The organism is Streptosporangium sp. H16, assembly GCF_051918855.1.
Classification (GTDB): domain Bacteria; phylum Actinomycetota; class Actinomycetes; order Streptosporangiales; family Streptosporangiaceae; genus Streptosporangium.
On record NZ_JBPXMD010000009.1, the window covers coordinates 170,406 to 284,372 of the forward strand.

The window sequence follows — 113,967 nt, forward strand, 5'->3', positions numbered from 1 at the left end:
CGAGCGCGGTCGCCGAGACCCCCGCCAGGAAGCCCAGGACCAGCCGGGCCAAGGCTCCGGCCGGCGAGGCCGCCGCGCCCGAGACCGCGGACTCCAAGGCCGTGAGTTCCAAGGCCGCAAGTTCCAAGGCCGCGGGTTCGAAGGCCGGGAAGTCCAAGGCCGCGCAGGCCGCGCAGTCCGAGACCACCGCGCCCGAGGCCGCCCAGACCGCTCCGAAGGCCAGGGCGACCAGGACCCGCAAGACCACCAAGGCCGCCCCCGCGGAGACCGTGGCCGAGAACACCACCGAGAGCGCGGAGAGCGGCGCCCTGACGAGCGCCGCGGGGAGCAGCACGTCGAACGCCCCCGCGGAGGCCGTGCTCGAGACCCCCTCGGCGGTGAAGGTCGAGGTGACGAGGGTCGAGACCGCGAAGCCCGAGACCGCGGACGCCGCGGCGGTCGAGGTGGCGGAGACCAGGGCCGCGGCTCCCGAGGCGGCCGAGGCGACCGGTTCCTCCACGGTGGCGACCGGCACGCCCGCCGAGCCGCTGCCCGGTTACGCGGAGCTGACGGTCGCGTCCCTGCGGGCGCGGATGCGCGGCAGGACGGCCGGGCAGATCCTGGAACTGATCACCTACGAGCGGGCCACCACCAACCGCGAGGCCGTCGTGCGGATGTACGAGAACCGCCTGGCCAAGCTGGAGACCGCGGAATAGTCACTCCCGGCGCGTAGGCTCCCGGCCATGAGCTCGAAGACCACCCCTGAGCAGCCCCTCCCGGTTCGCACGGTGTTGCAGATGGTCGGCGGCTGGATCGGCAAGCTCGGCACCGTCTGGGTCGAGGGACAGATCACCGAGCTGACCGCCCGCGGCGGCACGGTGTTCCTGACGTTGCGTGACCCGGTGGCCAACGTGTCGGCCCGGGTCACCTGCCCGCGTGGCGTGTACGAGGCGACCCTCCCCCGGCCGGTGGACGGCGCGAGGATCGTGGCCCACCTGAAGCCCGACTTCTGGGTCAACAAGGGTTCTTTCGCGTTCACCGCGCTGGAGCTGCGGCCGGTCGGGGTCGGCGAGCTGCTGGCGCGGCTGGAGCGGCTGCGCCAGCTGCTCGCGTCCGAGGGGCTCTTCGGCGTCGACAGGAAGCGGCGGCTGCCGTTCCTGCCGGGCACGGTCGGGCTGATCTGCGGTCGTGACTCGGCCGCCGAGCGCGACGTGCTGGAGAACTCGCGGCGCCGCTGGCCCGCCGTGCGGTTCAAGGTCGAGCCGGTGGCCGTGCAGGGGCCGTACGCGGTCGGCGAGGTCACCGAGGCGCTGCGCAAGTTCGACGCGGACGGCGAGGTCGACGTCATCGTGGTCGCGCGCGGCGGCGGGTCGATGGAGGATCTGCTGCCCTTCTCGGACGAGGCCCTCGTCCGGGCGGTCGCGGCGTGCCGCACGCCCGTGGTCAGCGCGATCGGTCACGAGCAGGACAATCCGCTGCTCGACCTCGTCGCCGACGTGCGCGCGTCCACGCCGACGGACGCGGCGAAGAAGGTCGTGCCGGACGTCGGCGAGCAGATGACGCTGATCCGCCAGCTCCGCGACCGGGGCCGAAGGGTGGCGGGCGGCTGGCTCGACCGCGAGACGGCCTGGCTGGCGGCGGCCCGCTCCCGGCCATCTCTCGCCGACCCGGTGCGCGAGGTCGAACGCAGGGCCGAGCAGGCCGAGCAGCTCAGGGACCGGGCGAGACGCTCCCTCACCGCCTCCCTGGACCGCGCCCAGGACTCGCTGGAGCACCTGCGCGCCCGCCTGGTCTCGCTGTCCCCCGCCGCCACGCTGGAGCGCGGCTACGCGATCGTGCAGCGCCCCTCGGGCGACGTCGTACGCCTCGCGAGCGAGGTCTCCCCCGGTGACGAGCTGACGGTGCGCTTCCCCGACGACCGGGTGACGGTCAGGAGTGAGACCGCCACGTGAGCGAGGGGTAGCCGTCGTCGACGAAGCCGAACTGCCGGTAGAGGGGCTCGGCGTCGGAGGTCGCGTGGAGGTCGACCCTGCGGACCCCGCTGTCGCGGTACCACTCCAGGAGGGCTCCGATGATCGCCCGGCCGTGGCCCCGGCGCCGGTGCCGGGGGTCGGTGGCCATGCCCTGGACGTAGCCGTAGCGGCCGTCGGGGAGGGAGGGGCCGGGAAAGCGCTGGAAGATGAGGCCGACCCCGCAGGCCGCCAGTCCTTGGGGGGCGTCCACCACGTAGACGGCCGTGTCGGAACTGCCCAGCCGCTCCTCGAGGCTCTCCGCGTAGGCCCCCTGCCACTCCTCGTCGATCGGGTAGGTGCCGTCCTGGGCCATCCGGTCGGCCAGGACCTCACGGAGACGCACCAGCTCGGGAATGTCCTCCGGGGTCGCGTCGCGAACGTTCATCCGAGCATCCTCCCAGCCGTACGCCACGGTGGAGCAGCCGGGGAGGCGCCAGTGGATCACCTCGGGCGGGGCCGCGGGCGGTACGGCGAGGCGCCGACGGGCGGATCTCACCGGTGTGGCCGCGCCGGGACCACGCCGGGTGGACCTCACGGGCTGAAGATCCCCGGGACACGACCTAAGGTGGGGTGCGTGGCCGATGAGAAGACACCGTCGTACGAGCAGGCGCGCGAGGAGCTGACCGAGGTGGTCCGCAGCCTTGAGGCGGGCGGGCTCACCCTGGAACAGTCGATCGAGCTCTGGGAGCGCGGCGAGAGGCTGGCCGCGGTCTGCGAGGAGTGGCTCCAGGGTGCCAGGGTGAAGCTCGCGGCGGCCATGGCGCAGCGGCGGCAGCCCGACTCCGCCGGAGACGCCCCCTTCTGAGCCTTTTAGCCTTCTTTAGCCTTCTGAGCCTTCTGTGCGGCCCGGTCCGAGCGCTCCCGCGCCTCAGAGGCCTTCCGGGTGGGCGGACCTCAGGAAGTGACCTTCGGCTGCTGCTCGAGGGAGCCGGCCAGGGCGGACAGCTCGTCCCACGGGGCGGTGCCGGTGACGACGATCGTGACGTCCGGCAGGAACCGGACGAGGGAACGCTGGTTCTTGTCCTCGCGGAGGCGCTGCTCCCAGGTCACGCCGTTGATCTGGACGGTGCCGGTGACCGTGGAGGTGTTGGAGAGGCGGTTGGCGAACCCGGCAGCGGGCTTCTCGTTGCTCTGGGCGAGCATCGCGTGGAAGCGCTTGGCGGTGGCGAAGCCGAGCCTCCAGGTCGTGACGCCGTTGACGTTCGTGTTCCTGGAGCTGTTCGGGACCCATCCGGCGGCGACGGGCTCGGGTGCCCACATCTGGAAGGGCGCCGTGCGGCGCAGGTCGGCCAGGGCGATCGAGTAGTCGACCCTGGGGATGTGCTCGGTTCTGCTCTGCGGCGTGACCAGCAGGAACAGGCCGACGGCGCCCAGACAGACCGCCATCGCGAACACGTAGCCGTAGAAGCCCTGAGTGAACTTTCGCACGACTGTCGACACTATCCGTTCGGGAGGGCGGTCCGGCCTCAGGGGCGGCGGATCTGGGCGATGATGGTCAGCACGTCCTCGGCCAGGGCCCGGGAGGCGTCCTCGTCGTCGGACAGGGCGACCTCGGAGACCGCGGCGGCGAGCGCGCCGGTGAGGACCACGACCAGCGCTCCCTCGTCGCCCTCGAACAGGGCCGCGTTGCGCTTGGCCCACTGCCTGAGCCGGTCGCGCATGATGAGCTCGAACCCCGGCGGCCCGTCTCCGCGCAGGAACAGCGCGGAGATCTCCCGCTCGGTCAGGCAGCCCTCCAGGTAGGCGCGGGCCCCGGCGATGAACAGCCGCATCGGGTCGCTCTCACCGTCGGCCCTGGAGTCCTGGACCGCCTGCTTGGTCCGCTGGGTCTGACGGGTCTGGAACTCCTCGAAGAGGGTGAGGTAGAGGTCGGCCTTTCCGGAGAAGTGGTGGTAAAGACTTCCGACACTCGCTCCCGCGCGGGCGACCACGTCGGTGACCCCGGCCTCGGCGAAACCGCTCGTGACGAAGATCTCCCTCGCGGCGGACAGGAGCGCGACGCGCGTGGCGGCACCCCGCTCGGAGGTCCGCGCACCCACGCCTTTCACCAGTCGTTCCGTGTCGCTGCTCATGGTGGGCACATTATCCTCCGCCGACCGGTCAGAGGGGTGCCAACTACGATCGTTGCATTGACCACGAGAGGGGTTTCCCACCATGTCTGATGAGACGTCCGTTCCCGACGCCCTCGCCACGGGAGAACACGCACCCGATCGCAACCTCGCTCTGGAACTGGTCCGGGTCACGGAGGCGGCCGCGATGGCCGGTGCCCGCTGGGTCGGGCGGGGTGACAAGAACGGCGCCGACGGCGCCGCGGTGAACGCCATGCGCCAGCTGATCAACACGGTGTCCATGAGCGGCGTGGTGGTGATCGGCGAAGGTGAGAAGGACAACGCGCCGATGCTCTACAACGGCGAGCACGTGGGCGACGGCAGCGGCCCGGCGTGCGACGTGGCCGTGGACCCGATCGACGGCACCCGGCTCACCGCGCTCGGCATGCCCAACGGCATCTCGGTGATCGCGGTCAGCGAGCGCGGCTCGATGTACGACCCGTCGGCCGTCTTCTACATGGACAAGCTGGTCACCGGCCCCGAGGCCGCCTCGTCGGTCGACATCAACGCCCCGGTGGCCGACAACATCTCCGCGGTGGCCCGCGCCAAGGGCGGCGAGCCCTCGGACGTGACCGTGGTCGTCCTCGACCGGCCCCGCCACGAAAAGATCATCCGTGAGATCCGGGAGACCGGCGCCCGGATCAGGCTCATCACCGACGGTGACGTGGCCGGTGCGATCATGGCGGCCCGGGTGGGCACGGGCGTCGACCTGATGCTCGGCATCGGCGGTACCCCGGAGGGCATCATCGCCGCCTGCGCGCTCAAGTGCCTGGGCGGCGTCATCCAGGGGAAGCTCTGGCCGCAGGACGACGCCGAGCGCCGCCGGGCGCTGGACGCGGGCCTCGACCTCGATGCCACGCTGAGCACCGACGACCTGGTCAGGTCCGACGACGTGTTCTTCGCGGCCACCGGGATCACCGACGGCGAGCTGATGCAGGGCGTCCGCTACCGCGCGGGGAGGGCCATCACCAACTCCCTGGTCATGCGCGGCCGTTCCGGGACGATACGGAAGATCGAGAGCGAGCACCAGCTCTGGAAGCTGCGGGCCTACAGCGCGATCAACTTCGACAGCGCCAGCTGAGCGGCGGCACCGGAGCCGGGATCGGCGCCGGCCGGGGAGCGGCCCCGGTGGAGCTCCCCGGCCGGGGGCTCTCGGCCGAGAGCCCCCGGCCGGGGAGCGGCGACGCCAGGGAACGGTGCCGGCGACGGAGCCGGAACGGGACACCGGCGGTCGGCGGTCGGCGGTCGGCGGCGAAGGACCCTCGACTCCGAAGAGCGGTTACGCCCGGAAAGCGGCGTCAGCGGCGGAACCAGGAGCGGCGAGGACGCTTGGGGGACTTGGCCACGATGCTCCCGAGCGTGACGACGCCGGTGATCTCGATGACCGGCCCGTCTGGCGAGGCCGGGACCTGGTTCTTCTTCCCGCCCATGAACGCCGAGGCGGGCATCTCGATCCGCACCCCCTCGGGGACGATCAGGGTCAGGGTGCCGCCCATCACGGTGACGTGCAGGGTCACGTGGCTGGACTGGAGCAGCGCGTCACGCAGGTCGAGCTTGACGTTGGCGCAGATCGCGGTGGCCGTGAACCGGGTCGGCACGACCCAGCGGCCCGAGCGCTCCTCGGAGCCGAAGAACGCCGTCACCGGGCGGACGTCGGTGCGGAGCGGCTGCTCCTCGGGCGGCAGCAGGTCGGCGGTGAGCGCGGAGAGCTCTCCCAGCGTGCGGACCCGGTAGAGGGCCTCGGTGCGCTCGTCGTGCTCCTCGTGGTCGAGGCGCCCGTCGGCGAGCGCGTCGCCCAGCACGGCGGCCACCCTCTCGCGGTCGGTGTCTCCGGCCCTCAGATCGGCGGGACGTGGCTCGGGGGCGTAACGGCGGACGGCGGGGGGACGGGGACTCTCCACCCTTCGACCATAATCCCTGCCGGGGCTCCGGCAGCCCGGTCACCGGCAGGTGAACGGCCATTGACCCCCGGGTGGCCCGCCCATACCCTGACGTGAACTTGAATCCCCCTCATGTTCCCCGGAGGTCGTCATGCCGACCCCACGTGACCGGCAGGCGCGCGTGGCGACCTGGGCGGCCTTCTTCGTCCAGGGCCTCTGCTTCGCCACCCTGCTCACCCATGTGATCGACCTCCAGCACAAGTTCGGGCTCAGCGACGGCGACCTCACCCTGGTCCTGCTGCTCGTGCCGGTGATCGCCGGTGTCGGCAGCGCGGTCGCGGGTCTCCTGGCGAGCCGGTACGGCAGCGCCCCGGTCCTGCGGATCTCCCAGGTCGGCGTCTGCACCACGGTGATCCTGTCGGGCTGGAACGACCAGCTCGTCGGCCTGTACGCGCTCAGCGCCGTGTTCGGCCTGTTCGTCGGCGCGGTGGACGCGGCGATGAACATGCAGGCGGTCGCGGTCGAGCGCCGGTACGGCATGAGCGTGCTGACCGGCTTCCACGCCGTGTGGAGTGTCGGCTCGATGCTGGGGGCCGGGTTCAACTCCGCCTTCAGCGGGCTCGGCGTGGAACTGCGCTGGTCCTTCTCCGTCCCGGTGCTGATCGGCGCGGTGATCTCGGTGATCATGCTTCCCCGCCTCTACGGGCGGGAGGAGGAGGGGTCCACCGAGCGGGCCGCGCACGTGGCGGCCCGGGTGCCGTGGCGGCCGATCATCCCGCTCTGCCTGGCGATGGCGTTCCTGTACGTCGGTGACGCGGCGGTCTCCAACTACAGCACGGTCTACATGGAGAAGGCGCTGGCGGCGAGCGGCTGGCTGGTGCCGTTCGCCTACTTCGTCTACCAGGCGACCATGCTCCTGGCCCGGGTCCCCGGCGATCTCGCCGTCCGCAGGTACGGCCCGGCGCCGGTGGCCCGGGTGGGCGCGGTGATCGCGGCCGTGGGCACGCTGGGGGTCGTCGTGGCGCCCGGCGTCGCGGTGGCCGTCGTGTCGTTCGGCCTGATCGGCGTCGGCCTGTCCGTCATCGCCCCGCTGTCGTTCTCGGCGGCGGGCCGGCTGGGTGCCGGGGCGGAGACCGCGATCGCGCGGGTCAACATGTTCAACTACGTCGGCTTCCTCGTCGGTGCCGCCGTGGTCGGGACGCTCAACGACACGGTGGGCATCCGGGTGGCCTTCGTGCCCGCCGCCGTCCTGGTGGCCCTGATCGTGTTCCTCGCCAGGGGCTTCCGGCCGGACCCGGAACCCGCCGCGCGGCCGTAGCCCAGAAAGGACCTCACAGGTAGGTGCGCTGGTCCCGTTTGGCCTGCTCGTAGGCGGCGCGGGCCCGCCGCGCCTCCGGCAGCCCCGACACCTCCGCCACCGGGACGTCCCACCAGGCCGTGGTCTGGGGACCGGGGCCCGGCACCGTCTCGACGTACACGACGGTGGTGCCGACGGCCTCCCTCGCCTTGGTGAGGGCCACCCGCAGGGACTCGGGGCCGTCGGCGCGGATCACGTCGGCGCCCAGGCTGGCCGCGTTGGCGGCCAGGTCGACCGGGAGGAGGGCCCCGTCCAGCGCGCCCCCGGCCCCGCGCATCCGGTAGGCGGTGCCCAGGCGCCCCGCGCCGACCGCCTCTGACAGCCCGCCGATGGAGGCGAAGCCCCGGTTGTCGACCAGCACCACGACGAGCTTGACGCCCTCCTGCACGGCGGTGGCGATCTCCTGGGCCATCATCAGGTAGGACCCGTCGCCGACCAGCACGAACACCTCTCGCTCGGGCGCGGCCAGCTTCACCCCGAGCCCTCCGGCGATCTCGTAGCCCATGCAGGAGTAGCCGTACTCGACGTGGTAGGACTTCGGGTCGCTCGCCCGCCACAGCTTGTGCAGGTCGCCGGGCATCGATCCGGCCGCGTTGACCACCACGTCCGAGGGCCGGGCCACCTCGTTGACCATGCCGAGCACCACCGGCTGGGTCAGCGCGTCCCCGGTCGTCAGCAGGGAGACCTGCTCCTGCCACTCGTGGGTCAGGCGCGTCGCCCTGGCGGTCCAGCCGAGGTCGGCGCTCCAGTCGCCGAGGTCCAGGGCGCGCAGTGCCTCGCGGGCGTCGGCGACGAGCATCTCGCCGGAGTGCTTGGCGGCGTCGAAGGCCGCGACGTTGACGTTGAGGAACGCGGCCTCGCCGAACAGGGTCCGGGAGGCGGTGGTGAAGTCGGTGTAGCGGGTGCCGACCCCGATGACCAGGTCGGCGTCGCGGGCCAGGTCGTTGGCGGCGGCGGTGCCGGAGTGCCCGATCGCGCCGACCGCGCAGGGGTGGTCGTAGGGCAGCGTCCCCTTGCCCGCCTGGGTCTCCCCCACCGGGACGCCGTGGTCGGCGGCGAACGCGGCCAGCGTCTCCCACGCCTCACTGTAGACCACCCCGCCCCCCGCCACGATCAACGGCCGCCGCGACCGCCTGACCAGCTCGGCCGCCCGCGCCAGCGCGGCGGGTTCGGGGACGGGGCGCGCCACGTGCCACACCCGGCGGGCGAACAGCTCCTCGGGCCAGTCGTACGCCTCCGCCTGCACGTCCTGCGGCAGCGCCAGGGTGACCGCGCCCGTCTCGGCCGGGTCGGCCAGCACCCGCATCGCGGCCGGAAGGGCCGCGAGGAGCTGTTCGGGCCGGTTGATCCTGTCGAAGAACCGGGAGACGGGACGCAGCGCGTCGTTGACGGTCACGTCGGGGAAACGGGGGTCCTCCAGCTGCTGCAGGACCGGGTCGGCGGCGCGGGTGGCGAAGACGTCACCGGGCAGCAGCAGCACCGGGATCCGGTTGATCGTGGCCAGCGCCGCCCCGGTGACCATGTTGGTGGCGCCGGGGCCGATCGAGGAGGTGCAGGCGAAGGTGGACAGCCGGTTGCGGGCCCGCGCGTAGCCGACGGCGGTGTGCACCATGGCCTGCTCGTTGCGCGCCAGGTAGTACGGGAGGTCGCCGTCCGTGCCGGCCCCCCGCTCGGCCAGGGCCTGCCCGATCCCGGCGACGTTGCCGTGGCCGAAGATGCCCAGGCATCCGGCCACCAGCCGGTGTTCCACTCCGTCGCGCTCCGACCACTGGTTCGCGAGGAACCGCAGGAGCGCCTGTGCCACGGTGAGTCTCATCGCAATCCCTCACAAGGTCCTACAGGGCCTTTGTCATCGGAAGCCTCGGGTCGATCGGCTGCTGTGCCCACGAGGAGCGGATCCAGGTGTGCCGGGGGTCGTCGCAGAAGGCCATCGACCGCTCGGGCGCGGGCCCGGCCAGCACGTTCAGGTAGTAGAGGTCGTAGCCGGGGGCCGCCATCGACGGGCCGTGGTAGCCGCTGGGGACGAGCACCACGTCTCCGGCGGCCACCTCGGCCAGGGTGTCGTGGGTGCCGTACACCCGCTGGTAGCCGGGGCCGCCCTCGAAGTAGTAGATCTCCTCCAGCACGGCCTCGTGCTCGGAGGCCGTGTCGTGCTTGTGCGGCGGGTACGACGACCAGTTCCCGCCGGGGGTCAGCACCTCCACCGCGACGAGTTTGTCGCAGTCGAAGGCGTCGGGGGCGCAGAAGTTGTTGACCTGGCGGCTGGCCGGCCCCGTCCCGCGCACCTCGACGGGGACCGCCCGCGCGGGACCGTACCTTACGGGGAAACGCCTGGTCGCGCGGGCGGCGGGGAGGGCGAAGCGGCCCTCGCCGGTGATCCGCGCGGTCGCGCCGACGGGCAGGTACGCGAAGTCGGTGACCGCGTGGAAGACCGAGGTCCTGCCGTCCAGCGTGAGCCGCTCCCCGTCGCACTCGACCACGCACGTGCCCGACAGCGGCAGGACCAGCATCTCCTCGTCACCGGTGTCGAACTCCACGCCCTCGCCGGACAGGCAGAGCACGCGGAGCCCCGCGTACGTCCACCCGGCCGCCTCCGGGGTGATCGACAGCGCCCACGGCGCCCGCGCGGTGCTTCCCGCGGGAACGAAGGTCATGGCCGCTCCTCGCCGTCGCCGCCCCGATCCGGTCTCCCGTGCGCGCCCTCGCCGTCGCGGTTCCGGCCCGGTCTCCCGTACGTGCCGCCGTCGCCGTCGCCGCCCCGATCCGGTCTCCCGTGCGCGCCCTCGCCGATGCGGTTCCGGCCCGGTCTCCCGTTCATGTCACCTCCAGCATCGCCGCGGCGGTGTCGACGGCCGCGGCCACGTCGTCATCGGAGGGATACAGCAACGCGCGGCCCACCACCAGACCCCGCACGCCAGGAAGTCGCAGAGCCTCGCGCCAGGCCGCGTAGGTGAGCTCCGGCGCGCCGCCCGGGTCGCCCCCCAGGAGCAGTGTCGGCAGCGTGGTGGCCCGCATCACCCGTTCCATGCCGTCCACGACCGGGATCTTCAGCCAGGTGCGCGCGGAGGTCGCGCCGAGTCCCTGGGCGACGTGCATGGACCGGATGACCCCCTCGGGCGACAGGTCGTGGGTGACCGCGCCGCCCGCCCGCCGGGACCAGAACGGCTCGACCATCGCGACCAGGTCGTGCGAGGCGAGCTCGGTGACGGCCCGGCCGCACGATTCCAGGGTGCGGGCGGTGGCGGGGTCGTCCATGCCGATCCTGCAGAGCATCTTGCCGCCGTCCAGGCGCGTCCTGACGATCGAGGAGGTGTCGTAGGCGGTGAAGCGGTCGTCGAACTCGAAGGCCGACCCGTGCAGGCCGCCCCGGTTCATCGAGCCGATCACGACCTTGCCCTCCAGCGCGCCGAGCAGCAGAAGGTCCTCGACGATGTCGGGGGTGCCGAGCACGCCGTCCACGCCGGGCCTGGACAGTGCCACGCACAGGCGTTCCAGCAGCTCGACGCGGCTCTCCATCGCCCCGGGACGGCTGCCGACGCCGACGACGCCCCTGGCGGTGTGGTCCGCGGCGATGATCAGGAGCCGGTCGCGCTCCTCCAGTGGTCTCCCGCGCCGCCGCGCCGCCGCCGCCTCGGCGATCCGCCCGGGAAACCGCGCCCGCGTGTCGAGGAGCGTCCGGTGCTCTCGTTCGTTCATGTGCCTCCCCGCCCTGTCCGGCCGTCACCGCTCGCGCCGAGCACGTCCATCACCTCGTCGATCCGTGGCATGGCCGGGGCGCAGGCCAGCCGTCCCGCGACGATGGACCCGGCCGCGTTGGCGAACCGCAGCGTGGTCTCCAGGGGCCAGCGTTCGAGGAGGCCGTGGCAGAGGGCACCGCCGAAGGCGTCTCCCGCGCCGAGGCCGTTGACCACCTCCACCGGCACCGGCGGCACCTCCACCGTCTCGCCCGCGGTCATGCCGAGCACCCCGCCCGCCCCCCGCTTCACGATCGCGAGCTCGACGCCCGCCGCCAGCAGCGCCGCGGCCGCCTCGTGCGGCTCGCGGGTGCCGGTCGCCACCTCGACCTCGTCCTGGTTCCCCACCGCCACCGTGACGTGACGCAGGGCCTCGCGCACCTGCTCGCCGGCCTCCTCCGCGCCGGACCAGAACATCGGGCGGTAGTCGAGGTCCAGCACGGTGTGCGGCACGCGTCCCCTGGCCCGCCAGGCCGCGAGGTGCGCGCTCCGGGAGGGCTCCTGGGACAGCCCGGTGACGGTCGCCCAGAAGAGCCGGGCTCCCGCGACGGCCTCCAGGTCCAGCTCCTCGGGGAAGATCTCCAGGTCCGGGGCCTTGGGGAAACGGTAGAAGTAAAGAGGGAAGTCGTCCGGCGGCCGTATCTCGCAGAACGTCACCGGGGTGGGCAGGTGCGCGACCGAGGTGACGAAGCCGTCGTCGACCCCGTACTCGCGCAGCGCGTCGTGCACGAAGAGCCCGAACGGGTCGTCCCCGGTCCTGGTGATCATCGCGCTGGAGCGGCCCAGCCGGGCGGCGGCCACGGCCACGTTGGTGGGGCTGCCGCCCAGATACTTGCCGAAGGTCTCGACCTCGCGCAGCGACACCCCCACCTGCAGCGGGTAGATGTCGACCCCGGCCCGTCCCATGGCCAGAACCTCGATCATGCGCGTCCCTCGCCGGGCGGCTCGCCGCTCCCGGTCCCGCCGCTCCCCGACCTGCCGTTCCCGGTCCCGCCGCTCTCCGGCCCGGTCTCGTCGCCGGTGAGCTTCCTCAGGTACGCCAGGCTCTCGCGGACGTTCCCCTTGGGGTCGCCGGAATTCCTGGGAGCGCCGGGGCCGCCGGGGTCGCCGTCGGGGTCGCCGTCGAGGTCACCGTCGGCGGGGCCCAGCACGACGTCCTGCTCCAGGACGTACCAGCCGTCGTACCCTGCCCTGGTCAGGCCGCCGACGATGGCGGGGAGGTCCACGTCACCCCGGCCCAGCGGGCGGTAGAGGCCGTCCTTCACCGCCCGGGTGTAGGTCAGCTCGCCCGCCCTGACCCGCCCGGCCACGGCGGCGTCCACGTCCTTGAGGTGGACGTGCGCGATCCGCCCCGCGGCGTGGGAGACCAGTTCCGCGGGGTCGGTGCCGCCCGCGAGAAGGTGGCCGGTGTCGAGGCAGAGCGGCATCGCGCTGTCGTCGAGCACCCGCTGGACCTCCTCCCGGTTCTCCACCACGGTCCCGATGTGCGGGTGCAGGGTGACGGTCCTGCCGAACTCCTTGGCGTTCTTGAGGATCCGGCGCAGGTTGCCCATGAGGGTCTTCCAGGCGGCCGCGTCCAGCTCCGGCCTGGCGTCGTAGCTCTCACCGCCGGTGGAGGCGGCCAGCACGACCACGTCCACCTCGCCGTCCATGAAGGCGCGCATCGCGGCCCGGACGACCGGGAGCGGGTCGTGGCCGGCCTCGTGCAGGACAACGGGGACGAACCCACCCACCGCCCGCAGCCCGTACTCCGAGAGAAGGGAGCGGCAGCGCGTCGGCGAGGGCGGCAGGAACCCCTCGGGGCCGAGCTCGGTGGCCGTCAGGCCCAGCTCCCTCATCTCGGCGAGCACCTGGGAACGATCCAGCTGCCGCCCCCAGCCGGGGACCTCGCAGACCCCCCAGGAAATGGGCGCGCCGGCCGTTCGCACCGGACCGCCTCCGTCGGCGGAGCCGGTCTCTCTCACCGGGTCGCCTCTTCTCACACGATCACCTCCGTGACGCGCACCGGACGACCCTCGCGCCGGGACAGCTCCGCGGCCTCGGCGAGGTAGAGCGCCGCGAGGGCGTCCTCGACAGTGCAGGGACTCTCCGTCTCCCCCCGCGCCGCGCCGAGAAACGCGTCGAGCTCGGCGATGTAGGCGTGCTCGAACCTGGCCGCGAAGTCGGGCCAGGGCTCGCCCGGCGGCTGCAGGCCCTCGGAGCTGGTCAGCGGCACGCGCGGGTCGAGGCCGACCGCCCAGGTCCGCAGGGTGCCCGCCAGCTCCATCCGCACGTCGTACCCGGCGCCGTTGTACCGCGACCCCTGAAGGGTGACGAGCGTGCCGTCGTCCATGGTGAGCAGCGCGGCGCTGTTGTCGACGTCGCCCGCCTCGGCGAAGAACGCCTCGCCCCGGTTGGCGCCGGTCGCGTAGACGGTGTCGGCCTCCCTGCCGGTGACCCAGCGCAGGATGTCGAAGTCGTGGATGTGGCAGTCGCGGTAGATGCCACCGGACATCGGGATGTATCCGGGGTCGGGTGGGTGGGGGTCGGCGCTCACCATGTGCACCCGGTACAGCGTGCCCAACTCGCCGCCGGCCAGCGCCCTCCTCGCCGCGGCGTATCCGGCGTCGAAGCGCCGCTGGAAGCCGATGTGCACGACCGTGCCGCTCCGCCTGGCCGCGTCGAGCACGCGGAGGGTGTCCCGTACGCCGGGCGCCACCGGTTTCTCGCAGAACGCCGGAACCCCCTTGGCGCAGGCGCGCGTCAGCAGCTCGGCGTGGGTCACCGTGGGAGTGGCGATCACCACCGCGTCGCTGTCGAACGCGTCCCCCACCCGGGCTCCCAGCCTGGCGGCCACCTCCGCCGCCCGCCCGCCGTCCGCGTCGCTCACCACCAGCTCGTCGACCCCGGGATGCGCCGCCAGGGTCGCGGCGTGGAACACCCCGATCCTGCCGAGTCCCAGTAGTCCAACACGCATCGTGCCTCCGAAGAAGAAAGCGGTCGATCTCCAGTTCTAAGCGACGAGTCAGAAGCCGTCAAGAATTTGTCAGGACATACAGACGATCCATCGAGCCGCACCGGAAGCTCCGGCGCGAACGTATCCGCAGGTGGGAGGCCTGCTCATGGGACGGGGCGACGGCGCAGGGCGTCCGCGAGGGCGCGGATCGTCGCGTCGGCGCGGCGGGCGGGCAGGCGGGCGAAGCCCATCACCAGCGCGGGCGGGCCCGGGGCGTGCCGCATCGGGCCCACCGGCTCGACCGCGAGCCCGCACTCCTGGGCCGTCTCCGCCACCGCCGCCTCGTCCCAGCCGTACGGCAGCTCGGCGAGCAGGTGGAGCCCGGCGGAGACGCCCCGCACGGCGATCTCGGGAAGGTGCTCGCCGAGCGCCAGCGTGAAGGCGTCGCGGCGGGCGCGGTACTCCCGGCGCATCCTTCTCAGGTGCCGGTCGTAGCCGCCGGTCGTGACGAAGTCGGCCAGGACGTACTGCTCCAGGACGGGCGAGCCCAGGTCCAGCTCGCCGCGGGCCAGCCGCAGCGACTCGGCGATCTCGGGCGGCGCGGCCACCCAGCCCAGGCGGAGCCCGGGGGCCAGGGACTTGCTGACGCTCCCGATGAGGATCACCCGGTCGGCGGCGAGACCCTGCAGGCAGCCCACCGGGTCGCGGTCGAAGCGGAACTCCGCGTCGTAGTCGTCCTCCAGGATCGCCGCTCCGGTCGCGGCGGCCCACTCGATCAGCTCGGCGCGGCGGCGGGGCGAGAGCACGACGCCCGTCGGGTACTGGTGCGCGGGGGTGAGCAGCACCGCACGCGCCCCGGTCGCGGCCAGGGCCCCGACGTCGACGCCCTCCCCGTCCACCGGGACGGCGACCAGGTCCGCGCCCGCGGCGTGCAGCAGCGGGAGCTGGCGTCCCCCGGCCGGGTCCTCGACCGCCAGCCGGAGCCGGCCGGGGGGCGGCGCCGGACGCGAGGCCCGCCGGACGAACCAGCCGAGATCGTGGGGCGACCGGCCCCGGGGAAGCCTCCCCGCGAGCGCCTGGATCGTGAGGCTGATCCCCTGGGCCACCCCGCCCACGATCACCAGGTTGTCCGGGCTCACATCGGCCGCCCTGACCCTCCTGAGATAGGCGGCCAGCTCCTCGCGCAGCGCGGGGACGCCGCCGGGATCGCCGTAGTCCAGGGCCTCGGCGGGCAGCGCGGCGAGCGTCCTGCGCATCGAGGCCAGCCATCGCTCCCTGGGGAACGCCCCCAGGTCGGGCGCGGTGGAGCGGCGCCCGTGGTACGGCTCGCGCTCCCTTCGCGCGCCGCGGGCCTCCGCGGTCCGGGACCCGGCGCGCGGCGGGCCCTCCGGCGTCGGGGAAGGGCCGTCGGGGCCGTCAGAACCGGCGGGAGGGACGGGAAGGGCGGCGGGACGGCCCGCGGCGGGGGCCACGACGGTTCCCGCCCCGATCCGGGAGATCAGGAACCCCTCGGCGACGAGCTGCTCGTACGCCTCGACCACCACGCCTCGGGAGAGGCCGAGGTCCCTGGCCAGCTCGCGGCTGGCGGGCAGCCTGACCCCCGCGGCCAGCCGCCCGCGGCGTACCGCCTCGCGGAGCTCGCTGGCGATCTGGGCGGCGAGGCCGCCCGCCGCCCGGTCGACGACGAGGTGCAGATCGGCCAATTGGTCCTCTGTTTCGCTGCCACATTGGACCCGACAGGGGTGCCATTGGCTTCCTAGCATTCCGCACATGAACGTGGATGTCAGCACCACCCGCCCCACCACCCGCCCCACCGCCCTGCGGGAGTCGCGCGGCCCGGTCCAGGCCGCGACGGCGATGTTCCTGGTGGGCACCCTGGCGGGGGTCGCCGGGGTGATCGGGGCCTACCCGGTCTACGGCGGCCAGGCTCTGCGCCACCTGCTCGCGGCCGCGGCCCTGATCACCGTCGCCCGGGTCGCGGGGCTGCGGTTCGTACGGCTCACGGCCCGCGAGACGGCGCTGCTGGCGACGCTCTCCCTGACGGGACTGGTGATCTTCAATGTGTGCGTGGTCGAGGCCACCCGGCACGGCGGCCCGGCCCTGGTCGGGACCGTCCTCGGCACCGTGCCGCTGGCGCTGGCCCTGCTCGGCGGGCGCCCCTCGCCCCGGCTGCTCGGCGCGGCGGCGCTGGTCGCCGCCGGGGCGACGGTGGCCGCCGGGCTGGGCAGCGGCGACCTGGCCGGACTGCTCTGGTCACTGGGCGCGCTGGGCTGCGAGCTCTGCTTCTCCATGCTGGCCATCCCGCTGCTGCCGAAGCTGGGCGCGGTGCGCGTCTCCGCGTACTCGGTGACGCTGGCCGTGCCGATGCTGGTGGTCGCCGGCCTGCTCGCGGACGGCACCGCGATGTTCCGCGTGCCGACGGTCTCCGAGGCGGCGGGCCTGGCTTATCAGGCGCTGATCGTGACGACCGTGGCGTTCTTCCTCTGGTACGACGCCCTGCCCCGACTCGGCCCGGGAAGGGCGGGACTGTTCGCCGGGCTGATCCCGGTCGGCGCCATCGTCACCGGCGCCGTCCTCGGCCTGGGCGCCCCGTCGATGCCCGACCTGCTCGGCGCCGCGCTCGTGGTCACCGGCATCGTCATCGGCCTCAGCTCAGCGGGCTCACCCGCTGCGGGGGTACGTCGACCGGCTGAGGCGGAGCGGGCCGCTGCCGGGGGATCTCGACCCGCTGGGGCAGGCTGATCCGCCGCGCGGGCTCGCCGGCCCGCCGCAGGGACAGGGTCACCTGCTGCGAGGGCAGGCTCGCCCGCCCGGAGGCGACCTTCAGCCGCTGCCGGGAGAGGGTCATCGGGGGCTCCGGCCAGCTCACCGGCCACTGGGGGGTACGGCCGTTGGATTCCTTGATGCTCGTCAGCGTGATGGCTATCAGTGACACGCCGAGACCGGCCACCACGAAGACGGCCACGATTGCCAGCAGGATGATGTTTCCGGCCAGAACGGTGTTTCCGATATCCATGCTGTCTCCCAGCTTCCGCCGGACGCTCGGCCCGGCTCCTTTCCCCTTTCCCCGTACATTCGGACATATGTCCACAAAAGACGCATAACCTACTAATACTTGCCCCAAATATGCTGATTTAGTGTCATATGTCCATCCGGTTGCGCGCGGCTCGGGGGAGGGAGGTCGCCGCACCGACCGCGAGGACGGAGCGTGAAGGCGAGGCCGTACCCTCTAGGGAAAACAGCGCCCGCACGGAGGATCGACGACGATGCCCGAGTTCGACTACACCGACCTGCTTCCCATGGGACCGGACGAGACGGAGTACCGTCTGATCACCGCCGAGGGGGTACGGGTCGTCGAGGCCGCGGGCCGCAGGTTCCTGGAGGTCGAGCCCGAGGCGCTGCGGCTCCTCACCGAGACCGCCGTCCATGACATCTCCCACTACCTGCGGTCGTCCCACCTCGCCCAGCTCCGCAAGATCATCGAGGACCCCGAGTCGAGCGGGAACGACCGCTTCGTCGCCCTCGACCTGCTGAAGAACGCGTCAATCTCGGCGGGCGGCGTGCTCCCGATGTGCCAGGACACCGGCACCGCGATCGTGATGGGCAAGCGCGGACGCCACGTGCTCACCGACGGCGCCGACGCCGAGCACATCTCCCGCGGGGTCTACGACGCCTACACCCGGCTCAACCTGCGCTACTCCCAGATGGCCCCCCTCACCATGTGGGAGGAGAAGAACACCGGCTCCAACCTCCCCGCGCAGATCGAGCTCTACGCCGAGGACCCGGGCGGCCACCCCGACGAGTACAAGCTGCTGTTCATGGCCAAGGGCGGCGGCAGCGCCAACAAGTCGTTCCTGTACCAGGAGACGAAGGCGGTGCTCAACGAGAAGCGGATGCTCCAGTTCCTGGAGGAGAAGATCCGCTCCCTCGGGACCGCCGCCTGCCCGCCGTACCACCTGGCGATCGTCGTCGGCGGCACGTCCGCCGAGTTCGCCCTGAAGACCGCCAAGTACGCCAGCGCCCGCTACCTGGACTCCATCCCCACCGAGGGCTCCCCCTCGGGCCACGGCTTCCGCGACACCGAGCTGGAGGCCAAGGTCTTCGAGCTCACCCAGAAGCTCGGCATCGGCGCGCAGTTCGGCGGCAAGTACTTCTGCCACGACGTCCGCGTCATCCGCCTCCCCCGCCACGGCGCCTCCTGCCCCGTCGCCATCGCGGTCTCCTGCAGCGCCGACCGCCAGGCCCTGGCGAAGATCACCCCCGAGGGGGTCTTCCTGGAGCAGCTGGAGACCGACCCGGCGAGGTTCCTGCCGGAGACCACGGACGACCACCTCTCGGACGACGTCGTCAAGATCGACCTCAACCGCCCGATGCCGGAGATCCTCGCCGAACTGACCAGATACCCGGTCAAGACCCGCCTGTCGCTGACCGGGCCGCTGGTGGTCGCCCGCGACATCGCGCACGCCAAGATCGGCGAGCTGCTGGACGCGGGCGGCGAGATGCCGGAATACCTCAAGAACCACGCGGTCTACTACGCCGGGCCCGCCAAGACCCCCGAGGGATACGCCTCGGGCTCCTTCGGTCCCACCACCGCCGGGCGGATGGACTCCTACGTCGAACGCTTCCAGGCGGCCGGAGGCTCCAAGGTCATGCTCGCCAAGGGCAACCGCTCCAAGCAGGTCACCGACGCGTGCCGGACCCACGGCGGCTTCTACCTCGGCTCCATCGGCGGCCCCGCCGCCCGCCTCGCCCAGGACTGCATCAAGAAGGTGGAGGTCCTTGAGTACCCCGAGCTGGGCATGGAGGCCGTCTGGAAGATCGAGGTCGAGGACTTCCCCGCCTTCATCGTCGTGGACGACAAGGGCGAGGACTTCTTCACCGACTCCACCGGCCCCGTCCTGACCATCGGCCGCCGCTGACCGCCTCCCCGGCGGGGCGGCGCCCCGTCAGGATCCGCCGTACAGGCGCCCGAGGTCGACGAGCTCGACGTCGGAGCGCCGTGCGGCGGTGTGCGCGAGGTCGGCTTCGTCTGCTTCGTGGCCCTGCCGATGCTCTCTGCAGGGGATCCACCTGGGCCGAACGGCCCTTATTACCTCCAGTACCGCAACATACGGCTCGATTACGAGGAGAAGTTATGGACTCCGGTCAACTGGGCAGATGTCACGCAAAGTTTCTCAACAGTCACGAGCGCGAAAATCTGACCCAAGTTGGCAAGAAGATTCGGCCGGGTCTCTACTGGTCGCATTACGCAAATCGGTAAGCTGCACCACATGCGTGCGCCGCCCGGATACCTTCTCGCAGCGCGCTACCGGCTGTCAGAACCGGTGGGGCGCGGTGGCATGGGCACCGTCTGGCGAGCACACGACGAGTTGCTCAACCGCGAGGTGGCCGTCAAGGAGGTCCGCCTCCCCCTGGTCCTCGACGAGGAGCTCCGTGCCGAGCTGTGCGCCAGGACCGAGCGCGAGGGGCGCGCGACCGCGATGGTCGCCCACCCCTCCGTCATCACCGTCTTCGACGTCGTCACCGAGGACGAGCGCCCCTGGATCGTGATGGAGCTGCTCCGCGCCCGATCGCTGGAGCAGCTCCTCCAGGACCACGGGCCGCTGCCGCCGCGCCAGGTGGCCGAGATCGGCCGGCAGGTCCTGGGGGCGTTGCGCGCCGTGCACGCCAAGGGGATCCTCCACCGCGACGTGAAGCCGAGCAACGTCCTGGTGACCGACGACCGGGCCGTGCTCACCGACTTCGGCCTGGCCGCGCTCGAAGGCGACGTGTCGATCACCCAGGCGGGCATCGTGCTGGGTTCCGCCGGATACATCGCCCCCGAGCGCGTGCTGGGGGCCAAGGCCAGCCCGTCCGGCGACCTGTGGTCGCTCGGCGCGACCCTCTACACCGCCGTCGAGGGCCGGGGCCTGCACGGGCGCCGTACGGCGGCGGCCGCGCTCGCCGCGCTGACCAGTGGCGAGCCGATCCCCATGGAGCGGGCCGGACCGCTCACGCCGGTGCTGCGCGGCCTCCTCACGATCGACCCGAACTCCCGGCTCGAGGCGGGACGGGCCTCGATGATGCTCGCCAGGGTGGCGGCCGGCGGGATGGCCGAGGAGTCCTTCCCCAGGCCCCCCGGGCGGCCCGACGGCAGGCCGTCCGCGGGCGGGTCCGACGGGGCGTCGGCTCCGCCGTTCAGCCGCCGCTCGCAGCATCGCGGGCTGCACCGGGTCGGCTCCGCGCCGCCCCCGGCACCGCGGCCCTCCTCGCCCGGATCGCCCCCGCCGCCGTCGGGGCCCGCGTCGGGGCCGACGCCCCAGCTTCGCGCGCACCGGCGTCCCGGCGAGGGCGTCCACCGGAAGCCGACGGAGATTTCGCCAACCTATCGCCCAATTGTCCGTTTTATGACACCCTTCATAAGGTTGGTCCTCCCGCGTCTTCTCTGGCCGAGGGAACTCCGTAAGCGCGGGTAAAGCGCTTCTCAAGGTGGAATGGCTATCTTCTTCTCATGCCGGAACAGCAGACGCGTGTGCTCGCGGACCGTTACGAGCTGATCGCGCCGCTCGGCCGGGGCACGATGGGCACCGTTTGGAAAGCCCACGACCGTTCCCTCGGCCGTGAGGTCGCCATCAAGGAGATCCGCCAGGAGCCCGGCCTCAGCGAGGCGCAGCGCACCGAACTTCGGGAACGGATGATCCGCGAGGGTCGTACGGCCGCCCGCATCAGCCACCCCTCGGTGGCCACCGTCCACGACGCCATCGTCGAGGACGGCAGCCCCTGGATCATCATGGAGCTCGTGCAGGCGCGTTCCCTGGAGCAGGTGATCGAGGAGGAAGGTCCCCTCCCACCCCGCCTCGTCGCCGAGATCGGGGCCGACCTGCTGGGGGCGCTCCGCGCGGCCCATGCCCAGGGGGTCCTGCACCGCGACGTGAAGCCCGGCAACGTGCTGATCACCGAGAGCGGCCGGGTGGTCCTCACCGACTTCGGCATCGCCAAGGCGGAGGGCGACACGAGCCTCACCAAGACCGGCATGGTGATCGGCTCCCCCGGATACACCGCGCCCGAGCGGGCACGCGGCGAGCACACCGGGCCCGAGTCGGACCTGTGGTCCCTCGGCGCCACGCTGTACTTCGCGGTCGAGGGCCGCCCGGCCTACGAGCGGTCCTCGGTGGCGGAGACCCTGGCCGCGCTGATGAGCGAGCAGGTCGACCCGCCGACCCAGGCGGGGCCGTTGCGCCCGGTGCTCGAACAGCTGCTGGAGAAGGACCACACGGCGCGGCTGACGGCCGCCCAGGCGGGCGCGCTGCTCCGGGCGGTGGCCGACACCCCCTCGCACCTCGCGGAGTCCATCCCCCCGCCCCCGGCGCCCGCCGCGGCCCCTTCCGCCCCCGCCTTCGCACCGTCTCCCCCGGCCTCCGAGACCCCCCTCGTGGAGGACACCGGAGACACCGGACACATCGGAGACGCAGGGGACGCAGGAGACGCCGGGCAGGAGCCGGATGGCCCCGACGTCCCCGAGGACGACGCGGGCGGTTTCGACGCCGACCGCACCATGGTGGTCATCCGCCCCAAGGACGGTCTGCGCATCCCCGGCGGGACGGCGCCCACCGAACCCTCCGGACCCACCGCCTCCCCGGCACCGGCCTCCGGCCGTCCGACGACCTCGCCCTACCCGGACCGGCCGCCGCTCGCGGAGCCGGGCAGGCCGGTCGCGGGGCGAAAGGGTCCCGCCGGTCTCGGCACCCCCGTCGCGCGAGGACCCGCGACCCCCGGTGGCGCCTTCGGGAGGCCCGGGGCGTTCGGGCCGGGTGCCTTCGACGAGCCGGCCGAGGAAACGGCGGCCTTCGGAGGCCCGGGAAGCGAGTCTGCGGCCACCCCGCCCCACGGGTTCCCGGTGAGCGGCAGGCCCGATCTCTCCGCCACCCCGCCGCACGGCTTCCCCCCGGTCGATCCGGAGGTCGCGGCCTCCGGCGAGGGACGCCCGGGGTCCCCTGACCCCGAAGCGCCCCCTCCGCCGCTGAGGCTCTTCCCCGGCAACCGGCCGCCCGGTGCCGGCGGCCCGCCCGACCAGGGTGGACCGGGGTCCGCGCAGCCCTGGCGTCCGCCGGGCCCCGAGGCGTCCGACGGCGCCTACCGCTCCCCTGGCCTGGGCACCGACCTGTTCGCGATCGCGAACCAGAACGCCCGGCCCGACCCCGGCCGCCCCGTGCCGAGGAAGCCGCCGTCGCAGAAGACCCGGATCGGCGTCCTCGTCCTCATGGGCGTGGCGGCGATCGCCCTCGTGGTGATCATGATCCTGACGGTGGCCGCCTTCTTCTGAGCACGGTCACGAGCACTTCCGAGCACCGTCACGAGCACCGTCACGAGCACGGCCCGCGAGGAGAACCCCGTACCCACCCCCTCCCCACCCGGTTTGATTCCCCCTCCAGGACGCAGACTGGGTTCATGAGCGAGTATCGGATCGAGCATGACTCGATGGGTGAGGTACGGGTTCCCGCGGGTGCGAAGTGGCGGGCGCAGACCCAGCGGGCGGTGGAGAACTTCCCCGTCTCCGGGCGCGGGCTGGAGGTCCCGCACATCGCGGCGCTCGGCCTGATCAAGGCACTCGCCGCCGAGGTCAACGCGGAGCTGGGGGTGCTCGACAAGGAGCTGGCGCAGGCGATCGCCGAGGCCGCCACCGACGTCGCGGAGAACGAGTGGGACGGCGAGTTCCCCGTCGACGTCTTCCAGACCGGCTCCGGCACCTCCTCCAACATGAACGCCAACGAGGTGATCGCCACCCTCGCCGAGGAGCGGCTCGGCCGTCCCGTCCACCCCAACGACCACGTGAACGCCTCGCAGTCGTCCAACGACGTGTTCCCCACGTCCATCCACGTCGCCGCCACGACCGAGGTCTCGTACCACCTGATCCCCTCGCTGCGGCACCTGGCCACCGCGCTGCGGGACAAGTCGCTGGAGTTCGACGGCGTGGTCAAGGCCGGCCGCACGCACCTGATGGACGCCACCCCGGTCACGCTGGGACAGGAGTTCGGCGGGTACGCCACGCAGATCGAGAACGCCATCGCGCGGGTGCGGGGCGCGCTCCCGCGCCTCACCCAGCTGCCCCTGGGCGGCACGGCGGTCGGCACCGGCGTCAACACCCCTCCCGGCTTCGCGGCCAAGGTCATCGAGAGGCTGCGCGAGGCCACCGGATTGCCGTTCTCCGAGGCTCCGGACCACTTCGAGGCCCAGGGTGCCCGGGACGCCGTCGTCGAGCTCTCCGGCCAGCTCCGCACGGTCGCGATCTCGCTCAACAAGATCGCCAACGATCTGCGCTGGATGGGGTCCGGCCCCCGCGCGGGACTCGGCGAGATCAACCTGCCCGACCTGCAACCCGGTTCCTCGATCATGCCGGGCAAGGTCAACCCGGTCGTCCCCGAGGCGGTGACCATGGTCGCCGCCCAGGTCATCGGGAACGACGCGGCCATCGCCTTCTCCGGCGCCTCCGGCACGTTCGAGCTCAACGTGATGCTCCCGGTCATCGCGCGCAACGTCCTGGAGTCGGTACGGCTGCTCGCCAACGCCTCCCGCCTGCTGGCCGACCGGTGCGTGCACGGCATCACCGCCAACGTCGACCGCATGCGCGAGTACGCGGAGTCGTCGCCGTCGATCGTCACCCCGCTCAACCCGTACGTCGGGTACGAGGAGGCGGCGAAGATAGCGAAGCAGGCCCTGGCGGAGCGCAAGACCATCCGCGAGGTCGTCATCGAGCGCGGACACGTCTCCAACGGCACCCTCACCGAGGAACGGCTCGACGAGCTGCTCGACGTGCTCTCCATGACCCGGCCGCCCTCGTAGACGCGTCCCACCCCCCTCGTGGACCACGCCCGGGCCGCCGTCGCGTACCGGTGACCGGATCGGCATGGCGGACCGGCGGCCCCGGCCGCCGACCCCACCAGAGCCGTAGATCGGCCGCCTGGGAGACTCGGGGCATGACCCAGATCAAGTTCTACGGCCGCAGGGACGTGTGGGCCGACCAGCGCCAGGAGATCTCCGACACCGTCCACGGCTGCCTGGTGGACGTCTGGCAGCTTCCCGAGGACAAGCGGTTCCACCGGTTCCTGCTGCTGGACGCCGAGGACATGACCTGCCCGCAGCGGAGCGAGCGGTACCTCATCGTGGAGATCGCCTGCTTCAGCGGCCGGTCGGACGAGGCCAAGCGCTCGCTGATCCGCGCCCTGTTCACCAGGGCCAGGGAGGCGCTCGACCTCCCCGCCGAGGACCTGGAAATCGTGATCATGGAGTCCCCCAAGGTCAACTGGGGCATCCGCGGCCTCCCCGGCGACGAGCTGACACTCATGTACCCGGTCACCATCTGAGAGCCGCGCGACCCCTGTCTCCGGCACCGTGCCCCGGCGGCGACCGGCTCCGGGCGTTCGCACCCCGGAACGCGCGAAGGCGCCCCTGGAACGGGTGCGGAGGGGAGGACGGTGCCCCTGTCGGAGCGGAGGCTCGCCACATAAGCATGTAACGGAGTGTGGGGGTGAGCGACATGGGCTGGGATTCGGGTCATTGCCTAGATTCGGCAGCATGATTGACCTAGCGGGTCGGCAAGCCGTGGTGACCGGGGCGGGCAGCGGGATCGGGCGCGCCTGCGCGCACCGGCTGGCCGCGGCCGGCGCGCACGTGCTGGCGGTCGACATCGACGCCGAGGCGGCGGCGAAGGTCGCCGCGGAGATCTCGGGAACACCCGTCGTCGCGGACCTGTCGGAACCGGACTTCGTACGGGCGATCCCGCCCGGCACGGACATCGTGGTGAACAACGCCGGGTTCCAGCACGTCGCCCCGATCGAGGAGTTCCCCCCGGAGGTGTTCTCCAAGATCCTCAAAGTGATGGTCGAGGCACCCTTCCTGCTGGTCAGGGAGGTCCTGCCGGGCATGTACGAGCGCGGCTGGGGCCGGATCGTCAACATCTCCTCGGTCCACGGGCTCCGCGCCTCGCCCTACAAGTCGGCGTACGTCACCGCCAAGCACGCCCTCGAAGGGCTGTCCAAGACGATCGCCCTGGAGGGCGCCGCCCACGGCGTCACCTCCAACTGCGTGAGCCCCGCCTACGTCCGCACGCCCCTGGTGGAGAACCAGATCGGCGCCCAGGCCGGCACCCACGGCATCGGCAGGGACGAGGTGGTCGAGCAGATCATGCTCGCCCCCGCCGCCGTCAAGCGGCTGATCGAACCGGAGGAGGTCGCCGAGCTCGTCGCCTACCTCTGCGGCCCGCACGGCTCCTTCATGACCGGCACCTCCCTCCCCATAGACGGCGGCTGGACCGCCCGCTGAGCCCGGTGAACCCGTGGGACCGGCGCCGGAGATCGAGCCGACGAGGGAAGGAGCCGGACCTGAGCGGCGTCGCGAGCATCGGAGAATGGGCGGTATGAGCGCACGGGTCTTTCTCGAACTGCTGGCCAGGGAGGCTTCGGCGGTCGAGTTCGAGGGGCCCGTTCTCTCGGCGAGGACCGGCGGGGCCGGCGCGGAGGCGCTGGCGGAGCTGGAGGAGGCCAAGCTCGCCGCGCTGAAGGTGCGGGCGCTGCTGCGGCGCAGGGCGAAGCGGGAGGCGGAGCTGTCGGCGCTGTTCGACACGGCGGGCGACCTGGCCGGGCTGCGGGATCTGGATGCCGTCCTGGAGGCCATCGTGCACCGGGCCAGGCAGCTGCTCGGCACCGACGCCGCTTACATGACCCTGCACGACCCGGAGCGGGGCGACACCTGGATGCGGGTGACCGACGGCTCGGTGTCGGCGAAGTTCCGGGCGCTGCGGCTGGCCATGGGCGCGGGGCTCGGCGGGCTGGTGGCCCAGACCGCCACCCCGTACTCGACCGCCGACTACTTCGCCGACGAGCGCTTCCGGCACAAGACCGACATCGACGACGCGGTGCTCGAAGAGGGGCTGGTCGCCATCCTCGGCGTACCGCTCAAGCTGGGCGCGCGGGTGATCGGGGTGCTGTTCGCGGCCAACCGGAGCGTGCGGCCCTTCACCCAGGACGAGGTCGTGCTGCTGGGCTCGCTGGCCGCGCACGCGGCGGTGGCGATCGACAACGCCCGGCTGCTGCAGGAGACCAGGAACGCGCTGGAGGAGCTCAGCGAGGCCAACCGGCAGGTGAACGCGCACAGCCAGGCCGTGGAGCGCGCCGCGCTCGCGCACGACCGGATGACCGGCCTGGTGCTGCGCGGCGGCGGGGTCGAGGACGTGGCGGCGGTGGTGACGGAGGTGCTCGGCGGCTCGCTGACGGTGCTCGACGACGCCGGGCACCCGATCGCCGGGGACGCGGGCGTGCTGGAGGAGGGCGCGCTGGGCGAGGCGGCGTTCGACCAGCCGGTGTCCGGCCCGGAGACGAGCTCAGGAACGGGATCGGGGACGAACTCGGGGACGGGCCGGAGACCGGGCTCGAAGCCGACCGCCAGGCGAGGGACGCGGAAGGCCGCCGACGTGATCGCGGACGCCGCGCGGTCGTCGAGGGCGCTGGGGCGCACCGTGCGGCAGGGAGACCTGCTGGTCGCGTCGGTGGACGTGGGCGCGGAGCCGCTGTGCACGCTGGTGCTGCGCAACGGCGGCCAGGTGTCGGACGCCGACCAGCGCATCCTGGAGCGGGCCGCGCTGGTGACCGCGTTGCTGCTGCTGTTCAGGCGTACGGTGGCAGAGGCGGAGGGCAGGGTCAGGGGCGAGCTGCTCGACGACCTGATCTCGCGGCCCGCCCTCGACGGCCTGGCCGACCGCGCCCGGCGGGTGGGGGTGAACCTGGATCACGACCACGTGGTGGTCGTGGTCCGCCACGGCGGCGGGCGGGAGCGGGCCGCGTTCTGGGCGTCCTCCCAGGCGACGTTGCACCACGGCCTCGCGGCGCAGCGCGGCGACGAGGTGGTCCTGCTGCTTCCCGGGGACCGGCCGGGACCCCTGGCCAAGCGGGTGGCGGCCGAGCTGAGCGCCTCGCTCGGCCACCCGGCCACCGCGGGCGCCGGAGGGCCCGTGCGCGGCACCGCGGAGGTGGCCGCCGCGCACCGGGAGGCGCAGCGCTGCGCCGACGCCCTGGTGGCCCTGGGGAGGGCCGGGGAGGGCGCCGGAGCCAGGGAGTTGGGCTTCGTCGGCCTGCTGGTCGGCGAGGGGCGCGACATCGGGGCGTTCCTCGCCTCGGCGCTCGGCCCGGTGATCGACTACGACGCCCGCAGGGGCACCGCGCTGATCCAGACGCTCACCGCGTACTTCGGCACGGGCGGCTCGCTGTCGCGGACGAGCGAGACCCTGCACATCCACGTCAACACGGTCACCCAGCGTCTGGACCGGATCGGCCAGCTGCTCGGCGACGACTGGCAGGCCCCCGAGCGGGCCCTGGAGATCCAGCTCGCCCTGCGCCTGCACCGGCTCAGCGGCTGATCCGGCCGTCGGCGGGCCTCGCGGCGGGGCGGTCTCACATATCCACATAGGGCGCCCGTCGGCTATGGCGGTCGTACCCATAGGAGTGACGGCGGTCACTACGTACGGTAGCCGGAATCCCCCCCAACAGCGATTCCCCTTGGTGAGTGAGATGGCAGAGAAAACCCGTACCCCCATCGGAAAGATCGTGGGTGCCAGCCTCGTCGGCACCACGATCGAGTGGTATGACTTCTTCCTGTACGGCTCCGCCGCCGCGCTGGTCTTCCCGCAGCTGTTCTTCCCCCAGTCGGAGCCGCTGACGGGCACCCTGCTGGCGTTCCTGACCTACGCGGTGGGCTTCGTGGCCCGCCCGCTGGGCGCGCTGGTCTTCGGGCACTTCGGCGACCGGCTCGGCCGCAAGAAGCTGCTGGTGGTCAGCCTGCTGCTGATGGGCGGGGCGACCTTCCTGATCGGCTGCCTGCCGACCCACGCGGCGATCGGCATGGCGGCGCCGCTGCTGCTGACCCTGCTCCGGCTCGTCCAGGGCTTCGCCCTCGGCGGCGAGTGGGGCGGCGCGGTGCTGATCGTCTCCGAGCACGGCGACGCCGCGCGCCGCGGCTTCTGGGCCTCCTGGCCGCAGGCGGGCGCCCCCGGCGGCAACCTGCTGGCCACCGCTGTGCTGGCGGTGCTGGCCGCGGTCCAGACGGAGGAGGCGTTCGTGAGCTGGGGCTGGCGGATCCCGTTCCTGCTGTCCGGCGTGCTGGTGCTGGTCGGCATGTGGATCCGGCTCTCCATCAGCGAGTCGCCGGTCTTCCAGCAGGCGGTCGCCAACGCCGAGCCCGCGCCGTCCCTGCCGATCGTGGAGGTCTTCAGGCACCACTGGCGGGACGTCCTCATCGCGATCGGCGCCCGCTTCGCGGAGAACGTCTCCTACTACGTGATCACCGCGTTCGTGCTGGTCTACGCGACGGCGCAGGCGGGGCTGGCGAAGCCGGTCGTGCTCAACGCGGTGCTGATCGGCTCGGCCATCCACTTCGTCTCGATCCCGATGTGGGGGGCGCTGTCCGACCGGCTGGGCCGCCGGCCCGTCTACCTGCTCGGCGCCGCCGGGGTGGGGCTGTGGGCCTTCGCGTTCTTCCCGCTGATCGACACGAAGAACTTCGCCGCCGTCACCCTGGCGGTGACCGTCGGGCTGATCCTGCACGGCGCGATGTACGGCCCGCAGGCCGCGTTCTTCTCCGAGCTGTTCGCCACGAGGATGCGCTACTCGGGCGTCTCGATCGGCTCGCAGCTCGCCTCGATCGTCGCGGGCGCCCTCGCCCCGCTGATCGCGGTCGCCCTGCTGGACGCCTACAATTCGTCGCTCCCCATCATGCTGTACGTGGCCGGGGCCGCCGTGCTCACCCTGATCACCGTGTACGTCTCACGCGAGACCCGTGGCCGCGACCTCGTCACCATCGGCACCCGCGACGAGGCCAAGACCACTCGCTGACCGGTACGGAGAGACATCTGATGCGTATCGAGAACCGGCCGGTGCCCACCGGCCGGATCACCCAGAACGTCCTGTCGGTCGCCGGGAGCGAGCAGAACACCGGGAACGCCGGGAACGCCGGGAACACTGTGGAAAGCGGCGAGACCGTGCTGTTCGTGCACGGGAACGTGTCGAGCGCCGCCTTCTGGCGGGGCACGATGCTCGCCCTCGCGGAGGCGGGCCACCGGCCGCTCGCCGTGGACCTGCGGGGTTTCGGCGACACCGAGCCCGCCCCGGTCGACGCGACCCGCGGCCTGCGGGACTACTCCGACGACGTGCTCGCCCTCCTCGACGCCCTCGGGCTGGACGGCGTGCACCTGGTCGGCTGGAGCATGGGCGGCGGGGTCGTGCTGCAGGCGCTGCGCGACCGTCCGTCCGCCGTGCGGAGCGTGACCCTGGTCAACCCGATCTCCCCGTACGGCTTCGGCGGCACGCACGGTGCCGACGGCGTGCTGAACCACCCCGACGGCACGGGCGGCGGGGCGGGGGCGGCCAACCCCGACTTCGTGAAGCTGCTCGCGGAAGGGGACACCTCGGACGGCTCCCCGGTCTCGCCGAGGAACGTGATGCGGACCACGTACGTGACGCCCGGCACGGTGATCGAGGACGAGGACGCCCTGGTCGCGTCGATGCTGTCCACGAGGGTCGGCGAGGACCACTACCCGGGTGACGCGGCGGCGTCGGAGGAGTGGCCGGGGGTCCGCCCCGGTACGCGGGGCGTGCTCAACTCGTTCGCCCCGACGCACTTCCGGATCGACGACCTGCACACGATCGACCCGAAGCCGCCGATCCTGTGGATCAGGGGCGAGGCCGACGTGATCGTCTCCGACACCTCGCTGTTCGACCTGGCCCACCTGGGCGCCCTGGGGGCCGTCCCCGGCTCGCCGGGCACCCCCGCGCAGCCGATGGTCACCCAGACCCGCGCCGTCCTGGAGCGGTACGGCCCGTACACCGAGACCGTCCTGGACTGCGGCCACAGCCCGCACATCGAGCGGCCCGCCGAGTTCCGCGCCGCCCTCTCCGACCACCTGAAGCGGAGCTGACACATGCGCAGTATTGACGGCGACATTGACAGCGACGCTTCGCGTCGCGGTTCGGCCGCTCGAACCCGGTTCCTCGGTCCGGTCCCCGGCGCGACCTCACGTACCAAAATCGCCGCCGTCGGCCTCGCCGCCTTGGTGGCCCTGACCGTGGCACCGGCGGCGAGCGCGGAGACCTCACCGGCGCACTGCGCGCGGCTGGACCGGGTGGCGGTGCCGGGTGCCGAGCACCAGGTGAAGGCCTGCCTGGACGACCTCACGACGGCCGGCACGACCGTCTCCGGGCACACCGACCCGGCCGACTGGGCGGGCCTGCACCCCGCGGGGGCGGTCAACCCGAAGGGCGTGCCCGGCATCCAGGTCGACGGCTACTTCCCCGACACCTCGACCTCCAACACGACGCACGGCTGGAACCACGACTCGCAGTTCGTGCTGCGGCTGCCCGACAACTGGAACGGCGGGCTGGTGGTCACCGGCACCCCGGGCAACCGGGAGCAGTACGCCAACGACTTCACCGTCTCCGACTGGGCGCTGGCCAAGGGCTACGCCTACGCGGTGACGGACAAGGGCAACGTCGGCGCCACCTTCTACAAGGACGGCCGCCGGCCCGGTGACGCGATCGCCGAGTGGAACGACCGGGTCACGCAGGTCGCGATCGCGGCCAAGGCAGTCGTCGCCCAGCGCTACGGCAGGCTTCCCCAGCGGACCTACGCCGCGGGCATCTCCAACGGTGGGTACCTGGTCCGCTGGCAGCTGGAGAACCGGGCCTGGCTGTATGACGGCGGGATCGACTGGGAGGGCACGCTCTGGCGGGTCAAGGGCGACAACCTGCTCAACTACCTGCCCCCGGCGCTGCGGGCCTACCCGGCGGGCGACACCCAGGCGATGTACGACGCGGGTTTCGCCCGCGGCTCGGAGTTCCTGTGGCCCTTCCACCACCAGTACTACTGGGACCTGACCCAGCGCGTCTACCGCGAGGAGCTCGACCCCTCCTTCGACGGCGACACCGATGCCGGCACCCCCTTCTGCGCCTCGGGCACCCCGGCCTGCGACGCCGACTACGACTACGACGCGCGCAAGCCGTACGCGGCGGTGAGGAAGATCGGGCTCACCGGCCGGATCGGCAAGCCGCTGATCACGATCCACGGCACGCTGGACACGCTGCTGCCGATCTCCCGCTCCGGCGACGTCTACGCGGACATGGTCGGCGAGCACCGGCCGTTCCGCTACTACCGGATCACCGACGGCACCCACGTGGACAGCCTCTACGCCTCCTACCCCGACAGGCTCCGCCCGCTGCTGCCGTGCTTCCGCAGCGCGTTCGAGACCCTGGAGGGCTGGGTGGAGCGCAGGCAGAGCCCGCCGCCGAGCGCGACCCTGCCGAGGCCCTCGACCGGCGACCTGCCCAACGAGTGCAGCCTGAGCACGTGACACCGACCACGTGACACCACCGCACGGCGCCACACCACCCGTGTGACACGCCGCCGCCCGGCGCCACACAGCCCCAACGGGCCGTGTGGCGCCGTCGCCGTCGGGCGGTCCGGGAAAAGCGATCCGGACGTCAGTTGAGCATGTAGCGCCGCTGGACGGTCCTGGTCACCCGGACCGCGTTCCTGACCAGCGGTATCCGCAGCGCGACCCGCTTCAGCAGCGGGTACCAGGGCTCGGAGAGCCTGGCGGCGGCGGACCTGTGGATCTCCACCCGGCCGCCGCGGTTCATCTCCACCTTGAAGCGGAGCCCGGTCTCCTTGCCGTCCACCCGCAGGAACGGCGCCCAGACGCCCGGCGCGAGAAACCCCTCCCGGTACGCCAGCCGGGTCGGGATCTTGGCGATCAGCCTCCCGGCCAGCTCCCCGGGGACGCCGGGCTCGACCAGCGCGGGGGCGGCGACCTCGCGTTCCCTGCCCGCGGTCTGGCGGAACACCAGCTCCGCGGGCGGCCCCCCGCTCGGCGGCACGTACGGCACGGGCACGACGACGAAGACGTGCTTGCGCTGCCTGATGACCGTCGTACCCGGGGAGACGAGGACGATCGACTCGGGGAACGAGCGCGGCTCCACGCAGATCCCCAGCTCCCCCCGGTCGGACCACCAGGGGACGATCAGCCGCCTGGAGCGGTCGGCGACCATCCCGGTGCAGTTCAGCGGCGACCCGGTCACCCGGGTGCGCGCCTGCTGCGCCCCTCCGTACATGCGCACGTGCATCTCCCAGAGCCCCGGGGGCAGCGGGCCGCCCATGGCCGCCGAGTCGACGTCCAGCCGGGCCTCGCCGGTGACCTGGAGCCTGACCCCGTTGCGGTGACGGCTGCGGATCATCGAGCACTCCGAGGGCAGGAAGTGGACGACCCCGGTGGCCTCGTGCCTGACGTAGACCTCGAACCGCGCCCTGGCGGCGGCCTGGCTGACGTCGGCCATCTCGGGCGGCAGGCGGAGCCCGTCGAGGGGGACAGGGGGCTGCCAGAGCAGGCCGTCGTCTCCGTACGGGACGAAGCGCATCGGGGTGCCGTCGGCCTGCATGATCTCCACGGTGAGCCCCAGGGCGAGCGCGCCGTCGTCCCAGGTGAGGGCGTTGAGGTCGGCCTGGAGGCGGACGCCGCGCATGGCCCCGGCCAGGACGACGAGCTGGTCGAGCCTGCCCGCGCGGAGCAGCGCGGCGCGGGCCCGCAGCGGGACGGGCAGCAGGAGGTCGAGGCGCGGGGGGAAGCGCTGGACGACCAGCTCGCGCAGGGTGGTGAAGGTGGCCGCCCGGCCCGTGGAGGAGGTGACGAACCTGCCCCCGCCGAGCCGTCGCAGCACCGCGGTGCGAAACCACTGGGCGTACATCCGGTCGCGCCGGCGTCCCTCGGGCACCTCGTCGTCGATGATGTCGAGCAGCTCGCGCAGCTCCGCGGCCCAGACGTAGGGGTCTTCCGGCGGGTCGGGCCGCTCGGTGACGTGGCAGCAGACCTGGCCGGCCATGACGACGACTCTCCTGGCCCGCAGGTAGGCGCGGAGCGCGAAGGCCTGCTCGGCCAGGCACCCGCCGGGGTCGGAGAAGTTCAGCGCCTCGGCGTCGAGGAAGGCTCTGCGGAAGAGCTTGTGCGGGGTGAGCAGCGTGAGCAGCCGGTCCCCGACGATGTCGGCGTTCTCGCGGTCGGTGTCGAAGACCGTGGAGGGCGGCCTCTCGTCGCTGATCAGCCGCCCGAGGAGGATGTCGGCCCCGGTCTCCACGGCGCGCGAGTACATGCGCTCCAGAGCGTCCCGCTCCAGGCGGTCGGTCTGGTTCAGCATGTAGACGTACTCGCCCCTGGCGACCATGAGGGCGACGTTGCGGCCGCGCATCGGCGAGCCGGTCCGCTCGAGGTGGAGCACCCTGACGTCCGACCGCGCCGCCGCCAGGGTGTCGAGGCGCTGCCGGGTCCCGTCGTCGGAGCCGTCGTCGGCGAAGACGACCTCGTAGTTCCCGGAGGCCATCGACTGTTCCAGCACCGACCGGATACAGGCGTCGGCGCCATCACCGGGGTTGTGCACCGGCACCACCACGCTGACCTTCACGTCCATGCGGCCAAGGGTGCGGCGCGCGGCGCCGGGAGAAGGTCAGACTTGCCGACTCCTGGTCTCTCAGTACCAGCCTTTGGCCTGGGAATGGGCCCACGCGCCGCAGGGCGAGCCGTAGCGGCCCTTGATGTAGCTGAGCCCCCACTCGATCTGGGTGGCCGCGTTGGTCTGCCAGTCGCCTCCGGCGCTGGCCATCTTGTGGCCGGGGAGGGACTGCGGGATGCCGTAGGCGCCACTGGAGGTGTTCATGGCGCGCTCGTTCCAGCCGCTCTCCTTCATCCAGAGCTTCTCCAGGCAGCCCCACTCGCCGGCCCAGCCCCTGGCCTCCAGCATCTGCTTGCCCAGCGCCCTGTTGCCGGTCGGGTTGGAGGTGCCCGGGGGCAGCTGCTGCGGGTTGAACCCGCCGCCGCCCGGCGCCTCGTCAACGATCTTGACCTGGTTGAGGGCCTTGCGGTTCTCGCGCTCGGCGACGATCTTGTCGGCCTTGAGCGCCTGGGCGGCCTGGGCCTTCAGCATGTCGGACTGCAGGTCGGAGCCGAACGGGTCGGAGCCGAGCATCTTTGACATCTCGTCCAAGGTGAGCGGCTTCGTCGGCGGCGCCGAGGCGTTCTGTACCGCGGTGTAGGCGGTGAAGGCGCCTCCACCCACCAGGACCACGAGCGCGGCGCCCAGGATCAGCACGCGCTTGGAGGTCATACCGCGCTTCGAACTGGGACCGTCGAGGCCCTTCCCCTTGGCCGCCCTGCGGTTCGCGCGGCGAGGGCGGGGCGCCGAGCGCTCCTTCAGTTGCTGTGATCCTGGACTCACGACCTATGAGCTTGCCGTGGGGAGGGGGGTGGTCCGCAACCGGAACGGCGGAGTTGGTCGGCGTCGGTCGGCGTCCGGCCAGGTTCGCCGGGGTTTCTCACGTCCTAACCACCAGGCCACGAGCCCTTTCCCGGCAAGGAAAGCTTGGGAGTGATTTTGCTCACATTTTGCCGTACGGGGCCCCTTGACCCCCTTTGACGATCAGTGAATTGCCCGAATCGTGGTCTGACCACCACGTTCAGGTACTGTTTGCCTTATGTCTGGGTTTTGTGACCCGGCAGATCCATCCGAGCCTTGGGAGAATGATTACCCGGTGGCAGGCATCCTCCTCGTCGAAGACGACCCCTCGGTCCGTACCGGGTTGGAGCTCGCGCTCACCCGGCAGGGCCACTCCGTCACCGCCTACGCCAGCGGTGAGGAGGCCCTTGAGCACATCAGGTCCCGCCGTCCGGAGATCGCCATCCTGGACGTCATGCTGCCCGGCATCGACGGCGTCGAGGTGTGCCGCCGCATCCGCAGGCTCGACCAGCTGCCGGTGATCCTCCTCACCGCCAGGGGCGACGACCTCGACGTGGTCGTGGGACTGGAGGCGGGGGCCGACGACTACGTGGTCAAGCCGGTCGAACCCCGGGTGCTGGACGCCCGCATCCGCGCCGTCCTGCGCCGGATGGAGTCGGTCGCCTCCGACCGCATCACCTTCGGTGACCTGGTCATCGACCGGGGCGCGCTCAAGGTGGCGCTGGGGGGCCGCGAGGTCCACCTCACCCCCACGGAACTGCGCCTGCTGCTCGAACTCGTCCGCCACCCCGGCCAGGTGCTCAACCGCAGGTATCTGCTGCGGGCCGTCTGGGACCACACCCACGTCGCCGACTCCCGGCTGGTCGACGCCTGCGTCCAGCGGGTCCGCGCCAAGATCGAGGCGGTTCCCGCCGAGCCCGAGTTCATCCACACGGTACGGGGATTCGGCTACCGGTTCAGCCCGCCGTGAAGCGGACGTTCCCCCCCTCGAAGCGGACGTTCCCTCCCTCGATGCGGCGGATGTACACCGGCCTGCGCGGGCGCCTGGTGATCACCTTCACCCTGATCGCCGTCACCGCCTCCGCGGTCGTCGCGGGGATCGGCTACGAGTTCGTCAAGAACAGCATGATCAGGCGGGCCGAGCACGTGGCCGTGAGCGAGGTGCGCGACATCCTGGAGGGCAGCAGGCTGCCCGTCGGCGCGCTCTGGCCGGGAGACAGCCCGCCGACCGACGAGGAGATCAGCGCGCTGCAGCGAAGCCTGCGCCCCCAGGGCGGCAGGGTGGTGGTCCGCTACGAGAACTACCCCTACCCCGACGGCGACTTCGGCCCCAAGAACGTCCCCGCCGACCTCGCCGCCAGGGCCACCCAGCGGCTGGTCGCCAAGCGCATGACCATCGGCGGCGACATGTGGCTGCTCATCGGCACCCCCGTCTGGCGGATCGAGCCCATACACACCGCCCAGCCCACCGGGATGACCGTCTTCGTGTTCGTTCCCCTCATCGAGGAGGAGCGGCTGCTGAGCGGCCTGCGACAGCCGCTCGCCGTCGCCGGCGTCGCCATGCTGATCATCGCGCTGTCCCTGGGCCTGGTGTCGGCCCGGCAGCTCCTGCTGCCGGTCAGGCGGCTCGGCTCGGCGGCCCGCGCGCTCGGCGCCGGCCACCTCGACACCCGCCTGCCCGTACACGGCCAGGACGAGCTCGCCGAGCTCACCGCCACGTTCAACGACACCGCCGCCGCCCTGGAGCGGAGCGTCACCGAGCTGCGCGCGCTGGAGGCGATGTCCCGCCGCTTCGTCGCCGACGTCTCCCACGAGCTCAGGACCCCGCTGACCGCGATGACCGCGGTGACCGACATGCTCTCCGAGGAGGCCGACCGGCTGCCGCCCGAGCCCGCGGCGGCCGTGCGGCTGGTGCTGCGCGAGATCGCGCGGCTGCGCACCCTGATCGAGCAGCTCATCGAGGCGAGCCGGTTCGACTCGGGGACGGCCACGCTGAACATGGACACCGTGAACATCGTCGACGTGGTCTGCGACTGCCTGGAGACGCGCGGCTGGTCGGACCGGGTACGGGTGAACGTCCCCGAGGGACTGACCTTCTCCGTCGACCCCAGGCGCTTCGACGTCATCGTGGCCAACCTGGTGGGCAACGCCCTGCGCCACGGTGAGCTCCCGGTGATGGTGACCGCCCGCAGCACCCCGAACGGCCTGGAGGTGAAGGTGCGCGACCACGGCAAGGGCATCCCCGCGAAGGACCTGCCCTTCGTGTTCAACCGTTTCTACAAGGCCGGCGCCCGGGGTGACGGCAGCGGGCTCGGCCTGTCCATCGCGCGGGCCAACGCCCAGCTGCACGGGGGCACGATCTCGGTCCGCGCGCAGCGGCCGGGCACCCTCTTCACGGTCTGGCTCCCCCCGGCATGAGACGCCCCACCCGCCCGTACGGCCCGGGCATGAGCGAGTCCACCGGCCCGGCCGCCCCCGGCAGGAGAAGGCCCGCCCGCCCGGCCGTCCCCGGCACGAGACGGCTCACCGGCGCGAGGTGGTTCGCCTGCCTGCTCGCCGCCGCCCTGGTGCTCTGCGGCTGCGGCATCTCCCCGACCGACGTCCAGGACTACGGCCACCCGCCGGTGATCAGCTACAGCCCCACGTGGGTGACGGTCTATCTGCTCCGCGACGGCCGGTTGGAGCCCGTCAAGGTCCCGGTGGTCTCCGACTCGGCCAAGAACATCATCGACACCCTGTTCCGGGCCGGCAAGCAGCCGCCGGAGGCGGGGCTGACCAGCGCGCTCAACGACTTCAGCCACTACGACACCAAGACGACCCGCTACTCGGACAACACCGACCAGCGCAACGAGCCGGACGACAACCTGGGCTACCGGCTGAACGTGATCATCACGGGTGAGGGCAAGGTCTCCAAGGAGGCCCTCGCCCAGATCACCTGCACCATCCGGCAGAACAAGCAGGAGAGCATCTGGAGCGTCGAGGTCACCCGCCTCTTTCCCGGCACCCCGGAGACGATGGGCGACCGGGGCTGCTTCGAGTACCGCAATCTCGCGGCGCCCGGCGTGCGGCTGCCGCCCTGAGGATCCCGCACCGCCCGGCCCCGTCACAACGAGAGACCCGCATCACGAGAGACCGCGTTCACGAAAAACCCGGCGCCGTAACGCGCGGAGCGCGGTCGCGGGGTGCTCGTACGGCACCCCGCGACCGCGCTCCGGCGGTGACGTCGGGACGCCCCGTCACATCGTGATGTCCTCCAGCATCTCGGTGACCAGCGCCGCGATCGGCGAGCGCTCCGAGCGGGTCAGGGTGACGTGCGCGAACAGCGGGTGCCCCTTGAGCTTCTCCACCACCGCCACGACGCCGTCGTGGCGGCCCACCCGCAGGTTGTCGCGCTGGGCGATGTCGTGGGTGAGGACGACCCGGGAGTTGGCGCCGATCCGGCTCAGCACGGTGAGCAGCACCCCGCGCTCCAGCGACTGCGCCTCGTCCACGATGACGAAGGCGTCGTGGAGCGACCGGCCGCGGATGTGGGTGAGCGGGAGCACCTCCAGCATGCCCCGGTCCATGACCTCCTCGATCACCTCGGGCGTGGTGACCGCGCCCAGGGTGTCGTAGACCGCCTGACCCCACGGGCCCATCTTCTCGTTCTCGGAACCGGGCAGGTAGCCCAGCTCCTGGCCGCCCACGGCGTACAGGGGACGGAAGACGATGACCTTGCGGTGCTGGCGGCGCTCCAGGACCGCCTCCAGGCCGGCGCAGAGGGCGAGCGCGGACTTTCCCGTGCCCGCCCGGCCGCCCAGCGAGACGATGCCCACCTCGGGATCCATCAGGAGGTCGAGCGCGATGCGCTGCTCGGCGGAACGGCCGTGCAGGCCGAACACCTCGCGGTCGCCGCGCACCAGCCGCACCGACTTGTCGGGCAGCACCCGGCCCAGCGCGGAACCCTTGCTGGACAGCAGGCGCAGACCCGTGTGGGTGGGCAGGTCACGGGCCTCGACCAGGTCGGCCGTGCCGTGCTCGAAGAGGGTCTCGACATCCTCCGAGGTCACCTGGAGCTCGTCCATGCCGGTCCAGCCGGACTCCACCACGAGTTCGGCGCGGTACTCGTCCGCGGCGAGCCCGATGGAGGCGGCCTTCACCCGCATCGGCAGGTCCTTGGAGACCAGCACCACGTCCGCGCCCTCCGCGGCGAGGGTCTTCGCCACGGTCAGGATACGGGTGTCGTTGTCGCCGAGCCGGAACCCGACGGGCAGGATGGACGGGTCACTGTGGTTGAGCTCGACCCGGATGGTGCCCTCGCCGATCGGCATGGGCTCGTCCAGTCGTCCGTGCGTCACCCGGAGTTCGTCGAGGGACCTTAGCGCCTTGCGCGCGAAGTATCCGAGCTCTGGATGATGGCGTTTGCCCTCCAACTCGGTGATGACGACGATCGGGATGACGACCTCATGCTCGGCGAAACGGCTCATCGCCGTTGGATCCGCCAGGAGCACCGAGGTGTCCAGGACGTACGTGCGCCGCTGCACTGCCGGCGACGTGGGTGAGGACGAAGGGTTTGCCACGCGTTCTCCCCCGGGCGCCATGGACGGCGCCCTGCCATGAGCTGGGATGCGGACCGGCCCCGGGCCCGCTCACGAGAACGTCGAGCAGGGACCGTTGACCGGCCCTCCTCAGCAGGTCGTGACGCAAAGGCGGGCCCTCTCCGGCGTAGGTGAGCTGCGCTCTCCTACTTCTTACGGTACGTCCTGAATGCCCGACTTCCAACTGCTTAAGACTGACCGAAAGGGGCCGTTCATGTGGAGTTTCAGGAACCGTACCTGCGGTGCCGCGCGGCGTAGGAGCGGAGAGCCCGCAAGAAGTCGACCCTGCGGAAGTCAGGCCAGTAGGCCTCGCAGAAGTAGAATTCGGAGTGAGCGCTCTGCCAGAGCAGGAAGCCGGAGAGCCGCTGCTCTCCCGAGGTCCGGATGACCAGATCCGGGTCGGGCTGACCGCGCGTGTAGAGATGCTCCGCGATGTGCTCGACATCGAGGACCTCGACAAGGTCCTCGATACTCGCGCCCTTGCTCGCGTGCTCCTGGAGAAGGGAGCGCACCGCATCAGCGATCTCACGCCTTCCTCCATACCCAACAGCAACGTTCACAATCAAACCGGGACGATGTGATGTCGCTTCTTTTGCGTTCTTGAGGACGCGGGCCGTGTGATCGGGCAGAAGATCGAGCGCGCCCATGGGCTTGATGTGCCATCCGTCGGCCACGAGCTCCTGGACGACGTCCTCGATGATCTTCATCAGGAGGTCCAGCTCATCCTTGGAACGGTTGATGTTGTCGCTCGACAGCAGCCACACGGTGACGACCTCGACCCCGGCCTCGCGGCACCAGCCGAGCAGCTCCGAGATCTTGTCGGCGCCCTTGCGATGCCCGCGGCTCACATCGTCGATGCCCATCGAGCGCGCCCAGCGCCGGTTGCCGTCGACGATCACGCCGACGTGCCGGGGAGCCATCTCCCGCTGACGGGACAGCTTCGCCTCAAGCCTGCGTTCGTACACCCGGTAGACGAGATCGCGCACGCCCATGGAAGCCCCTCCCTCAGCACCCGCCACGAATGGGCACTGACAGGCAATTATCGCCGCCCTGCGGACCCCTCCGCCCCCTCTACAGGGTTCTGGCGGGCTCGCCCGGCTTGCGGGACCCCAGGCAGTCCTCGGCCTCCGCGACGAGCGCCTCCACGAAAACACCCAGCTCAGAGGATGTCAGAACGGCGCGCATCCCCATCCCGCCGCCGCCCCATGCCTCCAGGAAAGCCCTTCTGGTGAGCCGCCACTCCCCGCCGGGCCCCCGCAGCCCCGGGACCCAGACCGGGATGGTCCGCAGTTGGCAGCGGAGTTCGCCGCCGCCGACGACACCGTTCCTGGCCCGGTAACGAAAGGCGAACAGTTCCGTGTCGCCGGGAAAGCGGTCGTCGGGGTCGGGCCACCGGGCCTCGTGGCCCGCGCGCGCCTCGGCGACCCCCCGCGCCAGCCGGGCGAGGAACCAGCCGCACCGCTCGCCCACCGTCCCGTACAGCGCGCCGTCGCGGTGCAGCTGCAGGGTGATCTCGTACGGCGTGCCGACACTGTCACGGCACGCCACCGGCGTAACGGTCAGATAAGAACCATCAAGACAACGCAGTCCCCCCACCTCAGAGAGGGTATCCCTGGCCCAGTCCGCCAAAACACGATCAACGCCATCTATGTCCCCGCCAGCCGGGCGGCTGATGCCATTCGGTCCAGCCGTACCCGGACCGCCCGTCCTCGGCCTCGAACCGGCACAGGGCGCGCGGGAAGCGGGCGACCTCCCCGTCGGGGGACGTCATGGCGACCGGGGCGAAGGCGAGCGAACCGTCCTCGGCCGCGAAGCCGAGATAGACGGACTCGCTCCACAGCGGCTCGGGGCCCGCCGGGTGCGGCCCCTCGTCCTCGGGCCGCAGCGGCCAGGTTTCGTGATCGACGAACTTTCCGACGGTCACTCCGATGCAGGCGCCCGATCATGGGCCGGCACGTGCCGGCCGGCGTGGATCGACCGGCGTGGATCGGCTGGCCTATGTTGGCCGGCCTATGTCGGCCGACAGGTGTCGGCCGGCAGGTGTCGGCCCAACCTGACCGACCGCGCCCCGGCCGGACAGGGCCCTCAGGAGCTGCCGCAGCCGCCCCCGCCCCCGCAGCTGGAACCTGAGCCGGAATCGGAGCCGCCCCCGCCGTCCCCGCCCCCACCCCCGCCGCCGCCGAAGAAGCCGTAGGAAGCACCCGCCGAGGCGTCGGAGGCGCCGCGGCGACGGGAGCCGCGTCGTGGCGCGGGAGGCGGTGGCGGGCCGTCCATGGACAGGGCGGCCGACAGCCGTCCGTCCTCCCACTGATTCAGGCCGTACAGGGCGACGCCCAGGATGTTCAGCTCGTCGTGGTCGACGTGGCCGCCGGCCCGGGGCGGCAGGGACCTGTCCTCGCGGTGGCGCAGGCGGTAGTGGGCCAGCGCGGTCTTCCCCGCACGGTTGGGGTGGGTGGGGTCGGCCCGGCCGGAACCGGGCGCGTCGATCAGCCCCAGGTCCCTCAGCCGCGCGATCAGCATGGTCACCGCGGCCCCCTGGGCCACCCTGCCCCTGATCACCCAGACCGGCACGCCGTCCCCCTGCCCCCTGAGGTGGTCGAGGATCTCGGTCTGCACCGGCTGGGTGAGCACACCGACCTGGCCCGACACCTGCGTCAGCCGCCCGTCGCGCCGCGCCCTGACCGCCCCTGTCGCGGTCAGCGAGGCCAGCGCGGTGTCGACCACCCGGGGCCGGCCGCCCGCGAGCAGCGCCAGCTCGTACGGCGTCAGCTCGGGCCCCTCGTAGACGCGAGAGGGGCGCACGGCCAGGCGCAGCGCGATCAGCACCGACACGCCCAGAAGCGCGAGACCCACCACGACGATGATCTGTACGGTCTGCATGACGGCCTCCGGGATGACGTCCCTGCGCCAGGTTCACTACCCAGTGGACGAACGGGGACGACCAGAAGTTTCTGTGGCGCCCGGTCCGGCACGCTCGATGTGGGGCGGCACCCGGCTCAGCGCCTCCGGCCCGGCGGCACCCGGCTCGACGCACGCGGTTCGACGCGGCCGGTTCGACCGGCTCGACGCGCGGTTCAACGGCGTCTGCCGAAGAGCGACCACCGGCGGGGCGCGGGGCCGGGCTCGGGGGTCACGGGCTCCTCCGGCAGCCGTCCCGCCGCGCGGAGACGGTCGGCGAAGTCGCGGGCGTCGGCGTGGGAGCCGCCCGGCGGCTTGGGGCGGCCTCTCGCGTACGCGTCGAACTCCCCGGCGAAGCCGTCGCCGAGCGACGCGACCAGGTCGGGCCGTAGCCTGGCCACCGTCCTGCGCCGTTTGGAGATCAGGCCGGCCTCCTGGACGCGCAGCCGCTCCCGGTCGAACCCCCGCGGCGCCTCCCGCCCGGCCACCAGGGCCGCCACCAGGGCCTCCTGAGCCCCAGCAAGGGCCTCACGCGCCGTTTCGACGGTCTCCGGCTCCCGGTGCACCCCCCGCCCCTCCCCGGCCTCCAGCGGCTCTCTCGCGGCTTCCCGCTCCCTGGCGGTCCCTCGAACCCCTTCGACGGCCGCCCGCCCCTCGTGGCCGCCCGGCTCCCGTACCCGGCCGGTGGCGCCCCCGGGCACCGCGTCGTCAGACACGGGCCATCGCGCCGCGGATCCGGTCGAGCTCCCCCTGCAGGGCGCCGTCGCTGGGGTAGTCGTCGTCCCATTCGAGCAGCACACCGGGCGGATCGACCCGGGCGCACAGCTCGGAGAGGATGTCCAGCACGTCCTGCGGGACGTGGGCGGTGTGGGTGTCGTGCCACAGCCCCTGGTGGGAGTGGCCTCCGGCGACGTGGACGTAGGCCAGCTCGGACAGCGGGAGGCCGTCCAGCGCGGCGGTGGCCGACAGGCCCAGGTTGACCTGGTTCGTGTAGAGGTTCGCCACGTCGATCAGGAGCCCGACGCCGGTCATCTCCACCAGTTCGCCGAGGAAGGCGGCCTCGGTCATCTCGTCTTCCGGCCAGCCGAACAGGGCCGCGACGTTCTCCAGAGCCAGCGGTACGGGAAGCGCGTCCTGCGCCCGCCGCACGTTCTCGGCGACGACGGAGAGCGCGGCCCGGGTGCGCGGGACCGGAAGCAGGTGCCCGGCCTCCATCCCGCCCGCCCGTACGAAGGCGAGGTGCTCGCTGACCAGCGGCGCGTCCAGGGCGCGGGCGCAGTCCGCCAGGTGCGCCAGCCGCCGCGGGTCGGGAGGCTCGGCGCCGCCGATGCCCAGCCCGACACCGTGCGGGATCACCGGAACCCCGCGGGCGCGGAGCACCCGCAGCGACTCGGGGAGCCTGGCGGGGCCGATGTTCTCGGCGATGACCTCGACGAAGTCGACCCCGGGCAGCCGCTCCACGGTCAGGTCGATCTCCGGCCGCCAGCCGATGCCCACCCCCAGCGCCGGAGACTCAGCCGCCATCGGAGGCGTCACCGTTCCGACCTGCCCGCCGCACCACCGCTGCCTCTCCTGCGGCACCGGCCGTCCTCACCGCCGGGGCCGGACGCCGCTCACCCACCGCAACCGCCACCGCCGCACCCTCCGCCGCAGCCGGACCCGCCACCGCCGTCACCCGACCCGCCGGAGTCACCCCAGCCACCGGAGCCGAAGTCACCGCCACCGCCGAAGGAGGAAGCGTCCCCCGAGCTCGAACCGCCGCCGCAGGCGCCCGTGGCGCAGCCGCTCGAACCGCCCGCGGCCTGGCGCTGGAGCTCCTCCTCCAGGCCGGGCTCGTCGAGCTCGCTCAGGCCGTACAGGGCGACGGGGATGCCGACGGCGAAGGCCAGATCAGGCGCGACAGGGCGGGCGCCCCGCGCGTAGGTCCGGCGGGCGGAGGCGAGCACCTCGTGACCGGCGTGGCTCAGAACGTCGCGCAGCGCCCGCTTCTGCCGCGTGTAGACGGAGAAACCACCGATCACCGAGAACATGCCCACCAGCAGCGCGAAGGTGCCGAGGCCCCCGGTGGCTCCCGCGAGCAGGATGCCCGCCACGACGATCACCTCGATGATCGAGGTGATCTGGAGCCGGCTCAGCAGCACCTGGGCGTGGTCGAGCGCGCCCTCGGGCACCAGCAGGCCGAGCCCCAGCAGGCGGTAGCGCAGGCCGTCGACGCTCTGCCCCTCGGCCACCGCGCGGCGGACCTCGCCCACCGGGGCCGAGCCTCCGCGCAGGTGGAGCGACTCCATGACGGCGTACTCGATCGGGTCGGGAGACGGCCGGGCCCCGGCGACCAGGCTGGCCTGGCCGCCGCGCGAGATCCGGATCGCCCCGGCCCTGGCCAGCAGGCCGAGCGCGGTGTTGATCACGCGGCGCGGCCCTCCGGAGAGATAGGCGAGCTCGTACGGGTTCGGTGGCCCGCCGTAGTGGCCGATCATGGCCGAGCGAACCCGGCGGTGCTCGCGGTGCAACGCGAAGGCCGTGGAGAGGATGACCAGGCCGACGACGAAGGCGATGACGAACAGTGAGAACTCCATGTCCGCCTCCTTGGGGGGAAAGGTGGGCCACAGGAGTGACGTCCCGTGTACCCAGGTAGACGCGCACAGCCTGGCAGAAGTTTCACCCGGCTTCGATGGCGACCCGGTGAAATGTCGGTCACCAGGCGAAACGCATGTCACCGGCCCCGGCGCGGCCGGAGCCGGTGACCCCGGACGCGCCTTCCCCCGGCGCGGGTGCCCTGCCCGGCGATCAACCCTGGCGGACGCCGAATCCAGGCAGGCGATCAACCCTGGCGGACACCCCGTCCGGCCTGGCACTCGATCCAGGCGGGCGCCCAGCCCAGGTGGGCACGCGGCCCAGGCGGCACTCAGCCCAGGCGGGCGACGAGGGCCTCGTACTCCTCCCAGAGCTCCTTGGGCATGTGGTCGCCGAAGGTCTGGAAGAAGGCGGGCATGAGCGACGCCTCCTGCCTCCAGATCTCCTCGTCGACGCTCAGCAGCGTCCGCATGTTCTCCTCGGAGACGTCGAGGCCCTCGGTGTCGAGCTGGGCGGGGAGCAGGCCGATGGGGGTCCGCACCGCCTCCGCCCGGCCGTTGAGGCGGTCGACGATCCACTTGAGCACGCGGGTGTTCTCGCCGAAGCCGGGCCAGATGAACCTGCCCTCGTCGTCCTTGCGGAACCAGTTCACGTAGTAGATGCGCGGCAGCCGGGCGTTCTCGCGCCGGCCGATCCTGAGCCAGTGGGCGAAGTAGTCGCCCATGTTGTAGCCGCAGAAGGGCAGCATCGCGAACGGGTCGCGACGCAGCTCGCCGACCTTGCCCTCGGCGGCGGCGGTCTTCTCCGAGGCGATGTTGGCCCCCACGAAGACGCCGTGCTGCCAGCTCATCGACTCCGTGACCAGGGGGACCGCGCTGGCCCGGCGCCCGCCGAACAGGATCGCGGAGATCGGCACCCCCTCGGGGTCCTGCCACTCGGGGGCGATCGTCGGGCACTGCGCGGCCGGGACCGTGAAGCGGGCGTTGGGGTGTGCGGCGGGCTCGCCGGAGTCCGGCGTCCAGGCGCGGCCCTTCCAGTCGGTCAGGCGCGCCGGGGGCCGATCGGTGAGCCCCTCCCACCACACGTCGCCGTCGTCGGTGAGGGCGACGTTGGTGAAGATGCTGTTGCCCCAGAGCGTCCTGATCGCGTTGGCGTTGGTGGACTCACCGGTTCCGGGGGCGACGCCGAAGAAACCCGCCTCGGGGTTGATGGCGCGCAGCCGCCCGTCGTCGCCGAAGCGCATCCAGGCGATGTCGTCGCCGATCGTCTCGACCTTCCATCCGGGGAGGGTCGGCTGGAGCATGGCGAGGTTCGTCTTCCCGCAGGCGCTCGGGAAGGCCGCCGCGACGTAACGCGTCTCCCCGGAGGGCGGGGTGATCTTGAGGATGAGCATGTGCTCGGCCAGCCAGCCCTCGTCGCGGGCCATCGTGCTGGCGATGCGCAGGGCGTAGCACTTCTTGCCGAGCAGGGCGTTGCCGCCGTACCCGGAGCCGTAGGACCAGATCTCGCGGGTCTCGGGGAAGTGGCTGATGTACTTGGTGGGGTTGCACGGCCACGGCACGTCGTCCTGGCCGGGCTCCAGCGGGGCGCCGACCGAGTGGACGGCCTTGACGTAGCCGCCGCGCTCCTCGATGAGCCGCAGGGCGTCGTCGCCCATGCGGGTCATGACGCGCATGGACACGACCACGTACGGCGAGTCGGTGATCTCCACGCCGAGCTGGGAGATCTCACCGCCCAGGGGGCCCATGCAGAACGGCACCACGTACATCGTCCGGCCGCGCATGCTGCCCTTGAAGATCTCGCCGAAGGTACGGCGCATCTCGGCGGGGGCGATCCAGTTGTTGGTCGGCCCCGCGTCCTCCTCACGCTCGGAGCAGATGTAGGTCCGGTCCTCGACCCGGGCGACGTCGCTGGGGTCGGAGGTGGCGTGGAAGCTGTTCTGTCGCTTGGCCAGACGCGTGAACGTGCCCTGCTCGACCAGCAGGTTCGTCAGGCGGGTCCATTCGGCCTCGGAGCCGTCGCACCATTCGATCCGGTCCGGCTGGGTCAGCTCGGCGATCTCCTTGACCCACCCGGCAAGCTCCTCGTGGCTGGTCGGGCTGACGGCGGTGACATCTACGGTAACGGACACTACTGGGGCTCCTTTACACTTCTCCGGGCCAAAACATCATTGACGAACGAACCGCGCTCAATCCAATTGGCATAGACCAGTGAATTCGCACGATCACGCGTCATGGCGCTCCAGGCCCGGCGCCTCCTACCGCGTATGGCCTGGCAGGAGACGCAAGGTTTTGAAACCCCTACCCAAAAGAAGTGAATCTAAAAAAGCCGCATCGGCAGTGGTATAGGCCAATGAGAAAGGTCTAAACCAATCGGCGAACAGGTTCAGACCAATTCATTGGTCATTTCCGCTGCCCAGGCTCAGGAATTCACGTCCGGGCCCGCCGCCCGGACGCGATCGACGTGCTGGAGCGCGTCCCTCAGATCCGCCAGCCAGGTGTCGGTGTGGTTGCCCACCAGGCGCACGCACCAGGCGAGCGCGTCACTGCGGCTGCGGGCCACCCCGGCCGCGACGAGGGTGTCGAGCACCTGACGCTCCGACTGCTTGAGCCGGGTCATGACAGGCACCGAGAGTGTGGTGAACATCACTGTCTTGTCGCCGACGGCGACTCCCCAGGAGACCTTTCTGCGGAAGCGCTGCTCGGCCTCGAGCGCGATCTCGACGCGCCGCTCCCTGGTCTCCTCGCGGAAACGCAGGATGCCGCCCTCCATGGCGGCGGAGCGCTCCACCTCCGAGACGTCGTCACCGAGCGCGGGGTCCCGGAGCCTGCCGACCACCGCGATCTCCTCGCGGTCCAGCACGATCTCCACCCCGCCCTCGAACCACTCCTCGGGCAACCTCCCCGCGAACCAGCCGCGCAGCTTCGCCACTGCTTCATCTTTTCCCATGTAATTTAGATTACAACGCTTCATCGAACGAGGCCAGCATCGCGCCGCGCCGAACCCGGGCAGGCGGAACCGCGTGGGGACGCGGGAAAACGCGAGGGAACGTGCGGGAGGCGTGGGAACGGAGGACGCGGGTCAGCGGACCCGGGCGGCGACCTGTGGGCTGATCCGTACGGCCCCGGCGAAGTTGCGGGTGGTGACGGGGACGAGCTTGACCACGTCGCCGGTCCTGGGGGCGTGCAGCATCTTGCCGCCTCCCCAGTAGATGGCCACGTGCGAGACGTAACCGGGGTTGGTGGGGTCGTGCCGCCAGAACAGCAGGTCACCGGGCTGGGCCTCGGAGAGCGGGATCTGGGGACCTGAGACGAACTGCTGGTGCGTCACCCGGGGCACCTTGATCCCCGCCTGCGCGTACGCCCACTGGACCAGGCCCGAGCAGTCGAAGGTGTCAGGACCCTCGGCGCCCCACACGTACGGGCGGCCGAGCTTGCCGATCGCGGCGGTGAGCGCGGTGGTGACCTGGGGGGCGGTCATGAAGGAGCTCGCGGACCAGGTCACGGTCTTGCCGGTGGTCTCCGCGGCGGTCTTGCCGGGGGCCCTCAGCACCGGGTTGATCATCGCGACCTGCGACCCCTTGGGGAGGTTGCGCAGGAGGGTGAGACGCAGCCTCGCGGAGTCGGCCTTCGGCGCGCTCACCACGAGCGCGTTGTTCTCCGGGATGCCCAGCGCGCGGGCGGTCGGCCGGGAGACCACGGCGTCGATGGCGCCCATGCCCATCGTGGCGTAGGCGCCCACGCGCAGGTTGCGCCCGGCGGTGGTGAAGGTCTTGCCAAGGGGCATGCCCCCGTCGTTGCCCAGGACGAAGGAGACGGCGACCTCCCCCGCCGAGACGTTCCGCCAGAGCCGGTCGGAGCGCGCGGTCGGCTTGGGGGTGTACGCGCGGAACGTCGAGGGGTTCACCCCGAGCGTCTGCACCGGCTTGCCGTCCAGGATCACCTCCGCGGCGTCGGCCCGCTCCACCGCCCGGACCCCGGACAGCTGGGCGATCCTGGCGACCACGGTCGCGCTGAGCGGCCGGTGCGCGACGACGAACAGGTGCGGCTGCCGCATCGAGGTGAGCGGTGCCACCGGCTCCGGTGCCGCCGGCCCGCCCTGGGCGGGCTTCGCCACCTGGGTCGGCAGGGTGGCGACGGACCTGCGCATCGTGATCGTCTCCGGCTCGGCCTCCGGCATCTGGGCGAAGACCATCAGGCCGGTGGCCAGCACGCCGACGAGCAGGACGGCCAGGACGGGGACGACCCGCCTCATCAGGTGGGTGGTGCGGTGGCTGTGGCGGAGGCGGGGGCGGTAGGCGAGATCCTGCCGGGCCTCCCGGATCAGGTCGGAGACACGTGGCCGCCGATCGAACACGACATCTCCCCTTCCCCGCGGACTCCAGCCCTACGAGGGTGCCGTAGAGCGCCCTCCAATGCACGCGAACCCATCGAAAAGCGCCCTATCTGCAATGTGGCCGCACGACTTACGAAACCCTGCCAAATCCTCTGACACACGGCAATCCGCCAGGACACCCGTCCCGGCGGATCAGCGAATCGATCGGAGTATGGGGAGGTCAGTTGCCGATGTACGGCACGGCCTCAAGGATCTCGACCGTGTTGGAGCGGCCGTTCGGCATCGTGTAGGTCGCCTTCTCGCCGATCTTCTTGCCGTTGATCGCCGCACCGAGCGGCGACTTGGGCGAGTAGACGTCGATCGGGGCGCCGCTCTCCTCGCGGGAGGCCAGCAGGAAGGCGACCTCCTCGTCATCGCCCTCGAAACGGACGGTGACTGTCATTCCAGGACCGACCACACCTTCGGTGCGGGGCGCCTCGCCGACCTTGGCACTGTCGAGGATCTGGCGGAGGTGGAAGATGCGGGCCTCCATCTTGCCCTGCTCGTCCTTGGCGGCGTGGTAGCCGCCGTTCTCCTTCAGGTCGCCTTCCTCGCGTGCCGCTTCGATCTTCTTGGCGATGTCGACGCGCCCGGGCCCCGAGAGGTGCTCAAACTCAGCCTTCAGGCGGTCGTACGCCTCCTGAGTGAGCCAGGTGACGCTCTCGCTGTGGGAGTCGGCCACGGGTTCTCCTTGCTTCCTCGGGGGCTTCGTGCTTGGTGCTTGGGGGGTTGCGGTCGGTCGAATTTCGAAAGGCTAACAAGTTAACCCCTCGACCGCCTCCCCAAATGTCTCACTATACGAGATAGCAGTACTGGACATGGCCGGAAGTGGCCGGAGCACTGGTCTCTAGCCGTTCGGTAAGCCGAACATACCCCTCACCAGCCGGAATATTGACCTCCTTGCTGCCGACCTCGACGTGGCTGACATCCGTGGCCCGCAGGCGGCAGAGCGCCGCGCGATCAGATGGTTTGACCACTTCGAAGGTGATCTGCACAGAATCGCCGCGACTGGTGTCGAACGCGATGACCTGGTCGATGACCTCCGTGTTGCCCTTCGCCGCCCACATCACGTAGCCCCATCCCCCCGCGCACACGGCGCAGAGGATCGCGATCACGACATGCACGACGAAGCGCCCCCTGCGCTCCGGGCGGTCGGGAAAGTCGCCCGGGGTGCCGAGGACAGGACCGTCCTGACGGCCCTTCTCGGCTTCGCTGGTGGCCATGACGGAATCTCCCTGCACTACCTCGGTGTTATCCGAGACAATTGTCCCCTGCGGGGGCCTCGCCCTCGCGACCGCCCAAGAGAAACTAACCTCTCCCTAGAGTGACGTAAGCCGAGGGCGCGCGGGGGCACCACGTCGAGCGGAGCGGAAGACACGGCCAGGCGGGCCGTCCGCGAGGCGACCGGCGACGATCCGACGCGCGACCGACATAAGGAGACACCGAGCCCGTGAGTGCACCGCTCAGGCTGATGGCCGTTCACGCGCATCCCGACGACGAGTCGAGCAAGGGAGCCGCCACCATGGCGCGCTACGTGGCCGAGGGCGTGGACGTGCTGGTCTGTACGCTCACCGGAGGCGAACGCGGGTCGATCCTGAACCCCAAGATGGAGCGCCCGGAGATCCTCGAGAACATCGGCGAGGTCCGGCGCCTGGAGATGGAGCGCGCCCGGGAGATCCTCGGCGTGCAGCAGCGCTTCATGGGGTTCGTCGACTCCGGCCTGCCGGAGGACGAGAGCGAGCCGCTGCCCGAGGGATGCTTCGCGCTGCAGCCGCTGGAGGTCGCCTCGGAGCCGCTGGTGGCGGCCGTCCGCGAGTTCAGGCCACACGTGATCCTGACCTACGACGACGACGGCGGCTACCCGCACCCCGACCACATCATGACCAACCGCGTTTCGGTCGAGGCCTTCGAGGCGGCAGGCGACCCCGACCGCTATCCGGACGCCGGCGAGCCCTGGCAGCCCCTGAAGCTCTACTACCACATGGGTTTCACCAAGGACCGGTTCGAGGCGCTGCACGAGGCGATGAACGACCGCGGCATCGGCTCCCCGTACGCCGAGTGGATCTCCCGCTGGGAGGACCGCCCGCAGAAGTGGCCGGTGACCACCCGCGTCCCCTGCGGCGACTACTTCGAGCTCCGCGACGAGGCGCTGCTCGCGCACGCCACCCAGGTCGACCCGGACGGCTTCTGGTTCGTCTGCCCGCGCGACCTGCAGCGCGAGGTCTGGCCGACCGAGGACTACCACCTGGCCCGTTCGCTCGTGGACGTCGAGCTTCCCGAGGACGACCTGTTCACCGGTGTCCACACGGATGTCCCGGCGGACACGGTCTCGCACGCCTGCCACTGACGCGACCATGGGGTGACGGTGGCAAACTTGACATGTGATTGCATTCGACACCGTCACCAAAGGTGACGTCAGCCCAGGTCTCCTGGGTTTCCTCGTCGTGGCCGGCCTGGGGTTCGCCCTGTACCTGCTGGTCAAGTCGATGAGGAAGCAGATCTCCAGGATCGAGGTCCCCTCCGAGGCCGAGCTGAGGGAGCGGAAGGGCGCCGACACCGCCGCTACGACCACCACGACGCCGACCGCTCCCTAGCCCCGGCCCCGCCGGATCCACGGTCCCGACCGGCCACCGCGCGACACGCGCGAGGGGCGGGATCAGCCGAGCCGAAAACCCCGAGAGCGAGAACGACCATGGCCGACGACATCGAGGTCTCCGACAACCCCGAGGCCTCCCGCTTCGAGATCCTGCTGGACGGCGGGGTCGCCGGGTTCGCCGCGTACCGCCTGCGCGCCGGAAAGATCTTTTTCACCCACACCGAGATCCTCCCCGAGCACGAGGGCAAGGGCCTGGGCAGCCGGCTGGCCTCAGCGGCTCTCGACGCGAGCCGCTCGTCGGGCCGGTCGGTCGTGCCGCTCTGCCCGTTCATCGCCCGCTACATCCGGCGCCACCTCGAGTACAAGGATCTGGTCCCCGAGGGCTACCTCGACCTCCTCGACGAGGAGGCCTGACCTCACGGCTCCCGCCCGGAGCCGCGCGAGAGCCGGACCGTCCGCCGACCGGCGGACGGCGCCGTCACGGGCCGTCGTCAAGGACCGCCGTCACGAAGCGCGACCACGGATCGCGACGGCTCACCGGCCTCTTCTGGCCGTACACGACGGCTCACCGGCTGCTTCTGGCCGTACGGGAACGCCCGTCAGTCACCGAGGGTGTCCGTCGAGGACCAGGCGCGCTCCAGCGCCCTGGGCAGCCCCCAGCGGCCCAGCGAGGTGAGCACCTCGGTCCTGTCGACGATCCCGAGGCACGCCCAGAGCGGGGTGACCGAGCTGAAGAGCGTCTCGGCCGCCTCCAGGTCCTCCGGCTCGTCCAGGTCGACGTCGATGTCCTCCGACTCGGCGATGAGCCTGGCGATCCGCTCGGGCGACGCCAGCACCCCGGGGCCGCGCCTGGCCAGGGCTGCGACCACGGCCAGCCAGTCGGCGTGGTGGATCGCGCACAGGGCGGCCAGCACCGAGTCCTCGTGGCTGAGCTCTCCGTCCAGGTCGGAGAAGACCTCCAGCCGGTCCTCCTCGTCGGGCAGGTCGGAGATCGGCCCCGCGATGCCCGCCGTGACGGTCAGCCAGAGCTCCTCGTCGTCGGCCGGCAGCGGCTCCCCCTCGTACCCGGCGCAGGCCCGCAGCACGTTGCCGGGATAGCCGGGCCTGCCCAGCACCTCGCGCAGCCGGGTGGCCGCGGCCTGCAGCTCCCTGACGGGCCGCTCGGGGTCGGGCAGCTCGGCCAGGATGCGCCGCAGCTCGGCCAGCGCGAACGCCTCCTCCTCGTCCCAGGCGGCGAACAGCTCCTCGTCCTGCTCGTCGGAGACCGCGGTTCCGGGGATCCGCCCGTCGGGCAGCGGGCCGGTGAGCCAGCGCTCCTGGAGATCCGCGTAGGCCTCCCTGGCCTGCTCGTCGCCCCGGGCGAGCGCGTCCGGATCGATCTCCCCGGCGGCGACCCGCTCCTCCAGGTAGGCGACCAGCCCGTGGAACATCTCCTCGCCGACCGGTCCTCGCTCGTCCTCCTCGGGCCAGACGAAGAAGCTCGGGGTGAGCAGGAGCGGCTCGGTGCCGGTGGACTCCATCCAGCGCTGCACGTCCCCCACGGTCGCGCCGCCGGACTCGATCGCGCTGAGCGTCGCCTTCGCGGAGTCCCAGAAGGGCACCGACAGCGGGTTGCCCGCCGCCAGCAGCGCCCGCCTCAGATCGGGCAGCGCCACCAGTGCCACGCCGGACGGCACGGCGAGCAGCGCACGGGCAACATCACGCCGGGTCAGCTCGGAAGCCGCCCTTCCGGCGTGTACACACACGAAGTCGAGATCCACGCCCAGTGAGCCTACGCCGGAAGAGCGGTGAACACACCTTCCCGCCCGGTGTCACTCTCGCGCACCCGAGGCACCGCGCCCGTCCGGGGGAGCCACGGGAGAGGTCAGGAGACGCCGGACGCGGCGGCCGGAGCGTGCGTCCGGCGCGCGGCGGTGGTCCGGACGGGGCGCCAGGTGCTCACCAGCGCGAAAGCCAGCAGCAGCTCGGCGATGTCGCCGCCGTAGTACATGATCTCCGCGGCTCCGCGCAGCTGCGCGACCGGCACCGGCACGTCGACGACGAGCCCGGCGTACATCAGCTGCGACAACGTGGCGTGTACGGCGATGGCCACCCCCAGCACGACCAGCCGCAGGGGGACCGGCGGGCGCCGCGGCGCCGGGTCGGGACCGGCGATCACCCAGGCGAACAGGCATCCGGACAGCAGGAAGTGCACGTGCACCAGGTGGTGCGGCAGCGCGCCGGTGGAGGTGATCCGATACAGCGGGGTGCAGTACAGCGCCACCATGGCGCCCACGCTGAGCAGCAGCGCGATCCACGGGTCGGCCACCAGGTGCATCGCCCGGCAGCGCAGCACGGCGACGAGGCGCCGTCCGTGGACCGGCGGCAGCGAGCGCAGCAGCAACGTCACCGGGGCGCCGAGCACCAGGCCCAGCGGCGCCAGCATCCCGATCAGCAGGTGCTGCAGCATGTGCCCGCGGAAGTCCGTCTCGGCGAACACGGCGACGGGCCCGGTCACGGCGGCGGCGACCAGCGTGACGCCCGCGAGGAAACCCGCTGTCCGCCACCGGCTCCAGCCTCTGGGCTCGCGACCGCGCCGCGCCGCCAGCAGCACGTACCCGCCCGCCACCACGGCCAGGACCACCGGCGGCAGCGCCGCCGCCAGGCCGCCGCCGTGCTCGTGGACCTCGTGGGCCTCGTAGGCCCCGGGCGCCAGGACGATCATGACGTCGGCGCGGCGGGGGCGCGCCCGCCCTCGTCGCACAGCTCGACCGGGCCGCCGCCACGCCGCAGCAGCCACCCGCCGGCCACCAGCGCCGCGCCCAGGAGCAGGAATCCCAGATCCCACCAAGTCTGGTACGGGCCGGTCCGCACGTGGTGGATGCCCAGCAGATGGTGATCGATGATGCCCTCCACCAGGTTGAACGCCCCCCATCCGACGAGGATCCAGCCCCACAGCTCCCGCGATCTCCACACCCGGCCGCGGGAGTGCAGGACCCGCGAGTACAGCAGGCCGAGGCCGATCAGCACCGCCAGCCAGGTGAACGCGTGGAACAGCCCGTCCCACAGCGTGTTCATCCGCAGCCCGGGAACGGTGTCCGCCGGGTAGTACCTCACCCCGATGTTGTCGGTGTTCGTGCTGGTCAGCATGTGGTGCCACTGCAGGATCTGGTGCAGCAGGATGCCGTCGACGAACCCTCCAAGCCCGATGCCCAGAATCGTTCCCGGCGCGGCGATCCGCCCGGCGCCGCTCCGCACAGCCGACCTGTTCACCATCACGGCCCCCTTGTTCCCGGCTCGCGTCCGGCCAGTCCTGTCCGCCTCACGTACGGGTCAGGCCGGTCCGGAGCCGCGTGCCGCCCGCCGAGGAGAGGGGCACCCCGGGGGTCCCCCGCAAACCCCACCAGAGCCAACGGCGGGCGTACGGGAGCGACGCACCCGCGCACGCCATCCGCGGCCTAAAATTTCGGCCGCCCGCCCATGCTCGCGGCCTCGTCCCTCTCCCGGTTTAGTGTGAGAAGGATCGTGTGGGTACAACCGCGACGCGCGATCTCCGCGCACCTCGCGAGGAGGACGCACGCACCGCGTACGCAGGAAAGGTCGTTATGAACCGCTTGAAGGACGCGACGAGCCCCTATCTGCTGCAGCACGCGGACAACCCCGTCGACTGGTTCGAATGGGGCGAGGAGGCGTTCGCCGAGGCCGTCCGGCGGAACGTGCCGCTGCTGATCAGCGTCGGCTACTCGGCGTGCCACTGGTGCCACGTGATGGCCCACGAGTCCTTCGAGGACCGGGCCACGGCCACGCTGATGAACGAGCGCTTCGTCAACGTGAAGGTCGACCGCGAGGAGCGGCCGGACGTCGACGCGGTGTACATGGCGGCCACCCAGGCCATGACCGGTCAGGGCGGGTGGCCGATGACGGTCTTCGCCACCCCGGAGGGCCACCCCTTCTACACCGGCACCTACTTCCCCAGGCAGCAGTTCCAGCGGCTGCTGGCCGGGGTGTCGAGCGCCTGGACCGAAGAGCGGGAGGCTGTGCTGGAGCAGGGCTCGAAGATCGTGGAGGCGCTGAACGAGCGGTCGGCGCTGCCGTCCGGGCCGCTGCCCACGCCGGACACGCTCACCCGGGCCGTGCACAGCCTGGCCGAGTCCTTCGACGCGGTCCGCGGCGGCTTCGGCGGAGCACCCAAGTTCCCGCCGTCGATGGCCCTGGAGTTCCTGCTGCGCTACGGCGCGGCGGCCACCGGGACCACGCGGGACATGGGGGACGGGGAGCGGCGGGCGACCGCCGACGCGGCGACGTCCATGGCCGGGCGGACGCTGGAGGCCATGGCGCGGGGCGGCATCTACGACCAGCTCGGCGGGGGGTTCGCCCGCTACAGCGTGGACGCCGAGTGGGTGGTCCCGCACTTCGAGAAGATGCTCTACGACAACGCCCTGCTCCTGCGGGTCTACACACACTGGTGGCGCTCCACCGGCTCCGCCCTGGGCAGGAGGGTGGCGCTGGAGACGGCCGACTGGCTGCTGGCCGAGATGCGCACCCCCGAGGGGGGCTTCGCCTCCGCCCTGGACGCCGACAGCGAGGGCGTGGAAGGCAAGTTCTACGCCTGGACCGGTGAGGAGATCCGCGAGGTCCTCGGCGAGGAGGACGGGCTCTGGGCGATCGAGCTGTTCGAGGTGACCGGGACGTTCGAGCACGGCACCTCGGTGCTGCAGCTCCTCGCCGACCCCGACCCCGGCGACGCCGAGCGGTTCGCCCGGGTCCGCTCCGCGCTGCTGGCCGCGCGGGCCCGCCGGGTACGGCCGGGACGGGACGACAAGGTGGTGGCCGCCTGGAACGGCCTGGCCATCGCCGCCCTCGCGGAGACCGGTGCCCTGTTCGAGCGGCCGGACCTCGTCGCGGCGGCCCGCGAGGCGGCCGTGCTGGTCGACGAGCTCCACCTGGACGGCGACCGGCTGCTGCGCACCTCCCGCGACGGCAGGGCGGGGACCAACGCCGGAGTCCTGGAGGACTACGGCGACCTCGCCGAGGGCCTGCTCGCCCTGTACGGGGTGACCGGGGAGGTCCGCTGGTTCCGGCGGGCCGAGGCGCTGCTCGACGCCGTCCTGGCGCGGTTCTCCGACGGCTCCGGCGGGTTCTACGACACCGCCGACGACGCGGAGCGGCTCTTCCAGCGCCCACGGGACGCGACCGACAACGCCACCCCGTCCGGCCAGTTCGCCGCCGCGGGCGCGCTGCTCTCGTACGCCGCGCTGACCGGCTCGGCCCGGCACCGGGAGGCGGCCGAGGCGGCCCTGGGCACGGTCACCGTGCTGGCCGACAAGCACGCGCGGTTCGCCGGGTGGGGGCTGGCCGCGGCCCAGGCGGCGCTGTCCGGTCCGATCGAGGTCGCGATCGTGGGCCCGGCGGGCGATCCGGCGACGGCGGCCCTGCACAGGACGGCCCTGCTGTCATCCCTGCCCGGTCTGGTCCTGGCGCTCGGCGAGCCCGGTTCCGCCGGTGCCGACGCCGGTGCCGGTGCTGGTTCCGATGCCGGTGCCGGGGAGGTCCCGCTCCTGGCCGGCAGGGGCCTGGTGGGCGGCGAGCCCGCGGCCTACGTGTGCCGTGGCTTCACCTGCAGGATGCCCGTCACCACCCCGGCGGCCCTGCGAGCCGAGCTGGCGAGCGGAGCGTAACAAACCGGGTGGCCGTCGGAACCGGGCGGGGACCGCCGGAGCGGCAGGGGTCCGTCGTCCTGGACGCCGGGGGCCGCCGCCCTGGACGGGGTCGCCGGGCAGGTCGCCGCCCGCGTGACCGCGCCCGGCCCCTCGCCGGTCGCCCTGGGTCTCGTCAGTTGTCCTGGATGGGGTCGCCGAGCCGGTGGCCCAGACCGTCGAGGCCGAAGTCGTCACCGCTCCCGTCGCCGCCCTCGCCGCCACGCCCGTCCGGGTCGTCACCCCGGCCGGGCCCGGGGCCGTCGCCGGGACCGCCCGGTCCCTCGCCGGTGTCCTCGGGGGTCGGGGGCTGGTCGGGCCCCGGGGTCTCCTGGTCGGGGGTGGCGCTCTGGTCGGGGCCGGGGGTGCCCGTCTCGCCGGGGCCGGGCGTGCTCCGGTCCAGGCCGTCGCCCTGCTGGTCGCCGTACTCGTCGTCGGGGCCGTAGCCGCCGTACGAGCCGGAGTAGCCGTAGTTGGACGGCTCCTTGAACTCCTTGACCGGCTTGCCCTCCATCGCCTCGGTCATGAAGGCACGCCAGATCTGCGCGGGGTAGGAACCGCCGTACAGGGCGCTGCCGTTCACCGTCACCGGCTTGTTGTCGTCGCGGAACATGTCGACCGCCACGGCCAGCTGCGGAGTGAACCCGGCGAACCAGACGGCCGCCGACTCGTCGGTGGTGCCCGTCTTGCCCGCCACGGGACGGTCGTAGAGGCGGGCCGCGGAGCCGGTGCCCGCCTCGACGACCTGGGTCAGCGCGTAGGTGGCGTCGATGGCGGCCTGCTCGCCGAAGGCGCGCTTGCCCTTGGTGGAGCTCTTGACGACCTTGCCCTCGGCGTCGGTGACCGAGCGGATCACGTGAGCCTCGCGGTGGACGCCCTCGGCGGCGAAGGAGGCGAAGCCGGAGGCGTTCTGGACGGCGCTCACCGACGCCACGCCGAGCGGGAGCGTGGCGGCGCCCCGGTGCGGGTCGAGCTGCTCGGCGGGGATCCCGGCCTGCTCGGCGACCTTGACGACCTTGTTCAGGCCGACTTTCTGGGCGAGGTCGACGAACGCGGTGTTCACCGAGCTCTGGGTCGCCTTCACGAGGTTGACCTCGCCGTAGGAGTAGCCGCCGGAGTTGGGGATGTCGGCGGAGGCGATCCGGAGCGGCGAGTTGCCGTTGACCCTGGTGTCGAGGCCGAAGCCGTTGTCCAGGGCCGCGGCCAGCGTGTAGGCCTTGAACGTCGATCCGGCCTGCACCTTGGCCGAGAAGGAGTTGTCGAACTTGTTGGCGGTGTAGCTGCGCCCGCCGTAGAAGGCCACGACCTCACCGGTGGCGGGGTCGACGGCGGCCAGCCCGGTGCGGACCTTCTTGGGGGTGTCGTCCGGCAGGACCGAGGTGACGGCGCGCTCGGCGGCGGCCATCAGGTTCTTGTCGAAGGTCGAGACGATCTTCAGCCCGCCCTGGTTGATGACCTCGTCGGTGTAGCCCCTGCTCTTGAGCTCGGCCGTCACCTGGTCGAGCATGTAGCCCTCCTGCCCCTTGGGCGCGAAGATCGCCCTGGGCTTGCGGAGGGCGGGGAAGGTCACCTTGGCGGCCTCCTGGGAGGTGATGGCCCCGGTGGCCACCATCCCGTCGATCACCGACCTCCAGCGGTCCCTGGCCGCGTAGAGGTCGGGGCCCTGCGGGTCGGCGAACCTGGAGGGCTGCTGGATCACCGCGGCCAGGTAGGCGCCCTGGGCGAGGGTGAGCTTGCTGACGTCCTTGCCGAAGTAGGCTCCGGCCGCCGCCTGGACCCCGTCGGCGCCCCGGCCGAAGTAGATCGTGTTGAGATACTGCTCCAGCACCCAGTCCTTCGACTTCGACTGGTCCACCTTCAAGGAGATCATGACCTCCTTGAGCTTCCTGATTATGGAACGTTCCTGGCTGAGGCCGCTGTAGTAGTTGCGGACCATCTGCTGGGTGATCGTGGAGCCGCCCTGGAGCTGCTGGCCGCTGACCGTGGACCACATGGCGCGGAAGGTGCCCGAGAGGGAGACGCCCTGGTCCTCGTAGAAGGAGCGGTTCTCCGCGGCGATGACCGCATTCCGCAGGCTCTGCGGCACCTTGTCGAGGGCCACGCTCTTGCGGTTGACGCCCTGTCTGGCCAGCACGGTCCTGCCGTCGCGGTAGTAGATCACCGACCCCTGCGCGGTGGCCCTCGGCTGCGTGCTGTCGGGAATGGGGGTGATCGCCCACACCACCCCGAGCAGGCCGATCGCCGAGATCAGCCCGACGCCGAAGACGACGAGTGTGATCCTCAGGAGCTTCCTCCTGGGACTGCCCGTCCCGCCTTTTAACACGCGTGACCCCCCGATAGGACCCGCCGCTGACCCCCGACGGTTGCGGACCGTTAAGGGTAAACGATGGATAACGGTGTCTGGCCCCTGCTTGGCATGGTACGGCTAGCCCTTCCCCTTGCGCGGGACATCGGCCACCAAAGGCAGAACACGGTATGGCACAGGGGTGTCCAAGGCGATCACCGAAGAGGTCCTGACCACGCCCCGGACATCAACGATCAGGTCAATTACCCGCTGCAGGTCGGCATTGCTGCGCGCCACCACCCGGCAGTGCATGTCGTCGCCGCCGGTGATCGTGTGCACCTCCAGCACCTCGGGAATGGCGGCGAGCTGGTCGGCGACCGGATCGTGCCCGCTGACCTGGCGGATCTGCAGGGTCACGAACGCGGTCACGTCGTAGCCGAGCGCCGCGGGGGCGATGTCCGGGCCGAACCCGGTGACCACCCCGCGGGCGGTCAGCCTGTCGAGGCGTGCCTGCACGGTCCCCCTGGCCACGCCGAGCCGCCGCGAGCACTCCAGCACCCCGAGCCGGGGCTCCGCCGCCAGCAGGGCGATGAGCCGGGCGTCAAGCTGGTCGATCGTCATGATGTACAGATACTCCGCGGTGACCGGCGAGTAGGTGTGCAGTTTGCGCAGTACTTGAAGACAGTGTTGCACAAACAGCCCATAAAAACAGACAGTATTCGCATGAGCGACATCTTTCCTGTGAACGGTATGGACTGCGTGGTCTTCGCTGTGGGCAACGCCAAGCAGGCCGCCCACTACTACTCCAGCGCTTTCGGCATGCGGCTGGTGGCCTACCGGGGTCCGGAGAACGGCAGCCGCGACGAGGTGGCGTACGTCCTCACCTCGGGCTCGGCCAGGTTCGAGTTCCGGGGGGCGGTGCGTCCCGGCACCGGGGTGGCCCGCCACGTCGCCGAGCACGGTGACGGCGTGATCGACCTCGCCATCGAGGTCCCCGACGTGGAGGCCGCCTACGCCCACGCGCTCGCCCAGGGCGCGCGGGGTCTCGTGGAGCCGCACGTGGTGGAGGACGACCACGGCAAGGTCGTGTCGGCGGCGATCGCGACCTACGGCGAGACCCGGCACACCCTGGTCGACAGGTCCAACTACAGCGGCCCGTACCTGCCCGGCTACGTCGCGGCGGAGCCTCTGGTGGCGGCCCCTGACGTGCGCAACGGCCGTCTGTTCCAGGCCGTCGACCACTGCGTCGGCAACGTGGAGCTCGGCAAGATGGACGAGTGGGTGGAGTTCTACAAGCGGGTCATGGGCTTCACCAACATGGCGGAGTTCATCGGCGACGACATCGCCACCGAGTACTCGGCGCTGATGTCCAAGGTGGTCGCGGACGGCACCCGCAAGGTGAAGTTCCCGCTCAACGAGCCGGCGATCTCCAAGAAGAAGTCGCAGATCGACGAGTATCTGGAGTTCTACGGCGGCCCCGGCGTGCAGCACATCGCGCTGGCCACCAACGACATCCTCACCACCGTCGACCACATGCGCGCGGCCGGTGTGAGCTTCCTGAACACCCCCGCCTCCTACTACGACGACCCCGAGCTGCGCGCCCGCATCGGCGAGGTCCGCGCGCCGATCGAGGAGCTGAAGAAGCGCGGGATCCTGGTCGACAGGGACGAGGACGGCTACCTGCTGCAGATCTTCACCAAGCCGGTGCAGGACCGCCCGACGGTGTTCTTCGAGCTGATCGAGCGGCACGGCTCGCTCGGCTTCGGCAAGGGCAACTTCAAGGCGCTCTTCGAGGCGATCGAGCGCGAGCAGGACCTGCGGGGCAACCTGTGACCGAGGGCCGCTCGGACTGACCGGGCCGCCGGCGACCCACACCTCGGGACCGCCGGCGACCCACGTCCCGGGCCGTGGCCCCCGGCGACCCGCCCCCCGGGGCCGCCGGGGGCCACGGCTCGGGGGCAACCCGTAACCGTCCTTGGCTTTGCCGTGGCGCTCTTGTGGTGATCACCCCTGGATGGGATCAGCACCGCCACCGCCGGACGACCGGGGATCGGACCCGTGGTCCGATCCCGCACCCCCCGGCCCGGGTCACGAGGGCCCAGGCCCAGGCGCCGGCCACGAACCCGGCCCCGGCCCCTCTCCAGGTCACCGGCCGGGCTCCTCCCACGGCCCTTCCTCCGGTTCTTCCCACGTCCCCGGCTCCGGTCCTTTTCCCGGCCGCGGGCAGGGAGGCCCCGATCCCGTCTTCGGTCACCCGTCCGCGAAAGAATCCTCCGGCGGTTTCCCCTGGCCGGGCGCCATCAGGCTGGGCGGACGCTGGCGCCGCCTCTTCGCGGGAATCCTCGACCTTCTCATCGTCGGAGTCCTCTCCTCGCCCTTCACCTACCGGACCGTCACCACCGTCACGGGCGCGGAGAGTGGTCTGTCGGTGCAGGTACCCTACGCGGAGACTCTCCTGGTGGCGGTGATCGGCTTCCTCTACTACTGGCTGCTGACTGCCTTCTGGAACGGTCAGACGCTCGGCAAGAAGATCTTCCGGCTGCGCGTGGCGGACACCAGCGGGCACAAAGCCGGTGTCGGGCAGGTCGCGCTCCGCGAGCTGGTCTCCTGGCTGATGTACTCCACCTGCTGCCTGGGCTGGATAGATGTGGCTTTCATCCTTTTCCAGTCGCGCAAGCAGGCCGTACACGACATCGCGGCCAGGACGCTTGTCATAGACGCCTGATCGGCGCAGGTCAGTCGCGTAGTGTGCCATTCCACGGGCTCGGCCGTCCGGCCGGGAAAGGGGCTTTAACGTATGGCGTCCAAACGGCTGGCCACCACGGCGACCGCCGCTCTTCTCAGCACGCTCGGGACCATCGGCGCGGTCGCCTGCTCGGCCTCGAACGGGGCGAGCATCCCCTCGGTGAGCCCCGTGAGATCGGACGCCTCCGCCGTGAGCCCCCTGAAGCCGGTCGCCTCCGCCTCCGACATCGTCACCGGCCACGAGGCCACCCCCGGCGCCCCGGGAATCGGCGACTCCGACTTCCCCACCGACGGCAACGGCGGCTACGACGTCGGCCACTACGGGCTCAAGCTGGGCTACGAACCGGCGTCCAAGCACCTGTCGGGAGTGGCCCGGATCTCGGCGCGGGCCACCCAGAACCTGGCGAGCTTCAACCTCGACCTCTCCGGTTTCACCGTCAGCCGGATCACCGTGGACGGCAGGCCCGCGAGATTCGACAGGGCCGGGACCGAGCTGAGCGTCACCCCGGCCGCGTCCATCCCGAAGACCGCGGCGTTCACGGTCGAGGTCGCGTACGCCGGCGAGCCCAAACCGGTCAGGGGCTCCTCCAACCTGGGCACGTACGGCTTCATCCCGACCAAGGACGGCGCGTTCGTCACGTGCCAGCCCAACGGCGCCAAGACCTGGTTCCCCGGCAACGACCACCCTTCGGACAAGGCGAGCTACGACTTCGAGGTCACCGTGCCCGCGGGGCTGACCGCGCTGGCCAACGGCGAGCTCGTCGGCGCGCCGAAGACCGCCGGCGGCAGGACGACGTTCCGGTGGCGGGAGAGCCACCCGATGGCCAGTTACCTCGCCACCATGACGCTGGGCAAATTCGAGATGCTGCAGGGCAGGACCCCCGGAGGCCTGAAGAACGTCGCGGCCGTCGACCCGAGGTTCCGCGGCTCGCTGCGCAAGCTGTACGACGTCTCGGGAAGGGTCACCGACTACTGGAGCACGGTCTTCGGCCCCTACCCCTTCTCCTCCACCGGAGGCGTGGTCGACGACTTCCCCGCCGGCTACGCGCTGGAGAACCAGACCAAGCCCATGTACGGCGGATTCGCCCCCGACGACGCCATCATCGCCCACGAGCTGGCCCACCAGTGGTTCGGCGACAGCCTCAGCATCACCCGGTGGAAGGACCTGTGGCTCAACGAGGGCTTCGCGACCTACGCCGAGTGGCTCTGGTCGGAGCACGACGGCCAGGCCACCGCCGAGCAGCTCTTCCGCAGGCACTACAGCGCGGGGACCGACGACCCGATCTGGAGCTACGCCCCAGGCCAGGCCAGGCCGGATGACCTGTTCAACAACTCCGTCTACACCCGGGGCGGCATGACGCTGCACGCGCTCAGGCAGCGGATCGGCGACCCGGCGTTCTTCAAGCTCCTGAAGGAGTGGAGCACCACGCACAGGTACGGGAACGTCACGACCCCGGAATTCGTCGCGATGGCCGAGAAGATCTCCGGCAGGAAGCTCGGCCCCCTCTTCGACGCCTGGCTGTTCACCGCGAAGAAGCCGACCACCTGGTGAGGAGCCCCTGCGGCCCGGCCGGGCGGCTCACGTGACGATGATCTTGTATCCCTCGACGCGCAGGGAGCCCAGCACCTCCTCGGAGTGCACCGGCCCCTTGGTCTCCAGCTGGAGCTGGACCTCGACCTCCCCCAGGTGCATGCCCAGCCGCTCGTGCACGATGTCGAGCACGTTCGCGCCGAGTTCCGCCAGCCGCGCCAGCAGCGTCGCCAGCGCGCCCGGCCGGTCGGAGAGCGGCACCCTTAGGGTGAGATAGCGCCCGGCGGCGGCCAGGCCGTGCCGGAGGACCTTGGCCAGCAGCAGCGGGTCGATGTTGCCCCCGGAGAGCACGGCCACCACGGGGGGCTCGAAGACGTGCGGGTGGGCCAGGATCGCGGCGACCCCGGCCACGCCCGCGGGCTCGACGACCTGCTTGGCGCGTTCGAGGCAGAGCACCAGTGCCTGGGAGATCTGGCTCTCGGTGACGGTGACGACGCTGTCGACCAGATAGTGGATCAGCTCGAAGGGCAGCTCACCCGGGCGGCCCACCGCGATGCCGTCGGCCATCGTCGAGGCGGGCCTGACCTCGACCGGGTGCCCGACGGCCAGCGACGCCGGGTAGGCGGCGGCCCTCTCCGCCTGAACCCCGACGATCCGCACGCCCGGCCGCAGCGACTTGACCGCGAGCGCCACCCCGGCCGCCAGCCCGCCCCCGCCCAGCGACATCACGATCGTGCCGACCTCGGGCAGTTGGTCCACGATCTCCAGTCCGATCGTGCCCTGCCCGGCGATGACGTCGGGATGGTCGAAGGGGTGGATGAACACGGCCCCGGTCCGGTTCGCGTGCTCCCTCGCCCGCTCCAGCGCGACGTCCACGGTGTCACCCGCGAAGAGCACCTCGGCACCGTACGACCGGGTCGCGGCCACCTTGGGCAGCGGCGCCCCCTGCGGCATGTAGACCGTCGCCCCGGTGCCGACCAGCCCCGACGCGAGCGCGACCCCCTGCGCGTGGTTGCCCGCGCTGGCCGCGACCACTCCGCGCCGCCGCTCTTCCCCCGTCAGCCCGGCGATCCTGACGTACGCCCCTCGGATTTTGAAAGAACCCGAGCGCTGCAGGTTCTCGCACTTGAGGTGGACGGGCCCGCCGATGATCTCGGAGAGCACGTGGGAGTGGAGCAGCGGGGTGCGCAGGGCGACGTCGGCCAGCAGCTCACGCGCGGCGACCACGTCGTCATAGGCCACCTGAGGGTCTGACATGCGGATCATCGTACGGCGTGCGCGCCCGCGAGCCGGGAGGAGGTGGTCGAGGGACGTCCGAGGAGATACTTCGTCCTCACCGACCAGGGCCACACCCTGGTCGGCGCCGAGGCTCTGCGGATGCGGCAGGCCGCCTCGGTGGTGACGGCGCGGATCCTCCACCCGGGATCGGCGTTCTCGTGACCGTCGCCGCCTCGGGCCGGCGCACCGGTACGGGAACCCTGGAGTGGTGGTACCGGTGGTTGCTGGGGGCCTATCCCCGCTCCTACCGGAAGGGGCATGGAGACGAGCTCGTCGCGACCCTGCTCGCCACCGCCGAGCCGGGGCGCGCCGTGCCCTCGGCCCGCGAGTCCCTCGCGCTGGTCCTCGGCGGGCTGCGGACGCGGATGATCGGCACCACGGAGCCGGCCGTACCGAGATCCGAGAGAAGGAGACGACCCGATGAGCAACCATCGCGGGTGACGTGAGAGCGGCCACCTGGAGCGGGCGATCGAGACCGCGGGTGGGCCCGAGCGTTTCGAGGCGGAGGTCGGGCACCTGCGGGACGAGAACCAGAGCCAGCGTCTCGCTGAGACACACATCAAGAGCGAAGCCATACATCAGTATTACGAAAATTACCTGCCAGGGTATTACTGTAATAGTCGTGAAGCAATCGGTGACGATTCCTCCCGAGCTCTACGAGCGGGGAACTGGAGTCATCCGGCCGCGCGACCTCGCCGACCGATACTCGCAGCCCGCCAAGGAGGCGAGGCGACTGGTAGGCCTCGGCGCGCTCCGTCCACTCAGTCACGGCTACTACATCGTGGCTCCTCCCTCACGTATCACTGATGAGCGCTGGCGCCCGAGCATCGAGGCAGTGGGCATGGCCGTCGCAGCCGTCGACTATGGGGCCGAAGAAACCGCTCTGGCAGGCATCTCGGCGGCCCGTGTCCTGGGAGCGATCCCACGCGCGCTCGGCACCTGCGTCGTGGCGGTTCCCAGGCAGCGGCCGTCATTGAGCACGGCTTTCGGACACATCGAATTCGTCCGCAGGCGAGTCGCGACGCTGGACGTACAGCGCGCTCAAACCGAATTGGTCGACGGATACGTCACCACCGTCGAGCAAACCCTCGTCGACCTGGCGGATCGCCCTGGGTTGGGAGGCACGACACCCCGGCAGATCAGCGAGGCGATTTTGTCCCTGATTATGCGAGCCGACTGGGATGCCGTCCTCGATCTGGCCCGCGAACAACGTAAACACTCCGCCTACATCCGCGCTCGCTGGCTAGCATCCCAGGTCATGGACCCCATCCCAGCGGAATGGCGTTACGCCAGGCCGGTTTTGTCAGCCGGCCTCACCGGCCCGATCGGGAACGCGAACCGGCTGGGAGTCGCCCTCGATGATCACTAGTGCCGAGATCCGTCACTGGAGCAAGGTTTTCGACGCCACCGACGAGCAGATTCGGCGCGATCACTTGATCAGCCACGTTCTCTCGCACCTGGCCCGTATAGAAGAACCAGGGCTGGTCTTCTACGGCGGTACCGCGCTCGCCCGGACATATCTCGACACGTTCAGGCTTTCGGAAGACGTCGATCTGCTGGCATGCCCTCGCGGCCGGTGGAATCAGGTCATCGAGACTCATCTTCCTCGTGCTCTGCGACGCGAGTTCGGCATTGTCACCTGGACCGTTTCCCCGTGCAAGGCAAAAGAACCCGCTGCCGCGCTACTTCACGCCGAAGGAGCCCTCCAGCTCAAGGTTCAGGTCGCCGAACTCGACTATGACCGTGGCTTGTGGCCTACCGAAAAGCGTTCGATTCTCATGCGCTACAAGGATCTGTCACCCATATCCATGACCGTTCCCACAGCGACGGCTTTCGCGGCGATGAAGATGTCCGCTTACCTGAATCGGTTCGCGCCACGTGACCTTGCCGATCTCGCAGAGCTGGCGGACCGAGGAATGATCGACGCCGAAGCGATCGCGCTGGCACGGCGTGTCATTGGATGGGCCCCGTCAATCCGCATGTTCGCCTCGGTTCCTTCCGGCACGGCAAGCTCGTGGGAGGTTGATCTCGCCCACCAGTTGGCGGTCCTTCCTGATCCGGACGACTGCATGGGGCGGGTGAGAGCCGCGCTCATCCAGGCTCTTCGCGACTGAACACCACCGGTTCCCGCGGACGTCACGAGCTGCCGGCCGGCTGATGGGAGGAGAAGACCAGGACGGAGGCGGTGAAGCCGTGGACGTGGTTGTGGCCGCCCACGGGGCCCACCTCTCCGGCGGCGAAGAACCCGGCCACCCCGATGGGGCCCAGGGTGTCGCGGACGGCGACGGCGTCGTGGTCGGCGCTGCCGAACATGGCCGAGCCCCGGCCGTTGCAGGAGAACAGCAGGGCGCCGTCCACCCGGCCGAACTCCTCGCGGTGCGCGTCTAGCAGCTCGTACAGGTCCTCGTCGGCGGTGGCGGCGTCGCGGACCTGGAAGCGGACGGTACGGCCGATCTCCACGACGTCACCGATGGCCACCGCCTCCCGCTCGGGGTCGATGCCGAGCACGCCCCGGATCAGGAAGTCGCCGTGCTCGTGCTTCTCGGCGTACTCGTCCATGGCGATGCCGATCTGCAGCCCCGAGGCGACCAGGTCGCGGTCGTCCTCGTCCAGGGCGCTGACGATCTCCTCCAGCCGCGCCAGGGCGGGCTGTCCGGCGAGTTCGAGCAGGAGGTTGTCCTCGGCGGAGGTGACGGCCATCGTCGGGCCGATCGGGCGGCAGCCCTGGCTGACGACGGTGCTGACGTTGAGGGCGCCGCTGAGCAGCACCCCGACGGCTCCCTCGGTGTGGATCTCCCCGTTGACGAACAGCCGGACCGCCCCGCGGCCCTGGATGGCGTTGGCCAGGCCGCCGATCAGGGGGAGGTTGCCCATGACCTCCTCGGAACGCTCGACGAAGCCGTCGGTGGGGAAGCTGTAGGGGTCGGCGAGCAGGATGGCGGCGTGGTCGTCGGGGGCACGGTCGGGCAGGCCGACCACGACGAACCGGTCGTCGGTCCTCAGCGTGTCGAGCGCGAAGGTCGTCAGCCGGGCCCCGCCCAGAGAGGCGGCCCAGGCGCTCACCGCAGGGGTGACCTCGACCCCCTGCCCGTCGCCGATGACCCCGGTGGCGCTGCACCCGAGGACGGCGGCGCCGGGTGCCATGCTCATCGCGCGCAGCCCGGCGCGGGAGACGTCGTCGGGATCGTCTCCGCAGATGAAGAAGCAGAGCAGGTCGGCCGGTCCGGACAGGCCGGACAGGGCTTGGCGCACCGCGGTCTCGGCCGCGGAGACCAGATCGGACCCCACCGCGAGGCCGTCGGCGAAACGGCTCGTCATCAGCGCCACTCGTCTCGCCTCTCCTTCATGATCCCTTGTCCGGTGGCTCGCCGGGGAGTGTCCGGGTCTCACCGGAAGCTCGCCCTGAAGCCCTGAAGCCCTGAGCCTTGGATCTTGCCGTGAATCCTGTCGTGAAGCCGTGAAGTCCCTCAGTGCCGAGACACCGTGAACTCCGGAGATCCCGCGTGACGGCCCCTTCCAAGATCGTCCCGGCTCCCCGGCGGGGGAGCCGTCCGATGCCTTGTCTTGGAGCGATTCTCCCCACTGCCGAGACAAGCACTCACGTTGACCGCCACGCAATCGTCAAGATCCGAAAGAGGGATGAGAGTGCCGGATCGGGCGTTGTGGACGTAGGCTCGATCCCGTGCCTCACATCCCAGAGCCACGAACTCTGCGCGAGCTGCGCGCGAGCGGCCATATTCACCGTACGGTAAAGGCCGAGATCCGTGAGAATCTCCTGACCCGCCTGCGGGCAGGAGAGCCGCGGTTCCCCGGCATCGTGGGCTTCGACGACACCGTCCTGCCATACCTGGAGCGAGCGTTGCTCGCCGGGCACGACCTGGTCCTGCTCGGTGAGCGGGGTCAGGGCAAGACCCGGTTGATCCGCACCGTGACCGGGCTCCTCGACGAATGGACCCCCGTCGTCGAGGGCTGTGAGATCAACGACCACCCCTACGAACCCTCGTGCGTCCGCTGCCGCCGCCTGGCCGACGAAGCGGGCGAGGAGCTGCCGATCTCCTGGAAGCACCGGGACGAGCGATACGGCGAGAAGCTCGCCACCCCCGACACCTCCGTCGGCGACCTGATCGGCGACATCGACCCGATCAAGATCGCCGAAGGGCGCACGCTCGGCGACCCGGAGACCGTCCACTACGGCCTGGTCCCCAGGAGCAACCGCGGGGTGTTCTCCGTCAACGAGCTGCCCGACCTGGCCGAGCGCATCCAGGTGTCGCTGCTCAACGTGCTGGAGGAGCGCGACATCCAGGTCAGGGGCTACAACCTGCGCCTGCCCCTGGACATCCTGCTGATCGCGAGCGCCAACCCCGAGGACTACACCAACCGCGGCCGGATCATCACCCCGCTGAAGGACCGCTTCGGCGCCGAGATCCGCACCCACTACCCGCTGTCGATCGAGACCGAGCTGGTACTGATCCGCCAGGAGGCCGCGCTCGGCCAGGTGGGTGCCGACCTGCCCGACCACCTGATCGAGGTGATCGCCCGGTTCACCCGGCTGGTCCGCGAGTCCACAGCGGTGGACGCCCGCTCGGGGGTCTCGGCCCGCTTCTCCATCGCCGCCGCCGAGACCGCGGCCGCCTCCGCCGTACGGCGTGCCGCGCTGACCGGCGAGGACCACGCGGTGGCCAGGGTCGCCGACCTGCCGGGGATCGTGCACACGCTGCGCGGCAAGGTGGAGTTCGAGGTCAGCGAGGAGGGCCGGGAGACCGAGGTGCTCTCGCACTTGCTGCGCAGGGCGGTGGCCGAGACGTTCCGCGGCACGCTCGGCGGCACGGACCTGAACCCGCTGCTGGAGAAGTTCTCCGAGGGCGTCCAAGTGGAGTCGGGGGTGACGGTTCCCGCGGCCGAGCTGCTGCGCAGGATCGGCCCGGTTCCGGGTCTGGCAAGGATCATGTCCCAGCTCGGCATCGGCGACGAGTCCCCCGGGCACGCCGCCGCCGCGCTGGAATTCGCCATGGAGGGTCTTTACCTCCTGCGCCGGCTGTCCAAGGACGAGGTGGACGGCACGACGGTTTACCGCACCTGAGGTGTCTGCATGAGCTATCGCTATGGCGAGTACCGGGACGGGCCCGACCCGCTCGCCCCCCCGTACGACGTCCGTTCGGCGCTGGACCGGATGGGCGACGCGATCCTGTCCGGTTCCAATCCCGCGCACGCCCTGCGCGACCTGCTCAAGGAGGGCCTGCCGGGCGCGCAGGACCGTCGCGGCCTTGAGGATCTTCTCCGCGAGGTGCGGCGGCGGCGCCGCGAGCTGCGCGAGCGCGGCCGTCTCGACGGCACGCTGGAGCGGGCCAGGGCGCTGCTGGACAAGGCGATCGGCCAGGAGCGGGCCGAGCTGTTCCCCGATCCCTCGGACGAGGCCCGGCTGCGCGAGGCGGAGCTGGCCGCCCTCCCCGACGACACGGCGAGCGCCATCCGGGAGCTGGGCACCTACCGGTGGCGCTCGGCCGCCGCCCAGCGGACCTTCGAGGAGCTGCGCGACCTGCTGCGCAGGGAGGTGCTCGACAGCCAGTTCCGCGGCATGCGGCAGTCTCTGGCCAACCCCGACCCGGCCGCCATGGAGCGGGTCAGGGAGATGATGTCCGATCTGAACGACATGCTCGACCGGGATTCCCGGGGCGAGCACACCCAGGCCGACTTCGAGCAGTTCATGTCGAAATATGGGGACATGTTCCCGGAGTCGCCGCGGAACCTGGAGGAGCTGGTCGACGCCCTGGCCCGGCGGGCCGCGGCCACCCAGCGCCTGCTGGCCTCCCTGACCCCGGCCCAGCGTGAGGAGCTCGACCAGCTGATCGAGCAGACCCTCCAGCAGGCCGGGCTGGACGAGCAGATGCGCCGCCTGGGCGAATCCCTCTACGCCCGCCGCCCCGACCTGGCCTGGAACACCCCGGAGCGGCTGAGCGGCAACGAGCCGATGGGGATGTCCGACGCCGTGAGCACGCTGGACGAGCTCGCCGACCTGACCCAGCTGGAGGCCGCGCTCCGCCAGGACTACCCCGGCGCCCGCATGGACGACATCGACGAGGCCGCGATCCGGCGCGCCCTGGGCCGGTCGGCCGTCGACGACCTGGAGGCGCTCAAGCAGATCGAGCGCGAGCTGGAACAGCAGGGCTACCTCCTGCGCCGGCGCGGCAAGCTGGAGCTCACCCCCAAGGCCGTACGGCGGCTGGGGGAGACCGCGCTGCGCCGCGTCTTCGCCTCCCTGGAGAGCGGGCGCCGCGGCGACCACGACCAGGTGGACGCGGGCTCGGCCGGTGAGCTCACCGGCTCCACCCGGCCCTGGCGGTTCGGCGACGAGCAGCCGATCGACGTGGTCCGCACGGTGATCAACGGCGTCCGGCGCGGCGGGAGCGGCGGCACGGTGACCCTGTCGGTCGACGACTTCGAGGTGGCCGAGACCGAGCGGCGCACGGCGGCCGCGGTGTGCCTGCTGGTCGACCTGTCCTACTCGATGGCGCTGCGCGGCACCTGGGCCGCCGCCAAGCAGACGGCGATGGCGCTGCAGGCGCTGGTGGCCTCGAAGTTCCCCCAGGACTCCGTGCAGATCATCGGCTTCTCCAACTACGCCCGGGTGCTGCAGCCCGACGAGCTGGCGGGGCTGGAGTGGGACATGGTGCAGGGGACGAACCTGCACCACGCCCTGCTGATCGCCGGACGCCACCTGGACCGCCACCCCGACTTCGAGCCGGTCGTGCTCGTGGTCACCGACGGTGAGCCCACCGCCCACCTGCGGCGCAACGGCTCGGCGGCCTTCGAGTGGCCGCCCACCCAGGAGACGCTGGAGCTGACCCTCGCCGAGGTCGACAAGATGACCCGGCGCAGGGCGACGCTCAACGTCTTCATGCTCGCCGACGACGAGCGCCTGAAGGATTTCGTGAACGAGGTCGGGCGCCGCAACGGCGGCCGGGTCTTCTCCCCCGGCGCCGACCGCCTGGGAGAGTACGTCGTCAGCGACTTCCTGCGGTCCCGCCGCACCCGCTGAGCCCTGTGAGGGATCAGGCGTTGACGTAGGCGACGTAGCCGTCGAGCGCCAGATCGAAGCCGTCGCGGTGGTGGCGGTGGGAGCGGTAGCAGGGCCGCCACGCCGTGCTGTTGCCGACGCCCGCGCGGGCGTCGGCGATCGCGGAGGGGACCCGCTCGGGGGAGAGCAGGAGGCCGCCGCCGAGATAGCGGTCGTCGGTGAGGACCGTGGGGGTCGCGGGGTCGCCGCTCGCGTAGCGGCCACGGCGCCAGCCGCTCTCCTCGTCCCAGACCAGCGCGTCGCCGTCGATCAGGCGGATGGTGACGGTGCGCGGGTCGCAGGGCCCCTGCCACCAGCTCTCGACCTGGTCGCCCAGCGCCTCGACGACGAGGCGGGCGTAGCGGGACGGCTGCTCCCGCCACTCCTCGGTGTACGGCTCAACATGTTTGACACCCACGGCGGGCACTCCCTTGTGCCGTCTTACTCTGTCCGATGGAACGCCCGCCCGGCACGACCACGACTTCACCGCCGCCGGTCTCCTCACACGGGAACGAGCTCGCCCACGATCCTACTAACCCCGCGGACGTGCTCCGAGCGGAATGTGAAGATCGAAAACCTCGTACGCCGGACATCGCCCCCTCAACCGTGACCCTTCCGTAACAACCACCCCGAAACAAACGCCGTCTACCCAGTAATGGAAAAACACGGTTCTCGAAAGGGGAGGAAGTGAGCCCGATGCTCGCGGGAATTCTCGTGGCGCTGATGCTCATCGTCTGCGTCTGTTTCGAGTTGTGCATGGTCCCGCCCACGCGCGACAGGAACGACACCGCCGAAGGTGAGTGACCCCGCACGAGCCGTACCCAGACGAGATCACCGGATACTAATGTCTGGTGCATGACAGACCTGCTGCTCTGGCTGCACATCGGTTTTGCGATCTTCGCTCTGGGGCCGATCACCGCCGCCACGATGTCCACTCCCAGATTCATCCGCGCCAAGAACGTCGGCGTCCTGCGTTATCTGCACAAGACCACGCGTCTCTACGGTTTCGCGTCCGTCGGGGTCTTCCTGTTCGGGCTGCTGCTGGGCCGCGAATTTCTCGGAAAGCCGTACCTGTCGGTGTCCATGACGCTCTTCATCGTCGCCGCGGTACTGCTGATCATGGTGGACCGGGACCAGAGCACCGCCATCCGGGTCCTCGCCAGCGAGAACCCGGACGACGACGCCAAGGTGCAGGTGGGCCGGATCGCCGCGCTCTCCGGTGTGATCGTGCTGATCTGGATGGTCATCCTGGTGCTGATGGTCTGGGGCGACCCGGTCTGAGCCGCCCGGCCGCCCCGCGGCTCGGTCAGAGCCCGTCCCCAGGCCTGCCCGGCCCTGTCGGACGGCGGCCCCGCCCGGCCCCCTCAGGCCCGTGCCAGGCCCGTCGCGACGGCCCGGCCGGAGCCCGTGCCCACCTCGCTGTGCCTCCCCGTGCCTCCCCGTGCCCGTTCCTACCCCAGCGCCTGGGTGAGGTCGGCCAGCAGGTCGTCGATCGACTCGATGCCGACCGACAGGCGTACCAGGTCGCCGGGAACCTCAAGCGGCGAGCCCGCCACGGAGGCGTGGGTCATCCGGCCCGGGTGCTCGATCAGCGACTCCACGCCGCCGAGCGACTCGCCCAGGGTGAACAGCTTGGTCCGGTCGCACAGCTCGACCGCCTCGGCCTCGCCTCCGGCGACGCGGAAGGAGACCATGCCGCCGAAACGCTTCATCTGCTTGGCCGCCACCTCGTGGCCGGGGTGGTCGGCCAGGCCCGGGTAGAGCACCGAGGTCACCCGCGGATGGGCGAGCAGCAGGTCCACCACCCGCTCGGCGTTGTCGCAGTGACGGTCCATCCTCACGCCGAGCGTCTTGAGGCCGCGCAGCGTCAGCCAGGCGTCGAACGGCCCGGCCACCGCGCCCATCGCGTTCTGGTGGTAGGCGAGCTCCTCGCCCAGCCCGGCGTCCCGCGCGACGAGCGCGCCGCCGACCACGTCGGAGTGGCCGCCCACGTACTTGGTGGTCGAGTGCACCACGACGTCCGCGCCCAGCGCCAGCGGCTGCTGCAGGTACGGGGAGGCGAAGGTGTTGTCCACCACCAGCAGCGCGCCGCACTCGGTCGCGAGCTGGGCCAGGGCTGCGATGTCCGCGATGCCGAGCAGCGGGTTGGTGGGCGTCTCCACCCAAATAATCTTGGTCTTCTGGGTCACGGCGGCCGCCACCGCCGCCAGGTCGCCCAGCGGCACCGGGTCGTAGTGCAGCCCCCAGCGCTCGTGGACCTTCGCGAACAGGCGGTAGGTGCCGCCGTAGGCGTCGTTCGGGATGATCACGTGGTCACCCGGCCTGCAGATCGTACGGAGCACCGTGTCCTCGGCCGCCAGACCCGAGGCGAAGGCCAGGCCACGGCTGCCGCCCTCGACGGCGGCCATGGCCTCCTCCAGCGCGGTCCTGGTCGGGTTGGCCGACCGGCTGTACTCGTATCCGGCGCGCAACCCGCCCACGCCGTCCTGCTTGTAGGTGGACACCGCGTAGATCGGCGGCACCACGGCCCCGGTGTAGGGGTCAGGCTCCTGACCTGCGTGGATGGCCAGCGTCTCGAATCCATGGTTCATGGGGTCAACGCTACTCGCAGCAGCGGGGGCCCCAGGGCCGTGGGAGCCGCTCCCCACGGCCCTCCGCCACCTCCTCGGCCTCCTCGGCCTCCTCGGCCTACTCGACGCGCTCCCCGCTGATCCGCGAGAGCAGGAGCGGGTCGGCGAGCGTCAGGGCCGCGCCGACCACGAGCCCCGCGACCAGCAGCACGATCCCGATGATGGTCATCTCTTTCCCCCTTCGACCTCTCAAGGATCGGTCACGGGCTCCCGCCGCCGCCTCCGCTGAAGAGCCGGTCCCGGCGGGGACGGTTCGGCCGAACGGCCGATATGACATCTCCTCCCCGAGGCCTAGGCTCGGGGACCGTGGGAGAAACGAGCCGGTTGGTCTACTGGGTCAAACGCCTCAGCGAGATAGCGTTGATCGGCTGGCTTGTCCTGCTCCTGCTGATCGACGTGGTCGCGGCGACGAACGGCCCCAACCCGGCGATACTGCTGAGCCCCGTGTGCGGCCTGGTGGGCGTCGTGGCGGTGGTGCGCCGCCGCCGCCGGCGGATCGGCGGGCTCGTCACCCTGCTGACGGTGTCGTTCCTGTCCTCTCTGCTCATCGGGATCACCGACGGCGACGGCAGCCCCGGCGCGGCCGAGATCGGGTCGCTGCTGGTCCTCACCGTCGGCGGGCTGCGCGCGATCGAGCCGGTACGGCGGGCCGCGCTGCTCTCCCTCGCGACGATGGTCGTGCTCGAAGCCTCCACCGCCCGCATGAACTCCACGGGCCCGGAGCCGGCGATAGCCGTCGGCTTTCTGCTCTTCGTCTGCTGGTCCTTCGCCGCCGGGATCGGCGCCTACCTCCGCTTCCAGCTGGAGCGCCGCCGGGAGGCCGTCGACACGGTGCGGCGGTCCGAGCGCCTGGAGTTGGCCAGGGAACTGCACGACCTGGTCGCCCACCACATCACCGGGATCGTGGTGCAGGCGCAGGCCGCCAAGGTCGTCGCCGAGCAGAAGCCGGAGGCCGTGGTCCCCTCCCTGGAGGCGATCGCCAACGCCGGGGCCGACGCGCTGACCTCGATGCGCCGCCTGGTCAGCGTGCTGCGCGCGGAGGACCAGGCGGCCCGCTCACCGGGCAGCACCCTCATGGACATGCGCACGATGGTCGAGCGCTTCTCCGCCGCGGGTCCCCAGGTCACCTTCGACATCGGCCAGGGCATCACCGACGACACCGTGGCCCAGGAGGTGATGACCACCCTCCACCGAGTCCTCCAGGAGTCGCTGACCAACGTCCGCAGGCACGCCCCGGGCACCGGCTGGGTCGAGGCGGACCTGAGGCTCACCGACGGATCCGGCCTGCGCGCGTGGGCCGAGAGCGTGCGCGCCAGGACGAGGAACGGCCAGGACCCGCGAAGCCGGCGTGCCGCCTACGCCTCCGCGAGCACCTCGACCGGCGCGGGCGTGGGCGGCGCCTCGGCCACCGGGGGCGCCGTACGGCTGCGGGTGCGCAACTACGGCTCGGCGGCCGACGTCAGGATCTCCCGCCTCGGTGGCGGCTTCGGCCTGGTGGGCATGGCCGAGCGCGTCGAGGCGCTCGGCGGCCGCCTCATGGCCGGGCCCACCCCCTCCGGGGCCTGGGAGGTGATGGCGGAGTTCCCCCTCTGACCCCGGAGGCCCCCGCCCCGGGAGACCTGCCGCTGGAAACCCTCGGATCCCCCGGCAGCGCGGAGCCGGAAGACCTCCCGCTGGAAACCCTCGGATCCCCCGGCAGCGCGGAGCCGGAAGACCTCCCGTTGGAAAGCCTCGGATCCCCCGGCGGCGCGGGGCCGGAAGACCCCCGCGTCTCCGAGAGCCGGGGGACCGGAGGGCCGGGAGACCCGGGAGACCCGGCCGGGAGCACGGCTAGCGGTTGGCGAGGAAGGCCAGCAGGTCCTGGCGGGTGATCAGGCCGACGGGCTTGCCGTCGTCGAGGACGACCGCGGCGTCGGCCTTCTCCAGCGCCTCGACGGCGATGGAGACCGGCTCCCCCGCGCCGATCGTCGGCAGCGGCTGCGACATGTGGGCGGCCAGCGGGTCGGTCGGCCGCACCCGGCCCCGGTACAGGGCGTCGAGCAGGTCGCGCTCCAGGATCGAGCCGACCACCTCGGCGGCCATGACCGGCGGCTCCTCCTTCATCACCGGAAGCTGCGACACGCCGTACTCGCGCATGATCGAGATGGCCGTGTCGACCGACTCGTGCGGGTGGGTGTGCACGAACTCCGGCATGCCGGAGCGCTTCTGGGTCAGCACGTCCTTGACCAGGCCCTCCTCGCTGGAGGTGGTCAGGAAGCCGTAGTCGGCCATCCACTCGTCGTTGAAGATCTTCGACAGGTAGCCCCGGCCGCCGTCGGGCAGCAGCACCACGATCACGTCGTCCGGCCCGGCCCGCTCGGCCACGCGCAGCGCCGCGACCGTCGCCATGCCGCAGGAGCCGCCCACCAGCAGCGCCTCCTCGCGGGCCAGGCGGCGGGTCATGTTGAAGGAGTCCCTGTCAGAGATCGCGATGACCTCGTCGCAGATCGTGGTGTCGTAGTTGGCCGGCCAGATGTCCTCGCCGACCCCCTCCACCAGGTACGGGCGCCCGGTGCCCCCGGAGTAGACGGAGCCCTCCGGGTCGGCTCCGATGACCTTGACCCGGCCGCCGGAGACCTCCTTGAGGTAGCGGCCGGTGCCGCTGATCGTGCCGCCGGTACCGACACCCGCTACGAAGTGGGTGATCCTGCCCTCGGTCTGCTCCCAGACCTCCGGGCCCGTGGAGTGGTAGTGGCTCTCGGTGTTGTGCGGGTTGGAGTACTGGTCCGGCTTCCAGGCGTTCGGCGTCTCCCTGGCCAGCCGGTCGGAGACGGAGTAGTAGGAGTCGGGGTGATCGGGAGCGACCGCGGTCGGGCAGACCACGACCTCGGCGCCGTAGGCGCGCAGAACCGAGATCTTGTCCTGGGCCACCTTGTCCGGCACCACGAACAGGCAGCGGTATCCCCGCTGCTGGGCCACGATGGCGAGGCCGATCCCGGTGTTGCCCGAGGTGGGCTCCACGATCGTGCCCCCCGGGCGCAGCTCCCCCGAACGCTCGGCGGCGTCGATCATCCGGACCGCGATGCGGTCCTTCACCGATCCCCCCGGGTTGAAGTACTCCACCTTCGCGAGCACCTGGGCGGAGATGCCCTCCGTCACCTTGTGCAGCCGGACGAGAGGGGTGTTGCCCATCAGCTCGACGAGCGAGTCATGTACGCGCACCGGGATATCACCTCGAAATACCAAAGCTTGGTCGGCTTGTTGTTGTGGTCGCCGTGATCCCATGGGGGTGGCGGGGACTCGGCTGTGTTGCCAAGGGCAACGCTACCGCCCTGTACGGAGGGAGCGACGCCACGTGATCTGGACACCGGGAGTGGCGAGGACCGCCCGCCGCATCGCCGCGGCGGCCGCGCTGGGCGGAGGAGGCCTCACCGCGCTCGGCGCGGCGACCTACGGCCTGCTGCTGGCCGAGGCGCTGGTGGCCCGCCGCGCCGTCGGCCGCCCGCACGGCATGGAGGGGCCGCCGTCGGACGGCGTGTACGGGACGTTCGGCGGCGAGCCGCTCAGGATGGTCATACTCGGAGATTCCATCTCCGTCGGCCTGGGCACCTCCGACCCGGCGGAGACGCCCGCCGTGCTGATCGCCCACGGGCTGGCCGTGATCGCCGAGCGGCCGGTGCGGCTGACCGTCGCGGGCAGGTCGGGAGCGACCTCCGCGGAGCTGGGCGAGCAGGTGGACACGGCGCTGAGGGCCCGTCCCGAGATCGCGGTCATCTTCGTCGGGGCCAACGACGTCACCTCGCAGAGCAGGCCCGCCCACGCCGTACGGCATCTGCAGAAGGCGGTCAGGCGGCTGCGGGAGGCGGGGGCGGAGGTGGTCGTGGGCACCTGCCCCGACCTCGGCACGGTCCGGCCGATCGCGCAGCCGCTCCGCTGGGTGACACGGCGGTGGAGCCGCCAGCTGGCCGCCGCGCAGACCGTCGCCGTGGTCGAGGCGGGCGGGCGGACGGTGGCCTTCGCGGACCTGCTGGGGCCGGAGTTCGACACGAACCCCGCGGAGATGTTCGGCCTTGATCGTTATCACCCATCTGCTCAAGGTTATCTCCAGATTGCTTACGCGGTGCTACCTTCCGTATGCAGTGCGTTGGAACTCTGGCCCGAGCCCCGGGCCCGGCGCACTGAGTCGATCTACCTCGCGGCGGCCCAGGCCGCGGAGGAGCCCGGCGCCGAGGTCTCCGCGACCCGTGTCGCCGGACGAGCGACCGGACCTCACGGACGGTGGGTGACCATGCTCGGCCGCAGGCCGAGGATGCGGCCCAACGACGCCTGAACACGGTCACCCTCCGCTGCGAAGCCGTAACGCCTCGCCCGCATTGGAGTGGAATACCCGTGATCCGGCCCCTCGCGAAACCGGCCCTGGTGCTCGCCGGAGCTCTGGCCCTGGGCGGCTGCTCCGGCACAGAAGCGGCCACCCCGGACCATCCCACCTGGCACAACACCGAGATGAACGCGGTCAGCCGCACCACCACCGCCGGTGGCGTCGCCACGACGACCTCCATGAAGCCCGACGGCACGCTGGAGACGGTGGCCCTCGACCTGGCCACCGGCAGGAGGCTGTGGGCCCATCCCTCGACCATGGCGGGCCGCCTGCCGGGGATGGGGGTGCCCGCCCCCGCGATCGTCGAGACCTCCGCGGGACAGGCCGTCGCGGTGACGATCGACCCCGCCAGGCGGGGCCGCTGGAAGGCCACGCTCGTCGGCCTCGACGGCAGGACCGGGACGCGCAGGTGGAGCCGCCCGGTGCACTCCACCTTCGGCCCGCAGCGGTGCGGGGCGTTCGTGTGCGTGCCCGAGAACACCGCGCTCGCGAGCGCCCGCGTCGTCGTCCTCGATCCGGTGACCGGCAAGGTCATGTGGAAGATTCCCGGCATCGCCGAGGCCGAGTGGTCCGACGCCTCGCGCGTGGTGTTCCTCCGCCTGGCCCGCCACCCCGTCCTGGAGGCGCGCGACCTGAAGACGGGCAAGGCCATCTGGCGGGTTCCCGTCGAGCAGCCCCTCGGCGCCGGGGTGGACCTGTCGGGAGGCTGGTCCTTCGGCGCGACCGCGGGAAACCTCGTAGGATACGTCGCCCCCTACACCAATCCGAAGACGAGCAAGGTCTCCGCCTTCGGCCTGTTCTCCGTCAAGCTCGCCGACGGCACGGTCAACTGGATGCGCCCGTCGGTGGTCCGCGTCTACCCCAGTGGCAGTCCCGGCTTCGCGCCGGTGGTCCGCCCGGTCGACCAGGAGGGCCGCTACGGCGGGTTCGCCCGGCTGGAGGCCGACAGCGGCCGGGTCCTCGGCCAGATCTCCGCCGAGCAGGTTCCCGAGTCGGGCTGGTGGCTGGCCTTCCCGACCCGGATGGAGAAGGTCGGCTTCCTGCGGCACGGCAAGCCGGGCAACGTCTTCGACCTGCCCACCGGCCGCAACGCCGACGTCAAGGACGAGCGGGCCTGGTCCTTCTGCGTGACCGATCCCAAGCCGCTCGCGCTCAAGGGCCAGAACTCCGGCTTCTACTCGGTGGCCTCGCTGTGCCAGTTCAGGCTCGCCGACGGCACGCGGGTGTCCGGCTCGGGCGCCCCGCCCCTGTGGTTCACCGGCAGCCAGAACGGCTGGCGGATGTGGCGTGACGAGAAGGGCGGCCTCCACGGGATCAAGGACGGCGACGGCACCTCCCCCGGCATGTACGGCTGATTCGCGGCCGGGCCCCCTCCAGCCTCCGGGCGGGAGGGGGCCTTGTGCTTCCCGTACAAAGTTCTGTTACACCGCCCCCCTGGGCGTGGCTTCGGGCATACCGCGCGGTACGCTCCGCTGGAGGAGCAGACACGAACCCAGGAGAGCCACATGCCCGAGGCAGTCATCGTCGCGACCGCGCGCTCGCCCATCGGACGCGCCTTCAAGGGGTCCCTCAAGGACATCCGCCCCGACGACCTGACCGTACAGATCATCCAGGCCGCGCTTGCCAAGGTCCCCCAGCTCGACCCGACCACGATCGACGACCTCATGCTGGGCTGCGGCCTGCCGGGCGGCGAGCAGGGCTTCAACATGGGCCGGGTGGTCGCCACCCTGCTCGGCCTGGACGGCGTGCCGGGCACCACCGTGACCCGCTACTGCTCGTCCTCGCTGCAGACCACCCGGATGGCCCTGCACGCGATCAGGGCCGGCGAGGGCGACGTGTTCGTCTCGGCGGGCGTGGAGTGCGTCTCCCGCTTCGGCAAGGGCAGTTCCGACTCGCTGCCCGACACGATGAACCCGCTGTTCGGCGAGGCCCACGCCCGCTCGCTCAGTGCCGCCGAGGGCGGCAAGGGGGTCTGGCACGACCCGCGCGAGGACGGCCAGGTGCCCGACGTCTACGTGGCGATGGGCCAGACGGCGGAGAACCTCGCCGGGCTGAAGGGCGTCTCCCGGCAGGAGCAGGACGAGTTCGGCGTCCGCTCCCAGAACCTGGCGGAGAAGGCCATCGCCAACGGCTTCTGGGAGAGGGACATCACCCCGGTGACCCTGCCCGACGGGACCGTGGTGAGCAAGGACGACGGCCCCCGGGCGGGGACCACCTACGAGGCGGTCTCCCAGCTCAAGCCGGTCTTCCGGCCGGACGGCACGGTCACCGCGGGCAACTGCTGCCCGCTGAACGACGGCGCCGCCGCCGTGATCGTGATGAGCGACACCAAGGCCGCCGAACTCGGCATCACCCCGCTCGCCCGGATCGTCTCCACCGGGGTGACCGGCCTGTCCCCCGAGATCATGGGCCTGGGCCCGGTCGAGGCCTCGAAGCAGGCCCTGGCCAGGGCGGGCATGGCCATCGGCGACGTGGACCTCGTCGAGATCAACGAGGCGTTCGCCGCCCAGGTCATCCCGTCCTACCAGGACCTCGGGATCGACCTCGACCGGCTCAACGTCAACGGCGGCGCCATCGCGGTCGGCCACCCCTTCGGGATGACCGGTGCCCGCATCACCTCCACGCTGATCAACAGCCTCGCCTTCCACGACAGGTCGATCGGCCTGGAGACCATGTGCGTCGGCGGCGGCCAGGGCATGGCGATGGTTCTGGAACGCCTCAGCTGAGACAGCCGGACCGGCCGAACCCGGCCGGGCGATCGGAGACCCCGATGTCCGGCCGCGGCGTCCCCGCGCCGGGGACGGCCGGTCAGCCGTGCACGTCGGGGCCGGCGCGGGTGATCGCGATCTTCAGGATCACCCGCCGGTCCCGCTCCATGGCGGCCCGGTAGTCGTCCCAGTCGGGGTGCTCGCCGGAGATGTCACGGTAGTAGCCGACCAGGAGATCCATCGCCTCGGGCAAAGAAACGATCTCCGCCACGCCGTCGATCTGGATCCACTCGCCGAAGAACTCGTCGGTCGTCACGCAGAGCGACACCTGCGGGTTCCTGCGGAGGTTGCGCACCTTCGCCGCGGTCTCCCGGGTGCTGACGATCGCGTTCCCCTCCGCGTCGAGCCCCACGGTGACCGGGGAGAGTTGCGGGCGCCCGTCGGCGTGCGAGGTCAGCATGACCGCGCGGTGGTTGGCGCGGATGAACCCGCGTGCCTTGTCATGATCCATGCGCTTATCATGGCGCACATCAAAGCCCGCACCACAGAAAGTGGCGCGGGCTTCACGAAGATAGGCGACTTACAGGTAACGGGTACGGCGATGCCGCTCGTGCTCGTGCACAATGGCGGCGGCGTAGCCGTGGGTCAGCCCGTGCTCATCGGCGAGCCAGGTGGCTCGCTCATCACAGCGAAGGAACGACGGGCCGTTGTCGATTGCTTGAAACCACTCTGGGAGTGCGCGTCCCGTGATGTCCGGGACCCTTGCGATCAGCTTGCTCTGCGTCTCCAGTGAGTGGTTCAACGACATGGGCACCTCCACGGATAGGCTCCTTTGCTCGACAGTGCATCACGAAAGCCCAGATAGCAAGCCCCGAGATGCTCTCTTCCGTCGCGGTTCGTCTATCCCCCGTTGCCTTCCGTTCACTCACGTGTCCGCCAAGAAAAACGGGAGGCCCCGCCGGAACGTGTCCGGCGGGGCCTCCCGGCGCTGTCGTCAGTCGCTACTCGAGAAGTAGCTCAGCAGGCGCAGGATCTCCAGGTAGATCCAGACCAGGGTGACGGTCAGGCCGAAGGCCATCAGCCAGGAGTACTTCTCCGGGGCGCCGTTCTTCACCCCGCGCTCGACCTCGTCGAAGTCGAGGAGCAGGAAGAAGCAGCCGATGAGGATCGTGGCGATGCTGAACACGTAGGCCAGCGGGCCGCCCGACCGGATGCCGATGCCGTCCTCGATGAAGAAACCGGCGACCAGGTTGATGAGCATGAGGCCCATCAGGCCCAGCCCCGCGGCCACGACGAACTTGGTGAACTTCGGCGTCACGCGGATGATGCGCAGCGAGTAAACGGTGAGCATGGCGGCGAACGCCAGAGCCGTGCCGACCACCGCCTGGAAGACGATGCCGCTGTACAGATCGTTGTAGACGTGGCTGATCACGCCGACGGCGACGCCGTAGGCGACCGAGTAGCCGAGGATCAGCACGGGGTTCGTGCTGGACTTGAACGAGATGACCAGGGCGAGGATCAGTCCGACGATGACACCGGCGATCGCCGCGACCATACCGAGGTTGAGCACCCAGGCGACCGCCGCCGAGACGACGAGCGTGCCGAGGGTGATGAAACCACGCACGACCACGTCGTCGATCGTCATCGTCCGCTGTGCGGGCGGCGCGTATGACGGCGTGTTGTACATGCCCTGAAGCTGCTCAGGGGTGGGGGTCGGCGCGCCCCAGCCTTGCTGCTGGCCCTTGGCCTGCCGACTGAATACGGGGTTCTTGCTCTCCATCGCTGCCTCCACGCTGCGACCTACGCGATCAGCGTATTAGATCGGTTGTCACACGGCCGTATCGTGCCGATATCTATGTTGTCCAAGTGACCGTACGGCTACCGCCGATGTTGTCAACGAACGGGTAGCGCGCCCGGTTCCCGGGCCTCACATCTGTTTCGCCGATCGCTCGTCGAAAAGCCGCTGCGACGCCTCGACCTCGTCGAGGTTGCGGCGCGCCCACTCGCAGATGCCGGTCACGGCCACCGACAGGTCCCGCCCCATCCGGGTGAGCACGTATTCCACCGTGGGCGGCGAGGTCGGGTAGACGTTGCGCTCGACGATGCCGTCGCGCTCCAGTGCTCGCAGCGTCCGGGTCAGCATGCGCTGGTTGATCCCCTCGATCCGCGTCTTGAGCCGGGAGAACCGCTGTGCCCCGTGCCCCAGTGCCGCGATCACCAGCAGGGACCACTTGTCCCCGATGTGACCGATCACCTGGCGGGCGATCCCGTTGGCCCGGAGCATGGGCTCCAGGTTCGCCTCGTCCCTCATGGTTACTATTTTATACCTGGGACCCTTCCGAATCCCAGGCCGGGCGGCACATCGAACCGTGACCGCATCCGCACCGATCACCGGCCGACCGTCTGACAGGCGACGCGGTGCCCGCCCAGGGACGCGCGCCCTTTCACGGGAGACGGGTCGCCCCCCGCCCCGCTCGCCGTTCGTCGCCGGCCGGGTGGGTCCCCTCAACTCCGGCGAGCCTTCTCAGCGCGTCGAAAGCGCGTTCCGAGGGGGCGTCCGGCTCAGGCTGGCCGACGACGAGCTGCTGGCTCGCGAGACCGCCGACGCGGAACACCTCATAGTTGAGAGTCATCTCCCCGACCTCGCCGTGGCGATACGGAACGGACCTGTACGTCCTGCTACGGACGTCGTAGCGGGCCCACAGCCTCCGGAAGTCCTCGCTCCCCCGTGAGAGATCCTCGACCAGTTCCAGCACGAACGGGTCCGCGTGGCCCGTTCCGCCGATGGCGCGGAGGTGGGCCACCAGGTCATGGGCCTGCTGTTCCCAGTTCAGATAGAACTCGCGTGCGACGGGGTTGAGGAAGGCCAGCCGCAGCGCGTTGTCGCAGCCGCCCACTCCTCGGTAAAGGGCGGTGGCCAGTGGATTCATGGCGAGGAGGTCGAGCCGGCGGTTCAGCACGAACGTGACCGCGTGATCACACCTCTCCATGAACCGCCGCACCGCCGGACGCAAGCGGTCGGAACCGCCGACCGGCTCGCGGCCGGGGCCCCTGCGGTGCGCGAGATCGTGAAGGTGTTCGACCGCCTCGGGGCCGAGCTGGAAGACCCGTGCCAGGGCTTCGAGCACCCGGACCGACGGATTGCGCTCCCGCCCCTGTTCCAGACGGATGTAGTAGTCGGTACTCACGTCGGCCAGCATCGCGACCTCGTCCCGGCGCAGTCCGGGTGTCCGGCGACGGGTCCGCGGCAGTCCCACCTGGTCGACGGTCGTGACCTCGCGTCGAGCACGGAGAAACTCCCCGAGGGGATTTTTACCGTCCATATTTCCAAGTTACGGTCAGATCCTCCAGGAGGGGAAACGCGGTGGGGTATCCGGCTCCCGCCGGTGCGCCCGCCGCCGAGATCACCGAGCGGGCGGGCCACGGCGGCGCCGTACCCCCGCCCGTCCACATCCCTCCACGCGAAGGGCGCCGAGATGCGGGGGCTCCTCGCCCGGTGGCGAATCCCGAACGCGCCCGGGAAAACTGATCACATTTGGGTAACCAAAATTTCGCGAACGCATTTGGGATGGACGGCCGTGGCCGTTCGGCACCGGTCATGGACGGCCGGATAAACGAGGAAAGGCCCACGACCCGGTTTTCACTGGTCATGGGCCTTGTCCGGCAGATCGTCATGAGTGCCCCCGGAGGGACTCGAACCCTCACTCGAACCCTTTTAAGGGGTTTGCCTCTGCCATTGGGCTACGGGGGCGCCGTAATCATACGTAACGGACCACTCATGCGTAACTGCTCAAGGCAACCGTCGCATCACTTTCATTGGAAACCCGTGGATCGCCTCGGCTTCGGAGGGGCCCGGTCAAGGAATAGCACACCGCGGGGAACGGCGAACCCGGAGGTGGGCCTCGTCGCCCACCGCCGGGTTCGGGAGTCGGTTCCGCCCTGCGGGGCGGGGGATCAGTTCGTCGCCGCGGCGCGGAACTCCGTGCGCGGCTCCTCGATCTCCCCCAGAGAGACGGTCTCGCGCTTGAAGAAGAGCGCCAGGGTCCAGTCGGCCGTCACACGGACCTTGCGGTTGACGGTTGGCACCCGCGACAGGTGGTAGGTGCGGTGCATGAACCACGCGGCGAGCCCGCGCAGCTTGATCCCGTAGACGTTGGCGACGCCCTTGTGCAGGCCCAGACCGGCGACGGAGCCGACATACCTGTGCCGGTAGTCGGCGAGCTCCCGCCCGCGCAGGCTCCGGGTGATGTTGTCCGCCAGGACCTTGGCCTGCCGCACGGCGTGCTGCGCGTTGGGCGCGCAGTACTGGCCGGGGCTGGTCAGGTCGGGCACCCCCGCCACGTCTCCGGCCGAGTAGGCGTCCTCGACGCCGGCCACGGTCAGGCGGGAGGTCGTCTTGATCCGGCCGCGCTCGTCGAGCGGCAGGTCCCCGGCGTTGACCACCGGGCTGGGCTTCACCCCCGCGGTCCACACGATGGTGGCGGCCTCGAACTCCTCGCCGTCGGAGAGCTTGACCAGGCCGCCTTCGCAGGACTCGAGGCGGGTGTTCATCTTGACCTCGATGCCGCGCTCGCGCAGCTGCTCGGCGGTCCACGCGCCCATCTCGGGGCCGACCTCGGGGAGGATGCGGTCGGTGGCCTCGACGAGGATCCAGCGCATGTCCTCGCGGGAGATGTTCCGGTAGTAGCGGGTGGCGTCGACCGCCATGTCCTCCAGCTCGGCGAGCGCCTCGACGCCCGCGAAACCCCCGCCGATCACGACGAAGGTCAGGGCACGCCTGCGCAGGGCCTCGTTCTCGTCGCTCTCGGCCCGGTCGAGGAGCTCGAGCACCCGGTTGCGCAGCGCGATCGCCTCGCCGACCGTCTTGAAACCGATCGCGGCGTCGGCCAGGCCGGGGATGGGGAGCGTACGGGAGATCGATCCGGCGGCCATGACCACGATGTCGTAGTCGATCTCGTGCGGTGTGCCGACGTTGGGGGCGAAGGTGACGGACTTGGCCGCGTGGTTGACCTTGGAGACCCGGCCGTTGAGGATCGTCGCCTTCGAGAGCACGCGGCGGAGCGGGACGACCACGTGCCGGGGCGAGAGGTTTCCCGCGGCGGCCTCGGGGAGGAAGGGCTGGTAGGTCATGTGGGATTCGGGGGTCAGGACGGTGATGCGCACGCTTCCTTCGCGGAGTTCCCTGCGGAGGGTGTGCTGCAGGCGCAGCACGGTGTAAAGGCCGACGTAGCCTCCACCGACGACCACGATGTGCTTGGAGTTGCGGTTCACTTCGACGCCATCCTTAAGTTTCATAGCTTGTGAAACCTTTCACAAGCATACGCTCGGGTCTCCGATCGCGCCAGCCGCCCATGTGGCAACCTGACCAGAATTTCCGCTAACGGCTAGAAACACCCACTCTTCTCAGCGGAATTCCCACTGATCTTCTCTTTGTGATCGAGTTCACAAGCCGCGAAGCACGTTCGCCCTGGTGAAGAGATCGTCGAGCATCCGCGCGGTCACCCGGCCGGTGAAGGTGTTCTGCTGGCTGGGGTGATAGCAGCCGAGAAGATGTGCGGAACTTCCCAGGGGGGAGGTGATCTCCACCTCCGCGCCGTGCCCGAAGGGCGGTCGCGGCCGCGGCAGGGCGTACCCGGCGTCCTTCAGCGCGGGCCAGATCGCCTGCCAGGCGAAGCCTCCGAGCGCGACGACCACCCGTACGTCCGCCGAGACCAGGGCGACCTCGCGGGACAGCCAGGGGAAGCAGGCGGACCGCTCGGCGGGCTCGGGCTTGTTGGCGGGGGGAGCGCACCGGACCGCCGCCACCATCCGCGCGCCGATGAGCCGCTGGCCGTCCCCCGCGCGAAGGCTGGTCTCCTGTACGGCCAGGCCGGTCCGGTACAGCGAGGCGAACAGCCAGTCGCCGCTGCGGTCGCCGGTGAAGATCCTCCCGGTCCTGTTGCCGCCGTGCGCCGCCGGTGCCAGCCCGACGATGAGGATCTCGGGCCTCTCGTCGCCCCACCCGGCGATGGGCCGGCCCCAGTAGGTCTCCTCGGCGAACGCCCGCCTCCTGACCGTCGCCACCTCCTCACGCCACTCCACCAGGCGCGGGCAGGCCCGGCAGACCGACTGCGCGGCCGTGAGCTCCGTGAGGGTACGGCTCTCCCCCGCGAGTTTCCGCACCTCGGCGGGGTCGTGCGCGACCGGGGTGTCGGGACGGGCGGGATCGTCGGGCCAGCCGGATCCGGGAGGAACGTGGGTCATCCCTCGATGGTGCCCGACGCGGGAGACCACGAGGTCCACACCCCGTCGCTCGCGCCGCACGGTCTCCGGAACCCGGGCTCCGCAGGACGGGCGCGGAAACGCGAGAGGCGGCGCCCGCTGGATGCGGGCGCCGCCTCTCGTCTCACTCGGGACGCGGCCCGGCGTCAGCCGCCGGGCACGCTACCTCGACCTACCGTGCCATCAGGCGGTGGTGGTAGCCGTGGCGGTCGGGGTGGGGGTGGGAGTGGGGGTCGGAGTCGGGGTCGGGGTCGGCGTGGGAGCGACCTTGCAGACGACCTTGGCCACCGCGGTTCCGGTGGTCGGGCCGCCGGCGATGTCGATCGCGCGCTTGGACTCGCCGGACGCCGAGGTGCTCCAGGTGTCGGTCACGACCTGACGGTGCGAGCCGTAACCACTGAAGTGGGCGTACTTCCAGTCGCCCGCCACACCGTCACGGATCCAGCGGTACTTCACGGTGGTGCGACCACTCGCGCTGATCGTGCCGGTGAACGTACGGGCCGTCGGGCAGGTGCCCTCGTAGGCGGCCGGAGCGTCGACGGAGGCCCAGACCTTCGGCGACGTGTCCTTGCACCAGATCTTGAAGTAGGCGCGGTTGGAGGAGGCCTCCACCGGGCCGACGATCTGCAGCGAGGCCCAGCCCCTGAAGTCGTCACGGGGCCTGATCACGTGGAAGACCTTGCGCGAGCCGTCGACGCGGACGGAGTCACGGTCGACGACGTGGCCGTTGACGACCCAGCGGTAGTGCACCCAGCGGACGCCGGAGGCGTGGATGCGACCGACCAGGACAGCCTTGCAGTTGCCCTCGTCGACCCACACCTGAGCGCCGACGCGGGGGTTGATGATCTCGTGCTTGTCCTCGCCGGAACCACAGGCGACCGAGAAGTAGCCCTTCGAGGACTTCACGCCGCGCGGGGCAAGGACCTGGATGGCCTGCCAGCCCTTGACGTTGCCCTTGAAGGTGGCCTTCTCCTTGACCGTGAAGCTCTTGACGCCCTTGCCGCGGAAGGTGAAGGACTTCACCTTGCTCTTGGAGCCGTCTCCACGCAGCCACCGGTAGGCGACCGTGGTCTTGCTCTTGACGGCCTTCACCTTGATCTTCGAGGAGAAGGTCACGTTGACGGGGCACTCACCCGCGTACTTCGCGGGGGAGGCCTTGGGGGTGCCGGCGAAGACGGCGGGCCTCGGCTTGGCGGCGGCCGAGGCCACCTTCCCCGCCTGGCTCGATCCGCTGGCCGCCGCCGCGGGCGTGGCCAGCATGCCTACTGCCATGGTTGCCAGCATGGCCGCGCTGGCTCCTGCTGCGGCTAGCTTGCTTGCTAGTCCGGACTTCATGAGGGGATGCTCCGTTCGTTGGGAGGCAAGATCGCTCAGGAGACGGTTGCCGCCCCGACAACAGCTGTGCCGGGCCCCACGGCAAAGCCTCACTAAAGCTTCTTTACCTAACCATAAACGGGAAGCTTTCCTCAATACTCCTTAAACAGGCGAATTGTCTAGGTCTTGTTATGAATCGGCGAGCGACCACGCGATGCCGTCGAGGATGTCGTGCTCACTGGCGACGACATCACCGAAGCCGTACCGGGTCACTATCCGGTCCAGGATGAGCGCGCCCGCCCCGATCACGTCGACCCTTCCGGGATGCATGAGGGGAATCGCCGCCCGGCGTTCAACGGTCATTCCAAGCAACCGCTCGGCGATGTCATGCACGTGACCTGCGGAAATTCGCGAGTGGTGAATTTTCTCCGGATCGTATTCGGGCAGGTCGAGCGCTATTCCGGCGACGGTGGTGACGGATCCGGCGAGCCCGACCATCGTCAGCGCCCGCTCCACGGGCACCTCGGCCGCGACCCGGTCGAGCGCGTCGTCGATGTCGGCGGTCATCGCCTCGATCGCCTCCGCCGACGGAGGGTCACCCGCGTCGCGCAGGTGGCGCTCGGTCAGCCGGACGCACCCGATGTCGACCGAGAGCGCGGCCTCCACGTGCGTCGAACCGAGCACGAACTCGGTCGAGCCGCCGCCGATGTCGACCACGAGGTACGGCGGGCGGGTGCCGTCGGGGGCGGGCATGCCCGTCTCGTACGAGAAGCGCACCAGGTCGCGGGTGGCCCCTGTGAACGACAGCTCCGCCTCCTCCGCGCCGGTGATCACCTCGGGCTCGACCCCGAAGATGTCGCGTACGCCGTCGACGAAGTCCTGCCGGTTGGCGGCGTCCCTCGTCGCGCTGGTGGCGACCACGCGGACCGCGGAGGCCCCGTGCCGGTCGATGAGGCCGGCGTAGCCGCGCATCGCGGCGAACGTGCGCTCCAGGGCCTCAGGCGCGAGCCTGCCGGTCTCGTCGACCCCCTGGCCCAACCGGACGATCTCCATCCGGCGCTCCAGGTCGATCAGCCTGTCCCTGCCGATGTCGGTGACGAGCAGACGGACGGAGTTGGTGCCACAGTCGATCGCGGCGACGCGGATCACTCGGTCTCCTTCGTGGTCGGTGCCGCGGCTTGGGCACACGGTGTCACGTCCCGGGCGACGCACGGCCCGGCGGACCACCAGTCGCCGAGCGCGTCGAGGGCCTCGCGGCCGAAGGGGTTGCTCCCCGGAACCGCCAGCTCGTGCCCGACCAGGGCGTGCAGGCACTTCACCCGGGTGGGCATGCCCCCGGTGCTCTGCATGTCGCGGGGCAGCGGTTCCAGGCCGTCCTCGGCGGCCGCCCTGTCGCGGCGCGCCACGTAGTCGTCGTGGGCGGCCCGGTACGCTTCGGCCAGCTCCGGATCGCCGGCGAGCCTGGCCTGCATGTCCCGCATCAGCCCCGAGGTCTCCAGCGTGCCGATGGCCGAGGCGGCCCGGGGGCAGGTCAGGTAGAACAGGGTCGGGAAAGGCGATCCGTCGGGCAGTCTCGGGGCGGTCTCGACGACGTCGGGAAGCCCGCACGGGCAGCGGTGCGCCACCGCGCGCAGTCCTCGCGGCGCCCGGCCGAGCTGTCGCTCCACCGCCGCCACGTCGCGATCATCAACCATTCGTGACACCCCCTGAAAGACGACACCCAGGGTATCGGCGTCACCCGGCGGCCTTGGCCGCCTTCTGCCCCCTGCCGCTGTCGGCGGCCTTGACCGAGTCCCACAGCGTCTCGTACCACGGTGGCCTGGCGACGGCCTTCCGCTCGCCGGCCGTGCCCTTGCCCGGCGAGGGAGAGCCTCCCATGACGACGTAGCACTTCTGCCCGGGGTCGCAGTAGAAAAGGCGCTCCCTGCCCTGCCGCTTGATGAAGCCGGGGTCGAGAAGCTGCTTGGCGCGGTCGTCCAGGGCTTTGATCGCGGCGATCTCCCTGGCCTTCTCCTGCTCCAGCTGGGCGATCTGGCGGCGCTGGGCGACGTACTCCCTGATGGGGTAGGCGAGGCTCATCGCGATCGCGCACACCACGATCGCGAGCACCGCGGCCCGCCCCGTCAGCTGCGGCCGTGTCGCCATGCGCCCTCCTCCGTCTCCACGCTCTCGTGGCGTCGGCCACCGTGCCCCGCACGGTGGCCGCGACACCGGCGGGGACCGATCTCCCCGCGTCGATCCGGTATCGATCTTTCGTGCCGGCCTCTCCTCGCCGGTCCCCGCACGCCGGCCCCCTCCTCGGGATCGGGGCGGGGAGATCGGCACTCGCGCACGGTGCGGCCGGCGGTGCGGCCCGCGCCCGAGCGGGCGCGAGCCGCCAGACGAAACTACCGCCGGAAGCGCGGGAAGGCGGCGCGACCCGCGTAACGGGCCGCGTCGTCCAGAAGCTCCTCGATGCGGAGCAACTGGTTGTACTTGGCCACCCGGTCGGAGCGGGCCGGGGCGCCGGTCTTGATCTGGCCGCAGTTGGTGGCCACGGCGAGGTCGGCGATCGTGGTGTCCTCGGTCTCGCCGGAACGGTGGCTCATCATGCAGCGGTACCCGCTGCGGTGGGCCAGGTCCACGGCGTCGAGAGTCTCGGTCAGGGTGCCGATCTGGTTGACCTTGACCAGCAGCGCGTTGGCGGTGCCCTCGGCGATGCCGCGGCCCAGGCGCTCCGGGTTCGTCACGAACAGGTCGTCGCCGACCAGCTGGACCTTGTCGCCCAGGGCGCGGGTGATGGCGTTCCAGCCCTCCCAGTCGCTCTCGTCCAGCGGGTCCTCGATGGAGACCAGCGGATAGTTCGCGACCAGGTCCTCGTAGAAGGCGATCAGCTCGGCGGCGGACAGGCCCTTGCCATCGATGGTGTAGACGCCGTCGGAGTGGAACTCGGAGGCAGCCACGTCGAGGGCGAGCCCGATGTCCTCGCCCGCGACGTACCCGGCCTTCTCGATGGCGACCAGGATCAGGTCGAGCGCGTCGCGGTTGGAGGGCAGGCTCGGCGCGAAGCCGCCCTCGTCACCGAGGCCGGTGGCGTAGCCCTTCTCCTTCAGCACGGACTTGAGGGCGTGGTAGACCTCGGTGCCCATGCGCACGGCCTCGCGGAACGTCTCCGCCCCGATCGGGGCGATCATGAACTCCTGGATGTCGACGTTGCTGTCGGCGTGCGCGCCGCCGTTCAGGATGTTCATCATCGGCACCGGCAGCACGTGCGCGTTCGGCCCGCCGAGGTAGCGGAAGAGCGGCAGCTCGGCGCTCTCCGCCGCGGCCTTGGCCACGGCGAGCGAGACACCCAAGATCGCGTTGGCGCCCAGACGGGCCTTGTTGGGGGTGCCGTCCAGGTCGATCATGACCTGGTCGATGCTGCGCTGCTCGGCGGCGTCGAACCCGAGGATCTCGTCGGCGATCTCGTCGGTCACGCCGAGAACGGCCTTCTCGACCCCCTTGCCGCCGTAACGCTCGTCGCCGTCACGCAGCTCGACGGCCTCGAACTGGCCGGTGGACGCGCCGCTGGGAACCGCGGCACGCCCCTGGCTGCCGTCGTCCAGGAGGATGTCGACCTCGACCGTCGGGTTGCCCCGGGAGTCAAGGATCTCTCGGGCGGTGACGCCCTCGATGGAAGCCACGAAGCGCTCCTAAAGTCGCAGGACAGTTTGCCTCAGAAGCCTACCGAGACCTACTTACCGGTACGGCGTCCGGGACGTTTCCGAACGATGATCGTAAAGAGTCCGCAAGGAGTCGCCCGGCAGGGGCGGGGAGACGACCCGGCCGCGCACCGCTCCAGGATCGGCGGAGCGCCCGGCCTCGCCTCGGGGTCCGGGCCGGGCCCCGCGAACCCCCGGAGCGCCCTCAGAGCGGCCATGGACCGGCCTCAGAGCGGCTGGGTGCGGACCTGGTCGCGGTAGGCGCGGGCCACCGCGCGCAGCTCGGCCTCCGGGTCGAGCCCGGCCTCCCCCGCCTGCCGTACGAGCTCGAAGAGCCTGGCCCCCAGGCCGTCGGCGGGAACCCCCTCGGGGAGGGTCGCGGGAGCTCCGGCGCGCTCGGCGCGGCGCAGGAGCTGCGCGGCCAGGGAGAGCGCGGGCTGGCCCATCGGGACGCCGTCGACGGCCGAGCCCGGGTCGCCGCCGTTCTTGGCCGCCCGCTCGGCGGCCTTGATGGTCTCCCAGTTGGCGCTGACCTCGCCCGCCCCCTCCACCCGGGTGTCGGCGAAGACGTGCGGGTGGCGGCGGACGAGCTTGGCGACGATCCCCTCGGCCACGTCGTCGACGTCGAACCCGTCGGGCCGATCACTCGCGACCCGCGCGTGGAAGGCCACCTGCAGCAGCAGGTCGCCCAGTTCCTCGCGCAGCGCGGTGTGGTCGCCCTCCTCGATGGTCTCCAGCACCTCGTAGGCCTCCTCGATGAGGTACGGGGCGAGGGACTCGTGGGTCTGGCGGGCGTCCCACGGGCACTCGACCCGCAGGCGGTCCATCACCGAGACCAGGTCGAGCAGCCGGGCGCCCGGCAGGTCGTACGAGCCCGGTACGACCTCGATCACCGGCGGGTCGTCGAGCGCCACGGCGGCGTAGCCGATGGAGCGCATCAGCGCCTCGTCGGCCTCCAGCCACACGACGGTCGCCGACCCGGCCTCGCGGACCAGCGCGGCCGGGTCCGGGACGACCACCTCGACGTCGACCCCGGCTTCGGCCAGGTAGGGCAGGTGCGGGTGGTCCGCGGACCCGGTGCGCACCGGGCCCTCCTCGAGGACCCGCCACGCGCGGCGGCTGAGCAGCCCCGGGGCGACCCGGGGCGAGGTGGTGACGACGATCAGCGGCATGCCCGGAGGCTACTGCTGCGGCGGCGCGGGCGGCGCGTCGGCGGGGCCGGGGGCGGCGGGGGCGCCGAAACGGCCGGCGTCGACGAAGACGCTCGGCTGCTGCTCGCTCCGCTGCTGGTTCGGCGTGCCGTACCGGGGGTTCCAGGTGATCGGCACGGCCTGCAGGTCCTTGATCGCCTGCTCCTGGCCGCGCTGCAGGGCGGCCTCGTCCGTGCCGCCGCCGTACTGGGTGATGAGCTTGCGGAACAGGAGCTGCGCCCGGATGAAGGGACGCATCTGCGAGGGGGCCACCGCGTTCTGGAGCAGCTGCTGCTCCAGCTTCTGCTGGCCACCCTGGCCGGCGACCAACTGGTCGATCTCGCCCTCGGTGACCGTCATGCCCTTGCTCTCCGCGACCTTCGCGAACTGCTTGGCGTTGGCCAGCTGGAAGAGCACGAGCTGCGGGACGCTGTCCTGGAACTTGAGGTCCGCCGGGGTGACCTTGGCCTTGGCCAGCGCCGCCTCGTACTCGCGCACGTTCCGGTCCAGCTCGCCGGAGCTGATGCGCTCCCCGCCCACGACGGCGGCGGCGCCGGCCTGGTTCGGAGAGCAGGCGGTCAGCGCGACACCGGCGGCGGCGACCGCCAGGATGACGCGAATTCGAGTCGACTTCACATGCGTTCCCTTCACGACAAACGCCGCTTACTCTACCCGCACCGTTTCGAGGAACATCGCCTCGACGAGATCGCCGCACCACTTGAGCAGGTCCAGATCGCGCAGCGGCTGACCGCCGAGGGGCCTGGTCTTGGGCACCGGCACCAGCAACGTACCGGCCGCCTGCTTCAGCAGCGCCTTCGGGTAGAGCCTTTGCAGCCTGACCTGCTGGGAGTCCTTCAGGTCCACCGGCGCGAACTTGATGTTCTGCCCCTGCAGGGTGACGTCGGTGAGCCCGGCGCGGCGGGCGCGGATGCGGAAGCGGGCGACCTCCAGCAGGTTCTCCACCTGCTGGGGCGGCCGTCCGTACCGGTCGACGAGCTCGTCGCGCACCGCGCCGATGTCGGAGTCGGAGCCGATCGCGGCGATCCGCTTGTACGCCTCCAGCCGCAGCCGCTCGGAGGTGACGTAGTCGTGCGGGATGTGGGCGTTGATCGGCAGCTCGACCTTGACGTCGGGCCGCTCGTCCTCCTGGTAGGTGCCCGCCAGCTTGGCCTTCTGCTCCTGCACGGCCTCGGCCATCATCCGGACGTACAGGTCGAAGCCGACGCCCGCGATGAAGCCCGACTGCTCGGCGCCCAGGATGTTGCCCGCGCCGCGGATCTCCAGGTCCTTCATCGCGACGTACATGCCCGCGCCCATCTCGGTGTGCTGGGAGATGGTGGCCAGGCGTTCGTGGGCGGTCTCGGTGAGCGGCTTCTCCGGCGGATACAGGAAGTAGGCGTAGCCGCGCTCGCGCCCCCGGCCGACCCGGCCGCGCAGCTGGTGGAGCTGCGACAGGCCGTAGTTGTCGGCCCGGTCGACGATCAGGGTGTTGGCGTTGGGCACGTCCAGGCCGGACTCGACGATCGTGGTGCAGACGAGCACGTCGAAGTCGCGCTCCCAGAAGCCCACCATGATCTTCTCCAGCTGGTGCTCCTGCATCTGGCCGTGCGCGACGGCGATCCGCGCCTCGGGCACGAGCTCGCGCAGCATGGCCGAGACCTTGTTGATGCTGGCCACCCGGTTGTGGACGAAGAAGACCTGGCCGTCGCGCATCAGCTCGCGCCGGATCGCGGCGCCGATCTGCTTCTCGTCGTACGGGCCGACGAAGGTGAGGATCGGGTGCCGCTCCTCGGGCGGGGTGAGGATCGTGGACATCTCCCTGATGCCGGTGAGGCCCATCTCCAGCGTGCGAGGGATCGGGGTGGCCGACATGGCCAGCACGTCGACCTGGGTGCGCAGGTGCTTCATGGCCTCCTTGTGCTCGACGCCGAACCGCTGCTCCTCGTCGATGATGATCAGGCCGAGCTGCTTGAACCTGACCTCGGGCGAGAACAGCCGGTGCGTGCCGATCACGATGTCGACCGAACCCTCGCGCAGGCCCTCCATGGTCGCGGAGACCTCGCCGTCGCTCTGGAACCGCGACAGCGGCCTGACGTTCAGCGGGAACCCGGAGAACCGCTCGGCGAAGGTCGACATGTGCTGCTGCACCAGCAGCGTGGTCGGCACCAGGACGGCCACCTGCTTGCCGTCCTGCACCGCTTTGAACGCCGCCCGCACCGCGATCTCCGTCTTGCCGTAGCCCACGTCCCCGCAGATCAGCCGGTCCATCGGGATCGGGCGCTCCATGTCGCGCTTGACCTCGTCGATGGCCTCCAGCTGGTCGCCCGTCTCGGCGTACGGGAAGGCGTCCTCCATCTCCCGCTGCCAGGGGCTGTCGGGCGCGAAGGCGTGTCCCGGCGAGGCCATCCGGGCCGAGTACAGGCGGATCAGCTCTCCGGCGATCTCCTTGACCGCCTTCTTGGCCTTGGTCTTGGCCTTGGCCCAGTCGGCGCCGCCCATCCGGTTGAGGGTGGGCGACTCGCCGCCGACGTAGCGGGTGACCTCGTCGAGCTGGTCGGTCGGCACGTAGAGCCGGTCGCCCTTGGCGTACTCGATCACCAGGTACTCGCGGGTGGCGCCCTGCACGGTCCGCTGCACCATCTCGACGTAGCGGCCCACGCCGTGCTGCTCGTGCACGACGTGGTCGCCGACCTTGAGCTGCAGCGGGTCGACCATGTTGCGGCGCCGGGAGGGCAGCCGCCGCATGTCCTTGGTCGACGCCTTCTGGCCGACCAGGTCGAGGTGGGTCAGCACGGCCAGCGTCGGGGTCACGAACCCGTGCTCGACCAGGCCCGTGGTGACGTGGACGACCTTCCTCTCCGGCACGGTGCCGAGGCCCGGCTCCAGGCGCGCGGGCAGGTCGACGCCCTTGAGCAGCTCGACCATCCGCTCGGCGGGGCCGTGGCCCTCGCTCAGCAGGACGACGACCCGGTCGGAGTCGAGCCAGCCCTTGATGTCGGCCAGCGCCCGCTGGGTGTCGCCCCGGTAGGACTCCACCTCGCGCGCTCTCAGTGCCTGCCCGCCGCCCGGCTCGGCGTTGTCGGTGTCGGCGCCGAACGGCGCGAGCGACCACCAGGGCTGGCCGAGTCCCCGCGCGTGGTCGCGGACCTCCTCCAGGTCACGGAACGCCGCCGCGCCCAGGTCGATCGGCGCCTCGCCGCCGGACGCCGCGTTGATCCAGGACGCCTCCAGGAACTCCTGGCTGGTCCGTACCAGCTCGTCGGCGCGCCCCCGGATGCGCTCCGGGTCGCACACGAAGATCGCCGCCTGTCCCGGCAGGTGGTCGATGAGCAGGTCCATCTCCCCGGCGAGCACCGGCGCGAACGCCTCCATGCCCTCCACCGGCACGCCCTCGGCCAGTTGCTCCAGGATCTCGGCCAGCGAGGGATGCGCCTCGGCGAGCTCCCTCGCCCGCTCCCTGACCTCGGCGGTCAGCAGCAGCTCCCGGCAGGGCGCGGCGAACAGCCCGTCCTCGGCCACCTCCAGCGAACGCTGGTCGGCGACCTTGAACCAGCGGATCTCCTCGACGGTGTCGCCCCAGAACTCCAGCCGCAGCGGGTGCTCCTCCGTGGGCGGGAAGACGTCCAGCAGGCCGCCCCTGACCGCGACCTCGCCGCGCTTCTCCACCATGTCGACCCGGTGGTAGCCGTTCTCCACGAGGCTGTGGACGACGGTGTCGAGATCGGCGTCGTCCCCGGCGCGCAGCCGCACCGGCCGCAGGTCGCCCAGACCCTGGACGATCGGCTGGAGCAGCGCCCTGACCGGCGCGACGACCACGTGCAGCGGCCCCGCCGAGTGGTCGCCCTCGACCGGGTGCGCCAGCCTGCGCAGCACCGCCAGCCGCTGCCCCACGGTGTCGCTGCGCGGCGACAGGCGCTCGTGCGGGAGCGTCTCCCAGGCGGGGAAGACCGCGACGGTGCTCTCGTCCAGGAGGCTGGTGAGGGCCGAGGCGAGATCCTCGGCCTCGCGCCCGGTGGCGGTCACCGCGAGAACGGTCCTGGCCGCCCCCTTGGCCCCCTCCCTTGCCAGCGCGGCCACCGCGAAGGGGCGCAACGCCGGCGGCGCGACCAGCGACACGTCGGACGAGTCGCCCCCGCGCACGTCCTGAAGAAGGGAAGCCAGCTCAGGCTCCCCGGCGACAAGGTCCAGAAGTCCGGAAAGACTCATCAGATTCGCCCACAGCCCCACGACGGCAACACGACAACCCCGGGCCGGGAAGACACGGGGGGTACCTGCTCAAGGCTACTTGCCCGGGCACCCGCTCTCGCAAAGAGTGGTAAATGCGCGACGAATCGTGCTGAGTTGACTACTCTCAGTTACATGTCAGAGGTGAGGTCGGTCGTCGCTCGCGACGACTTGTTGAGTCAGCGGATCAGGGAGCAGTGGAGCAGCCAGCTCGGCCGGCGGCTCGACATCCTGATCGCCGGGTGCGGATGGCCGGAACCGCTCGATCTGGCGCAGACGGAGTCCAGGGTCATCGGGATCGACGAGGACCTGCCCGTGTTGCGCAGGAGCACGTCCGCCCGCAAGGACCTGGACTCCTGGGCGCTGGGCGACCTGCGCTCGGTGCCGGTGCCCCCGCGGGCGTTCGACATCGTCTACGTGACGTTCCTGCTGGAGCGGATCGAGCACCCCGAGCTGGTGCTCGACCGGTTGCTGACCGGTCTGCGCCCCGGCGGGCTGCTGCTGGTCAGGATGCGCGACCGGGCTTCGGCGTACGGGGCGTGCGACCGGCTGGCGCCGGCGAGGCTGCGGCGGGCGGTGTGGCGCAGGTTCGCCCCCGCCGGGACCGTGGGCCCGCTGCCCGCCGTCTACGAGCAGATCGCCTCGCGCGAGGGGATGCACTCCTTCTGCCTGGTGCGCGGGCTGATGGTGACCGAGGACATCTCCGCCAGCAGCGGGTCCGCGCTCCACGGGCCTCTCGGTAAGCTTGCCCGCGCCGCCTGCTCGGTGGTGGAGGCCCTCTCCAGGGGAAGCCGGCCCGCGTCTCACGACGAGATAACCATGGTGATCCGCAAGCCCCAGAGCCATTTCGCCCGGTTGATCTGAGATCCACCGGACCGGGGCACCTGGGATTCACCGGACCGGTGAATCCCAGGCTCGCCGGACAGGGGCCCATCGTGAGCGGGCGAGGCAGGAAAGTCCGACGATCACGATGGTGGAGCAGATGACGGCGCCTTTCGAGTGGACCCCCGACGCCCGCGAGCTGGCCGACCTCGAGCTGCTGCTCTCCGGCGCCTTCAGACCGCTGGCGGGCTTCATGAGCTCGGCGGACGCGCACGCCGTGGACGAGCGCGGCACGCTCGCCGACGGCACCCCGTGGCCCGCGCCGGTCACCCTCACCCTGCCGGACGACCACCCGGCCTCCCCCGGCGACCGGATCACCCTGCGCGACCCCGAGGGCGCGGCGATCGCCGTGCTGACCGTCACCGGGCGCGAGGACGGCTTCGTCGCCGGCCCCGTCGAGCCCCTGGACGCCCCCGAGCACGGGCCGTTCGCCCGGCTGCGCCGTACCCCGGCGCGGGTCCGCGAGGAGCTGGACGGGCGGGAGTCGGTCCTGGCCGTCACCATGCGCGGGCCGCTGGGCGACCTCGGCGAGATCATCGCGACCGCACAGGAGCTGGAGGCGTCGATCCTGCTGCTCCCCCTGGCGTACGGCGAGGGCGGGCCCGCGGTGGTCCGCGCCGCGCTCAAGGCGCGCGACGGGCTGCCCGAGGACACGCTCGTGGCGGTGGTGCCGCTGGCGCCCAGGGAGCCCGCCATCGACCTGGAGCTGCGCGAGCGCGTGGCCGAGGCCTACGGCGCGACCGAGCACCTGGCGGGCCCCGAGCCCGTAACGCTCCCCGGCCCCCCGCACCGCCGCGGGCTGGTGGTCTTCTTCACCGGCCTGTCCGGCTCCGGCAAGTCGACCGTCGCCCGGGGGCTGCGCGACGCGCTGCTGGAACGCGGCAGCCGCACGGTGACCTACCTCGACGGCGACGTGGTCCGCCACCTGCTGTCGGCGGGGCTGACCTTCTCCAAGGAGGACCGCGACCTCAACATCCGCCGCATCGGCTTCGTCGCCGCCGAGGCCGCCAGGCACGGCGGGCTGGCGATCTGCGCGCCCATCGCGCCCTACGCGGCCACCCGCGAGGAGGTACGGGAGATGGTCGAGGCCGTCGGTGCCGACTTCCTGCTGGTCCACGTGTCCACCCCCCTGGAGGAGTGCGAGCGCCGCGACCGCAAGGGGCTGTACGCCAAGGCTCGCGCAGGGCTCATCCCCGAGTTCACCGGCATCTCCGACCCGTACGAGGAGCCGGACGACGCCGACCTGGAGATCGACACCACCGGCATCAGCGTGGACCGGGCGGTGCACCAGGTGCTCGACCCGCTGATCCAGGGCGGCTGGATCCGATGACCCGGGTCCGGCGGCCCGGGTCCGGCGGCCCGGGCCTGCCGGTTCGGGCCCGGCGGTCCGGGCCCGGCGGGGATCAGCCGGCGGGGACGGCGGCGTTGAGGCGCGCGTCGCGGGCGAGCTCGCCGAAGGCCCTCCGGCCGCCGGGCGTGGTGTCGAACCGGGTGTCACCCCGGGGGGCGCGCGGCGAGTCGAAGTAGATCAGGGCCTTGATCTGCGGATACTCGCCGATCTCCCGGCGTACCGAGGCGAAGAACGACTCCTTGAACCCGGGCCTGTCGTGACGCTCGAAGACGCCCCACTCGGCGAGCATGACGGGCTTGTCCGGGAAGCGTTCCCGCATCCACCGGTAGAACCCGTGCCACCGGGGGAACTCCGGACGGGTCTTGTTGACCAGCCCGTCGAAGCTGTGGACCCGGTGGTCGACGTAGGGGTCCATCGCCACCCAGTCGACCACGTCGTCACCGGGGTGGAGCTTCTCGAACCAGGGTTCGGACGCCCAGTTGGGCGCGCCCATGTAGGTCATCACCGTGACCGCGTTGGTCACGCCCCCGTGCCGCAGGCGCGTCACCACGTGCCGGAACATGGCGGCGTAGTCGGCCGCCGTCATCCCCTTGCCGCGGGCCTCCCGCACGTCGTCCTCCGGCTCGTGGTGGACGGTGAGGAAGAACTTCTCGGGGAAGGTCCTCACGATGTGGGCGGCCAGCCGGTCGATCCGCGCGTCCAGCGCCCCGTGGGCGATCTGCTCCCAGGTGTGGTCGAGGGACGGCTTCCAGTTGACCAGCAGGAGCCTGCGGCCGTCCGGGTCGCGGGCGATGGCGCGCTCCGCGGGGGTCGGGAAGAGCTCGTCGCCCCGGTGGTAGACGTGCATGACGTCGGCCGTCCGGCCCATGCGTCTCTCCGCCCTCTCCAGGGCCCGCCCGGGAGGCCTCCCCGTGAAGATCTCCGGCGCGATGCCCCACCAGGCGCCGCAGGAGGGGACGAGCTTGCGGCTGACCTCGCAGGCCACCCGGGACGGTTCGGCGGACGGGTCCGGCGCGCCTGCGACTCCCGGCGCGTCCGAGGTTTTCCCGGCGCCGGCGGCGTTCGAGGCCCGACCGCCCCCGCTCAGCCCCGCGATCCCCAGCGCGAGGGTGCCCAGCCCCAGCGCCAGGACGAGGCCGGAACCGGCGATTCTTACTACTCGCGGAATTACGTCTATAGCGGCATTTGTCTGATGCACCGGTTCCTCACAGCTGTCGCGCGTACGCATTCGTGGACGGTCCTCGACCATCACGGGGGAACACCTTCCCATCGCCCGGACGTGCCTCGTCCCAGACTTTGCCGGTCCGTGCCGTAGCACCCTGGCGGACGACAGGAAATATCGGATAAACGGTTGTTATTTCCCTGTGATTGGCGGGAGCGGCGCGAAGAAAATCTTGTGAATTCGTTCGGGGAAATGGAAACCCGACCTATAGTTCCTAGGGTTCCCAGCGTCTGTTCGCCGGAGAGGCACCAGCGACATATGAGCCCGTCACCGGACGCTCCCGTCCGCCGCGGAGGCGAGGATCTGGCGGACTACGCGTCGCTTCTCCGTCGGCGGTGGGCGATCGTCCTCTCCCTGTTCCTGGCCGGAGCCGGTTGCGGCCTCGCCCTGCTGTGGCTCACCCCGGCCTCCTACACCGCCTCCGGGCAGGTCCTGGTGACCGCGACCGGCTCGCAGGAACAGACCAACCAGGTCACCGCCCGCCAGCGCGAGCCCCTCAACCTCGACACCGAGGCACAGGTGGCCCGCTCCGCGGTGGTCGCGGCGAAGGCCCGCCGGCTGTTCGGCGGCCTTCCCTGTGCCGCGGAGGTCTCGGTGCCGCCCAACACCTCGGTCCTGGAGATCTCCTGCAGCGCCGCCGATCCGAAGGCCGCGGCCTCGGGCGCGAGCGCCTACGCCCTCGCCTACCTGGCACAGCGCCGCGAGTCCGCCACCCAGATGCTCTCGGCCCAGCTCAAGGCCGTGCTGCTCAAGCTGAGACAGGCCAACGCGGGTCTCACCAAGGTCGCCACCGAGCTTCCCGATCTCGGCAGGGGGACCACCGAACGGGCCCTCGCCCTCCAGCGGCAGAACGTCCTCGCCCGCCAGGTTCACAGCCTCACCGCCAGGTACGACGCCCTCAAGACCGTCGCCGTCACCCCCGGCTCCGTGATCAGCCAGGCGGTGGCACCGGCCGAGCCCACCACCCCCCGGCCGCCCCTCTACCTGGGCAGCGGCCTCATGGCGGGGCTGCTGTGCGGGGTCGGGGTCGCCTGGCTCCGCGACCGCCTCGACACCGCCCTGCGAACCGCCGCCGACGTCAGGCGCCTGACCGGCCTCGACGCCGTCAACAGCGGGGAGACGCACGACCTGGCGGGCGCGGTGCTCGTGGTCGCCGTACCCGGCACCTCCTCGCGCGAGGTGAAGGACGCCATACGGGCCCTGAACGAACGCGGGGTTCGCGTGGTCGGCGCGTTCGTCATCGGCGACGAGGCCCCGCCGTTCACCGTGTCTCCCCCCGCGCGGGTTCCGGGCGTCTCGCAGGCGCAGCGGACTCCCCGTCTCCCGCAGGCTCCGCACGTCTCACCGGCTTCGCAGGGCTCACAAGCCGCCCACGGCTCACAGGCTTCCCACCTCGCGCAGACTCCGCATGTCCCGCAGGCCCCGCACGTCTCGCCCGCGCCGCGGTCCGGCGGGGCGCGAGACCGCGACAGCCTCCCGAGGAGGGCCGGGCGGCCTCTCGCCGGCCTGGCGAGCAGCGTGCCGGGTGGCATGGCGAGCGGCATGGCGAGCGGCATGGCCGTCCCCGAGCCGCCCGGCGAGAAGCCGGAGGCACCCGCCCGCCCGGGAGCGCACGGGACGAGCGGGACCGGGATGAGCGGGACGAGCGACGCGAGCGGAACGAGCGGCGACGGAGCACGCGGAGCGAGCGGGACGCACGGATCGGCCGGTGCGTCGGAGGCGCTGCTCGCGCCCCGGGCGTACGGGAACGTTCCACCCGCCCGGCAGGCGGCGGCCGGGCGGAGGGGGCGCAGGTCGTGAGGGGTCTGCGTCCGGCCGCCTGGCCGATCGCCGCGTTCCTGGTGGGATACCCGGTCTGGTGGGCGCTCGGCTTCGGGGGCCTGTCGGTGATCGTGGTGGCCCCGGCGATGGCGCTGGTCCTGTGGCGGAGACGGCCGATCAGGGCGCCGCGCGGCTTCGGCCTCTGGCTGCTGCTCCTGGCGGGTTACCTGATCAGCGCGCTCATGCTCGGCGAGATGCCGCCAGGCACCTACGGCGAGTTCGGCGCCGGACGGCTGATCGGCTACCTGATGCGCCTGTGCCTCTACGTCTCACTGTTGATCATGGTGCTCTATCTGGGGAACCTGACGGAGGAGGAGCTGCCGCAGCTCACCCTGGTGCGGATGCTCGGCGCGCTGTTCCTCACGACCGTCGCGGGCGGCCTGCTGGGCGTGTTCGCCCCGCGCGCCGAGTTCACCTCGCCGGTGGAGATGGTCCTCCCGGACTGGATCAGCGGCAACCCCTTCGTCCACAACCTGATCCACCCCACCGCCGCCCAGATGCAGAGGGTCCTCGGCCACGCCTCGCCGCGCCCCGAGGCGCCGTTCGAGTGGGCCAACGCCTGGGGTGGCAACCTCTCGGTGCTGCTCGTCTGGTTCGTGGTCGGCTGGTGGGTGTACGGCGGGCCGCGCAGGCGCCTGGCCGTGGTCCCGCTGGTCGCGCTGGCCGCGATCCCCGTCGTCTACTCGCTCAACCGCGGCCTGTGGATCGGGCTCGGGGTCGCCGCCGCGTACGTCCTGCTGCGCCTGGGCACGCGGGCCCGCGTCGCGACCTGCGCGGCCCTGACCGCCGGAGCGCTGGTGTTCGCCCTCAGCCCGCTACAGGCGATGGTGGCCCGTCGGCTCGACAGCCCGCACAGCAACGACATCCGCGCCTTCACCGTCTCGGCGACCCTCGCCGCCGCGGGCGCCGCGCCGCTCGTCGGGTACGGCAACACCCGCAACGCCACGGGCAACCACCGGACGATCACCACCGGCAAGAGCGGGTGGTGCCCCACCTGCGGCCACCCGCCGCTGGGCGGGGACGGCCAGCTCTGGCACCTGATGATCACGCAGGGTTTCACGGGGGCCGCCCTCTACGTGGCGTTCTTCGCGGGGGCCGTCCGCCGCCACTGGCGTGACCGGAGCCCGATCGGCCTGGCCGGGGTCCTCGTGATGATCCTCACCCTCCTCTACATGTTCGTCTACGACGGGCTGGTCACCCCGCTCAGCCTGTACCTCGTCTCGTTCGCGCTGCTTTGGAGGAACTCGGTCAACAACCCCCTCCTGAAGGAGAGGGCTTGAGGTGCGGCAATGCGCTTTGAAGCCCCGCGTTGACCAGCCCAAGCCGATCACCTAGAAGGTGTATTCGATTGACTACGTTTCATGTAGGCCAGCAGACCCACCAGCGAGTGCTTCCTCAGCCCGCTGCTCTGGAATCCACGTGAACGACGCCCGCGCCCGTCTGCGCTACCTGGACCAGACTCTCGACCTGCTGTTCCCCGGCCCCGGCGACCCGAGCCCGTACACCCTGCTCCCGCACCGCCTGCTCCCGCGCAGGCTGGTCCCCCGCGCGTGGTGGCACCCGGGCGGGAGGGTCACCGTGCCGTCGGGCCGGGACGGCATCGAGAGCCACCTGAGCGAGGTGTTCGGCACACCCGTCCGCGTCACGCTGCGGGTGCGACCGGCCAGGCGGGCCAACCGCAAGCCGATCCTGGAGGCGCGCGCCGCCGACGGGCCGATCGCCTTCGTGAAGATCGGCGACACCGACCTGACCCGGGAGCTCGTCGCCCACGAGGCGCGGACGCTCGACCTGCTCGCCGGGGTGCCGCTGAAGACCGTCGTCCCGCCCGCCGTGCTGCACCACGGATCCTGGCGCGGCCTGTCCGTGCTGGCGCTGACCCCGCTTCCGGTACGGCGGGGACGGATACCGGGCGACGTCCTCACCGACGCGATCGCCGAGATCGCGCGCATTCCCGGGGAGCATGCCCCGGAGCGCGCTCCGCTCGGTGGCCGGACCCGGGGGAACCCGGCTCCGGAAAGCTCGCCTCCCGAAGCCACCGCCCGCACCGGACAGGTCCCCGGAGACGCCCGCACCGGACAAGCCCCCGGAGGCCCGTCTCCGGCGGACCCGCTTCCCGGAGACACGAGCCGGGGTCCCGGAGAACCGTCCTGCGGGCGGGGGTTCTCCTGGCACGGCGACCTGACGCCGTGGAACATCTCGCGCGGGCCCGACGGGCGGCTGCTGGTCTGGGACTGGGAGCGGTTCGGCACCGGGGTCCCGCTGGGCTTCGACGCCGTCCACCACTTCTTCCAGCGGGCGCTGCGCCGCGACGACCCGGCCACAGCGGCCAGGGCCTGCGTGGCGCGCTCCCTGCGGATCCTCGCCCCGTTCGGGCTGTCGGCCGCCGAGTCCCGGCTGACCGCGCTCCGCTACCTGATCGCCCTCGCCGACCGCCACGCGGCCGACGGCCACGCGCCGCTGGGACCGCCGGAGCTCTGGCTCACCCCCCTCGCCGACTCCCAGGAGACCCTGCTGTGAAGCCCGCGTTGAAGCGTTCGGTGCACGCGGCGTCGGGGGCCATAGGTCGCCTCACCTCGGGAAGCCGGGTGCTGCCCTCCTTCCTCATCATCGGGGCGCAGCGCTGCGGGACCACCTCCCTGTACCGCGTCCTGTCCCAGCACCCGCTCGTCCTGAAACCCGTCCTGCGCAAGGGCGTGCACTACTTCGACACGGCGTACGACCGGGGCCTGTCCTGGTACCGGGCGCACTTCCCGCTGCGGGCGTCGGCCTCCCGGCTGGCCCGCAGGTACGGCTGCCGGCCCCAGGCGTTCGAGTCGTCGCCCTACTACCTGTTCCACCCGCTGGCCGGCCCCAGGATCGCCCGCGACCTGCCGGGCGCGAAACTGATCGTGCTGGTCCGCGACCCCGTCGAGCGGGCCTTCTCCGCGCACGCCCACGAGCTGGCCAGGGGCTTCGAGACGGAGCGGTCCTTCGCCAGGGCCGTACGGCTGGAGGAGGAGCGGCTGGCCGGGGCGGCGGAGGCCCTGATCGCCTCGCCGCACTCGACGAACCTGGCCCACCGCCACCACGCCTACCTCGCCAGGGGCCGGTACGCCGAGCAGCTCGCCCGGCTGGAACCGCTGGTCGGCCGCGACCGGCTGCTCGTCCTCGACAGCGGCCGGTTCTTCGCCGAACCCGACCTCGCCTACGACCGCGTGCTGGCGTTCCTCGGGCTGCCGCACCTCGGCGACCCGGTGTTCGAGCGGCACAACACCCGGGCCAGGCCGGGCCCCATGTCCCGCAAACTCCGCCGCGAGCTGACGGCCCACTTCGCGGAGCAGGACACCCTGCTGACCTCGTGGCTGGGCGCGGAGCCGTCGTGGCGTCGCTGACCTCCACCCGCCTGGCGGGCCTGACCGGCCTGAGGGGGGCCGCGCGGGGCGGGGTGGCGGGGCTGGCGGGAGCGGGGGCGGGGGCCGCCGCACAGTTCCTGACGGTCGTGCTGGTCACCAGGGGGATGGGGCAGGAGACGGCCGGTCTCTTCTTCTCCGGAACCGCCCTGTGCCTGATGGTCGCCGCTGTCCTGCGGCTGGACGCCGGGAACGGGCTGGTCTACTTCATCGCCAGGTCCGGGGCCTTCGGCTACCGCCGCGCCTCCGGTCATGTCCGCGCCGCGCTCGTCCCGGTCGCCTCGCTCTCGCTGGCGACCGGCGCGGCGGTCATCCTCACCACCTCCGACCCGGTGCTGCGGGTGCTGGCGGTGGCCCTGCCCGCGGTGGCGTGCTCGGGCGTCGTGGTGGGCGCGACCCGCGGGTTCGGCTCGATGCGGCCGACCGTGCTGCTGGACGGGGTGCTGCAGCCGGTGGCCCAGCTGCTCCTGGTCGGGGCGGTGGTGCTCGCGGGCCGCGACTCCGTGCCGCTGCTCGCCGCGGCGTGGGCGCTGCCGTATCTGCCGGTGCTGCTGCTGGCCTCGATCTGGCTGCGCCGGCGGTTGCCCCGGACCCCCTGCCCACCGGGTGCCGCGCGCGACCTGTGGCGCCACACCTGGCCCCGGTCGCTGGCGGCCGGGATCCAGGCGGTGTTCCAGCGGCTGGACGTCGTGATCGTGGCGCTGCTGGCCGGGCCGGCCGAGGCGGCCGTCTACACCGCCGCCACCCGTTTCAAGATCGTGGGTCAGCTTGCCGGTCAGGGACTGGCGCAGGCCACGCAGCCGAGGCTGGTGCGGGCCCTGGCCGAGGGCGACCTGCCGCGCGCCCGCGAGCTGTACCAGTCGGCCACCCTCTGGCTGGTCCTGCTGACCTGGCCGATCTGGCTGGGGTACGCCGCGCTCGCGCCCTGGCTGCTCGGCGCCGTCTTCGGGGACGGCTACACCGGCGGCGCACCGGTGGCGTTCGTGCTGGCCGCCACGATGATGCTCGCCACGGCGTGCGGGATGGCCGACGTGGTGCTGACCTCGGCCGGGCACACCGGGTCCAGCCTGGCCAATCTGGTCGCCGCCGTCGCGACGGCGGTCACGCTGGACCTGCTGCTGATCCCCTCGATGGGCTCGCTCGGGGCCGCCCTCGGCTGGGCGGGGGGCGCGGTGGTCAAGAACCTGCTGCCGCTGTGGCGCATCCACCGCCTGTACGGCCTGCGCCCCTTCGGCACGCACAGCCTGGCCGCCCTGAATCCCCGGCGGGCACCGTGACCGCGCCGCCTGACCGCTCTCGACCTCCGGCGGGCACCGTGACCGCGTGCCCCGGCCGTCCCGGACGCCATGGGCACACGCGGCCCGGCCGTTCCGGAAACCTCGGCGGGCGGTGGGGGCCGTGAGGCCCGTGCTGGTCACCGGGCTGCCCAGGACCGGGACGAGCTGGACGGGCAGGATGCTCGCGGCGAGCGGGGAGCTGGTCTACGTCAACGAACCGCTCAACCCCGAACACCCGCCGGGCCGCTCCCCCGGCGTCCTCGACGCCGTGGTGGGCCACCGCTTCCAGTACATCTGCCCGGACAACGAGCGGGCCTGGCTGCCCGCCTTCGCCCGTACGGTCGCGCTGCGCTACGGGTTCTGGGCGGAGCTGCGCCGCAACCGGTCACCGTACGACCTGGCGCGGATGGTCCGGTACGGCACCGCGTTCACGCTGGGGCGGCTGGGCGGGCGCCGGGCGCTGCTGGACGACCCGTTCGCGCTGTTCTCCGCCGGATGGTTCGCCGACCGGCTGGGTTGCCGGGTGATCGTCCTGTTGCGCGACCCGGTGGCGTTCGTCGGCAGCTGGCAGCGGCTCGGCTGGACGGTCTACTTCCACGAGCTGTTAGAACAGCCGCTGCTGGTGCGTGACCAGCCGCACCTGGAGGCGTTGCGCCCGCTGATCGGCTCCCAGGACCGCGTCGCCAAGGCCGTGGCCCTGTGGCGGGCGGCCGGGATCACCGCCGCCGACCTGGCCGACCGGCACCCGGGGATCATGCTCGCCCGCTACGAGGACCTGGCCCGTGACCCCCTGACGGGCTTTCGCCGCCTGTACGAGTGGGCGGGCCTGACCTGGTCGGCTCGCGCCGAGGAGCGCGTCCGCCGTGCGTGCACGGCCAGGTCGGGCGCGACCGCGTCGGGCACGGGCACCTCGGGCACGGGCTCCGGCGGCTTCGCCTGGAGCGGTCTGTCCCGCACGGCCTACCGGCCGATGGACTCGCGCCGCGCCCTCGCCGAGGCCGGTACCCGGCTGAGCCCCGAGGAGGCCCTCCGGGTCAGGGAGCTGGCCTCCGCGAAACGCTGACGGCCGATCAGGACGATGACGGTCGGGAAGCTCGGCGAAGACCCCGGCACCGACGCCTCAAAGCTTCACTGCTCAGGGCTCAGGGCTCAGGGCTCAGGATTTCAGGAGAAGAGGCCTCGTACGAGGGAGACCGTGAGGAGCCGGAGCGCGTACGGCAGGTCGTCGACCAGGTAGCGGCGGGCGAGCCTGCCCGGCTCCCGCGTCAGCCGGAAGATCCACTCCAGGCCGCCGCGGCGCATCCATGCCGGCGCCCGCCGGACGGTGCCTGCGGCGAAGGAGATCGCCGAACCGCAGCCGACGAACCAGGTGCCCGGCAGGTCCCGGCGGAGCGAGGCGATGAGCCGCTCCTGCCGGGGGAAGCCGAGCCCGACGAAGACCAGCCGGGGCGCTGCGGCGATCACGGCGTCGCGCACCCGGGCGTAACTCTCAGGATCGTCCTCGAACCCGTACGGCGGGGCGTCGACCCCGGCGATCATCAGCGTCGGATGGCGGTTCACCAGCTCGCGGGCCGCCTGCGCGGCCGTGCCCCGGGGACCGCCCAGCAGGTATACGGGATGGCGGTAGAAGGCGGCGGCCTCCGACAGGGACCAGATCAGGTCGGCACCGGTGACCCTGCCGGGGATGGGGGTGCCGAGCAGTCTCGCCGCCCACACCAGCGGCATGCCGTCGGCCACCGCCAGGTCGGCGCGCTCGACGAACCGGCGGGCCCGGGGGTCTCGGGCGACGGTCCGGCTGATGTCGACGTTCGGGGTGACAAGGTGGCCGCCCTCACCGCGTTTCAGAGCGGCGATCACATGGTCGACGACCTCGCTCTCGGTCATCGGGTCGATCGCGACGCCCGCCACGTGCACGCGCCTACGCAGACGCCTGCGAGTGGCCTTGTCGAGCCGGGGCCTCAGGCGGGGGACGCCCGGGGTCGTCCCCCGCCTGGCGACCGGCGTTCCGGCCCGCCCTGCGACGGCGGGCAGGCCGGGCACCGGATCGCGACCGGTGGTCGCGGACCGGTGGTCGGTGAGGGGCGGGGTCGGCGTCACGGTGTCACGGGTGGCCGGGACCTCGGCCCGCCTCACCACGGACGACATGACCGGCGAGTCGCGGCGCGTGACCGCCGGCGGAGGCCCGGCGGCACGTCCCGGCGCGGGCGGAAGGACCGGCAGGCCGTAGCGAGCGGTCGCGCGCGGGCGCTCGACGGCCTGCCCCGCCGCGGACGGAGCGAGCACCAGACCGTGGCGGGGGAACACCGGCGGGCGCTCGACGGCCTGTCCCGTCAGGAGCGAGGCGACCGGCGGGCCGTGGCGCGCGGGTGCCGGCGGGCGCTCGGCGGCCTGCTCCGTCATGGACGGCACGATCCAGGCACCGTGGCGGAGGGTCACCCGCGGCTGCTCGGTGATGGGCGCCATCAGATGCCGTGCCCTCGGTGGTTCAGGACACTGAGCATGATCCTCGCGGGGACCAGGCCCGCCGCCACCGCGAGCGCGATGGGCGCGCGGGGCTCGCCGTGGCGGGCGGTGAACGCCCGCCAGGCCCAGCGGCCCGCCTCCCGCCGCTGGCCGAGGGCCGCGTGGTGGAAGGCGAGCTGACCGTAGACCCGCGCCGCGCCGCGCGGATCCACGGCCAGATCAGGGTGCCGGGCGAGCATCCACTGCAGCCCGGCGATCCGGTCGGCCCAACGGGCCACATACGAGGAGCCACCCCAGCGCACCCGGACCAGGGGCCGGTCGACGTGCACGATGGGGTGTTGGGCGGCGGCGCGCAGCGCCAGGTCCCAGTCCTCGTTCTGGCCCTTGGGGGCGCTCTCGTCCACCCAGAGCCCGCCGCGCCGGAACAGGAAGGTCGAGGAGTGCACCATCACCATCCGCGAGCGCACCAGGTGGCGGTAGGTGACGCGGCTGGTCCCGGCCAGCCGGGGAATGCGCCGCGAACCGTACTCGACCTCGATGGCGCAGCTGCAGAAGCGCGCGTCCGGCTCCGCCTCCAGGGCGGCGACCTGGGCCTCGACCTTGCCGGGCAGCCACTGGTCGTCGTCGTCGCAGAAGGCGACCATGTCGGTGCCGAGCGCCGCGATGCCGGTATTGCGGGCCCCGGGCAGGCCCGGGGTGAGCCGGTTGGCCATCACCCGCACGCCGCGTGGGGGCGCCTCGCGCCGGCCGGGCGCCAGTGCCCGGCTGGCCAGGAGATCGGCCACCTGGTCGGCGACCCAGGCCGGATCCCCGCCGTCCACGACGACGACGACCTCGACGGGGCCGGGGTGGTCCTGGCCGAGCACGGCGAGCGTGGCCGCGCGCAGCTGGTCAGGCCGGTGTCCCCGGGTGGGGATGACGACACCCACCGATGCGTTCAAGCGAGTCTCCTGTGATAGCCATACTTGATCATGAGGGGCCAGGTCAGCGCGGTGACCAGGCGCGACTGCCGGGACGGCGCGACGGCGCGCCAGCTGTCGTCCCTGGTCAGCTCCGTGCGGCCGACCATGAAGCGCATGGGGTTGCCCGAGGCCGTGTGCGCCGTCGAGAGCTCCGCCCAGTTGCCGGACAGGAAATCGATGCGGCACGGGAGGCCGATCCTGGCGACCACGCGCCTGAGCGTGTCGGCGGGGGCGTCGAGCAGGTCCTCGTAGCGGATTCGGGTGACCGGTACGCCCCTGCGGGCGAGGAGTTCGAGGCTGAGATTCTCGCTCAGCCAGTGCAGCGAGGTGCGGGAGGGCGACCAGTGGGTCATCGGGCGCCCGTCCTCGGGACGCGCGACCCTCCTGCGCCAGGAGTGCGCGACCGCGCGGGGGTCGCGGACCACGTGGACGACCTGGACGTCGACCCCGGCCGCCGCGAGGCAGAAGGCCAGCGAGGCGTGCTTGCTGGAGTCGATCACGACCGGACAGTCGGCGACCTCGCCCGCCGCGTTGTACAGGTCACGGTGGACCGCGGCGTACTCGTCCAGCTCGGCGGTGCCGGGCGTCGGCCACCTGCCGGTGCCCGCCTGCTCCTCGGCCAGCAGCCTGGCCAGGGTCGGGATGCGCCGGGTGCGATCGACGCGGGACCTGAGCGCGATCATCCGGTGCGCCAGGCCCTCGGACCAGCCGCCGAACGCGCGCTCGCCGACCTTCTCCCAGAAGGGGCACGACCCGAAGGGCTCGCTGCATCCGCAGGACTCGTCCGCGAGCGCGCTCCTGGCCCAGAGGTGGACGACCTCGCCGAGCGGTGCGATGCCGGGGACCTCCCCCAGCAGGCGCTCGAGCAGCGTGGTCCCGCTGCGGCCGAGGCCGCCCAGGAATACCACCCGAGCAGGTGACGGACTATCAGACACAGGCACGAATCCTTACCCGACGGATACGGAACGTGCCGAGGCTAGCGCGGAGCGTAACGGAGGAGTCAGAGAACGGACAAAGGATCTACCCAGCGGGTGTAACGCCGCCCGTCTCCTGAACGGGAACCCTGACGGGAAAGGGCCGGAACCTCGCAACCCGGCGCCGGGCAGGCCCATGGCCGGGTCGCGGGCGCGAGGGGATGCGCGGTTCCACGAACGACGACCGGCACCTCGGGAAGGGCTCCGCATCGCCGGACGAGCTTACCCGGGAGGGTTCGGAAAGGGCGATCCGGCCGGCACCCTGCGGCTTCAGGGTCGGCTCCGGGAACGGCTTCAGGGCCGGCTTCAGAAACGGCTCCAGGAACGGCGAACCGCCCGCGGCCCGGCGTGGCCCTCCCGTCGCGCACGGGGAGGGGGCCACGGCGGCCCGCGGGCGGGCAGGCGGGGCGTGCCTACCGGGCGTCGACGATCATCCCGGCGCCGACCGTGTTGTTGGTGGACTCGTCCACGAGGATGAACCCGCCGGTGAGGCGGTTGCGGGCGTAGTCGTCGACGAACAGGGGCTGGGTGACGCGGAGCGACACCCGCCCGATCTCGTTGAGGCCGAGCGACTGTGCCGTCTCGTCCCGGTGCAGGGTGTTGACGTCCAGCCGGTAGTGCAGGTCCTTGACCAGGGCACGGGCCGTGCGGGTGGTGTGCTTGATGGTCAGCTTGGTGCGCGGGGACAGCTTGGCGGTGTCGGCCATCCAGCAGATCATCGCCTCCAGCTCCTGGGAGACCTGCGGCTGGTTGTTCGGCCGGCAGATCATGTCGCCGCGCGAGATGTCGATGTCGTCCTCCAGCCGCAGGGTGACCGACATCGGCGGGAACGCCTCGTCGACCGGCCCGTCGAAGGTGTCGATCGACGCGATGCGCGTGGCCAGGCCCGAGGGCAGGTGCATGACCTCGTCGCCCGGCTTGAGCACCCCTCCTGCGACCTGGCCCGCGTAGCCGCGGTAGTCGTGCAGGGAGGGGTCGGTGGCCCGCTGCGGGCGGATGACGTACTGCACGGGGAAGCGCACGTCGACCAGGTTGCGGTCGGAGGCGATGTGCACGTGCTCCAGGTGGTGCAGCAGGGAGGACCCGTTGTACCAGGGCGTGTTCTCCGAGCGGGACACCACGTTGTCGCCGTGCAGCGCCGACATCGGGATGAACGTGAGGTCCGGCGCGTTCAGCTTGGAGGCGAACGCGGTGAACTCCTCGCGGATCTCCTCGAACCGCTCCTGGGAGTAGTCGACCAGGTCCATCTTGTTGACGGCCAGCACCAGGTGCGGCACCCGCAGCAGGGTGGTGAGGAACGCGTGCCGCCGCGACTGCTCCAGCACGCCCTTGCGGGCGTCGATCAGGACGATCGCCAGGTCTGCGGTGGAG

General features: G+C 71.4%; 103 protein-coding genes and 1 tRNA gene (2 of these 104 running past the window's edge). 46 read left to right on the forward strand and 58 right to left on the reverse strand.

What is annotated here, in order from left to right:
• Window positions 1-695: the 3' end of a hypothetical protein gene (locus ACTOQ2_RS17530; RefSeq protein WP_440100596.1), read on the forward strand. Its footprint begins 826 nt before the window's first position; 695 of the gene's 1,521 nt are visible here — the last part of the coding sequence; its start codon lies beyond the left edge, outside the window; its stop codon occupies window positions 693-695.
• Window positions 696-722: 27 nt separating this feature from the next.
• Window positions 723-1,931: an exodeoxyribonuclease VII large subunit gene (gene xseA, locus ACTOQ2_RS17535; RefSeq protein WP_440068353.1), complete on the forward strand. Its 1,209-nt coding sequence runs from the start codon at window positions 723-725 to the stop codon at window positions 1,929-1,931.
• Here the strand turns inward: xseA and ACTOQ2_RS17540 are convergent.
• Window positions 1,909-2,376, reverse strand: coding sequence for a GNAT family N-acetyltransferase (locus tag ACTOQ2_RS17540; RefSeq protein WP_440068351.1), 468 nt, complete (start codon window positions 2,374-2,376; stop codon window positions 1,909-1,911). The two genes, xseA and ACTOQ2_RS17540, sit on opposite strands and share 23 nt — an antisense overlap.
• A gap of 189 nt (window positions 2,377-2,565) precedes the next feature.
• Here ACTOQ2_RS17540 and ACTOQ2_RS17545 point away from each other — a divergent pair, with 189 nt between their 5' ends.
• Entirely contained in the window at window positions 2,566-2,796 is a 231-nt protein-coding gene (locus ACTOQ2_RS17545) for an exodeoxyribonuclease VII small subunit (RefSeq protein WP_440068350.1), read from the forward strand.
• Between the two features lie 89 nt (window positions 2,797-2,885).
• Here the strand turns inward: ACTOQ2_RS17545 and ACTOQ2_RS17550 are convergent, their stop codons facing one another.
• Together ACTOQ2_RS17550 and ACTOQ2_RS17555 are read right to left on the reverse strand one after the other, a co-directional pair.
• Window positions 2,886-3,419 carry a DUF4245 domain-containing protein gene (locus ACTOQ2_RS17550; RefSeq protein ID WP_440100597.1) on the reverse strand — a complete coding sequence of 178 codons (534 nt, stop codon included), beginning with the start codon at window positions 3,417-3,419 and terminating at the stop codon, window positions 2,886-2,888.
• Window positions 3,420-3,457: 38 nt separating this feature from the next.
• A complete protein-coding gene (locus ACTOQ2_RS17555) occupies window positions 3,458-4,063 on the reverse strand; it encodes a TetR/AcrR family transcriptional regulator (protein ID WP_440100598.1) in 606 nt (201 codons plus the stop codon).
• A gap of 82 nt (window positions 4,064-4,145) precedes the next feature.
• Between ACTOQ2_RS17555 and glpX the strand changes: the two genes are divergently transcribed.
• Window positions 4,146-5,180, forward strand: a complete 1,035-nt coding sequence (glpX, locus tag ACTOQ2_RS17560; protein WP_440100599.1) for a class II fructose-bisphosphatase — start codon at window positions 4,146-4,148, stop codon at window positions 5,178-5,180.
• 217 nt (window positions 5,181-5,397) lie between these two features.
• Here glpX and ACTOQ2_RS17565 read toward each other — a convergent pair whose 3' ends face one another.
• Entirely contained in the window at window positions 5,398-6,000 is a 603-nt protein-coding gene (locus ACTOQ2_RS17565; protein ID WP_440100600.1) for a DUF1707 SHOCT-like domain-containing protein, read from the reverse strand.
• A 130-nt stretch (window positions 6,001-6,130) separates the two neighbouring features.
• On the opposite strand from ACTOQ2_RS17565, the gene ACTOQ2_RS17570 reads away from it, so the two are divergent.
• Window positions 6,131-7,297, forward strand: a complete 1,167-nt coding sequence (locus ACTOQ2_RS17570; RefSeq protein WP_440100601.1) for an MFS transporter — start codon at window positions 6,131-6,133, stop codon at window positions 7,295-7,297.
• Window positions 7,298-7,310: 13 nt separating this feature from the next.
• Here the strand turns inward: ACTOQ2_RS17570 and iolD are convergent, their stop codons facing one another.
• The 7 genes from iolD to pdxR form a co-directional block, all read right to left on the reverse strand.
• A complete protein-coding gene (iolD, locus tag ACTOQ2_RS17575; RefSeq protein WP_440100602.1) occupies window positions 7,311-9,152 on the reverse strand; it encodes a 3D-(3,5/4)-trihydroxycyclohexane-1,2-dione acylhydrolase (decyclizing) in 1,842 nt (613 codons plus the stop codon).
• A 19-nt stretch (window positions 9,153-9,171) separates the two neighbouring features.
• A complete protein-coding gene (gene iolB / locus ACTOQ2_RS17580; RefSeq protein WP_440100603.1) occupies window positions 9,172-9,990 on the reverse strand; it encodes a 5-deoxy-glucuronate isomerase in 819 nt (272 codons plus the stop codon).
• 160 nt (window positions 9,991-10,150) lie between these two features.
• On the reverse strand, window positions 10,151-11,032 hold the full coding sequence (locus ACTOQ2_RS17585; protein WP_440068334.1) for a Cgl0159 family (beta/alpha)8-fold protein: 882 nt from the start codon (window positions 11,030-11,032) through the stop codon (window positions 10,151-10,153).
• A complete protein-coding gene (iolC, locus tag ACTOQ2_RS17590) occupies window positions 11,029-11,994 on the reverse strand; it encodes a 5-dehydro-2-deoxygluconokinase (RefSeq protein ID WP_440100604.1) in 966 nt (321 codons plus the stop codon). The genes ACTOQ2_RS17585 and iolC overlap by 4 nt, the downstream gene beginning before the upstream one ends.
• Complete coding sequence (locus ACTOQ2_RS17595) at window positions 11,991-12,998, reverse strand: TIM barrel protein (RefSeq protein ID WP_440100605.1); 1,008 nt, start codon at window positions 12,996-12,998, stop codon at window positions 11,991-11,993. The genes iolC and ACTOQ2_RS17595 overlap by 4 nt, the downstream gene beginning before the upstream one ends.
• Window positions 12,999-13,048: 50 nt before the next feature.
• A complete protein-coding gene (locus ACTOQ2_RS17600; protein WP_440100606.1) occupies window positions 13,049-14,026 on the reverse strand; it encodes a Gfo/Idh/MocA family protein in 978 nt (325 codons plus the stop codon).
• 143 nt (window positions 14,027-14,169) lie between these two features.
• Complete coding sequence (pdxR, locus tag ACTOQ2_RS17605; RefSeq protein ID WP_440100607.1) at window positions 14,170-15,708, reverse strand: MocR-like pyridoxine biosynthesis transcription factor PdxR; 1,539 nt, start codon at window positions 15,706-15,708, stop codon at window positions 14,170-14,172.
• Between the two features lie 67 nt (window positions 15,709-15,775).
• On the opposite strand from pdxR, the gene ACTOQ2_RS17610 reads away from it, so the two are divergent.
• Complete coding sequence (locus tag ACTOQ2_RS17610) at window positions 15,776-16,747, forward strand: DMT family transporter (protein ID WP_440100608.1); 972 nt, start codon at window positions 15,776-15,778, stop codon at window positions 16,745-16,747.
• Here ACTOQ2_RS17610 and ACTOQ2_RS17615 read toward each other — a convergent pair.
• Window positions 16,653-17,021 (reverse strand): hypothetical protein, encoded by a 369-nt coding sequence (locus ACTOQ2_RS17615; RefSeq protein WP_440100609.1) that lies wholly within the window; start codon window positions 17,019-17,021, stop codon window positions 16,653-16,655. The genes ACTOQ2_RS17610 and ACTOQ2_RS17615 overlap by 95 nt on opposite strands.
• A gap of 250 nt (window positions 17,022-17,271) precedes the next feature.
• On the opposite strand from ACTOQ2_RS17615, the gene ACTOQ2_RS17620 reads away from it, so the two are divergent.
• From ACTOQ2_RS17620 to ACTOQ2_RS17670, 11 genes are all read left to right on the forward strand, one after another.
• A complete protein-coding gene (locus ACTOQ2_RS17620; protein WP_440100610.1) occupies window positions 17,272-18,924 on the forward strand; it encodes a fumarate hydratase in 1,653 nt (550 codons plus the stop codon).
• A 129-nt stretch (window positions 18,925-19,053) separates the two neighbouring features.
• A complete protein-coding gene (locus ACTOQ2_RS17625; RefSeq protein WP_440100707.1) occupies window positions 19,054-19,206 on the forward strand; it encodes a Fe-Mn family superoxide dismutase in 153 nt (50 codons plus the stop codon).
• Between the two features lie 69 nt (window positions 19,207-19,275).
• Window positions 19,276-20,460 (forward strand): serine/threonine-protein kinase, encoded by a 1,185-nt coding sequence (locus ACTOQ2_RS17630; RefSeq protein ID WP_440068321.1) that lies wholly within the window; start codon window positions 19,276-19,278, stop codon window positions 20,458-20,460.
• 35 nt (window positions 20,461-20,495) lie between these two features.
• Window positions 20,496-22,307, forward strand: a complete 1,812-nt coding sequence (locus tag ACTOQ2_RS17635; RefSeq protein WP_440100611.1) for a protein kinase domain-containing protein — start codon at window positions 20,496-20,498, stop codon at window positions 22,305-22,307.
• 125 nt (window positions 22,308-22,432) lie between these two features.
• A complete protein-coding gene (locus tag ACTOQ2_RS17640; RefSeq protein ID WP_440068318.1) occupies window positions 22,433-23,824 on the forward strand; it encodes a class II fumarate hydratase in 1,392 nt (463 codons plus the stop codon).
• 134 nt (window positions 23,825-23,958) lie between these two features.
• Window positions 23,959-24,345 carry a tautomerase family protein gene (locus ACTOQ2_RS17645; RefSeq protein ID WP_440100612.1) on the forward strand — a complete coding sequence of 129 codons (387 nt, stop codon included), beginning with the start codon at window positions 23,959-23,961 and terminating at the stop codon, window positions 24,343-24,345.
• Between the two features lie 211 nt (window positions 24,346-24,556).
• On the forward strand, window positions 24,557-25,303 hold the full coding sequence (locus ACTOQ2_RS17650; protein ID WP_440100613.1) for a 3-hydroxybutyrate dehydrogenase: 747 nt from the start codon (window positions 24,557-24,559) through the stop codon (window positions 25,301-25,303).
• Window positions 25,304-25,397: 94 nt separating this feature from the next.
• Window positions 25,398-27,392 carry a helix-turn-helix domain-containing protein gene (locus tag ACTOQ2_RS17655; protein WP_440100614.1) on the forward strand — a complete coding sequence of 665 codons (1,995 nt, stop codon included), beginning with the start codon at window positions 25,398-25,400 and terminating at the stop codon, window positions 27,390-27,392.
• Between the two features lie 151 nt (window positions 27,393-27,543).
• Window positions 27,544-28,863 (forward strand): MFS transporter, encoded by a 1,320-nt coding sequence (locus ACTOQ2_RS17660; protein WP_440100615.1) that lies wholly within the window; start codon window positions 27,544-27,546, stop codon window positions 28,861-28,863.
• A 20-nt stretch (window positions 28,864-28,883) separates the two neighbouring features.
• Complete coding sequence (locus tag ACTOQ2_RS17665) at window positions 28,884-29,945, forward strand: alpha/beta fold hydrolase (RefSeq protein WP_440100616.1); 1,062 nt, start codon at window positions 28,884-28,886, stop codon at window positions 29,943-29,945.
• A 3-nt stretch (window positions 29,946-29,948) separates the two neighbouring features.
• Entirely contained in the window at window positions 29,949-31,373 is a 1,425-nt protein-coding gene (locus ACTOQ2_RS17670; protein WP_440100617.1) for a tannase/feruloyl esterase family alpha/beta hydrolase, read from the forward strand.
• Between the two features lie 130 nt (window positions 31,374-31,503).
• Here ACTOQ2_RS17670 and ACTOQ2_RS17675 read toward each other — a convergent pair whose 3' ends face one another.
• Window positions 31,504-33,480, reverse strand: coding sequence for a glycosyltransferase family 2 protein (locus tag ACTOQ2_RS17675; protein WP_440100618.1), 1,977 nt, complete (start codon window positions 33,478-33,480; stop codon window positions 31,504-31,506).
• Window positions 33,481-33,540: 60 nt separating this feature from the next.
• Window positions 33,541-34,173, reverse strand: a complete 633-nt coding sequence (locus tag ACTOQ2_RS17680; protein WP_440100619.1) for a lytic transglycosylase domain-containing protein — start codon at window positions 34,171-34,173, stop codon at window positions 33,541-33,543.
• Window positions 34,174-34,597: 424 nt separating this feature from the next.
• Between ACTOQ2_RS17680 and ACTOQ2_RS17685 the strand changes: the two genes are divergently transcribed.
• The 3 genes from ACTOQ2_RS17685 to ACTOQ2_RS17695 are packed head-to-tail and all read left to right on the forward strand — an operon-like array spanning window position 34,598 to window position 37,382.
• The gene (locus ACTOQ2_RS17685; protein ID WP_344921373.1) at window positions 34,598-35,272 is read left to right on the forward strand and encodes a response regulator transcription factor; all 675 of its coding nucleotides are present in this window, start codon (window positions 34,598-34,600) and stop codon (window positions 35,270-35,272) included.
• Between the two features lie 41 nt (window positions 35,273-35,313).
• Entirely contained in the window at window positions 35,314-36,720 is a 1,407-nt protein-coding gene (locus ACTOQ2_RS17690; RefSeq protein ID WP_440100620.1) for an ATP-binding protein, read from the forward strand.
• A 29-nt stretch (window positions 36,721-36,749) separates the two neighbouring features.
• Window positions 36,750-37,382, forward strand: coding sequence for a hypothetical protein (locus ACTOQ2_RS17695; protein WP_440100621.1), 633 nt, complete (start codon window positions 36,750-36,752; stop codon window positions 37,380-37,382).
• A 156-nt stretch (window positions 37,383-37,538) separates the two neighbouring features.
• Here the strand turns inward: ACTOQ2_RS17695 and ACTOQ2_RS17700 are convergent, their stop codons facing one another.
• From ACTOQ2_RS17700 to ACTOQ2_RS17760, 13 genes are all read right to left on the reverse strand, one after another.
• Window positions 37,539-38,882: a PhoH family protein gene (locus ACTOQ2_RS17700; RefSeq protein ID WP_440100622.1), complete on the reverse strand. Its 1,344-nt coding sequence runs from the start codon at window positions 38,880-38,882 to the stop codon at window positions 37,539-37,541.
• A gap of 221 nt (window positions 38,883-39,103) precedes the next feature.
• Window positions 39,104-39,871 carry an isoprenyl transferase gene (locus ACTOQ2_RS17705; protein ID WP_344750149.1) on the reverse strand — a complete coding sequence of 256 codons (768 nt, stop codon included), beginning with the start codon at window positions 39,869-39,871 and terminating at the stop codon, window positions 39,104-39,106.
• Between the two features lie 79 nt (window positions 39,872-39,950).
• A complete protein-coding gene (locus ACTOQ2_RS17710; RefSeq protein WP_440100623.1) occupies window positions 39,951-40,427 on the reverse strand; it encodes a hypothetical protein in 477 nt (158 codons plus the stop codon).
• Window positions 40,428-40,515: 88 nt separating this feature from the next.
• On the reverse strand, window positions 40,516-40,803 hold the full coding sequence (locus ACTOQ2_RS17715; RefSeq protein WP_440100624.1) for a DUF7064 domain-containing protein: 288 nt from the start codon (window positions 40,801-40,803) through the stop codon (window positions 40,516-40,518).
• 161 nt (window positions 40,804-40,964) lie between these two features.
• On the reverse strand, window positions 40,965-41,759 hold the full coding sequence (locus tag ACTOQ2_RS17720) for a TIGR04222 domain-containing membrane protein (RefSeq protein ID WP_440100625.1): 795 nt from the start codon (window positions 41,757-41,759) through the stop codon (window positions 40,965-40,967).
• A 194-nt stretch (window positions 41,760-41,953) separates the two neighbouring features.
• On the reverse strand, window positions 41,954-42,493 hold the full coding sequence (locus ACTOQ2_RS17725; protein WP_440100626.1) for a hypothetical protein: 540 nt from the start codon (window positions 42,491-42,493) through the stop codon (window positions 41,954-41,956).
• A complete protein-coding gene (locus tag ACTOQ2_RS17730) occupies window positions 42,486-43,301 on the reverse strand; it encodes a DUF692 domain-containing protein (RefSeq protein ID WP_440100627.1) in 816 nt (271 codons plus the stop codon). Before ACTOQ2_RS17730 ends, ACTOQ2_RS17725 begins: the two co-directional genes overlap by 8 nt.
• Window positions 43,302-43,390: 89 nt before the next feature.
• Window positions 43,391-44,353: a TIGR04222 domain-containing membrane protein gene (locus ACTOQ2_RS17735; protein WP_440100628.1), complete on the reverse strand. Its 963-nt coding sequence runs from the start codon at window positions 44,351-44,353 to the stop codon at window positions 43,391-43,393.
• Between the two features lie 329 nt (window positions 44,354-44,682).
• Window positions 44,683-46,482 carry a phosphoenolpyruvate carboxykinase (GTP) gene (locus ACTOQ2_RS17740; RefSeq protein ID WP_440100629.1) on the reverse strand — a complete coding sequence of 600 codons (1,800 nt, stop codon included), beginning with the start codon at window positions 46,480-46,482 and terminating at the stop codon, window positions 44,683-44,685.
• 290 nt (window positions 46,483-46,772) lie between these two features.
• Window positions 46,773-47,300 (reverse strand): hypothetical protein, encoded by a 528-nt coding sequence (locus ACTOQ2_RS17745; RefSeq protein WP_440100630.1) that lies wholly within the window; start codon window positions 47,298-47,300, stop codon window positions 46,773-46,775.
• A gap of 132 nt (window positions 47,301-47,432) precedes the next feature.
• The gene (locus tag ACTOQ2_RS17750) at window positions 47,433-48,707 is read right to left on the reverse strand and encodes a C40 family peptidase (RefSeq protein ID WP_440100631.1); all 1,275 of its coding nucleotides are present in this window, start codon (window positions 48,705-48,707) and stop codon (window positions 47,433-47,435) included.
• A 199-nt stretch (window positions 48,708-48,906) separates the two neighbouring features.
• Window positions 48,907-49,407, reverse strand: coding sequence for a transcription elongation factor GreA (greA, locus tag ACTOQ2_RS17755; RefSeq protein WP_344750139.1), 501 nt, complete (start codon window positions 49,405-49,407; stop codon window positions 48,907-48,909).
• Window positions 49,408-49,519: 112 nt separating this feature from the next.
• A complete protein-coding gene (locus ACTOQ2_RS17760) occupies window positions 49,520-49,948 on the reverse strand; it encodes a DUF4307 domain-containing protein (RefSeq protein WP_350971844.1) in 429 nt (142 codons plus the stop codon).
• Window positions 49,949-50,175: 227 nt separating this feature from the next.
• Here ACTOQ2_RS17760 and mca point away from each other — a divergent pair, with 227 nt between their 5' ends.
• The 3 genes from mca to ACTOQ2_RS17775 all read left to right on the forward strand — a co-directional run bounded on the left by mca (window position 50,176) and on the right by ACTOQ2_RS17775 (window position 51,735).
• Window positions 50,176-51,072, forward strand: coding sequence for a mycothiol conjugate amidase Mca (gene mca, locus ACTOQ2_RS17765; protein WP_440100632.1), 897 nt, complete (start codon window positions 50,176-50,178; stop codon window positions 51,070-51,072).
• Between the two features lie 34 nt (window positions 51,073-51,106).
• Window positions 51,107-51,319, forward strand: coding sequence for a hypothetical protein (locus tag ACTOQ2_RS17770; RefSeq protein WP_440100633.1), 213 nt, complete (start codon window positions 51,107-51,109; stop codon window positions 51,317-51,319).
• A gap of 98 nt (window positions 51,320-51,417) precedes the next feature.
• Window positions 51,418-51,735 carry a GNAT family N-acetyltransferase gene (locus tag ACTOQ2_RS17775; protein WP_440085632.1) on the forward strand — a complete coding sequence of 106 codons (318 nt, stop codon included), beginning with the start codon at window positions 51,418-51,420 and terminating at the stop codon, window positions 51,733-51,735.
• Window positions 51,736-51,920: 185 nt separating this feature from the next.
• Here the strand turns inward: ACTOQ2_RS17775 and ACTOQ2_RS17780 are convergent, their stop codons facing one another.
• From ACTOQ2_RS17780 to ACTOQ2_RS17790, 3 genes are all read right to left on the reverse strand, one after another.
• On the reverse strand, window positions 51,921-53,081 hold the full coding sequence (locus ACTOQ2_RS17780) for a hypothetical protein (protein ID WP_440068274.1): 1,161 nt from the start codon (window positions 53,079-53,081) through the stop codon (window positions 51,921-51,923).
• Between the two features lie 104 nt (window positions 53,082-53,185).
• On the reverse strand, window positions 53,186-54,025 hold the full coding sequence (locus ACTOQ2_RS17785; RefSeq protein ID WP_440100634.1) for a cytochrome c oxidase assembly protein: 840 nt from the start codon (window positions 54,023-54,025) through the stop codon (window positions 53,186-53,188).
• On the reverse strand, window positions 54,022-54,576 hold the full coding sequence (locus ACTOQ2_RS17790) for a DUF2243 domain-containing protein (protein ID WP_440100635.1): 555 nt from the start codon (window positions 54,574-54,576) through the stop codon (window positions 54,022-54,024). The genes ACTOQ2_RS17785 and ACTOQ2_RS17790 overlap by 4 nt, the downstream gene beginning before the upstream one ends.
• 329 nt (window positions 54,577-54,905) lie before the next feature.
• On the opposite strand from ACTOQ2_RS17790, the gene ACTOQ2_RS17795 reads away from it, so the two are divergent.
• Window positions 54,906-56,978: a thioredoxin domain-containing protein gene (locus ACTOQ2_RS17795; protein WP_440100636.1), complete on the forward strand. Its 2,073-nt coding sequence runs from the start codon at window positions 54,906-54,908 to the stop codon at window positions 56,976-56,978.
• Between the two features lie 154 nt (window positions 56,979-57,132).
• On the opposite strand, the gene ACTOQ2_RS17800 is transcribed toward ACTOQ2_RS17795, so the two are convergent.
• Entirely contained in the window at window positions 57,133-59,319 is a 2,187-nt protein-coding gene (locus ACTOQ2_RS17800) for a transglycosylase domain-containing protein (protein ID WP_440100637.1), read from the reverse strand.
• 102 nt (window positions 59,320-59,421) lie between these two features.
• Entirely contained in the window at window positions 59,422-59,901 is a 480-nt protein-coding gene (locus ACTOQ2_RS17805) for an Lrp/AsnC family transcriptional regulator (protein WP_440068595.1), read from the reverse strand.
• 102 nt (window positions 59,902-60,003) lie between these two features.
• Here ACTOQ2_RS17805 and hppD point away from each other — a divergent pair, with 102 nt between their 5' ends.
• The 3 genes from hppD (at window position 60,004) to ACTOQ2_RS17820 (ending at window position 63,577) form a co-directional block, all read left to right on the forward strand.
• Complete coding sequence (gene hppD, locus ACTOQ2_RS17810) at window positions 60,004-61,113, forward strand: 4-hydroxyphenylpyruvate dioxygenase (RefSeq protein ID WP_440068264.1); 1,110 nt, start codon at window positions 60,004-60,006, stop codon at window positions 61,111-61,113.
• 181 nt (window positions 61,114-61,294) lie between these two features.
• Complete coding sequence (locus tag ACTOQ2_RS17815; protein WP_440100638.1) at window positions 61,295-62,005, forward strand: RDD family protein; 711 nt, start codon at window positions 61,295-61,297, stop codon at window positions 62,003-62,005.
• A gap of 72 nt (window positions 62,006-62,077) precedes the next feature.
• Window positions 62,078-63,577, forward strand: a complete 1,500-nt coding sequence (locus tag ACTOQ2_RS17820; protein WP_440100639.1) for a M1 family metallopeptidase — start codon at window positions 62,078-62,080, stop codon at window positions 63,575-63,577.
• A 27-nt stretch (window positions 63,578-63,604) separates the two neighbouring features.
• Here the strand turns inward: ACTOQ2_RS17820 and ilvA are convergent, their stop codons facing one another.
• Window positions 63,605-64,813, reverse strand: coding sequence for a threonine ammonia-lyase (gene ilvA / locus ACTOQ2_RS17825; RefSeq protein ID WP_440068259.1), 1,209 nt, complete (start codon window positions 64,811-64,813; stop codon window positions 63,605-63,607).
• Window positions 64,814-64,855: 42 nt separating this feature from the next.
• Between ilvA and ACTOQ2_RS17830 the strand changes: the two genes are divergently transcribed.
• The 4 genes from ACTOQ2_RS17830 to ACTOQ2_RS17845 all read left to right on the forward strand — a co-directional run bounded on the left by ACTOQ2_RS17830 (window position 64,856) and on the right by ACTOQ2_RS17845 (window position 66,948).
• Complete coding sequence (locus ACTOQ2_RS17830; RefSeq protein ID WP_440100640.1) at window positions 64,856-64,996, forward strand: hypothetical protein; 141 nt, start codon at window positions 64,856-64,858, stop codon at window positions 64,994-64,996.
• Complete coding sequence (locus tag ACTOQ2_RS17835) at window positions 64,993-65,280, forward strand: hypothetical protein (RefSeq protein WP_440100641.1); 288 nt, start codon at window positions 64,993-64,995, stop codon at window positions 65,278-65,280. Before ACTOQ2_RS17830 ends, ACTOQ2_RS17835 begins: the two co-directional genes overlap by 4 nt.
• Window positions 65,281-65,456: 176 nt before the next feature.
• A complete protein-coding gene (locus ACTOQ2_RS17840; protein ID WP_440100642.1) occupies window positions 65,457-66,203 on the forward strand; it encodes a type IV toxin-antitoxin system AbiEi family antitoxin domain-containing protein in 747 nt (248 codons plus the stop codon).
• Window positions 66,193-66,948: a nucleotidyl transferase AbiEii/AbiGii toxin family protein gene (locus tag ACTOQ2_RS17845; RefSeq protein WP_440100643.1), complete on the forward strand. Its 756-nt coding sequence runs from the start codon at window positions 66,193-66,195 to the stop codon at window positions 66,946-66,948. The genes ACTOQ2_RS17840 and ACTOQ2_RS17845 overlap by 11 nt, the downstream gene beginning before the upstream one ends.
• 22 nt (window positions 66,949-66,970) lie before the next feature.
• On the opposite strand, the gene ACTOQ2_RS17850 is transcribed toward ACTOQ2_RS17845, so the two are convergent.
• Complete coding sequence (locus tag ACTOQ2_RS17850; RefSeq protein ID WP_440100709.1) at window positions 66,971-68,152, reverse strand: FIST signal transduction protein; 1,182 nt, start codon at window positions 68,150-68,152, stop codon at window positions 66,971-66,973.
• A gap of 364 nt (window positions 68,153-68,516) precedes the next feature.
• Between ACTOQ2_RS17850 and ACTOQ2_RS17855 the strand changes: the two genes are divergently transcribed.
• Entirely contained in the window at window positions 68,517-69,914 is a 1,398-nt protein-coding gene (locus tag ACTOQ2_RS17855; protein ID WP_440100644.1) for a sigma 54-interacting transcriptional regulator, read from the forward strand.
• A gap of 9 nt (window positions 69,915-69,923) precedes the next feature.
• The gene (locus ACTOQ2_RS17860) at window positions 69,924-71,870 is read left to right on the forward strand and encodes a vWA domain-containing protein (RefSeq protein WP_440100645.1); all 1,947 of its coding nucleotides are present in this window, start codon (window positions 69,924-69,926) and stop codon (window positions 71,868-71,870) included.
• Between the two features lie 13 nt (window positions 71,871-71,883).
• On the opposite strand, the gene ACTOQ2_RS17865 is transcribed toward ACTOQ2_RS17860, so the two are convergent.
• The gene (locus tag ACTOQ2_RS17865; protein WP_440088232.1) at window positions 71,884-72,306 is read right to left on the reverse strand and encodes a DUF6292 family protein; all 423 of its coding nucleotides are present in this window, start codon (window positions 72,304-72,306) and stop codon (window positions 71,884-71,886) included.
• Between the two features lie 437 nt (window positions 72,307-72,743).
• Here ACTOQ2_RS17865 and ACTOQ2_RS17870 point away from each other — a divergent pair, with 437 nt between their 5' ends.
• Window positions 72,744-73,169 carry a hypothetical protein gene (locus tag ACTOQ2_RS17870; RefSeq protein WP_350971812.1) on the forward strand — a complete coding sequence of 142 codons (426 nt, stop codon included), beginning with the start codon at window positions 72,744-72,746 and terminating at the stop codon, window positions 73,167-73,169.
• A 170-nt stretch (window positions 73,170-73,339) separates the two neighbouring features.
• Here ACTOQ2_RS17870 and ACTOQ2_RS17875 read toward each other — a convergent pair whose 3' ends face one another.
• Window positions 73,340-74,479 (reverse strand): cystathionine gamma-synthase, encoded by a 1,140-nt coding sequence (locus tag ACTOQ2_RS17875; RefSeq protein ID WP_440100646.1) that lies wholly within the window; start codon window positions 74,477-74,479, stop codon window positions 73,340-73,342.
• Between the two features lie 345 nt (window positions 74,480-74,824).
• Here ACTOQ2_RS17875 and ACTOQ2_RS17880 point away from each other — a divergent pair, with 345 nt between their 5' ends.
• On the forward strand, window positions 74,825-76,111 hold the full coding sequence (locus ACTOQ2_RS17880; RefSeq protein WP_440100647.1) for a sensor histidine kinase: 1,287 nt from the start codon (window positions 74,825-74,827) through the stop codon (window positions 76,109-76,111).
• A 237-nt stretch (window positions 76,112-76,348) separates the two neighbouring features.
• Here ACTOQ2_RS17880 and ACTOQ2_RS17885 read toward each other — a convergent pair whose 3' ends face one another.
• Window positions 76,349-77,719: a cystathionine beta-synthase gene (locus ACTOQ2_RS17885; protein ID WP_440068241.1), complete on the reverse strand. Its 1,371-nt coding sequence runs from the start codon at window positions 77,717-77,719 to the stop codon at window positions 76,349-76,351.
• Between the two features lie 133 nt (window positions 77,720-77,852).
• Between ACTOQ2_RS17885 and ACTOQ2_RS17890 the strand changes: the two genes are divergently transcribed.
• The 3 genes from ACTOQ2_RS17890 (at window position 77,853) to ACTOQ2_RS17900 (ending at window position 81,601) form a co-directional block, all read left to right on the forward strand.
• Window positions 77,853-78,827 (forward strand): SGNH/GDSL hydrolase family protein, encoded by a 975-nt coding sequence (locus ACTOQ2_RS17890; RefSeq protein WP_440100648.1) that lies wholly within the window; start codon window positions 77,853-77,855, stop codon window positions 78,825-78,827.
• Between the two features lie 59 nt (window positions 78,828-78,886).
• Complete coding sequence (locus ACTOQ2_RS17895) at window positions 78,887-80,230, forward strand: outer membrane protein assembly factor BamB family protein (protein ID WP_440100649.1); 1,344 nt, start codon at window positions 78,887-78,889, stop codon at window positions 80,228-80,230.
• A 150-nt stretch (window positions 80,231-80,380) separates the two neighbouring features.
• Entirely contained in the window at window positions 80,381-81,601 is a 1,221-nt protein-coding gene (locus ACTOQ2_RS17900; protein ID WP_440100650.1) for an acetyl-CoA C-acetyltransferase, read from the forward strand.
• An 82-nt stretch (window positions 81,602-81,683) separates the two neighbouring features.
• On the opposite strand, the gene ACTOQ2_RS17905 is transcribed toward ACTOQ2_RS17900, so the two are convergent.
• The 16 genes from ACTOQ2_RS17905 to mfd all read right to left on the reverse strand — a co-directional run bounded on the left by ACTOQ2_RS17905 (window position 81,684) and on the right by mfd (window position 98,237).
• A complete protein-coding gene (locus tag ACTOQ2_RS17905; protein ID WP_440068234.1) occupies window positions 81,684-82,094 on the reverse strand; it encodes a PPOX class F420-dependent oxidoreductase in 411 nt (136 codons plus the stop codon).
• Window positions 82,095-82,163: 69 nt separating this feature from the next.
• Complete coding sequence (locus tag ACTOQ2_RS17910; RefSeq protein ID WP_329093696.1) at window positions 82,164-82,391, reverse strand: DUF4287 domain-containing protein; 228 nt, start codon at window positions 82,389-82,391, stop codon at window positions 82,164-82,166.
• Window positions 82,392-82,577: 186 nt separating this feature from the next.
• Window positions 82,578-83,363, reverse strand: coding sequence for a Bax inhibitor-1/YccA family protein (locus tag ACTOQ2_RS17915; RefSeq protein WP_362684943.1), 786 nt, complete (start codon window positions 83,361-83,363; stop codon window positions 82,578-82,580).
• 147 nt (window positions 83,364-83,510) lie between these two features.
• Window positions 83,511-83,894, reverse strand: coding sequence for a winged helix-turn-helix transcriptional regulator (locus ACTOQ2_RS17920; protein ID WP_440088241.1), 384 nt, complete (start codon window positions 83,892-83,894; stop codon window positions 83,511-83,513).
• A gap of 133 nt (window positions 83,895-84,027) precedes the next feature.
• The gene (locus ACTOQ2_RS17925; RefSeq protein ID WP_440100651.1) at window positions 84,028-84,906 is read right to left on the reverse strand and encodes a helix-turn-helix domain-containing protein; all 879 of its coding nucleotides are present in this window, start codon (window positions 84,904-84,906) and stop codon (window positions 84,028-84,030) included.
• Between the two features lie 355 nt (window positions 84,907-85,261).
• Window positions 85,262-85,334: transfer RNA gene (locus tag ACTOQ2_RS17930), tRNA-Leu, on the reverse strand.
• Between the two features lie 203 nt (window positions 85,335-85,537).
• The gene (locus tag ACTOQ2_RS17935; RefSeq protein WP_440100652.1) at window positions 85,538-86,878 is read right to left on the reverse strand and encodes an NAD(P)/FAD-dependent oxidoreductase; all 1,341 of its coding nucleotides are present in this window, start codon (window positions 86,876-86,878) and stop codon (window positions 85,538-85,540) included.
• A 147-nt stretch (window positions 86,879-87,025) separates the two neighbouring features.
• Entirely contained in the window at window positions 87,026-87,826 is an 801-nt protein-coding gene (locus ACTOQ2_RS17940) for a uracil-DNA glycosylase (protein WP_440100653.1), read from the reverse strand.
• Between the two features lie 201 nt (window positions 87,827-88,027).
• Entirely contained in the window at window positions 88,028-89,116 is a 1,089-nt protein-coding gene (locus tag ACTOQ2_RS17945; RefSeq protein ID WP_440100654.1) for a hypothetical protein, read from the reverse strand.
• A 231-nt stretch (window positions 89,117-89,347) separates the two neighbouring features.
• Complete coding sequence (locus ACTOQ2_RS17950; protein ID WP_440100655.1) at window positions 89,348-90,307, reverse strand: Ppx/GppA phosphatase family protein; 960 nt, start codon at window positions 90,305-90,307, stop codon at window positions 89,348-89,350.
• The gene (locus tag ACTOQ2_RS17955; RefSeq protein ID WP_440068220.1) at window positions 90,304-90,852 is read right to left on the reverse strand and encodes a DUF501 domain-containing protein; all 549 of its coding nucleotides are present in this window, start codon (window positions 90,850-90,852) and stop codon (window positions 90,304-90,306) included. Before ACTOQ2_RS17955 ends, ACTOQ2_RS17950 begins: the two co-directional genes overlap by 4 nt.
• Window positions 90,853-90,892: 40 nt before the next feature.
• Window positions 90,893-91,303 carry an FtsB family cell division protein gene (locus ACTOQ2_RS17960; RefSeq protein ID WP_362684919.1) on the reverse strand — a complete coding sequence of 137 codons (411 nt, stop codon included), beginning with the start codon at window positions 91,301-91,303 and terminating at the stop codon, window positions 90,893-90,895.
• A 242-nt stretch (window positions 91,304-91,545) separates the two neighbouring features.
• Complete coding sequence (gene eno / locus ACTOQ2_RS17965) at window positions 91,546-92,823, reverse strand: phosphopyruvate hydratase (RefSeq protein WP_350971782.1); 1,278 nt, start codon at window positions 92,821-92,823, stop codon at window positions 91,546-91,548.
• Window positions 92,824-93,068: 245 nt separating this feature from the next.
• Window positions 93,069-94,013, reverse strand: a complete 945-nt coding sequence (locus ACTOQ2_RS17970; RefSeq protein ID WP_440100656.1) for a MazG family protein — start codon at window positions 94,011-94,013, stop codon at window positions 93,069-93,071.
• 9 nt (window positions 94,014-94,022) lie between these two features.
• The gene (locus ACTOQ2_RS17975) at window positions 94,023-94,667 is read right to left on the reverse strand and encodes a SurA N-terminal domain-containing protein (protein ID WP_440068216.1); all 645 of its coding nucleotides are present in this window, start codon (window positions 94,665-94,667) and stop codon (window positions 94,023-94,025) included.
• A gap of 27 nt (window positions 94,668-94,694) precedes the next feature.
• Window positions 94,695-98,237: a transcription-repair coupling factor gene (gene mfd, locus ACTOQ2_RS17980; RefSeq protein ID WP_440100657.1), complete on the reverse strand. Its 3,543-nt coding sequence runs from the start codon at window positions 98,235-98,237 to the stop codon at window positions 94,695-94,697.
• Window positions 98,238-98,390: 153 nt separating this feature from the next.
• On the opposite strand from mfd, the gene ACTOQ2_RS17985 reads away from it, so the two are divergent.
• Together ACTOQ2_RS17985 and cysC are read left to right on the forward strand one after the other, a co-directional pair.
• Window positions 98,391-99,119 (forward strand): class I SAM-dependent methyltransferase, encoded by a 729-nt coding sequence (locus tag ACTOQ2_RS17985; protein WP_440100658.1) that lies wholly within the window; start codon window positions 98,391-98,393, stop codon window positions 99,117-99,119.
• A 118-nt stretch (window positions 99,120-99,237) separates the two neighbouring features.
• The gene (gene cysC, locus ACTOQ2_RS17990) at window positions 99,238-100,467 is read left to right on the forward strand and encodes an adenylyl-sulfate kinase (RefSeq protein ID WP_440100659.1); all 1,230 of its coding nucleotides are present in this window, start codon (window positions 99,238-99,240) and stop codon (window positions 100,465-100,467) included.
• 73 nt (window positions 100,468-100,540) lie between these two features.
• On the opposite strand, the gene ACTOQ2_RS17995 is transcribed toward cysC, so the two are convergent.
• Complete coding sequence (locus ACTOQ2_RS17995; protein WP_440100660.1) at window positions 100,541-101,686, reverse strand: glycoside hydrolase family 26 protein; 1,146 nt, start codon at window positions 101,684-101,686, stop codon at window positions 100,541-100,543.
• 282 nt (window positions 101,687-101,968) lie between these two features.
• Here ACTOQ2_RS17995 and ACTOQ2_RS18000 point away from each other — a divergent pair, with 282 nt between their 5' ends.
• From ACTOQ2_RS18000 to ACTOQ2_RS18025, 6 genes are all read left to right on the forward strand, one after another.
• Window positions 101,969-103,510 (forward strand): Wzz/FepE/Etk N-terminal domain-containing protein, encoded by a 1,542-nt coding sequence (locus ACTOQ2_RS18000; RefSeq protein ID WP_440100661.1) that lies wholly within the window; start codon window positions 101,969-101,971, stop codon window positions 103,508-103,510.
• The gene (locus tag ACTOQ2_RS18005) at window positions 103,507-104,811 is read left to right on the forward strand and encodes a hypothetical protein (RefSeq protein WP_440100662.1); all 1,305 of its coding nucleotides are present in this window, start codon (window positions 103,507-103,509) and stop codon (window positions 104,809-104,811) included. Before ACTOQ2_RS18000 ends, ACTOQ2_RS18005 begins: the two co-directional genes overlap by 4 nt.
• A gap of 139 nt (window positions 104,812-104,950) precedes the next feature.
• A complete protein-coding gene (locus ACTOQ2_RS18010) occupies window positions 104,951-106,048 on the forward strand; it encodes a hypothetical protein (RefSeq protein WP_440100663.1) in 1,098 nt (365 codons plus the stop codon).
• Entirely contained in the window at window positions 106,045-106,902 is an 858-nt protein-coding gene (locus tag ACTOQ2_RS18015) for a sulfotransferase family protein (protein WP_440100664.1), read from the forward strand. The genes ACTOQ2_RS18010 and ACTOQ2_RS18015 overlap by 4 nt, the downstream gene beginning before the upstream one ends.
• Window positions 106,890-108,197 carry a lipopolysaccharide biosynthesis protein gene (locus tag ACTOQ2_RS18020; RefSeq protein WP_440100665.1) on the forward strand — a complete coding sequence of 436 codons (1,308 nt, stop codon included), beginning with the start codon at window positions 106,890-106,892 and terminating at the stop codon, window positions 108,195-108,197. Before ACTOQ2_RS18015 ends, ACTOQ2_RS18020 begins: the two co-directional genes overlap by 13 nt.
• A 121-nt stretch (window positions 108,198-108,318) precedes the next feature.
• Complete coding sequence (locus ACTOQ2_RS18025) at window positions 108,319-109,260, forward strand: sulfotransferase (RefSeq protein WP_440100667.1); 942 nt, start codon at window positions 108,319-108,321, stop codon at window positions 109,258-109,260.
• Window positions 109,261-109,361: 101 nt separating this feature from the next.
• Here the strand turns inward: ACTOQ2_RS18025 and ACTOQ2_RS18030 are convergent, their stop codons facing one another.
• The 4 genes from ACTOQ2_RS18030 to cysN form a co-directional block, all read right to left on the reverse strand.
• Window positions 109,362-110,660: a WecB/TagA/CpsF family glycosyltransferase gene (locus tag ACTOQ2_RS18030; RefSeq protein ID WP_440100669.1), complete on the reverse strand. Its 1,299-nt coding sequence runs from the start codon at window positions 110,658-110,660 to the stop codon at window positions 109,362-109,364.
• The gene (locus ACTOQ2_RS18035) at window positions 110,660-111,601 is read right to left on the reverse strand and encodes a glycosyltransferase family 2 protein (protein WP_440100670.1); all 942 of its coding nucleotides are present in this window, start codon (window positions 111,599-111,601) and stop codon (window positions 110,660-110,662) included. Before ACTOQ2_RS18035 ends, ACTOQ2_RS18030 begins: the two co-directional genes overlap by 1 nt.
• Complete coding sequence (locus ACTOQ2_RS18040; protein ID WP_440100672.1) at window positions 111,598-112,530, reverse strand: sulfotransferase; 933 nt, start codon at window positions 112,528-112,530, stop codon at window positions 111,598-111,600. Before ACTOQ2_RS18040 ends, ACTOQ2_RS18035 begins: the two co-directional genes overlap by 4 nt.
• Before the next feature lie 479 nt (window positions 112,531-113,009).
• Window positions 113,010-113,967: the 3' portion of a sulfate adenylyltransferase subunit CysN gene (gene cysN, locus ACTOQ2_RS18045; protein WP_440088277.1), read on the reverse strand. Its footprint extends 305 nt past the window's final position; 958 of the gene's 1,263 nt are visible here — the last part of the coding sequence; its start codon lies beyond the right edge, outside the window — the gene reads right to left on this strand; its stop codon occupies window positions 113,010-113,012.

Bases quoted from the DNA above. Each gene is read 5' to 3' on its own strand.
- xseA (WP_440068353.1), top strand. From the start codon at position 723: ATGAGCTCGAAGACCACCCCTGAGCAGCCCCTCCCGGTTCGCACGGTG.
- ACTOQ2_RS17540 (WP_440068351.1), bottom strand. From the start codon at position 2,376: ATGAACGTTCGCGACGCGACCCCGGAGGACATTCCCGAGCTGGTGCGT.
- ACTOQ2_RS17555 (WP_440100598.1), bottom strand. From the start codon at position 4,063: ATGAGCAGCGACACGGAACGACTGGTGAAAGGCGTGGGTGCGCGGACC.
- glpX (WP_440100599.1), top strand. From the start codon at position 4,146: ATGTCTGATGAGACGTCCGTTCCCGACGCCCTCGCCACGGGAGAACAC.
- ACTOQ2_RS17570 (WP_440100601.1), top strand. From the start codon at position 6,131: ATGCCGACCCCACGTGACCGGCAGGCGCGCGTGGCGACCTGGGCGGCC.
- iolD (WP_440100602.1), bottom strand. From the start codon at position 9,152: ATGAGACTCACCGTGGCACAGGCGCTCCTGCGGTTCCTCGCGAACCAG.
- iolB (WP_440100603.1), bottom strand. From the start codon at position 9,990: ATGACCTTCGTTCCCGCGGGAAGCACCGCGCGGGCGCCGTGGGCGCTG.
- ACTOQ2_RS17585 (WP_440068334.1), bottom strand. From the start codon at position 11,032: ATGAACGAACGAGAGCACCGGACGCTCCTCGACACGCGGGCGCGGTTT.
- iolC (WP_440100604.1), bottom strand. From the start codon at position 11,994: ATGATCGAGGTTCTGGCCATGGGACGGGCCGGGGTCGACATCTACCCG.
- ACTOQ2_RS17600 (WP_440100606.1), bottom strand. From the start codon at position 14,026: ATGCGTGTTGGACTACTGGGACTCGGCAGGATCGGGGTGTTCCACGCC.
- ACTOQ2_RS17610 (WP_440100608.1), top strand. From the start codon at position 15,776: ATGAACGTGGATGTCAGCACCACCCGCCCCACCACCCGCCCCACCGCC.
- ACTOQ2_RS17615 (WP_440100609.1), bottom strand. From the start codon at position 17,021: ATGGATATCGGAAACACCGTTCTGGCCGGAAACATCATCCTGCTGGCA.
- ACTOQ2_RS17620 (WP_440100610.1), top strand. From the start codon at position 17,272: ATGCCCGAGTTCGACTACACCGACCTGCTTCCCATGGGACCGGACGAG.
- ACTOQ2_RS17625 (WP_440100707.1), top strand. From the start codon at position 19,054: ATGCTCTCTGCAGGGGATCCACCTGGGCCGAACGGCCCTTATTACCTC.
- ACTOQ2_RS17630 (WP_440068321.1), top strand. From the start codon at position 19,276: ATGCGTGCGCCGCCCGGATACCTTCTCGCAGCGCGCTACCGGCTGTCA.
- ACTOQ2_RS17635 (WP_440100611.1), top strand. From the start codon at position 20,496: ATGCCGGAACAGCAGACGCGTGTGCTCGCGGACCGTTACGAGCTGATC.
- ACTOQ2_RS17640 (WP_440068318.1), top strand. From the start codon at position 22,433: ATGAGCGAGTATCGGATCGAGCATGACTCGATGGGTGAGGTACGGGTT.
- ACTOQ2_RS17645 (WP_440100612.1), top strand. From the start codon at position 23,959: ATGACCCAGATCAAGTTCTACGGCCGCAGGGACGTGTGGGCCGACCAG.
- ACTOQ2_RS17650 (WP_440100613.1), top strand. From the start codon at position 24,557: ATGATTGACCTAGCGGGTCGGCAAGCCGTGGTGACCGGGGCGGGCAGC.
- ACTOQ2_RS17655 (WP_440100614.1), top strand. From the start codon at position 25,398: ATGAGCGCACGGGTCTTTCTCGAACTGCTGGCCAGGGAGGCTTCGGCG.
- ACTOQ2_RS17660 (WP_440100615.1), top strand. From the start codon at position 27,544: ATGGCAGAGAAAACCCGTACCCCCATCGGAAAGATCGTGGGTGCCAGC.
- ACTOQ2_RS17665 (WP_440100616.1), top strand. From the start codon at position 28,884: ATGCGTATCGAGAACCGGCCGGTGCCCACCGGCCGGATCACCCAGAAC.
- ACTOQ2_RS17670 (WP_440100617.1), top strand. From the start codon at position 29,949: ATGCGCAGTATTGACGGCGACATTGACAGCGACGCTTCGCGTCGCGGT.
- ACTOQ2_RS17675 (WP_440100618.1), bottom strand. From the start codon at position 33,480: ATGGACGTGAAGGTCAGCGTGGTGGTGCCGGTGCACAACCCCGGTGAT.
- ACTOQ2_RS17680 (WP_440100619.1), bottom strand. From the start codon at position 34,173: ATGACCTCCAAGCGCGTGCTGATCCTGGGCGCCGCGCTCGTGGTCCTG.
- ACTOQ2_RS17690 (WP_440100620.1), top strand. From the start codon at position 35,314: ATGCGGCGGATGTACACCGGCCTGCGCGGGCGCCTGGTGATCACCTTC.
- ACTOQ2_RS17695 (WP_440100621.1), top strand. From the start codon at position 36,750: ATGAGCGAGTCCACCGGCCCGGCCGCCCCCGGCAGGAGAAGGCCCGCC.
- ACTOQ2_RS17700 (WP_440100622.1), bottom strand. From the start codon at position 38,882: ATGGCGCCCGGGGGAGAACGCGTGGCAAACCCTTCGTCCTCACCCACG.
- ACTOQ2_RS17705 (WP_344750149.1), bottom strand. From the start codon at position 39,871: ATGGGCGTGCGCGATCTCGTCTACCGGGTGTACGAACGCAGGCTTGAG.
- ACTOQ2_RS17720 (WP_440100625.1), bottom strand. From the start codon at position 41,759: ATGCAGACCGTACAGATCATCGTCGTGGTGGGTCTCGCGCTTCTGGGC.
- ACTOQ2_RS17730 (WP_440100627.1), bottom strand. From the start codon at position 43,301: ATGGCGGCTGAGTCTCCGGCGCTGGGGGTGGGCATCGGCTGGCGGCCG.
- ACTOQ2_RS17735 (WP_440100628.1), bottom strand. From the start codon at position 44,353: ATGGAGTTCTCACTGTTCGTCATCGCCTTCGTCGTCGGCCTGGTCATC.
- ACTOQ2_RS17745 (WP_440100630.1), bottom strand. From the start codon at position 47,300: ATGGGAAAAGATGAAGCAGTGGCGAAGCTGCGCGGCTGGTTCGCGGGG.
- ACTOQ2_RS17760 (WP_350971844.1), bottom strand. From the start codon at position 49,948: ATGGCCACCAGCGAAGCCGAGAAGGGCCGTCAGGACGGTCCTGTCCTC.
- ACTOQ2_RS17775 (WP_440085632.1), top strand. From the start codon at position 51,418: ATGGCCGACGACATCGAGGTCTCCGACAACCCCGAGGCCTCCCGCTTC.
- ACTOQ2_RS17785 (WP_440100634.1), bottom strand. From the start codon at position 54,025: ATGATCGTCCTGGCGCCCGGGGCCTACGAGGCCCACGAGGTCCACGAG.
- ACTOQ2_RS17790 (WP_440100635.1), bottom strand. From the start codon at position 54,576: ATGGTGAACAGGTCGGCTGTGCGGAGCGGCGCCGGGCGGATCGCCGCG.
- ACTOQ2_RS17795 (WP_440100636.1), top strand. From the start codon at position 54,906: ATGAACCGCTTGAAGGACGCGACGAGCCCCTATCTGCTGCAGCACGCG.
- ACTOQ2_RS17805 (WP_440068595.1), bottom strand. From the start codon at position 59,901: ATGACGATCGACCAGCTTGACGCCCGGCTCATCGCCCTGCTGGCGGCG.
- hppD (WP_440068264.1), top strand. From the start codon at position 60,004: ATGAGCGACATCTTTCCTGTGAACGGTATGGACTGCGTGGTCTTCGCT.
- ACTOQ2_RS17815 (WP_440100638.1), top strand. From the start codon at position 61,295: ATGGGATCAGCACCGCCACCGCCGGACGACCGGGGATCGGACCCGTGG.
- ACTOQ2_RS17820 (WP_440100639.1), top strand. From the start codon at position 62,078: ATGGCGTCCAAACGGCTGGCCACCACGGCGACCGCCGCTCTTCTCAGC.
- ilvA (WP_440068259.1), bottom strand. From the start codon at position 64,813: ATGTCAGACCCTCAGGTGGCCTATGACGACGTGGTCGCCGCGCGTGAG.
- ACTOQ2_RS17845 (WP_440100643.1), top strand. From the start codon at position 66,193: ATGATCACTAGTGCCGAGATCCGTCACTGGAGCAAGGTTTTCGACGCC.
- ACTOQ2_RS17850 (WP_440100709.1), bottom strand. From the start codon at position 68,152: ATGACGAGCCGTTTCGCCGACGGCCTCGCGGTGGGGTCCGATCTGGTC.
- ACTOQ2_RS17860 (WP_440100645.1), top strand. From the start codon at position 69,924: ATGAGCTATCGCTATGGCGAGTACCGGGACGGGCCCGACCCGCTCGCC.
- ACTOQ2_RS17870 (WP_350971812.1), top strand. From the start codon at position 72,744: ATGACAGACCTGCTGCTCTGGCTGCACATCGGTTTTGCGATCTTCGCT.
- ACTOQ2_RS17875 (WP_440100646.1), bottom strand. From the start codon at position 74,479: ATGAACCATGGATTCGAGACGCTGGCCATCCACGCAGGTCAGGAGCCT.
- ACTOQ2_RS17900 (WP_440100650.1), top strand. From the start codon at position 80,381: ATGCCCGAGGCAGTCATCGTCGCGACCGCGCGCTCGCCCATCGGACGC.
- ACTOQ2_RS17905 (WP_440068234.1), bottom strand. From the start codon at position 82,094: ATGGATCATGACAAGGCACGCGGGTTCATCCGCGCCAACCACCGCGCG.
- ACTOQ2_RS17910 (WP_329093696.1), bottom strand. From the start codon at position 82,391: ATGTCGTTGAACCACTCACTGGAGACGCAGAGCAAGCTGATCGCAAGG.
- ACTOQ2_RS17915 (WP_362684943.1), bottom strand. From the start codon at position 83,363: ATGGAGAGCAAGAACCCCGTATTCAGTCGGCAGGCCAAGGGCCAGCAG.
- ACTOQ2_RS17920 (WP_440088241.1), bottom strand. From the start codon at position 83,894: ATGAGGGACGAGGCGAACCTGGAGCCCATGCTCCGGGCCAACGGGATC.
- ACTOQ2_RS17925 (WP_440100651.1), bottom strand. From the start codon at position 84,906: ATGGACGGTAAAAATCCCCTCGGGGAGTTTCTCCGTGCTCGACGCGAG.
- ACTOQ2_RS17935 (WP_440100652.1), bottom strand. From the start codon at position 86,878: ATGAAACTTAAGGATGGCGTCGAAGTGAACCGCAACTCCAAGCACATC.
- ACTOQ2_RS17940 (WP_440100653.1), bottom strand. From the start codon at position 87,826: ATGACCCACGTTCCTCCCGGATCCGGCTGGCCCGACGATCCCGCCCGT.
- ACTOQ2_RS17945 (WP_440100654.1), bottom strand. From the start codon at position 89,116: ATGGCAGTAGGCATGCTGGCCACGCCCGCGGCGGCGGCCAGCGGATCG.
- ACTOQ2_RS17955 (WP_440068220.1), bottom strand. From the start codon at position 90,852: ATGGTTGATGATCGCGACGTGGCGGCGGTGGAGCGACAGCTCGGCCGG.
- ACTOQ2_RS17960 (WP_362684919.1), bottom strand. From the start codon at position 91,303: ATGGCGACACGGCCGCAGCTGACGGGGCGGGCCGCGGTGCTCGCGATC.
- ACTOQ2_RS17970 (WP_440100656.1), bottom strand. From the start codon at position 94,013: ATGCCGCTGATCGTCGTCACCACCTCGCCCCGGGTCGCCCCGGGGCTG.
- mfd (WP_440100657.1), bottom strand. From the start codon at position 98,237: ATGAGTCTTTCCGGACTTCTGGACCTTGTCGCCGGGGAGCCTGAGCTG.
- ACTOQ2_RS17985 (WP_440100658.1), top strand. From the start codon at position 98,391: ATGTCAGAGGTGAGGTCGGTCGTCGCTCGCGACGACTTGTTGAGTCAG.
- cysC (WP_440100659.1), top strand. From the start codon at position 99,238: ATGACGGCGCCTTTCGAGTGGACCCCCGACGCCCGCGAGCTGGCCGAC.
- ACTOQ2_RS18000 (WP_440100661.1), top strand. From the start codon at position 101,969: ATGAGCCCGTCACCGGACGCTCCCGTCCGCCGCGGAGGCGAGGATCTG.
- ACTOQ2_RS18030 (WP_440100669.1), bottom strand. From the start codon at position 110,660: ATGGCGCCCATCACCGAGCAGCCGCGGGTGACCCTCCGCCACGGTGCC.